Annotated in this window: 89 protein-coding genes and 1 pseudogene (2 of these 90 running past the window's edge); 38 read left to right on the top strand and 52 right to left on the bottom strand. The window is 71.6% G+C overall.

Annotation, left to right across the window (positions count from 1 at the left end; genetic code table 11):
- The 3 genes from ABT137_RS25245 to ABT137_RS25235 form a co-directional block, all read right to left on the bottom strand.
- Nucleotides 1–267, bottom strand: partial view of a phosphotriesterase family protein gene (locus ABT137_RS25245; RefSeq protein WP_351712579.1) — the 5' portion only. The gene continues 744 nt to the left of window position 1, outside the view; only the first 267 of its 1,011 coding nucleotides appear in the window; it begins with the start codon at nucleotides 265–267; its stop codon lies off the left edge, out of view.
- Complete coding sequence (locus ABT137_RS25240; RefSeq protein WP_351712591.1) at nucleotides 264–1,427, bottom strand: NAD(+)/NADH kinase; 1,164 nt, start codon at nucleotides 1,425–1,427, stop codon at nucleotides 264–266. Before ABT137_RS25240 ends, ABT137_RS25245 begins: the two co-directional genes overlap by 4 nt.
- Nucleotides 1,428–1,506: 79 nt before the next feature.
- Nucleotides 1,507–1,737, bottom strand: a complete 231-nt coding sequence (locus ABT137_RS25235) for a response regulator transcription factor (protein WP_351712577.1) — start codon at nucleotides 1,735–1,737, stop codon at nucleotides 1,507–1,509.
- Between the two features lie 251 nt (nucleotides 1,738–1,988).
- Between ABT137_RS25235 and ABT137_RS25230 the strand changes: the two genes are divergently transcribed.
- Entirely contained in the window at nucleotides 1,989–4,433 is a 2,445-nt protein-coding gene (locus ABT137_RS25230; protein WP_351712576.1) for an ATP-binding SpoIIE family protein phosphatase, read from the top strand.
- 42 nt (nucleotides 4,434–4,475) lie between these two features.
- Here ABT137_RS25230 and ABT137_RS25225 read toward each other — a convergent pair whose 3' ends face one another.
- The 3 genes from ABT137_RS25225 to ABT137_RS25215 all read right to left on the bottom strand — a co-directional run bounded on the left by ABT137_RS25225 (nucleotide 4,476) and on the right by ABT137_RS25215 (nucleotide 6,638).
- On the bottom strand, nucleotides 4,476–5,495 hold the full coding sequence (locus ABT137_RS25225; protein WP_502984572.1) for a serine/threonine-protein kinase: 1,020 nt from the start codon (nucleotides 5,493–5,495) through the stop codon (nucleotides 4,476–4,478).
- A gap of 64 nt (nucleotides 5,496–5,559) precedes the next feature.
- The gene (locus ABT137_RS25220) at nucleotides 5,560–5,979 is read right to left on the bottom strand and encodes a TIGR03668 family PPOX class F420-dependent oxidoreductase (protein WP_351712572.1); all 420 of its coding nucleotides are present in this window, start codon (nucleotides 5,977–5,979) and stop codon (nucleotides 5,560–5,562) included.
- A gap of 17 nt (nucleotides 5,980–5,996) precedes the next feature.
- The gene (locus ABT137_RS25215) at nucleotides 5,997–6,638 is read right to left on the bottom strand and encodes a phosphoribosyltransferase (protein ID WP_351712570.1); all 642 of its coding nucleotides are present in this window, start codon (nucleotides 6,636–6,638) and stop codon (nucleotides 5,997–5,999) included.
- A 212-nt stretch (nucleotides 6,639–6,850) separates the two neighbouring features.
- On the opposite strand from ABT137_RS25215, the gene ABT137_RS25210 reads away from it, so the two are divergent.
- Nucleotides 6,851–8,629 (top strand): esterase, encoded by a 1,779-nt coding sequence (locus ABT137_RS25210; RefSeq protein WP_351712568.1) that lies wholly within the window; start codon nucleotides 6,851–6,853, stop codon nucleotides 8,627–8,629.
- Between the two features lie 60 nt (nucleotides 8,630–8,689).
- Here ABT137_RS25210 and ABT137_RS25205 read toward each other — a convergent pair whose 3' ends face one another.
- Both ABT137_RS25205 and ABT137_RS25200 read right to left on the bottom strand, forming a co-directional pair.
- A complete protein-coding gene (locus tag ABT137_RS25205) occupies nucleotides 8,690–9,886 on the bottom strand; it encodes a cytochrome P450 (protein WP_351712566.1) in 1,197 nt (398 codons plus the stop codon).
- A 184-nt stretch (nucleotides 9,887–10,070) separates the two neighbouring features.
- Nucleotides 10,071–11,093 carry a DUF2278 family protein gene (locus ABT137_RS25200; RefSeq protein WP_351712564.1) on the bottom strand — a complete coding sequence of 341 codons (1,023 nt, stop codon included), beginning with the start codon at nucleotides 11,091–11,093 and terminating at the stop codon, nucleotides 10,071–10,073.
- Between the two features lie 156 nt (nucleotides 11,094–11,249).
- Between ABT137_RS25200 and ABT137_RS25195 the strand changes: the two genes are divergently transcribed.
- On the top strand, nucleotides 11,250–11,690 hold the full coding sequence (locus ABT137_RS25195) for an SRPBCC family protein (RefSeq protein ID WP_351712562.1): 441 nt from the start codon (nucleotides 11,250–11,252) through the stop codon (nucleotides 11,688–11,690).
- Between the two features lie 25 nt (nucleotides 11,691–11,715).
- Here the strand turns inward: ABT137_RS25195 and ABT137_RS25190 are convergent, their stop codons facing one another.
- From ABT137_RS25190 to ABT137_RS25170, 5 genes are all read right to left on the bottom strand, one after another.
- Nucleotides 11,716–12,873: an XdhC family protein gene (locus ABT137_RS25190; RefSeq protein WP_351712559.1), complete on the bottom strand. Its 1,158-nt coding sequence runs from the start codon at nucleotides 12,871–12,873 to the stop codon at nucleotides 11,716–11,718.
- Between the two features lie 125 nt (nucleotides 12,874–12,998).
- Nucleotides 12,999–14,456, bottom strand: a complete 1,458-nt coding sequence (locus ABT137_RS25185; protein WP_351712557.1) for an NCS2 family permease — start codon at nucleotides 14,454–14,456, stop codon at nucleotides 12,999–13,001.
- Nucleotides 14,457–14,629: 173 nt separating this feature from the next.
- Complete coding sequence (locus ABT137_RS25180; RefSeq protein WP_351712555.1) at nucleotides 14,630–17,026, bottom strand: xanthine dehydrogenase family protein molybdopterin-binding subunit; 2,397 nt, start codon at nucleotides 17,024–17,026, stop codon at nucleotides 14,630–14,632.
- Nucleotides 17,027–17,031: 5 nt separating this feature from the next.
- A complete protein-coding gene (locus ABT137_RS25175; RefSeq protein WP_351712553.1) occupies nucleotides 17,032–17,622 on the bottom strand; it encodes a (2Fe-2S)-binding protein in 591 nt (196 codons plus the stop codon).
- Nucleotides 17,622–18,512, bottom strand: a complete 891-nt coding sequence (locus ABT137_RS25170; protein ID WP_351712551.1) for an FAD binding domain-containing protein — start codon at nucleotides 18,510–18,512, stop codon at nucleotides 17,622–17,624. The genes ABT137_RS25175 and ABT137_RS25170 overlap by 1 nt, the downstream gene beginning before the upstream one ends.
- 373 nt (nucleotides 18,513–18,885) lie before the next feature.
- On the opposite strand from ABT137_RS25170, the gene ABT137_RS25165 reads away from it, so the two are divergent.
- The 3 genes from ABT137_RS25165 to ABT137_RS25155 all read left to right on the top strand — a co-directional run bounded on the left by ABT137_RS25165 (nucleotide 18,886) and on the right by ABT137_RS25155 (nucleotide 22,097).
- Entirely contained in the window at nucleotides 18,886–20,586 is a 1,701-nt protein-coding gene (locus ABT137_RS25165; RefSeq protein WP_351712549.1) for a PucR family transcriptional regulator, read from the top strand.
- Nucleotides 20,587–20,754: 168 nt separating this feature from the next.
- A complete protein-coding gene (locus ABT137_RS25160) occupies nucleotides 20,755–21,522 on the top strand; it encodes a hypothetical protein (protein ID WP_351712547.1) in 768 nt (255 codons plus the stop codon).
- 74 nt (nucleotides 21,523–21,596) lie between these two features.
- Nucleotides 21,597–22,097, top strand: coding sequence for a DUF2231 domain-containing protein (locus ABT137_RS25155; RefSeq protein ID WP_351712545.1), 501 nt, complete (start codon nucleotides 21,597–21,599; stop codon nucleotides 22,095–22,097).
- 251 nt (nucleotides 22,098–22,348) lie between these two features.
- Here the strand turns inward: ABT137_RS25155 and ABT137_RS25150 are convergent, their stop codons facing one another.
- Nucleotides 22,349–23,116, bottom strand: coding sequence for a GntR family transcriptional regulator (locus ABT137_RS25150; RefSeq protein ID WP_351712543.1), 768 nt, complete (start codon nucleotides 23,114–23,116; stop codon nucleotides 22,349–22,351).
- A gap of 163 nt (nucleotides 23,117–23,279) precedes the next feature.
- Between ABT137_RS25150 and ABT137_RS25145 the strand changes: the two genes are divergently transcribed.
- Complete coding sequence (locus ABT137_RS25145) at nucleotides 23,280–24,104, top strand: (2Fe-2S)-binding protein (RefSeq protein ID WP_351712541.1); 825 nt, start codon at nucleotides 23,280–23,282, stop codon at nucleotides 24,102–24,104.
- A gap of 329 nt (nucleotides 24,105–24,433) precedes the next feature.
- Nucleotides 24,434–25,468 (top strand): DUF2637 domain-containing protein, encoded by a 1,035-nt coding sequence (locus ABT137_RS25140; RefSeq protein WP_351712539.1) that lies wholly within the window; start codon nucleotides 24,434–24,436, stop codon nucleotides 25,466–25,468.
- A gap of 107 nt (nucleotides 25,469–25,575) precedes the next feature.
- On the opposite strand, the gene ABT137_RS25135 is transcribed toward ABT137_RS25140, so the two are convergent.
- The 3 genes from ABT137_RS25135 to ABT137_RS25125 all read right to left on the bottom strand — a co-directional run bounded on the left by ABT137_RS25135 (nucleotide 25,576) and on the right by ABT137_RS25125 (nucleotide 27,540).
- Nucleotides 25,576–26,037, bottom strand: a complete 462-nt coding sequence (locus ABT137_RS25135; protein WP_351712537.1) for an ATP-binding protein — start codon at nucleotides 26,035–26,037, stop codon at nucleotides 25,576–25,578.
- Nucleotides 26,038–26,345: 308 nt separating this feature from the next.
- A complete protein-coding gene (locus ABT137_RS25130) occupies nucleotides 26,346–26,807 on the bottom strand; it encodes a hypothetical protein (protein ID WP_351712535.1) in 462 nt (153 codons plus the stop codon).
- Between the two features lie 112 nt (nucleotides 26,808–26,919).
- The gene (locus ABT137_RS25125; RefSeq protein ID WP_351712533.1) at nucleotides 26,920–27,540 is read right to left on the bottom strand and encodes a hypothetical protein; all 621 of its coding nucleotides are present in this window, start codon (nucleotides 27,538–27,540) and stop codon (nucleotides 26,920–26,922) included.
- 176 nt (nucleotides 27,541–27,716) lie between these two features.
- Between ABT137_RS25125 and ABT137_RS25120 the strand changes: the two genes are divergently transcribed.
- Nucleotides 27,717–29,135, top strand: a complete 1,419-nt coding sequence (locus tag ABT137_RS25120) for a helix-turn-helix domain-containing protein (protein WP_351712531.1) — start codon at nucleotides 27,717–27,719, stop codon at nucleotides 29,133–29,135.
- Between the two features lie 13 nt (nucleotides 29,136–29,148).
- On the opposite strand, the gene ABT137_RS25115 is transcribed toward ABT137_RS25120, so the two are convergent.
- Together ABT137_RS25115 and ABT137_RS25110 are read right to left on the bottom strand one after the other, a co-directional pair.
- Nucleotides 29,149–30,891 (bottom strand): pyruvate dehydrogenase, encoded by a 1,743-nt coding sequence (locus ABT137_RS25115; protein ID WP_351712529.1) that lies wholly within the window; start codon nucleotides 30,889–30,891, stop codon nucleotides 29,149–29,151.
- An 80-nt stretch (nucleotides 30,892–30,971) separates the two neighbouring features.
- Nucleotides 30,972–32,366, bottom strand: coding sequence for a protein phosphatase 2C domain-containing protein (locus ABT137_RS25110; protein WP_351712527.1), 1,395 nt, complete (start codon nucleotides 32,364–32,366; stop codon nucleotides 30,972–30,974).
- 560 nt (nucleotides 32,367–32,926) lie between these two features.
- Here ABT137_RS25110 and ABT137_RS25105 point away from each other — a divergent pair.
- Nucleotides 32,927–33,907: a helix-turn-helix domain-containing protein gene (locus ABT137_RS25105; RefSeq protein WP_351712525.1), complete on the top strand. Its 981-nt coding sequence runs from the start codon at nucleotides 32,927–32,929 to the stop codon at nucleotides 33,905–33,907.
- 36 nt (nucleotides 33,908–33,943) lie between these two features.
- Nucleotides 33,944–34,429 (top strand): DUF456 domain-containing protein, encoded by a 486-nt coding sequence (locus ABT137_RS25100; RefSeq protein ID WP_351712523.1) that lies wholly within the window; start codon nucleotides 33,944–33,946, stop codon nucleotides 34,427–34,429.
- A gap of 30 nt (nucleotides 34,430–34,459) precedes the next feature.
- On the opposite strand, the gene ABT137_RS25095 is transcribed toward ABT137_RS25100, so the two are convergent.
- From ABT137_RS25095 to rsgA (ABT137_RS25060), 8 genes and pseudogenes are all read right to left on the bottom strand, one after another.
- Complete coding sequence (locus tag ABT137_RS25095; protein WP_351712521.1) at nucleotides 34,460–35,641, bottom strand: SGNH/GDSL hydrolase family protein; 1,182 nt, start codon at nucleotides 35,639–35,641, stop codon at nucleotides 34,460–34,462.
- Nucleotides 35,642–36,036: 395 nt separating this feature from the next.
- Nucleotides 36,037–36,525, bottom strand: coding sequence for a methylated-DNA--[protein]-cysteine S-methyltransferase (locus ABT137_RS25090; RefSeq protein WP_351712519.1), 489 nt, complete (start codon nucleotides 36,523–36,525; stop codon nucleotides 36,037–36,039).
- Nucleotides 36,525–37,937 carry a bifunctional transcriptional activator/DNA repair enzyme AdaA gene (locus tag ABT137_RS25085; protein ID WP_351712589.1) on the bottom strand — a complete coding sequence of 471 codons (1,413 nt, stop codon included), beginning with the start codon at nucleotides 37,935–37,937 and terminating at the stop codon, nucleotides 36,525–36,527. The genes ABT137_RS25090 and ABT137_RS25085 overlap by 1 nt, the downstream gene beginning before the upstream one ends.
- A gap of 153 nt (nucleotides 37,938–38,090) precedes the next feature.
- The gene (gene rsgA / locus ABT137_RS25080; protein ID WP_351712517.1) at nucleotides 38,091–39,197 is read right to left on the bottom strand and encodes a ribosome small subunit-dependent GTPase A; all 1,107 of its coding nucleotides are present in this window, start codon (nucleotides 39,195–39,197) and stop codon (nucleotides 38,091–38,093) included.
- Nucleotides 39,198–39,835: 638 nt separating this feature from the next.
- Complete coding sequence (locus ABT137_RS25075) at nucleotides 39,836–40,378, bottom strand: DUF8467 domain-containing protein (protein WP_351712515.1); 543 nt, start codon at nucleotides 40,376–40,378, stop codon at nucleotides 39,836–39,838.
- 99 nt (nucleotides 40,379–40,477) lie between these two features.
- Nucleotides 40,478–51,535, bottom strand: a complete 11,058-nt coding sequence (locus ABT137_RS25070; protein WP_351712513.1) for a LamG-like jellyroll fold domain-containing protein — start codon at nucleotides 51,533–51,535, stop codon at nucleotides 40,478–40,480.
- A 162-nt stretch (nucleotides 51,536–51,697) separates the two neighbouring features.
- On the bottom strand, nucleotides 51,698–52,207 hold the full coding sequence (locus ABT137_RS25065) for a type 1 periplasmic-binding domain-containing protein (RefSeq protein WP_351712511.1): 510 nt from the start codon (nucleotides 52,205–52,207) through the stop codon (nucleotides 51,698–51,700).
- 374 nt (nucleotides 52,208–52,581) lie between these two features.
- A pseudogene (gene rsgA / locus ABT137_RS25060) lies at nucleotides 52,582–53,016 on the bottom strand (GTPase RsgA); the annotation flags it as partial.
- A gap of 349 nt (nucleotides 53,017–53,365) precedes the next feature.
- Between rsgA (ABT137_RS25060) and ABT137_RS25055 the strand changes: the two are divergent.
- The 3 genes from ABT137_RS25055 (at nucleotide 53,366) to ABT137_RS25045 (ending at nucleotide 56,926) form a co-directional block, all read left to right on the top strand.
- The gene (locus ABT137_RS25055) at nucleotides 53,366–54,685 is read left to right on the top strand and encodes an acyltransferase family protein (protein ID WP_351712509.1); all 1,320 of its coding nucleotides are present in this window, start codon (nucleotides 53,366–53,368) and stop codon (nucleotides 54,683–54,685) included.
- A gap of 135 nt (nucleotides 54,686–54,820) precedes the next feature.
- On the top strand, nucleotides 54,821–55,024 hold the full coding sequence (locus ABT137_RS25050) for a cold-shock protein (RefSeq protein ID WP_351712507.1): 204 nt from the start codon (nucleotides 54,821–54,823) through the stop codon (nucleotides 55,022–55,024).
- Nucleotides 55,025–55,120: 96 nt separating this feature from the next.
- Nucleotides 55,121–56,926 (top strand): DEAD/DEAH box helicase, encoded by a 1,806-nt coding sequence (locus tag ABT137_RS25045; protein ID WP_351712505.1) that lies wholly within the window; start codon nucleotides 55,121–55,123, stop codon nucleotides 56,924–56,926.
- 245 nt (nucleotides 56,927–57,171) lie between these two features.
- On the opposite strand, the gene ABT137_RS25040 is transcribed toward ABT137_RS25045, so the two are convergent.
- Nucleotides 57,172–58,188, bottom strand: a complete 1,017-nt coding sequence (locus tag ABT137_RS25040; protein ID WP_351712503.1) for a LacI family DNA-binding transcriptional regulator — start codon at nucleotides 58,186–58,188, stop codon at nucleotides 57,172–57,174.
- A gap of 200 nt (nucleotides 58,189–58,388) precedes the next feature.
- Between ABT137_RS25040 and ABT137_RS25035 the strand changes: the two genes are divergently transcribed.
- The 3 genes from ABT137_RS25035 (at nucleotide 58,389) to ABT137_RS25025 (ending at nucleotide 61,287) form a co-directional block, all read left to right on the top strand.
- The gene (locus ABT137_RS25035; RefSeq protein WP_351712501.1) at nucleotides 58,389–59,183 is read left to right on the top strand and encodes an ATP-binding cassette domain-containing protein; all 795 of its coding nucleotides are present in this window, start codon (nucleotides 58,389–58,391) and stop codon (nucleotides 59,181–59,183) included.
- A complete protein-coding gene (locus ABT137_RS25030) occupies nucleotides 59,180–60,214 on the top strand; it encodes an ABC transporter permease (RefSeq protein WP_351712499.1) in 1,035 nt (344 codons plus the stop codon). The genes ABT137_RS25035 and ABT137_RS25030 overlap by 4 nt, the downstream gene beginning before the upstream one ends.
- 68 nt (nucleotides 60,215–60,282) lie before the next feature.
- Complete coding sequence (locus ABT137_RS25025; RefSeq protein ID WP_351712497.1) at nucleotides 60,283–61,287, top strand: ABC transporter substrate-binding protein; 1,005 nt, start codon at nucleotides 60,283–60,285, stop codon at nucleotides 61,285–61,287.
- A gap of 97 nt (nucleotides 61,288–61,384) precedes the next feature.
- On the opposite strand, the gene ABT137_RS25020 is transcribed toward ABT137_RS25025, so the two are convergent.
- The 5 genes from ABT137_RS25020 to ABT137_RS25000 all read right to left on the bottom strand — a co-directional run bounded on the left by ABT137_RS25020 (nucleotide 61,385) and on the right by ABT137_RS25000 (nucleotide 67,531).
- Nucleotides 61,385–62,896 carry a cellulose-binding domain-containing protein gene (locus ABT137_RS25020; protein ID WP_351712495.1) on the bottom strand — a complete coding sequence of 504 codons (1,512 nt, stop codon included), beginning with the start codon at nucleotides 62,894–62,896 and terminating at the stop codon, nucleotides 61,385–61,387.
- Between the two features lie 332 nt (nucleotides 62,897–63,228).
- On the bottom strand, nucleotides 63,229–64,548 hold the full coding sequence (locus ABT137_RS25015) for a radical SAM protein (RefSeq protein ID WP_351712493.1): 1,320 nt from the start codon (nucleotides 64,546–64,548) through the stop codon (nucleotides 63,229–63,231).
- 58 nt (nucleotides 64,549–64,606) lie between these two features.
- On the bottom strand, nucleotides 64,607–65,281 hold the full coding sequence (locus ABT137_RS25010; RefSeq protein ID WP_351712491.1) for a pyridoxamine 5'-phosphate oxidase family protein: 675 nt from the start codon (nucleotides 65,279–65,281) through the stop codon (nucleotides 64,607–64,609).
- Nucleotides 65,282–65,384: 103 nt separating this feature from the next.
- Nucleotides 65,385–66,452: a LacI family DNA-binding transcriptional regulator gene (locus tag ABT137_RS25005; protein WP_351712489.1), complete on the bottom strand. Its 1,068-nt coding sequence runs from the start codon at nucleotides 66,450–66,452 to the stop codon at nucleotides 65,385–65,387.
- 71 nt (nucleotides 66,453–66,523) lie between these two features.
- Nucleotides 66,524–67,531: a hydroxyacid dehydrogenase gene (locus ABT137_RS25000; protein ID WP_351712487.1), complete on the bottom strand. Its 1,008-nt coding sequence runs from the start codon at nucleotides 67,529–67,531 to the stop codon at nucleotides 66,524–66,526.
- Between the two features lie 162 nt (nucleotides 67,532–67,693).
- On the opposite strand from ABT137_RS25000, the gene ABT137_RS24995 reads away from it, so the two are divergent.
- From ABT137_RS24995 to ABT137_RS24975, 5 genes are all read left to right on the top strand, one after another.
- Nucleotides 67,694–68,947 carry an FAD-binding protein gene (locus ABT137_RS24995; RefSeq protein ID WP_351712485.1) on the top strand — a complete coding sequence of 418 codons (1,254 nt, stop codon included), beginning with the start codon at nucleotides 67,694–67,696 and terminating at the stop codon, nucleotides 68,945–68,947.
- A gap of 68 nt (nucleotides 68,948–69,015) precedes the next feature.
- The gene (locus ABT137_RS24990; protein ID WP_351712483.1) at nucleotides 69,016–70,251 is read left to right on the top strand and encodes an ROK family transcriptional regulator; all 1,236 of its coding nucleotides are present in this window, start codon (nucleotides 69,016–69,018) and stop codon (nucleotides 70,249–70,251) included.
- A 181-nt stretch (nucleotides 70,252–70,432) separates the two neighbouring features.
- On the top strand, nucleotides 70,433–71,440 hold the full coding sequence (locus ABT137_RS24985; protein ID WP_351712481.1) for an ABC transporter ATP-binding protein: 1,008 nt from the start codon (nucleotides 70,433–70,435) through the stop codon (nucleotides 71,438–71,440).
- On the top strand, nucleotides 71,440–72,246 hold the full coding sequence (locus ABT137_RS24980; protein WP_351712479.1) for an ABC transporter permease: 807 nt from the start codon (nucleotides 71,440–71,442) through the stop codon (nucleotides 72,244–72,246). Before ABT137_RS24985 ends, ABT137_RS24980 begins: the two co-directional genes overlap by 1 nt.
- 5 nt (nucleotides 72,247–72,251) lie before the next feature.
- Nucleotides 72,252–73,052 carry an ABC transporter permease gene (locus ABT137_RS24975; protein WP_351712477.1) on the top strand — a complete coding sequence of 267 codons (801 nt, stop codon included), beginning with the start codon at nucleotides 72,252–72,254 and terminating at the stop codon, nucleotides 73,050–73,052.
- Nucleotides 73,053–73,067: 15 nt separating this feature from the next.
- Here the strand turns inward: ABT137_RS24975 and ABT137_RS24970 are convergent, their stop codons facing one another.
- A complete protein-coding gene (locus tag ABT137_RS24970) occupies nucleotides 73,068–74,330 on the bottom strand; it encodes an MFS transporter (RefSeq protein WP_351712475.1) in 1,263 nt (420 codons plus the stop codon).
- 116 nt (nucleotides 74,331–74,446) lie between these two features.
- On the opposite strand from ABT137_RS24970, the gene ABT137_RS24965 reads away from it, so the two are divergent.
- From ABT137_RS24965 to ABT137_RS24950, 4 genes are all read left to right on the top strand, one after another.
- Nucleotides 74,447–75,037 (top strand): TetR/AcrR family transcriptional regulator, encoded by a 591-nt coding sequence (locus ABT137_RS24965; RefSeq protein WP_351712473.1) that lies wholly within the window; start codon nucleotides 74,447–74,449, stop codon nucleotides 75,035–75,037.
- Nucleotides 75,030–75,710, top strand: coding sequence for an alpha/beta fold hydrolase (locus tag ABT137_RS24960; protein ID WP_351712471.1), 681 nt, complete (start codon nucleotides 75,030–75,032; stop codon nucleotides 75,708–75,710). The genes ABT137_RS24965 and ABT137_RS24960 overlap by 8 nt, the downstream gene beginning before the upstream one ends.
- 234 nt (nucleotides 75,711–75,944) lie before the next feature.
- Nucleotides 75,945–76,913, top strand: a complete 969-nt coding sequence (locus ABT137_RS24955) for an alpha/beta hydrolase (RefSeq protein WP_351712469.1) — start codon at nucleotides 75,945–75,947, stop codon at nucleotides 76,911–76,913.
- Nucleotides 76,914–76,967: 54 nt separating this feature from the next.
- Nucleotides 76,968–78,350, top strand: a complete 1,383-nt coding sequence (locus ABT137_RS24950) for a hypothetical protein (RefSeq protein ID WP_351712467.1) — start codon at nucleotides 76,968–76,970, stop codon at nucleotides 78,348–78,350.
- On the opposite strand, the gene ABT137_RS24945 is transcribed toward ABT137_RS24950, so the two are convergent.
- The 3 genes from ABT137_RS24945 to ABT137_RS24935 form a co-directional block, all read right to left on the bottom strand.
- Nucleotides 78,340–80,334, bottom strand: a complete 1,995-nt coding sequence (locus ABT137_RS24945) for a PE-PGRS family protein (protein WP_351712465.1) — start codon at nucleotides 80,332–80,334, stop codon at nucleotides 78,340–78,342. The two genes, ABT137_RS24950 and ABT137_RS24945, sit on opposite strands and share 11 nt — an antisense overlap.
- A gap of 24 nt (nucleotides 80,335–80,358) precedes the next feature.
- On the bottom strand, nucleotides 80,359–82,056 hold the full coding sequence (locus tag ABT137_RS24940) for a DUF2264 domain-containing protein (protein ID WP_351712463.1): 1,698 nt from the start codon (nucleotides 82,054–82,056) through the stop codon (nucleotides 80,359–80,361).
- A 153-nt stretch (nucleotides 82,057–82,209) separates the two neighbouring features.
- Entirely contained in the window at nucleotides 82,210–83,268 is a 1,059-nt protein-coding gene (locus tag ABT137_RS24935) for a rhamnogalacturonan acetylesterase (RefSeq protein ID WP_351712462.1), read from the bottom strand.
- Nucleotides 83,269–83,457: 189 nt separating this feature from the next.
- Between ABT137_RS24935 and ABT137_RS24930 the strand changes: the two genes are divergently transcribed.
- Complete coding sequence (locus ABT137_RS24930; protein ID WP_351712460.1) at nucleotides 83,458–85,137, top strand: rhamnogalacturonan lyase B N-terminal domain-containing protein; 1,680 nt, start codon at nucleotides 83,458–83,460, stop codon at nucleotides 85,135–85,137.
- A 7-nt stretch (nucleotides 85,138–85,144) separates the two neighbouring features.
- Here ABT137_RS24930 and ABT137_RS24925 read toward each other — a convergent pair whose 3' ends face one another.
- Nucleotides 85,145–86,554, bottom strand: coding sequence for an RICIN domain-containing protein (locus ABT137_RS24925; RefSeq protein ID WP_351712458.1), 1,410 nt, complete (start codon nucleotides 86,552–86,554; stop codon nucleotides 85,145–85,147).
- 217 nt (nucleotides 86,555–86,771) lie between these two features.
- Between ABT137_RS24925 and ABT137_RS24920 the strand changes: the two genes are divergently transcribed.
- Nucleotides 86,772–88,868 (top strand): autotransporter, encoded by a 2,097-nt coding sequence (locus tag ABT137_RS24920; RefSeq protein WP_351712456.1) that lies wholly within the window; start codon nucleotides 86,772–86,774, stop codon nucleotides 88,866–88,868.
- Nucleotides 88,869–88,872: 4 nt separating this feature from the next.
- Here ABT137_RS24920 and ABT137_RS24915 read toward each other — a convergent pair whose 3' ends face one another.
- From ABT137_RS24915 to ABT137_RS24905, 3 genes are read right to left on the bottom strand one after another with little or no spacing between them, the layout of a single operon-like run.
- Nucleotides 88,873–89,985, bottom strand: a complete 1,113-nt coding sequence (locus ABT137_RS24915; protein ID WP_351712454.1) for an aminoglycoside phosphotransferase family protein — start codon at nucleotides 89,983–89,985, stop codon at nucleotides 88,873–88,875.
- Entirely contained in the window at nucleotides 89,978–90,823 is an 846-nt protein-coding gene (locus ABT137_RS24910; protein WP_351712452.1) for a PhzF family phenazine biosynthesis protein, read from the bottom strand. Before ABT137_RS24910 ends, ABT137_RS24915 begins: the two co-directional genes overlap by 8 nt.
- A gap of 37 nt (nucleotides 90,824–90,860) precedes the next feature.
- Nucleotides 90,861–91,700: an LLM class F420-dependent oxidoreductase gene (locus ABT137_RS24905; protein WP_351712450.1), complete on the bottom strand. Its 840-nt coding sequence runs from the start codon at nucleotides 91,698–91,700 to the stop codon at nucleotides 90,861–90,863.
- Nucleotides 91,701–91,820: 120 nt separating this feature from the next.
- Between ABT137_RS24905 and ABT137_RS24900 the strand changes: the two genes are divergently transcribed.
- From ABT137_RS24900 to ABT137_RS24890, 3 genes are all read left to right on the top strand, one after another.
- Nucleotides 91,821–92,717 (top strand): LysR family transcriptional regulator, encoded by an 897-nt coding sequence (locus tag ABT137_RS24900; protein ID WP_351712448.1) that lies wholly within the window; start codon nucleotides 91,821–91,823, stop codon nucleotides 92,715–92,717.
- A gap of 63 nt (nucleotides 92,718–92,780) precedes the next feature.
- Nucleotides 92,781–93,698, top strand: a complete 918-nt coding sequence (gene mmuM, locus ABT137_RS24895) for a homocysteine S-methyltransferase (RefSeq protein ID WP_351712446.1) — start codon at nucleotides 92,781–92,783, stop codon at nucleotides 93,696–93,698.
- A gap of 129 nt (nucleotides 93,699–93,827) precedes the next feature.
- A complete protein-coding gene (locus tag ABT137_RS24890; protein ID WP_351712444.1) occupies nucleotides 93,828–94,886 on the top strand; it encodes a LacI family DNA-binding transcriptional regulator in 1,059 nt (352 codons plus the stop codon).
- On the opposite strand, the gene ABT137_RS24885 is transcribed toward ABT137_RS24890, so the two are convergent.
- The 7 genes from ABT137_RS24885 to ABT137_RS24855 all read right to left on the bottom strand — a co-directional run bounded on the left by ABT137_RS24885 (nucleotide 94,860) and on the right by ABT137_RS24855 (nucleotide 105,901).
- On the bottom strand, nucleotides 94,860–96,419 hold the full coding sequence (locus ABT137_RS24885) for a carboxylesterase/lipase family protein (protein ID WP_351712442.1): 1,560 nt from the start codon (nucleotides 96,417–96,419) through the stop codon (nucleotides 94,860–94,862). The two genes, ABT137_RS24890 and ABT137_RS24885, sit on opposite strands and share 27 nt — an antisense overlap.
- Before the next feature lie 108 nt (nucleotides 96,420–96,527).
- Entirely contained in the window at nucleotides 96,528–97,778 is a 1,251-nt protein-coding gene (locus ABT137_RS24880; protein ID WP_351712440.1) for an alginate lyase family protein, read from the bottom strand.
- 26 nt (nucleotides 97,779–97,804) lie between these two features.
- Nucleotides 97,805–101,134: an alginate lyase family protein gene (locus tag ABT137_RS24875; RefSeq protein WP_351712438.1), complete on the bottom strand. Its 3,330-nt coding sequence runs from the start codon at nucleotides 101,132–101,134 to the stop codon at nucleotides 97,805–97,807.
- Nucleotides 101,131–102,663 (bottom strand): glycosyl hydrolase family 28 protein, encoded by a 1,533-nt coding sequence (locus tag ABT137_RS24870; RefSeq protein ID WP_351712436.1) that lies wholly within the window; start codon nucleotides 102,661–102,663, stop codon nucleotides 101,131–101,133. The genes ABT137_RS24875 and ABT137_RS24870 overlap by 4 nt, the downstream gene beginning before the upstream one ends.
- A 33-nt stretch (nucleotides 102,664–102,696) precedes the next feature.
- Entirely contained in the window at nucleotides 102,697–103,560 is an 864-nt protein-coding gene (locus tag ABT137_RS24865; RefSeq protein ID WP_351712434.1) for a carbohydrate ABC transporter permease, read from the bottom strand.
- The gene (locus ABT137_RS24860; RefSeq protein ID WP_350779012.1) at nucleotides 103,557–104,555 is read right to left on the bottom strand and encodes a carbohydrate ABC transporter permease; all 999 of its coding nucleotides are present in this window, start codon (nucleotides 104,553–104,555) and stop codon (nucleotides 103,557–103,559) included. The genes ABT137_RS24865 and ABT137_RS24860 overlap by 4 nt, the downstream gene beginning before the upstream one ends.
- A complete protein-coding gene (locus ABT137_RS24855) occupies nucleotides 104,552–105,901 on the bottom strand; it encodes an extracellular solute-binding protein (RefSeq protein ID WP_351712431.1) in 1,350 nt (449 codons plus the stop codon). The genes ABT137_RS24860 and ABT137_RS24855 overlap by 4 nt, the downstream gene beginning before the upstream one ends.
- A 331-nt stretch (nucleotides 105,902–106,232) precedes the next feature.
- Between ABT137_RS24855 and ABT137_RS24850 the strand changes: the two genes are divergently transcribed.
- From ABT137_RS24850 to ABT137_RS24825, 6 genes are all read left to right on the top strand, one after another.
- Nucleotides 106,233–107,561: an ABC transporter substrate-binding protein gene (locus ABT137_RS24850; protein ID WP_351712429.1), complete on the top strand. Its 1,329-nt coding sequence runs from the start codon at nucleotides 106,233–106,235 to the stop codon at nucleotides 107,559–107,561.
- Between the two features lie 12 nt (nucleotides 107,562–107,573).
- Nucleotides 107,574–108,458: a carbohydrate ABC transporter permease gene (locus ABT137_RS24845; protein ID WP_351712427.1), complete on the top strand. Its 885-nt coding sequence runs from the start codon at nucleotides 107,574–107,576 to the stop codon at nucleotides 108,456–108,458.
- The gene (locus ABT137_RS24840; protein WP_351712425.1) at nucleotides 108,458–109,363 is read left to right on the top strand and encodes a carbohydrate ABC transporter permease; all 906 of its coding nucleotides are present in this window, start codon (nucleotides 108,458–108,460) and stop codon (nucleotides 109,361–109,363) included. The genes ABT137_RS24845 and ABT137_RS24840 overlap by 1 nt, the downstream gene beginning before the upstream one ends.
- On the top strand, nucleotides 109,360–111,000 hold the full coding sequence (locus ABT137_RS24835) for a glycoside hydrolase family 43 protein (protein ID WP_351712423.1): 1,641 nt from the start codon (nucleotides 109,360–109,362) through the stop codon (nucleotides 110,998–111,000). Before ABT137_RS24840 ends, ABT137_RS24835 begins: the two co-directional genes overlap by 4 nt.
- A 199-nt stretch (nucleotides 111,001–111,199) precedes the next feature.
- Nucleotides 111,200–112,264, top strand: a complete 1,065-nt coding sequence (locus ABT137_RS24830; protein WP_351712421.1) for a LacI family DNA-binding transcriptional regulator — start codon at nucleotides 111,200–111,202, stop codon at nucleotides 112,262–112,264.
- 30 nt (nucleotides 112,265–112,294) lie between these two features.
- Nucleotides 112,295–112,501, top strand: a complete 207-nt coding sequence (locus tag ABT137_RS24825) for a hypothetical protein (RefSeq protein WP_351712419.1) — start codon at nucleotides 112,295–112,297, stop codon at nucleotides 112,499–112,501.
- Nucleotides 112,502–112,598: 97 nt separating this feature from the next.
- Here ABT137_RS24825 and ABT137_RS24820 read toward each other — a convergent pair whose 3' ends face one another.
- The 4 genes from ABT137_RS24820 to ABT137_RS24805 all read right to left on the bottom strand — a co-directional run bounded on the left by ABT137_RS24820 (nucleotide 112,599) and on the right by ABT137_RS24805 (nucleotide 115,106).
- Nucleotides 112,599–112,856: a hypothetical protein gene (locus tag ABT137_RS24820; RefSeq protein ID WP_351712417.1), complete on the bottom strand. Its 258-nt coding sequence runs from the start codon at nucleotides 112,854–112,856 to the stop codon at nucleotides 112,599–112,601.
- A complete protein-coding gene (locus ABT137_RS24815) occupies nucleotides 112,853–113,719 on the bottom strand; it encodes an isocitrate lyase/PEP mutase family protein (protein ID WP_351712415.1) in 867 nt (288 codons plus the stop codon). The genes ABT137_RS24820 and ABT137_RS24815 overlap by 4 nt, the downstream gene beginning before the upstream one ends.
- A 156-nt stretch (nucleotides 113,720–113,875) precedes the next feature.
- Nucleotides 113,876–114,526, bottom strand: coding sequence for a ThuA domain-containing protein (locus ABT137_RS24810; RefSeq protein WP_351712413.1), 651 nt, complete (start codon nucleotides 114,524–114,526; stop codon nucleotides 113,876–113,878).
- 31 nt (nucleotides 114,527–114,557) lie between these two features.
- On the bottom strand, nucleotides 114,558–115,106 hold the full coding sequence (locus ABT137_RS24805; RefSeq protein ID WP_351712411.1) for a membrane lipoprotein: 549 nt from the start codon (nucleotides 115,104–115,106) through the stop codon (nucleotides 114,558–114,560).
- Between the two features lie 98 nt (nucleotides 115,107–115,204).
- Between ABT137_RS24805 and ABT137_RS24800 the strand changes: the two genes are divergently transcribed.
- A protein-coding gene (locus ABT137_RS24800) for a VOC family protein (RefSeq protein ID WP_351712409.1) crosses the window boundary here: on the top strand, nucleotides 115,205–115,343 show its 5' end (the start). 494 nt of this gene lie beyond the right edge of the window; only the first 139 of its 633 coding nucleotides appear in the window; it begins with the start codon at nucleotides 115,205–115,207; its stop codon lies beyond the right edge, outside the window.

Raw genomic sequence — 115,343 nt, 5'->3', positions numbered from 1 at the left:
GCCGATGCAGGTGGGGTCGACGATGGTGGTGACGCCGGTCGCGGCCAGCGCCTTGAGGCGGGTCACGGCGTCGTCGACACGCTCCTGCTCGTCCCAGGTCTCCGGGAGGCTCTGCCGGAACTCCTCGCTGAGCACGAAGACGTGCTCGTGCATCAGCACGGTGCCGAGCTCGTCGGCGGGTACCGGACCGCGGACGGTCTGGACCGTCTGAGCGGTCTGGACTGTCTGAGAGGTCTGGACCGTCTGGACCGGGGAGTCGGTGGTCATGGGTTGTCGTCGCCTTCCTGCGCATGACGTGGGAAGGCCGACTTTTCCAGCGCGGGGGCGACACCGTCTTTCCAGTCGGCGCACGGTTCTTTCCCCTCGACGTAGTCCGCCGCCATCAGTGGCAGGGAGAGATGGGCCAGGTCGCCGGGCGGAGGTGTCCGCAGCGACCACAGGGGCGCCGGGGTGCCGTCGGCGACCGCGGCCGGGGCGTCGGTCAGGTTCATGCGCTCGCGCAGGCGGCCGTAGAAGTCCATCGTCGCGAGCCGGACCACCCGCAGCCGGGTCGGGGCGGCGTACACGCCGATCCAGTCCCCCGGCTCCAGGACGCCCCGCATCTGGCCGTCGACGCTGACCGCGGCCTGTCCCGAGCGTTCCAGGACGCGCAGGCCGACCGCTTCGTTCGGGGCGGTGACGACCGAGCGGTTGAACGTCATGTGCGGGGCGACCGGGGTGAAGACGAGGGCCTCGGCGCACGGCGAGACGACGGGGCCGCCGGCGGCGAAGCTGTAGGCGGTCGAGCCGGTCGGCGTCGCCACCAGCAGCGCGTCGGCGGAGTAGGAGGCGAGCAGCCGGCCGGAGACGTAGACGCCGACGGAGACCTGGCGGTCCCGGGACAGCTTCTCCAGGACGATGTCGTTGACCGCGGCGACGTGCAGCGGCACGCCCCAGTCGGTGTCCTGCTCGCAGTCCGTGCGGACCTGGGGCGGCGGCAGCAGCGGCCCGCGGCCGTACTGCATCAGCCGCTCCATGTCGGCCGGCACCTCCAGGCGCCGGGAGGCGCGCATGGTGAGGAGCAGGCGGCTGTCGACGGTGTAGCGGTCCTCGCGGATCGCGTCCAGCGCCTCCCGCACCGAGCAGGCCGGCACCTCGGTCAGGAAGCCGACCCGGCCCAGGTCGACGCCGAGGACCAGCGCGTCGTTGCGGGCGGCGAGCCGGGCGCCGCGCAGGAAGGTGCCGTCCCCGCCCAGGGTGACGATCAGGTCGGGATCGCCGGCGGCCGCGACCTCCTCGCCGGAGTGGTGCCGTCCGCCGTCGTGCCACACGTCGATGTCCGTGCACCGCACGTCGTGCTCCGCGGCCCACGCCCGTACGTCACGGGCCGCGTCCACCGCCTCCGGGCGCCCGCCGTGCACCACCAGTCCTAGCCCGTTCACCGTCATCTCCGCCTCCAGGACACCGTTGCCGGCCGCTGCTCCCACGCTGTCACGCCCCGGGCGGATCTGTCGGGCAGAGCCGGGATCACAGCCCCAGGGAGATGGCCAGCCGGGTGAGCTCGGCGGTGGTGTTGATGTCGAGCTTGGCGCGGATACGGCGGAGGTAGGCATCGACCGTGTGCTTGGAGAGCCCCATCTGCCGGGCCGCCTGGAGGTAGGTGCAGCCCGCGGCGATGTGCTTCAGCGTCTCGCGCTCACGCGGGGCCAGCGCGACGGCGGCGGTCTCGGTGTGCTGGGTGACTGCGGTGAAGCTCATGAGGGGTTCCTTGACCGATCGATCCGATAGAGACGATGGGGGCGATAGGGGCGATTTGTCCGTTTATAAAACCCTCACAAGGCGACGTCATCACGCTGTCCCCCGACTGTCACAGACGCGTCACAGGAACCTCCGGCGGGTGTGGCGCCGACCGCCCGGAGTGGCAGCGGCGGCGGATTGGTGCTCCGTGGCGGCCGGGATCATCCTGGGGAGAGAGCCGGCCGTGCAGGTTCCGCGAAGGATGAGCGGCGATGGAACGACCCCCCACCCCTCCCAGCCACCCGGCGCAGACGCACGCCGTGCCCCAGGCGGCCCGCACCGCGTCGGTCACGGTCGACGAGCAGGGTCTCGTGACCGGCTGGAGCGACGGGGCCCGGCTGCTGCTGGGCTACCCGCCCGCCGAGATCCTGGGGCAGCGGGCCGCCCGGCTGCTCGCCGAACCGGACCGGGACGCCTGGCGGGAGGCGGCGGTCGGACCGCGCTGGAGCGGGACCGCGGCGCTGCGCCACCGCGACGGGCACCGGCTGGACCGGGACGTCCTGGTCCACCGCAGGCCCTCCGGCGTACCGCCGGGCGGCACGGAGTGGCTGGTGGTGTCGGCGGTGACCGGCCCGGCGGCGGCCACCGCGGGACAGGCGCTCGGCGAATGGGCCTTCCAGCAGTCGCCCTGTGTCTCCGCCGTCTTCGACGAGGAGCTGCGGCTGGCCCGGGCGAGCGTCGCGACGCAGCGCACGCTGTCACTGGCGGAGGGGATGATCCGGGGGCTGCGGCTGACGGACGTCGTGCCGTACAAGGGCAGCGCCGAGGCCGAGGCGAGCATGCGGCGGGTCCTGGACGGCGCCGGACCGCAGGAGATCCGGCTCCATCTGGATCCGGCCGACCCGGAGCGCACCTGGCACGCCCGGCTCACACCGCTGGCGGACTCGGGCGGCCGGGTGCGGGCGGTGGCCCTGACGGCCCACGCCGACGTGTCCCAGCAGCTGGCGCGGCGCCGGATGCTGCTGCTGGGCGACGCCGGGGTGCACATCGGCACCAGCTCCGACGTGCAGCGCACCGCCCGGGAGCTGACCGAGGTCGCCGTCCCCGACTTCGCCGACGTGTGCGCCGTGGACCTGCTGGACACTCCCCCACGCGCGGCCGAGGCCTCCCGGGAACACCCCCAGCGGCCCGGCGCACCGCCGACCGACGGCGTCGCCCTGCGCCGGGCCGCCGTGCGGTCGCTGCCCGACGGGCCGCCGCTCCCGCAGCCCTCCGGCGCCGTGCTGCGCTGCCCGCCGTGGTCGCCGGCGGGCCGGTGCCTGGCCGAGGGGCGGGGCACGGTGTATCCGGGCGGCGACGAGGTCGTGAGCCGCTGGGCGCGGGAGGATCCGCAGGCCGCCGGGTGGATCCGGGAGAGCGCGGCGCACTCGCTCATGGCGGTGCCGATCAGGGCGGGCGACAGCACCTTCGGCGTGGCCCTGTTCGGACGGAACCGGCGGACCGAGCCGTTCGACGCGGACGACCTGTGGCTGGCCGAACAGCTCGCGGCGCGCACGGCCACCGGCATCCAGAGCGCCGCACGCGCCCAGCGGCAGCACACCACCACCATGACGCTGCAGCGCAGCCTGCTCCCGCAGACCCTGCCGGAGCAGGCGGCCCTGGACATCGCCACCCGCTATCTGCCCTCGGTCAGCCAGGCCGGGGTGGGCGGCGACTGGTTCGACGTCATCCCGCTCTCCGGGACCCGGGTCGCGCTCGTCGTGGGCGATGTCGTCGGCCACGGCATGCGGGCCGCCGCCACCATGGGCCGGGTCCGCACCGCCGTCCGCACCCTGGCCGACGTCGACCTGCCACCCGACGAACTCCTCAGCCACCTCGACGACCTGGTCGTCCACCTCTCCGCCGAGGAGGCCGGTGCCGACAGCCCCGCCGATGCCGCCGGCGGAGTCGGCACGACGTGCCTGTACAGCGTGTACGACCCCGTCACCCGGCGGCTCTGCGTCGCCCGGGCCGGCCACCCGCCGCCCGCCGTGGTCACCGCGGGCAGCGTCCACTTCCTCGACGTCCCGGCCGGTCCCCCGCTCGGCCTCGGCGGCCTGCCCTTCGAGTCGTACGAGACGGAACTCCCCGAGGGCAGCCTGATCGCCCTCTACACCGACGGCCTGCTCGAACCCCGTGAGCACGACATCGACGACGCCCTCGACACGATGTTCGCCGCGCTCGCCCGCCCCGCCGAGACCCTGGACACCGTCTGCGACCGGGTCCTGACGTCCATGCTCACCCACCGCCCCGACGACGACATCGCCCTGCTCGTCGCCCGCACCCGGGCCCTGCACGCCGACCGGGTCGCCACCTGGGAGCTGCCCTTCGACCTCGCCGCGGTCGCCGAGGCCCGCAAGCTGGCCACCGAGCAGCTGGCCGAGTGGCAGCTGGAGAAGGCCGCGTTCGTCACCGAGCTCGTCGTCAGCGAAATGGTCACCAACGCCTTCCGGTACGGCCGCCCGCCCGTCCGGCTCCGCCTGATCCACGACGACCACACCCTCACCTTCGAGGTCTTCGACTCCAGCAGCACCGCCCCGCACATGCGGCGGGCCCACACCTACGACGAGGGGGGACGCGGACTCCTCCTGGTCGGCCAGCTGACCCAGCGCTGGGGCACCCGGCACGGCGGCACCGGCAAGACCGTCTGGGCCGAGCAGTACCTCACCGACGACTGAGACGGCCACGGGCGGCCACCGACTGCGGCTACCGGCTAGCGGCTACCGGCGGAACACCGGGCGGGCCCAGGCGGGCGGGTGCGGGGTGTCCGCGGTTTCCCGGCCGACGGTCGGGGTGCGGAGGGTGCCGTGGCCGGCGGTCGGGGTGCGGACGGTGTCGCGGCCGACCGTCGGGGCGCCGCCGGCGTCCCGGTGCACGGCAGGCTCCCCGGCCGGACCGGGGCCGTACGCGGCGCACCGCAGCGCTGCCACGAACTCCAGGCAGGAGCCGTACCGGTCCTCGGGGACCTTGGCCAGCGCCCTGGCGAACACGTCGTCGAACGCCGGCGGCAGCCCGGCCCGCACCTCGCTCAGCGCGGGCGGGGCGTCGTACTGGTGCGCCCACAGCAGCGCGATGTCCTCGTCCCGGACGAACGGCGGACCGCCGGCGAGCATCTCGAAGACCACGCAGGCGAGACTGTAGAGATCGCAGCGGCCGTCCACCGGACGCCCCGAGATCTGCTCCGGCGCCACGTAGTCCAGGGTGCCGACGAATTCGCCCACCGTCGTGAACCCCGTCAGCGACAGCGACTTCTTGGTGAGCCCGAAGTCCGTGAGATAGACGTGCTCGGGGTGGTCGCTGTCCGTGCCCTGCGCCACCAGCACGTTGCCGGGCTTCACGTCCCGGTGCACCAGATCGTGCTCGTGGGCCGCGTCGAGCGCGGAGGCGACCTGGGCGGCGATCCGCAGCACCGCGTCCACCGGCAGCACGCCCTCCTTGTCCAGCAGCGCGCGCAGATCGGGCCCCGACACGTACCGCATCGCGATGTAGAGCACGCCGTCCGTCTCGCCGGCCTCGAAGATCGGCACGATGTGGGGGTGGTCGATGGCGGCGGCGACCCGTGACTCGTGGGTGAAGCGGCGGCGGAAGGTGTCGTTGCGGGCCATCTCGGGGGCCAGCAGTTTCAGGGCGACGGTCCGGTCCAGACGCAGGTCCGTGGCGCGGTAGACGACGGCCATGCCGCCGCGCCCGATCTCGCCCTGTACCTCGTAGCCCGCGATGCGCGTCGCCATCACCCACATCGTATCCAGGGGGCCCGCGGCCCGCCCGCGAGAAGGTCACGTTCCGGCGGATCGCACCGGCGGCTCAAAGGGGCGCCGCCTGCCAGCCGGTCCAGCGCGTCACGGTCACGAGAATGACCGCGTCGGCCGGAGGGTGCTCTCGGTACTGCGGGTATTTCGCGCTCAGCGGCCCGACGAGCGCCGCGTCGGCGGGAATCACCTTCGCCTCGCCGTCCGCCCGGACCCACCACAGGCGGTCCCAGTCGTCGTCGTACGCGTCCGCGAGCAGGCACACGGACGGCTGTGCGGCGATGTTGCGCAGTCGCCTGAGGTCGGTCGTGGTCTTGGGTTTGTGGTCCACGGCGGTGACGATCCCGTCGGCGCCGTGCCGGGCGAAGACGACCGGCACCAGATGGGGACGGCCCCTCCCGTCCACGGTCGCGAGCCGTGCCACCCGGGCCGCGGCGAACCGGCGCCGTGCCTCGCTCTCGGCCAGCTCCGGCATCGCGCGCCCCGTCCCCGTCAGGCCCGGCGCAGCGCGTCGAGCACGTCGTCGTCCGTCAGTTGCCCGAAGTCGTCGTACCACTGCCCGACCGCGCTGAAGATGGCCGGGCGGTACGGGCAGACGATGAGGTCGGCCTCGGCGGCGAGCGCGTCCAGGGAGTCGGGTGCGCCGACCGGGACCGCCAGCACGGTCCGGGCGGGGCCCCGGCCGCGTACGTGGCGCAGCGCGGCGCGGGCGGTGGAGCCGGTGGCGAGGCCGTCGTCGACGACGAGCACGGTGCGGCCGCGCAGTCGGGGCGGCGGGCGGCCCTCCCGGTAGCGGCGCTCGCGGCGGCGCAGTTCCTGCCGCTCCCGCTCGACGACGGGGGCGAGGGAGTCCTCGCTCAGGTCCAGATGGGCCAGGGTCGCCCGGTCGAGGAGCGGCGGGTCCTCCCCGGCGATCGCGCCGACGCCGAACTCCTCGTGGTACGGGGCTCCGATCTTGCGTACGACGAGCACGTCGAGCGGGGCCGACAGCTCGCGCGCCACCTCCGCGGCGACGGCCGCACCGCCCCGGGGCAGCGCCAGCACGATCGGGTCGGGCAGGGCGCCCTTGTCCCGCAACTCGACCAGCACGGCGGCGAGTTCGCGGCCCGCGTGAGCACGGTCCCGGTAGCGCACGGTTCGTCCTCTCCGGACGAGGTCGGGGTCTCCTTCCTCCATGCTCACACCCGGAGGTGCCGAAGGCCGAGCCGTACCGGGGAAGGCGCACCGGCCCCGGCAACCTTCTAACAAAATAATCATCAAAATTGTCAACAATCTTGCCCCTCCTTGCCTACAGTCGGGGACTCGGAAGAGCCGCACAGCAACCCGCTGCACAAGGAGGTCCACGGGTGGAGATCAACCGCAGAACCGTTGTCCGGGGCGCCGCAGCCATGGCCGCGTTCGGAATCGCCGAGGGCGCGGCAGGCAGGGCTTTCGCAGGCACCTCGTCGTCGAACAGTTCGCCGAGCAGTTCGACGAGCAGTTCGTCGAGCACGTCCGCGGCGAACTCGGCGTACTCGCTGGAGTTCGATTCCACCGCCTGGTCGTACGACTCGGCCAACGACGTGTACTACCAACTCGGGAAGGTGTACGTCACCAACCCGGCCACGACGGACTACGAGAACCTGTCGATCTACGTGCCGGGGGCCTATCTGACGGCCACCGTGAACAGCGACGGGACCACGTACACCGCGACGGTCGACCCGAAGGGCACCGTCGGCGCGTACTCGGGACGCACGGCGCCGATCGTGATCCCGGTCAACACCCCCGGCTACGCCGCGCAGAAGCCGGCCACGTCCTACAGCTACAGCAGCGTCTCGCAGTACCTCGCGGCCGGGCACATCTACGTGTGGCCGGGCCTGCGCGGCCGGGACGGCTCGACCAGCACCCGCTCCGACGCGGCCCCCTGGGGCGTGACCGACCTCAAGGCCGCGGTCCGCTTCCTGCGGTACAACCGGAGCGTCCTGCCCGGCAGCACGGACGACATCGTCCTGTTCGGCATGAGCGGCGGCGGCGCCCAGGACACCGTGGCGGGCGCGTCCGGTGACAGCCCGCTGTACCACCCGTACCTGCGCACGATCGGCGCGGCGATGGCGGACGCCCAGGGCAAGCCCCTCAGCGACGCGGTCGCCGGGGTCATGGCCTGGTGCCCGATCACCAGCCTGCACGAGGCCAACCTGTCCTACGAGTGGAACATGGGCCAGTTCGCCTCGACCGGCACGCGCGCGTCGGGCACCTGGACCAGCGCCTACTCGGCGGACCTCGCGAAGGCCTGGCCCACGTACGTCAACCGGCTGGGACTGCGTGACGAACAGGGCAGGCGCCTGAAGCTGGCCGAGTCCGGCAGCGGCACCTACCTGGCCGGCAGCTACTACGACCACCTGATCGAGGTGATCACCACCTCGCTGAACAACTTCCTGTCCGACAACACCTTCCCGTACACCATCACCACGATGGGCGGCCCGCCCGGATCGGGCCAGACGGGGTCCTCGACCACGTACGAGACGGTCGAGGACTACATCGCCTACCTCAACACCGCCAGTACGTGGGTCACTTACGACGCCACGACCAACACCGTCACGGTCTCCGGCCTCGAAGGCTTCGTCAAAAGCCAGAAGACCGCGAGCAAGCCGGTCGGCGCGTTCGACGGGTACTCCCGCGGGCAGACCGAGAACGGCGTCTTCGCGATGGGACTCGGCGCCCCGGCACACTTCGCGCCGCTCACCCGTGACGTCGTCAAGGCGAACGAGACGACGTACGCCACGTACTCCGACTGGAACTCCGACTACGGCTCCTCGGCGTACGACAGCGACTTCGCCAAGAAGGACAGCGTCGGCAAGGACATGGCCTGGCGGGCCGACGCCTACAACCCGCTGTACTTCCTCTCGCCCGCCTTCGGCGGCTACCGCCGGTCGCAGCCGGCGCGCCACTGGCGCATCCGCACCGGCATCATGCAGGGCGACACGGCCAACACGACCGAGATCAACATCGCGCTGGCCCTGCAGAACTACGGCATCCGCGACGTCGACTTCGCCACCGTGTGGGCCCAGGGACACACCCAGGCCGAGCGCACCGGCGACTCGACGACGAACTTCATCAGCTGGGTGGAGTCCGTCACCAAGAAGTGACCACCGGCCCGGGCGCCCGATCGCCGAACTCCGGTCGGGCGCCCGGCTCCCGAACAGCGCCTAGGACACGGTCCAGGAGAGGTGCAGCTCCTCCGGTGAGCGGTGGATCATCGTCGGCCGCATGGTGACCGGACGGCCCTTTGCGAGCCGCAGGTCCGGGAGTCGGCGCGTCAACTCCTCCACCGTGATGCGGAGTTGCTCGCGGGCCAATTGGGCGCCGACGCAGGCGTGGGCGCCGAAGCCGAAGGCGAGGTGGCGGGCGGGGGCGGCCCGGGTGATGTCGAACGTGTCGGGGCTGGGGTGACGCGAGGCATCCCGGTTGGCCGCGCCGAAGGCGACGAACAGCTCGGCCCCGGCCGGGAGTTCGGTGCCGGCGAGGGTGACCGGGCGGGTGGTGACCCGGCGGAAGCCCTGAAGCGCGCCGTCGTAGCGGGCCGCCTCCTCCACGGCCGCCGGGATCAGCTCCGGTTGCCGGCCCAGCAGTTCCCACTGGTCCCGGTGGCTCAGCAGGTGCAGGACGGTGGTGCCGATCAGGGCGGTGGTGGTCAGGTGCCCGGCGATCAGCAGGTTCTGGAGGTGTGCGACGGCCTCGTGGCGCTGTTCCAGGGGGAGTTCGGCGTGGCCGGGTTCGGTCACGGAGGCGACGATCTCCGTGGCCAGGTCCTCACGGGGGTGGGCGTAGCGGTCGCGGGCGCAGCGGTCGAGGACGCGCTGCATGGCGACGACGTCCTCGGCGGCGGCGATCTGCCCGGCCTCCGGCAGCGGCCGGAACAGCAGTTCCTCGGCGCGGCGCCCGCCGTGCACGACCAGGGGCACATCCGCGGGGTCGAGTCCGACGACCTTGCCGATGACCTCGCCGGGCAGCCGCATGGCGTAGGCCGACATCAGTTCCACCCCGCCGTCCGTCACGAACCCGTCGACGAGGGCGGCGGCCCGCTCACGGGCGTACGGCACGGCCGCCGCGATCCGGGTGGGTGAGAGTGCGCGCAGCAGCGGCGCGCGCAGTTGCTGGTGCCGTTCGCCGTCCGAGGTGACCACGACCGGCCGGCCGCCGAAGCCGCCGCCGAGCACGGCGAGCGCGGCGGGCGCGGGCATGACGTCCGGCCGTAACGCGTTCGCCGACGAGAACTCCTCCGTGCGGCGCAGCACTTCGCGGACGTCGGCGTCCCGGGCCACCAGCCAGGCGTCCAGCTCGGGCACCCGCACCAGCCCCTCCGCCGCCCGCGCCCGCGCGTAGAGGGGGTAGGGCTCGCGCATCAGGTCGTCGAGTCTGTCGTGTGCGTCGTGCCTGTCGTGTGCGTCGTGCCTGTCATGTGCGTCGTGCCTGTCGTGCAGTTCGTGTTCCACGAGACGCCCCCCGGGACGACAACGACGGCGGTACGGCGGCGGTACGGACCGCGCTCATGGTGCCGTACCGCCGTGCGTTCCCGACAGAGTCGGGTCAGAAGACGACCCACCACCCTTCGCGGGCCGCCTGCTCGGCCGTGTACGACACGCCGTGTGCCTTGAGGCCGGCGACGTCGAGGAGGGTGACCTCGCCGCCGTGGTTGCCGAGTTGGGCGCCGCCGGAGAGCGGCACGGCGAGGGCGGCGCCGGCGGCGAGGGGACCGGCCGGTACCGGCGAGGCCTGGCCGACGCGGTCCAGGAGGCGCCAGCCGGTGAGGTCGACCGGGGCGGGCGAGGCGTTGAGGAGGGTGACGGTCTCCGCCTCGGGGGCCGGGCCGGCCGGGTTGACCAGCGCGGCGACGATCCGGACCGGCTGGTCGCCGGGGGCGGGGCGGGAGGTGTCGACGTCGGGGAGGGTGTGGCCGGTGACGTCGTCGGTGTGCCAGGCCTGGCTCTGGAAGGCGAGGAAGATCCCGACCCAGCGCTCCGCGGCCTGCCCGTCGGCCGGGAAACGGATGAGCAGCCCGCCGTCCTGCCAGACCCCGTCGTCGCCGCTGAAGCGGCCGCTGTTGCCCTGGTTCATGTGGATGTCGTGGACGCCGTTGCCGGGCAGGAAGCCGAACACCTTGTCCTTGACGCCGGTCTCGGGCCCCCAGCGCTCGCCGAAGAGGTACAGCCGGGCGCCGGGGTCGTCGACGGCCCGCCGGACGTAGTGGTCGAGCAGGTCGGCCAGGTCGTTGTCGGGCCCGGAGCGGTCCGCCGGGAGGACCCGCATCTTCGCCGGGTCGAAGAGGTTGCCGCGGACGAAGTCGAGGTTGGGGCCGCCGGGCCCGGACGGCAGCGTGTTCCAGCCGCTGGTCAGGCCTGCCACGCGGGCGGTGAGGGGGTGCTCGAAGTCGTCGTCGACGAGGTAGAGCAGTTCGGCGGGCTTCTCCTGCGAGAGGACGTTGACCGCGGCCCGGTAGTGAGTGCCGGACTCGTCGGTGAGGTGGATCTGGTAGTGCGGGCTGTCGGCGGCGCCCTCGCGCCGGGTGTCGACCGCCCGGGCGATCAGGACGCCATAGGTCTTCAACGGCATGATGACCAACTCCCCGTGAAGGCAGGCGGTTTGCCCGCCATGGCGGGAATCGTACGGGGCCGGGGCCGACTCCGGCCGGGGTTGGACGATTCTGTCGGTCCTGTGAACACTCGGTGTGCGACCCGCGCACGGTGGCCGGTTCTCTACGATCGTGCCGTGGTCAACTTCCTCCTCCAGCGGACGGCTCCGCTGCCGATCGACGAGGCGTGGCGCCGGCTCACGGAGTGGTCCCGGCACGCCGACGTGGTTCCGCTGACCCGGGTCACCGTGCTCACCGATCCCCCGACCCACGAGGGCACGGTCTTCGTGGCCCGTTCCGGGTTCGGGCCGCTGTCGTTCGACGATCCCATGGAGGTGACCGTCTGGGAGCCCCCGCAGGACGGCGGCTCCGGCCGGTGCCGCCTGGTCAAGCACGGCCGGGTGGTGCTCGGCTGGGCCGAACTGGAGGTGCACCCCGGGCCCGGCGGCCGTACCCGGGTGGTCTGGCACGAGGAACTGCGGATCCGGGGGCTGCCGTCGTTCCTCGACCCGCTGGTGCGCCGGACGTCCCGCGCGGTGTTCGGGCGGGCGGTCAACTCACTCCTCCGGCGGCCCTGACAGGGGTGGGCCCCGGCAGGGGGAGCTAGGCCACCGACCCGATCCGCCGTGCCGGGAGCGGTGAAGGCGTCGCGTCGTGGTGGATCGGGGTGTGCGCGCCGGTCAGGGAGACCCCGCTGCCGCCCCGGCGGTTCGCGACGATCTCGGCCGCGATCGACAGCGCGGTCTCCTCGGGCGTACGGGCACCGAGGTCCAGGCCGATGGGCGAGCGGAGGCGGGCCAGCTCCAGTTCCGTGACGCCGACCTCGCGCAGGCGCTCGTTGCGGTCCAGGTGGGTGCGGCGGGAGCCCATCGCGCCGACGTAGGCCACCGGGAGGCGGAGGGCGAGCCGGAGCAGCGGGACGTCGAACTTGGCGTCGTGGGTGAGGACGCACAGGACGGTACGGCCGTCGACCTGTGTGCGCTCCAGGTACCGGTGCGGCCACTCGACGACGATCTCGTCGGCCTCCGGGAAGCGGTTCCTCGTCGCGAAGACGGGCCGCGCGTCGCACACCGTCACGTGGTAGCCGAGGAACTTGCCGACCCGGACCAGCGCGGACGCGAAGTCGATGGCGCCGAAGACGATCATCCGGGGCGGCGGGACGGACGACTCGACCAGCACCGTGAGCGGTGCTCCGCAGCGTGAGCCCTGCTCTCCGATCTCCAGGGTGCCGGTGCGGCCCGCGTCCAGGAAGGCGGCGGCCTCGGCGGCGACCGTGCGGTCCAGTTCGGGGTGGGCGCCGAAGCCGCCCTCGTGGGAACCGTCGGCGTCCACCAGGAGGGCGCGGCCCAGCAGCTCCGCCGGCCCGGTGACGATCCGCGCGAGGGCCGCCGCCGCCCCGCGCGCGGATGCGGCCAGCGCGGCCGCGACCACCGGCCGGGCGGGGTCGTCCGCCCGGACCGGGGTGACGAGGATGTCGATGACGCCGCCACAGGTCAGGCCGACGGCGAAAGCGTCCTCGTCGCTGTACCCGAAGCGCTCCAGGACGGTCTCCCCGTCCTCCAGCGCCTGCCGGCACAGCTCGTACACGGCACCCTCCACACACCCGCCGGACACCGAGCCGACGGCGGTGCCCCCGGCGTCCACCGCGAGGGCGGCACCGGGCTGCCGCGGCGCGCTCCCCCCGACCGCCACCACCGTGGCCACGGCGAAGTCCCGCCCGTCGGCGACCCACCGGTTCAGCTCCTCGGCGATGTCGAGCATTTCCGGATCTCCTTAACGAGGTTGAGGGCAAGCGCCCCGTAAGGGGCGCGGGGAACTGCGCGGCCAGCCACAAACGGACCCGCGGACGACCACCGGCCCGTTCACGGCTCTCCCAGCGGAGCGGCCTAGTGGACGCCCAGCCAGCTCTCAATGGGATTGAGGGCGAAATAGACCAGGAAGATCCCTGTCAGGCCCCACATGAATGCCCCGATCTCCCGTGCCCTGCCCTGAGCTGCCTTGATGGCGGTGTACGAGATCACGCCCGCGGCCACACCGGTGGTGATGGTGTAGGTGAACGGCATCAGGACGACCGTCAGGAACACCGGAATGGCGGTGCCCCGGTCGGCCCAGTCCACGTGCCGGGCGTTCATCAGCATCATCGCGCCGATGACCACCAGGGCGGCCGAGGCGACCTCCTGGGGGACGATCGCGGTGAGCGGGGTGAAGAACAGGCAGGCGGCGAAGAACAGGCCGGTGACGACGGAGGCCAGACCGGTACGGGCGCCCTCGCCGACGCCGGTCGCCGACTCGATGAACACGGTCTGCCCGGAGCCGCCCGCGACCCCGCCGATCGCGCCGCCCGCGCCGTCGATGAACAGCGCCTTGGACAGGCCCGGCATCCGGCCCTTGTCGTCGGCCAGCTTCGCCTCGGTGCCGACGCCGATGATGGTGGCCATCGCGTCGAAGAACCCGGCGAGCACCAGGGTGAAGACGATCATCGCCACCGTCATCGCGCCGACCTTGCCCCAGCCGCCGAACTCGACGTGGCCGAAGAGCGAGAAGTCCGGCATGGAGACGGCGGAGCCGTGCAGTTCGGGTGCGCCATTGGCCCACTGCTTGGGTTCGACGACCCCGAGGCCGTTCAGTGCGGCCGCCACGACGGTGCCGCTGACGATGCCGATCAGGATCGCGCCGGGGACGTTCCGGGCCTGCAGCATGAAGATCAGCAGCAGGGTGCCGGCGAAGAGCAGCACCGGCCAGCCGGTCAGTTCGCCGGCGGGACCGAGGGTGACCGGGGTGGCCTTGCCCTGGTGCACGAAGCCGGACTTGTAGAAGCCGATGAGGGCGATGAACAGGCCGATGCCCATGGTGATGCCGTGCTTGAGCGCGAGCGGGATCGCGTTCATGATCATCTCGCGCAGGCCGGTGACGACCAGGAGCATGATGACGACGCCGTACATCACGCACATGCCCATCGCCTGCGGCCAGGTCATCTGCGGGGCGACCTGCGAGGAGAGCACGCCGGAGACGGAGAGGCCGGCGGCGAGCGCGAGGGGCACCTTGCCGACGAAGCCCATCAGCAGCGTGGTGAAGGCCGCCGCGAACGCCGTCGCGGTGATCAGCGCCTTCTGGCCGAGGGTGTCCCCGGCCGCGTCCTTGCCGGACAGGATCAGGGGGTTGAGGAGGAGGATGTACGCCATCGCCATGAAGGTGGTGACGCCGCCGCGCACTTCACGCGCGACGCTCGATCCCCGCCGGGATATGTGAAAGTACCGGTCGAGCCAGGACCGTCCGGCCGGGACGCGGGTGCCTTCGCCCGCGTCTTCGGCCGTCGCCCTGGGTTCGAGTGACTGCTGGGTCATGGTGCCGTCTCCCAAGGTTCACAGGGGCCCCCGTGACCGCCGGTGCGCAAACGCCTGCGGCGGCACGGGATTTGGGAAGTGCATGACCCGGGGGACGGCCCGGAGGTGCACGCTTGTGGGTACGGCGCCGGGAGTTGAGCGGTTGCCCGGCGCCGGGGTGCCGTTGGGCGGTGTTACGCGTTGCCCGTCAGGTGTTCCGGGCGGACCGGTGTCCTGTTGAGCTCCAGGCCGGTCGCGTTGCGGATCGCCGCGAGGACCGCCGGGGTCGAGGACAGGGTCGGGGCCTCGCCGATGCCGCGGAGCCCGTACGGGGCGTGGTCGTCGGCGAGTTCGAGGACGTCGACCGGGATGGTCGGCGTGTCGAGGATGGTCGGGATCAGGTAGTCCGTGAAGGACGGGTTCCTGACCTTCGCGGTCTTCGGGTCGACGATGATCTCCTCCATCACCGCGATGCCCAGGCCCTGGGTCGTACCGCCCTGGATCTGGCCGACGACCGAGAGCGGGTTGAGCGCCTTGCCGACGTCCTGGGCGCAGGCCAGCTCGATCACCTTGACCAGGCCCAGTTCGGTGTCCACCTCGACGACCGCGCGGTGCGCGGCGAAGCTGTACTGGACGTGGCCGTGGCCCTGCCCGGTGTGCAGGTCGAAGGGCACGGTCGGCCGGTGCCGCCACTCCGCCTCGATCTCCACCGCCTCGTCGCCGAGGACGTCCACCAGGTCGGCGAGCACCTCGCCGCCGTCGGTGACGACCTTGCCGCCCTCCAGGAGCAGCTCGGCGGTGGCCCAAGCCGGGTGATACGTGCCGAACTTGCGGCGGCCCAGCTCCAGGACCTGCTCGCGGACCAGCTCGCAGGAGTTCTTCACGGCTCCCCCGGTGACGTACGTCTGCCGGGAGGCCGAGGTCGAACCGGCCGAGCCCACCTGGGTGTTGGCCGGGTGGATGGTCACCTGCGCCACGCCGAGCTCGGTGCGCGCGATCTGCGCGTGGACGGTCACGCCGCCCTGTCCGACCTCCGCCATCGCGGTGTGCACGACGGCGACCGGCTCGCCGCCGACGACCTCCATCCGCACGCGCGCGGTCGAGTAGTCGTCGAACCCCTCGGAGAAGCCGACGTTCTTGATGCCGACCGCGTAGCCGATACCGCGTACGACGCCTTCGCCGTGCGTCGTGTTGGACAGGCCGCCGGGCAGCTGCCGTACGTCGGCGCCCTCGCTGCTCTCCCACTGGCGCTCGGGCGGCAGCGGCATCGCCTTGACCCGGCGCAGGAGTTCGGCGACCGGGGCCGGCGAGTCCACCGGCTGGCCGGTCGGCATGATGGTGCCCTGCTCCATGGCGTTCAGCTTCCTGAACTCCACCGGGTCCATGCCGAGTTGCTTCGCCACCTTGTCCATCTGCGCCTCGTAGGCGAAGCACGCCTGGACCGCGCCGAAGCCGCGCATCGCGCCGCAGGGCGGGTTGTTGGTGTAGAGGGCGATGGCCTCGATCTCGACGTCGTCGACGACGTACGGGCCGATGCCGAGCGAGGAGGCGTTGCCGACGACCGCCGGGGAGGCGGAGGCGTACGCGCCGCCGTCGAGGACGATCCGGCACTTGACGTGCGTCAGCTTGCCCTCGCGCGTCGCGCCGTGCTCGTAGTAGAGCCGCGCGGGGTGGCGGTGGACGTGGCCGAAGAAGGACTCGAAGCGGTTGTAGACGATCTTCACCGGCTTGCCGGTGCGCAGGGCCAGCAGGCAGGCGTGGATCTGCATCGACAGGTCCTCGCGGCCGCCGAACGCGCCGCCGACGCCGGACAGCGTCATCCGCACCTTGTCCTCGGGCAGGCCGAGCACCGGGGCGATCTGGCGCAGGTCGGAGTGGAGCCACTGGGTGGCGATGTAGAGGTGGACGCCGCCGTCCTCCTCCGGCACCGCGAGGCCGGACTCGGGGCCGAGGAAGGCCTGGTCCTGCATGCCGAAGTAGTACTCGCCCTTGACGATGACGTCGGCCTTCTTCGCGGCCTCGTCGGCGTCGCCGCGGATGATCGGCTGGCGGTGCACGATGTTGGGGTGCGGGACGTGGCCGATGTGGTGATCGTCGCGGTTCTCGTGGACGTGGATGGCGTCCGGGGCGGTGGCGGAGGCCTCGTCGGTGATGACGGGCAGCTCGCGGTACTCGACCTTGATCTTCGCGGCCGCGCGGCGGGCGGTCTCCGGGTGGTCGGCGGCGACGATCGCGACCGGTTCGCCGTGGTGGCGTACCTTGCCGTGCGCGAGGACCGGGGTGTCCTGGATCTCCAGGCCGTAGTTCTTCACCTCGGTGGGCAGGTCGTCGTACGTCATGACGGCGTAGACGCCGGGCTGGGCGAGGGCCTCGCTGGTGTCGATCGACACGATCTCGGCGTGCGCGACCGTCGAGCGGAGGATCTGGCCCCAGAGCATGTCCTCGTGCCACATGTCGGACGAGTACGCGAACTCGCCGGTGACCTTGAGGGTGCCGTCCGGGCGGAGCGTGGACTCGCCGATGCCGCCCCTGGTCTGGGAGCCCTGGGTGACCTTGGTGGGCGTGCCGAGAGGGGCGCTGTTGGTGGGCATGTCGCTCAGACCGCCTCTCCCTGCCGGGCGGCCGCGAGGCGGACCGCGTCCATGATCTTCTCGTAGCCGGTGCAACGGCACAGGTTGCCCGAGAGCGCCTCGCGGATGTCCGCGTCGCTCGGGTTGGGGTTGCGCTCCAGCATCTCGTCGGCGGCGACCAGCAGACCGGGGGTGCAGAAGCCGCACTGGACGGCGCCGGCGTCGATGAAGGCCTGCTGGACGGGGGAGAGTTGGGTGCGTTCGCCGGTCTGGGAGTCGGAGGGGGGCTTGGGCTGCCAGCTCTGTGAGGTGTCACGCGTGACATGTGACATAGCACTGTCGCCCGTCCCCCCGCCGCAGGCCCGCCGCTCCGCGAACTCCGCCAGCCCCTCCACGGTGACGACCTCCCGCCCCTCCACCTGTCCCGCCGCGACCAGGCACGAGCACACGGGCACGCCGTCCAGCCGGACGGTGCAGGACCCGCACTCGCCCTGCTCACAGGCGTTCTTGGAACCGGGCAGGCCGAGCCGCTCCCGCAGCACGTACAGGAGGGACTCGCCCTCCCAGACGTCGTCGGCTTCCTGCGGACGTCCGTTGACGGTGAAGATGACGCGCATCAGGCGACACTCCCCTTCTGCTCAGTGGTACCGCGGTACGACTCCCAGGTCCAGGTGAGCGTGCGGCGGGCCATCACGCCGACCGCGTGGCGGCGGTAGCTCGCGGTGCCCCGGACGTCGTCGATCGGGTTGCAGGCGGCGGCGCACAGGTCCGCGAACTGCCTGGCGACCGACGGGGTGATGATCTTGCCGTTGTCCCAGAAGCCGCCCTCGTCGAGCGCCGCGTTCAGGAAGTCCTCGGCGGTCTTCGCCCGCACGGGCGTCGGGGCGGCCGAACCGATCCCGGTCCGCACCGTCCGCGTCTCGGGGTGCAGGGCGAGCCCGAAGGCGCACACGGCGATCACCATGGCATTACGCGTACCGACCTTCGAGTACTGCTGCGGGCCGTCGGCCTTCTTCACGTGCACCGCGCGGATCAGCTCGTCCGGCGCGAGGGCGTTGCGCTTGACGCCGGTGTAGAAGTCGTCGATGGGGATGAGCCGGGTGCCGCGCACCGACTCGGCCTCGACCTCGGCACCCGCCGCGAGCAGCGCGGGGTGGGCGTCGCCGGCCGGGGAGGCGGTGCCGAGGTTGCCGCCGACGCCGCCGCGGTTGCGGATCTGCGGGGAGGCCACGGTGTGCGAGGCGAGGGCGAGACCGGGCAGCTCGGCGCGGAGGTTCTCCATGATCCGGGTGTACGGGACGGAGGCGCCGAGCCGTACGCTCTCCTCGCCGACCTCCCATTCGTAGAGATCGCCGATGCGGTTGAGATCGAGGAGGTACTCGGGCCGGCGGTGGTCGAAGTTGATCTCGACCATCACATCGGTGCCACCCGCGATCGGCACTGCGGTGGGGTGCTCGGCCTTAGCGGCGAGCGCCTCCTCCCAGCTGGCGGGGCGAAGGAAGTCCATGACCGGCTCTCTTCTCCGTCTCGTGAGTCTCGTGAGTCGTGCGGATTGAGCCAATCCGTGTGCGGCGGGCCCGGCTCGTTCATGTCCTGTTAACGCGGAATGACGCCAGTACACCGCCCCTTACTCCAGCGGGGTCAGTCACCGAAACCATGAAGGAGTTGGCTGGCCAGCACGGGCATCTTGTAGATTCGTATGAACGGAGGTCATCAGTAACCTCTTGGTTTTCCTGTGGAAACGCAGGAAACGCCCTGGCGACCACCGGTGGCGGCCCGGCAGCCCTTGGTGACGGCCCGCGGAGGTGCCCGCCGGGCACCTCCCCCGTGACCCTTCAAGATTCATCGTAGATTTCGAGACACAGAACGGCGGCGACGAGATGCGGCTGCGCGCACTGCTGGACACCGATGCGCTGGGCCTGCGGCTGCTCGGCGGCGAGGACGAGCTGGACCGTACCGTGCGCGGGGTCATGACCACCGACCTGCGCGATCCGAGCCGCTACCTCTCCGGCGGTGAGCTGGTGCTGACGGGCCTGGCGTGGCGCCGGGACGCGGCGGACTCCGAGCCGTTCGTACGACTGCTGGTGCAGGCCGGGGTGGTCGCGCTGGCGGCCGGTGAGGCGGAGCTGGGCGACGTCCCCGACGACCTGGCCGTGGCCTGCGCGCGTCACCGGCTCCCGCTCTTCGCGGTCCACGAGTCGGTGGCCTTCGCGACGATCACCGAGCATGTCGTACGGCAGGTCAGCGGCGAGCGCGCCGGGGACCTGGCGGCCGTGGTGGACCGGCACCGGCGGATGATGACCTCGGGCCCGGCGGGCGGCGGCCCGGACGTGGTCCTCGACCTGCTCGGCTCCGACCTCGACCTGCGCGCCTGGGTGCTGTCCCCGGCCGGCCGCCTGATCGCGGGCTCCAAGGTGTCCGGGCCCGCGCTGCCCGCCGACGCCTGCGCCGGGCTGGCCGCCGAGCACCTGGCCGCCACCCGCACCGGCCGCCGCGGCCCGCACCGCACCCTGCTCGACGGCACGACCTACTCCCTCTTCCCGATCCGCTCCTGGGGGCACCTCCCAGCGGTAGCTGGGGGAGGTCGTTCCCCGCAGGGCGCCCGGGACGTGCGCGAGACCGTGCTGTCGGACTGGCTGCTGGCGGTCGAGGCGGACGCCGGCGACTGGCCGGAGGAGCGGCTCGACCTGCTCCAGGGTGTCACCCAGCTGATCGCCGTGGAGCGCGACCGCCGTGACGCGGCCCGCACGGTGCGGCGCAGGCTCGCGCAGGAGGTCCTGGAGCTGGTCCAGACGGGCGCGGCCCCGGCCGAGATCGCCGCCCGGCTGCGGGTGGCCGCCCCGGTCCTGCTGCCCGGGCTGGGCGCGGCCCCGCACTGGCAGGTGGTCGTCGCCCGCGTCGAGTGGGACGGCGGGGAGGTCGAGGGCGGCCCGGTCGCCCAGTCCCTTCTTGAGGAGATCCTGGTCGACCCGCTCGCGACCGGCCCGGAGCCCTCCGACCGGATAGCGGTGGCCCACACCGGCGACGAGGCGATCGCCCTGGTCCCGCTGCCCGCCGTCACCGCCGAGCACGACGGCTCCGAGTCCGGCATCCACGCCGACGCCCTCCTGGCGGCCGTACGGGAACCGCTGTCGGCGGGCCTCGACGACGACGGCCGGGTCACCCTCGGCGTCAGCGCGGCCGTGCACTCGGCGGAGGGGCTGCGCGGCGCCCTGGAGGAGGCCCGGCACGCCCGCCGGGTGGCGGCGGCCCGCCCCGGCCGGGTCTGCGCGGCGGGCCACCAGGAGCTGGCCTCGCACGTCCTTCTCCTGCCCTTCGTCCCCGACGACGTCCGCCGTGCCTTCACCGCCCGCCTCCTGGACCCGCTGCGCGACTACGACCGCCGTCACCGTGCCGAACTGATCCCCACCCTGGAGGCGTTCCTCGACTGCGACGGCTCCTGGACCCGCTGCGCCACCCGTCTCCACCTGCACGTCAACACGCTGCGCTATCGCGTGGGGAGGATCGAGCAGTTGACGGGCCGGGACCTGTCCCGGCTGGAGGACAAGCTCGATTTCTTCTTGGCGTTGCGGATGAGCTGAGGTCACGCGGGCGTGCCACCGGCTCGCGCCGAGTGGCGCCGCCGTCCCACGACTTTGTGAAATTATTCACCCACCCTCTTGGCCCCGCGCGGCGATCGGTGCTGGAATGCGGCCACCACTTCACTGCTCGACGGCGCGCAAGGGGAGGGCAACGTGGCGTATTCCGCCATGTCTGGGAACGGAACGACCGACGGTGACGATCCGCTCCAGACCGCGGTGTGGCGGCTGCGCTCGCGGGCCTGCTGGGCCGACGCGGCGGCTCTGCTGCCTTCGGACACGCCGACGTACACCCTGCAGCGGGCGGGGCTGATGGTCGAGCGGTGTCTGTACACCGAGGGGGGCTGGGAGGAGGCCGAGGACGCGCTGCGGACGGCGGAGGCGGTGGCCCGGACCGACGAGGAGCGGGGCGCTGCCGCCTGCGAACGCGGCCAACTCGCCTACGCGGCCACGCTGCACGGGGTGCGGGACCGGGCGGACGAGGCGCGGGCCGCGCTCGGGAGGGCGGCGGCGCTGATCCCTCCGGGGGCGCCGGGCCGGGCGCTGCTCGACTTCCGCCGGGGCCTGCTGGCGGAGAACCTGACCCGCTCCCCGCAGGCGGCCCGCGCCGCGTACCGCCGGGCCCACGCGGCCGCCACCGCCCACGCCGACCCGCTCCTGCTCTCGTTCACCTGGCGTCACCTGGCCGGACTGGCGCTGCGGGACGGGGAGTTGGCGGAGGCACGGCACGGCTTCGCGGAGTCGCTGCGGATCAGGGAGGAACTGGGCTACCTGGTGGGCACGGCCCCGGCGCTCGCCTCCCTCGCCGACACGGAGTCCGAGCCGGAGGCGTCCCGCCTGCGCGAGGAGGCGGGCCGGCTGTTCCGTCTGCTGGGCGGCGTCCCCACCTGGCTGGCGCGGCAGTTGACACCGCCCGCACCGGGAGCGGCGAGCGCCTGAGACCCGGCTCAGAGGAAACTGAGAGTCTGCTGTGGCAGCCTGACGCGCCCCGACCCTCTCAGGAGCGCTTCGCCATGAGCACCGTCAACGGGCTGCCGGCCCATGTCCTGCTGGTCCACATCGTCGTCGTCCTGGTCCCGCTGACCGCACTCGCCCTGGTGGCCGCCGCGCTGTGGCCGCGGGCCGCCCGGCGGCTGGGCGTACTGCTGCCCGCGCTCGCCCTGGCCGCCCTCGTCAGCGTGCCGCTGACGACTCAGGCCGGCGAGTGGCTGGAGCGGCACGTGACCGAGGACACCCTGGTCCGCCGGCACACCGAACTGGGCGACGGGCTGCTGCCGTGGGCCCTGGGTCTGTTCGTGCTGGCCACGGTGGTGTGGTGGGCGACACGCCGCGGCGGGGAGGAGCAGGCTCCCGGCAGGGGCGCCCGCTGGTCGGCCCTCCCGGTGCGGGTCGCCGTGGGCGTGCTGTCGGTGGCCGTGGCGGCCGGCGCGGTGGTCGACGTCTACCGCATAGGCGACTCGGGCGCGAAGGCCGCGTGGCACGACGCGTACCAGAAGACGGCGCAGGGCAGCTGAGGGGGCTGAGGCCGGGGGGTGGGGACGCTTACCGGCGCTGGCCGGATGCCGCCCGCACCCACCCGTGCCGCCTGGGGGCACCTCCCAGGCCCTTGAGGCACTGGGGGCTGGGAAGAAGCTCCGGCTGTAGCGCCCCTTCAGGGGCGCGGGGAACTGCGCGACCAGCCACGACGCGCCCGCACCCGGCATCCCGCACCCGGCATCCGGCTGGTACCCCCACGGCGCGCCCCCGCGCAAACACCCTCCCCCTGTCAGCCCGCGGCGGCGAAATGCCCGGCCACCAGTCTCCGCACCGCATCCAGCTCCCCCGCGATCAACGCCTCCAGCAACGCCGCGTGCTCGGCCGCGTCCGCCATCAGGTCGGCCCGTGCCCCGCGCAGCGGAACCGCACGGCGGTGCAGGTCCTCCGCGATCTGCACCAGCTGCTCGTTGCCCGCGAGGGCCAGCACCGCCCGGTGGAACGCCCGGTCGGCCTCCGCGTACGTCGCCCGGCACCCCCGCGCCGCCGCCCGCACCGACTCCTCGGCGAGCGGCCGCAACGCGGCCCACCGCTCGGCCGGTACGCTGCGCGCCAGCCGCAGCATCACCGGTACCTCGATCAGCGCCCGTACCTCGGCCAGTTCCGCGAGCTCGCGAGCGCCCCGCTCGACGACCCGGAACCCGCGGTTGGGCACGACCTCGACCGCGCCCTCCAGCGCCAGCTGCTGCATCGCCTCGCGCACCGGCGTCGCGGAGACCCCGAACCGCTCCCCCAGGGCCGGTGCCGAGTACACCTCGCCGGGCGCCAGCTCCCCGGCGGCCAGTGCGGTGCGCAGCGCGTCGAGGATCTGCCCGCGCACGGACGCCCGCTGCACGGCGGGCCTGGGCTGCGGGATCGGCCGCTCGCCGTGCGTGTGCTCGCCCCGCGCGGCCGGCAGGCCGGCCGGGAACCCGGGCGCCTCGCGCGCCGACTCCTCCGACCGCGACTGCGCCGGCACCCTGGCCGTCTCGGCGGGAGCCGGGTGCGCGCGCTGGTCCACGGGGCCTCCTCCGGCTCGTCGGCACTTGGGTCATTAACGGCGGGTTGTTACTTGTCCGTCAAGCACCTTAGGCGCACAAGGCGCTGGTTCAAATTTCCGAGCGAGTGGGTAAGGTAAGGCTTACTTATCTGACAGTCGGCCCGGATCCGATCGGTGGTAGCCCATGCCCTCCCCCGTCTCCGCCGCCTACGCGCGCCTCACCGAGGTCTGCCCGGACCTGGCGGTCACGGAGCTGGGACCGGGCGACCCGGCGCCCCGGGGCGGCGGCTGGGTCGGCGCCGCCGAGCTGGCGGCGGGCGGTTCCGGGCTGGACGCGTTCCTGGCCTGGGACGAGGACCAGATCCTGCGGGACGAGGGGAGGCCGGCCCGCCCCGACGTGGTCGCCACCTTCGGCCTGCACCGCTACGGCTGGGCGGCCTGCCTCCTGATCACCCTCCCCTGGTTCCTGGACCGCCGGGTCCCCCGCCTGCCCGCGACCGAGGTGTCGTACGACCGCACGGCGGGCCGGATGGCCGTCCGCGTCGCCTCCTTCGCCTGCCTCCCGGGCGATCCGGCGGCGACGCTGCCCGGCGCGGTCGTCGTGGCCGGCGAGGAGGCGCTGCGGGCGGAGGTGCGGGCGGCCGTCGCCGAACACCTGGAGCCGGTCCTCGGCGGCTTCGGACCGCGGATGCGACGGCGCGGGCGCGCACTGTGGGGCATGGCGACGGACGAGGTCGTCGAGGGGCTCTGGTACATCGCCGAACTGCTCGGGGACGAGGCACGGGCCGTCCGCGAACTCGAACAGCTGCTCCCGGGCGCGACCAAGCCGTACGTCGGTTCGGCCGCCTTCCGGGTGCTGTCCGGCCCGGCCGGGGAGCCGCTGCCGACCCGGGACCGGGCGAGCTGCTGCATGTACTACACGCTGCGCCCCGAGGACACCTGCGCCACCTGCCCGCGCACCTGCGACGACGACCGGATCGCCAAACTCGCGGCGGCCGCGGCGGCCTGAGGCACCCTCAGGCCGCCCGCAGCACCACCCCCCGGGACGCGGCACCCCTCGGCATCCACTAAGATCGCCGGTGGCTGGTTCGCCCCCGCGGGGACAGGGAATTCACAACTTCCTCACTTGCCGCAGGAACTTTCCGAGGAACCACCCGTATGGGTAGTCTTACTCGAACTCAACTCCCGCCCCTCACGCGGCAGTTCGAGCAGAATGCCGCCCTGGGGCATCCCCTTGCACTTCCTTGGCGGCCTCTTGCCCCGAAACCCCCTGAGGGCCAGTGGGATTGGGCCACTATGGCGGGCGATACGCCCTATCCCAATGCAAGGGACCCCTAGATGAGACTGACCGACATATCGCTGAACTGGCTGCTTCCCGGCGCCGTACTGCTCCTGGGCATGCTGGTCGCGGTGGCGGTGCTGGCGCGCTCCAAGCGGTCCGGCGGGGAGCACGCGAAGGACGACTCGTGGGAGCGCAGCGAGGAGCGCCGCCGGCGCAAGGAGGCCATATACGGCACCGTCTCCTACGCGCTCCTGTTCGCCTCCGCGTCGGTCGCCGCGGCCCTCTCGTTCCGCGGGCTGGTCGGCTTCGGCCAGGAGAACCTCGGCCTCTCCGACGGCTGGGAGTACCTCGTCCCGTTCGGTCTGGACGGCGCGGCGATGTTCTCCTCCGTCCTCGCGGTGCGCGAGGCGAGCCACGGTGACGCGGCCCTCGGCTCCCGGATACTCGTATGGACGTTCGCCGGTGCCGCGGCCTGGTTCAACTGGGTGCACGCGCCCAGGGGTGTCGACCACGCGGGCGCTCCCCAGTTCTTCGCCGGCATGTCGCTGTCCGCGGCCGTCCTCTTCGACCGCGCGCTGAAGCAGACCCGCAAGGCCGCCCTGCGCGAGCAGGGTCTGGTGCCGCGTCCGCTGCCGCAGATCCGTATCGTCCGCTGGCTGCGCGCCCCCCGCGAGACGTACAAGGCCTGGTCGCTGATGCTCCTCGAAGGCGTGCGCAGCCTGGACGAGGCGGTCGACGAGGTGCGCGAGGACAAGCGGCAGAAGGAGACGAACCGGCTGCGCCGCCGCGAGCAGGACCGTCTGGAGCGGGCCCAGCTCAAGGCCATAAGCCGGGGCCACCGCGGCTTCGTCGGACGCGGCCGGCAGGACGAGGTGCAGCACCAGGTCGAGCGCGCCTCCCAGCCCACTGCGGAGCCTGCCATATCGGCGCCGGAGCAGCTGCCCGTACGCCAGCGGCCCTCCCTTCAGCCCGTCCGCAAAGGGTCTGACCCGATCACGGTCGACCTGACCGCGGAGGACGACACAATGGCACTGCCGCGCCTGGACTCCCTGGAGCGCAAGCTCAAGGACCTCGAGCAGCAGTTCGGCTGATATCGCCGACTGCCGCACAAGCACCTCGGGACGGGGGCGTGACCATGACGGTCGCGCCCCCGTCCCGTTGGGTACGAGGCGCCGGCTGAGCGGGTCCGGCGGAGCGCTCAGGCGGCCTCCGCGTCCAGTTCGAACCACACCGACTTGCCGACCTCGTGCGCCTGGACGCCCCACGCGTCGGCGAAGGCGTCGACCAGCACCAGGCCCCGGCCGTGCGTACCGTCGTCGGTGTCGGTGTCGGCGCCGGGGGCGCACATCCGCGGCCTGCGGGCCACGAAGTCCCGTACCTCCACCCGCAGTTGGCCCGGTTCCACGACGGCCGTCAGCACTGCCTCCCGGTCGGTGTGGACGAGCGCGTTGGTGACGAGTTCGCTGGTGAGCAGTTCCGCTATCTCGGAGCGGCCGGGCCGCCCCCAGTGCCGCAGCAGCTCCCGCAGTTCCCTGCGCGCCTCGGGCACCGCCCGCAGGTCCGACCGTCCCAGCCGGCGCCTGAGCTGCGACGGGTTTCCCCGTTCCGTCGTGTCGGTCTCTTCCCCCGCGGTCTGCGCCGAGGAGGCCCCGATGGCCACGGGACCGCCCCCTCGTGCCTGACTGTTCATGACCCCCGCCCGCACGCTGTTTGCCGGATCCCCTCCTGATCGAACACGTTCACGGGGATCCATGCCCGCTCGGGCACGGGCCAGTCATGTCACGCCGATGACGACCGGGTGTTCGGCCATGTCCCGGGCCCGCTCCGGCCCGTACGTCGCCGCCCTGACCGCCCCGTACGCGCCAAGGGTGCCGCGGACCCGGCGTGATTCAGCCCCGCACGCAACCCCCCGAGCTGTTTCACGCGGTCCGCGGCACCGGCGAACCTGGCCGAAACCTGTCCTTCCGGCTACTTGCCCCCGAGGCCCTTGGTGCCGATGTTGACGATCTTGTGGGTGTCACGGGTCATGTCGACGACCAGCTTCGAGGTGGTGTTGCGGCTCCAGGTGAGCGTGACGACGGCCTCCGTGTACTTTCCGGTGCCGTTGTCCGTGACCTTCCACTTGAGCGGGGTGTTCTGGGCCCGCAGCACCCCGTCCGCGTGCTCGCGGTTCTCCCAGGCCTTGAGCTTCTTCAGGTAGCTCGGGGCGATGTAGTAGGCACGCAGGGCGGTGGGCAGGTTGCCGCTGCCGTCCAGGTCGCTCTCCGCGTCGATGTAGGCGCCGTAGAAGTCGGCGATGCGGGTGATGTTGTCAGCCGGGTTGCCACTGACGGTGCGCGGTGCGCCGGCCGAGGCCTGGGCGGTGGCGCCGAGCCCGAGGGCCACGGCGAGGACGCCGGCGGTGAGGACGGCGCGGGTCTTGCTGCTCATGTCTGTTCCCCGTTTTCTGTGACTTCGTGTCTTCGTTTCTTTGCGTCTTGCGTCTGGGGCCGCCCTCCCCTCCCCCGAGGGAGAGGGCGGCCCCGGTCCCGGTGACCGTGCGTCAGTGGAGCTTGTTCACGGCCGTGGTGGTGGTCTTCTTGAAGGCCTTCACGGGCGCGTCCACGAAGCCGCCGAGCTGCCCCCAGTCCACGACGGTGACGGTGCGCCCCTCCCGGCCGATGGAGATCAGCCGGATGTCACTGGCACCCCAGGCGGTCACGGTGCGCAGGGCGTAGACATGGGCGCCGTCCCCGACCGGGAGGGTGCCGTGGTCCTGGAACGTGGCCCGGATCTGCGGATCCTCCATCTCGATCCGGTCCGCGCAGGACACGATGTCCTCGTCGAGCTTCGCGAACCGGCCCTTCGCCAGGCGGACGCTGGGCAGCTCCGCGCTGACCTGACGGGCGCTCGTGTCGAGGTCGGTCCGGAACTTCCGGTACCAGGAGTCCTGGCCGCCGCCGAGCCCGACGCCGATGCAGATGTCCTGCCTGACCTCCTCCGGAATGCCGGCGGTGACCTTGCCGGCCGTCCAGGACGAGCCGGGACGCGGCGGCAGGTCGGCCGCGGCGAGGAAGCCGGGCGCCTTGGGTGCGGCCGCCGCGGGAGCGGCGAGCGCGGTGCCGGCGACGAGTGCGGCGCCGGCGAGTGCGGTGAGCGCGCCTGCTCGGGTGCGCTTGGGCATGGGTGTTCCCCCGTGGGTCGGTGCATGGGTGTGGGCTGCCGCCGACGTGGCCGGCTGGTCGGTCCGGCCTGCTCGGTGCGGCACCAAGAGCATCGGCCGTCACCGGGTCGGACCGCAACGGCGACCGTCCGTTTCCCCGCCCTGGAACCATCCCAGCCCTGCTGACGTGCAGGTATATGAGTGCCTGGGATACGGACGAGCGGGGGAAGGTGCCCGTGCGCGACGACGTCGAGGAGTTCGCGGCGCTGCTGCGGCAGTTGAAGGACCGTACGGACCGGAGCTACGGCTCCCTGGCCCGCCGCCTGAACATGAACACCTCCACCCTGCATCGCTACTGTGCGGGCGAGGCGGTCCCGCTGGACTTCGCTCCGGTGGAACGCCTGGCCGCGTTCTGCGGGGCGACCCCGCAGGAACGGCTCGGACTCCACGAGCACTGGCTGCGGGCGGTGGCGGCACGCCAGCGCCCGCGCGCCGCGGAAAGCGCAGAGACCGCGGAAGGCGCCCAGAACGCAGAGAGCACGGAGGACACCGAGAGCACGGAGCCCGCGGAGAGCCCCGGGCCGGCGGACACCCGTGCCTCCGAACCCGTGGAAACCCCGCGACCCGCCGCGGAACCCTTAGCGGAAGCGGCCCCCTCAGGGGAAGCGCCCCCCGTCGCCCGCCCCTGGTACCGACGGCGCCGCACGCTGGTCGCCTCCGCCGTGGCCACCGCGCTCCTGGCGACCCTGGGTACCCTGGCCGCCCTCCCGGACGACCGGCAGCCCGCCGGCAGCGCGGCCTGGGATCCCGGCTCCTCCGTCACGACCGCCTCCGGTGACGCCGAGCGCCACGGCAGCGGCGCCACCGGCCCGGCGCCGAACTCCGCCTCCGCCACCCCGTCGTCCTCGTCCGCGTCCTCATCGGCGTCGGGCGGTGCCAAGACCTCCTCCCCCTCCGGGGGTGGCACGCCCGGCACCCCGGCCCCGACCGCCGTCCCCCTCGCCTGGACCGCGAACTCACAGCTCTGGGAGCTGGGCTGCGACCACGACTACGTGATCGACAAGCAGCCGGCCCAGGTCCCGCCGCCGCCCGCCCCGCAGGACGCCGGCACCTGGGCGGCCACGCAGGGCGCGGTGCACGGCGGCAACACGATCGTGGAGGTCTCCGTGCAGGGCCGTTCGTCCACCGCCGTCGTCCTGGAGGCGCTGCGGGTGCGCGTCGTCGGCCGTACGGCTCCCGCGCCCGGCATCGCCTACTCCATGGCCGACGGCTGCGGCGGCGGGCTCACTCCGCGGTACTTCGACGTGAACCTGGACAAGGACCGCCCCATCGCCCGCCCGGTGGCCGGTGAGGGCCCCGACGGGCAGACGGTCTCGACCATGCACCTGCCCTACCGGGTCTCCGCCACGGACCCGGAGGTGCTGCGCGTCAAGGCGAGCACCGTGGGCTGCGACTGCCGCTGGTACCTCGAACTCGACTGGTCGTCACAGGGCCGCAGCGGCACGGTCCGGATCGACGACCACGGCCGGCCGTTCCGCACCAGCTCCATCAAGGGCCTGCCGCACTACTGGTACGGCTCCGTCGACGGCGCCCGCCAGTGGGTGCCCACCGACTGAGCGATGCCCCTGGTCACGGCCGCGGCACGTTGCGCAGGTTGGAGCGGGCCATCTGGACCATCCGGCCCACGCCGCCGTCGAGGACCATCTTGGACGCGGAGAGCGCGAAGCCGGTGACCATCTCGGCCTTGATCTTCGGCGGGATGGACAGCGCGTTGGGGTCGGTCACCACGTCGACCAGGGCCGGGCCCTTGTGCCGGAAGGCGTCCCTGAGCGCGCCGGCGAGCTGCTTCGGCTTCTCGACCCGCACCCCGTAGGCGCCGCAGGCCTGGGCGACGGCGGCGAAGTCGGGGTTGGTGTTGCCGGTGCCGTACGCGGGCAGCCCCGCGACCAGCATCTCCAACTCGACCATACCCAGCGCGGAGTTGTTGAACAGGACCACCTTCACCGGCAGGTCGTACTGGACCAGGGTCAGGAAGTCGCCCATCAGCATGGCGAATCCGCCGTCCCCGGACATCGACACGACCTGCCGCCGCCGGTCGGTGAACTGGGCGCCGATCGCCATCGGCAGCGCGTTGGCCATCGAGCCGTGCGAGAAGGAACCGATGACCCGGCGGCGGCCGTTGGGCGAGAGGTAGCGGGCCGCCCAGACGTTGCACATGCCGGTGTCGACGGTGAACACCGCGTCGTCGTCGGCGAGTTCGTCGAGCACCGAGGCCACGTACTCCGGATGGATCGGGACGTGCTTCTCGACCTTCCGCGTGTACGCCTTCACCACTCCTTCCAGCGCGTCCGCGTGCTTCTTCAGCATCCGGTCGAGGAAGCGCCGGTTCGTCTTGGCCCGCACCCGCGGCACCAGGCAGCGCAGCGTCTCGCGCACGTCGCCCCACACCGCCAGGTCGAGGCGGGAGCGGCGGCCAAGGACCTCGGGGCGCACATCAACCTGAACGATCTGCACGTCGTCGGGGAGGAAGGCGTTGTACGGGAAGTCGGTGCCGAGCAGGATCAGCAGGTCGCACTCGTGGGTGGCCTCGTAGGCGGCGCCGTAGCCGAGCAGCCCGCTCATGCCGACGTCGTACGGGTTGTCGTACTGGATCCACTCCTTGCCGCGCAGGGCATGTCCGACCGGGGACTTGATCTTCTCGGCCAGCTCCATGACCTCCGCGTGGGCGCCCGCCGTGCCGCTGCCGCAGAACAGGGTCACCTTGTCGGCCGCGTCGATCATCGCGACCAGCTTGTCGAGTTCGGCGTCGCCGGGGCGGACGGTGGGCCGGGAGGTGACGATGGCCGCCGAGGCGGACTGCTCCGGGGCGGGCTGGTCGGCGATGTCACCGGGCAGGCTCACCACGCTCACCCCGCTGCGGCCGACCGCGTGCTGGATGGCGGTCTGGAGCAGCCGGGGCATCTGCTGCGGGTTGGAGATCAGCTCGCTGTAGTGGCTGCACTCCTGGAAGAGCCGGTCGGGGTGGGTCTCCTGGAAGTAGCCGAGGCCGATCTCGCTGGAGGGGATGTGGGAGGCGAGGGCGAGGACGGGCGCCATCGAGCGGTGGGCGTCGTACAGGCCGTTGATGAGGTGCAGGTTGCCCGGGCCGCAGGAGCCGGCGCAGGCCGCCAGCGTGCCGGTGATCTGGGCCTCGGCGCCGGCCGCGAAGGCGGCGGTCTCCTCGTGCCGGACGTGGATCCAGTCGATGGCGGAGTTGCGGCGGACGGCGTCCACGACCGGGTTGAGGCTGTCGCCGACGACGCCGTAGAGACGGCGCACCCCGGCGCGGACGAGGATGTCGACGAACTGTTCGGCGACGTTCTGCTTGGCCATGGCGGTCGGGCACCCTTCGGCTCCGCGGATTCTCCGGCTTCCCCCCGCGATGCCCTTCCATGTATCCACAGAGGACGCGCTCACGCCTCCCAGACGGCCGCCGCCGTACGGTCGTCGGCGTACCCCTTGACCCGGACCTGGGCGTCGGCGAGGAACGCGGCGAGGCCCGGCGGGGTGCGGCCGGACCAGCGTCGGGCCAGGTAGGCGCAGAGTGCGGGCTCGCCGCGCAGCGGGTCGGCGAGGCCGCCCGTGCACATCACGAGAGCATCACCCGGGCGGGCTACCGAGGCCCGGAACAGGAACGGGTCGCGGGGCGGCTCGGGGGCCGGTTCGTAGGGGCTCGGCGGGGTCGGGATGCCCAGGTCCATGGTGAGCCGGTCGCCCTGCGGGGTCTCGGAGGGCAGCGAGCCGAAGCCGAGCACGGGTTCGCCGGCGGTGTCGGTGTCGACGCGCGGTTCTATGTCCTGCCACTCGCCGCCCCTCAGCCGGAACAGCCCGCCCTCGCCGACCCCGAAGAAGACGCGGGTACGGCACTGGGGGTGGGCGGGGAGGAGGAGGCAGCGCAGGCTGGCCGCGTACTCCTCGGGGGCGATGCCCTGTTCGGCGGCGCTGGCGCGGAGCTTGCCGAGGCTGCGGTCGGTGAGCCGGTGCAGCCCGGACTTGAGGTCGCCGCGCCGGGCCGCCTGGATGTCCTCGGTGAGCCGCCGGTGGCTGCGGCCCACGGCCCGGGCGATCCACTCGCACAGCTCGGCGGCGGCCCGGTGCGCGCCGGGGGTGGCCCGGGCGCCGGTGGACATCGCGACGAGGACCAGGGCCTGCTCGCCGGCCCCGAACCGGGCGGTGAGCAGGGCGTCGCGGCGCGGTTCACCCCGGTACCGGGCGGAGTCGCCGCGCTGTGAGACGGCCCGCAGGGTGCAGGCGCCGTACCGGGCGCCGTCCAGGACGGTGTCGGCGACCAGGTCGTCGAGTTCGTCGGGGTCGGCGGCGGGCAGGGCGGTGGGCTCGGCGTCGTAGGTGGGCGGGCCGGAGCCGACGTAGTCCACGGAGGAGGCCGAGGCGGCGGCGGGGACGGCCACGGCAGCCGAGGCCTCCGGGGTCTCCAGGGTCTCCGGGGCGGCAGGCGAGGGCGGCCCGGTCAGGTCGAGCCGGGTGGCGGGGTGGAGGTCCGCCGGGTCGTCGTCCGGCTCCAGCGGTTCCTGGTCCTCCTCGTCCCAGGGCCAGGTCCGCGGAACGGTCCTGGTGTCCTCGGCGGGGGCGGCGGGCGCCCGCTGGGCCGGCACGGTCGGCGGTGGCTGCTCGTCGCCCGGTTCCACGGTGACGCCCCGCCGTCCCCCCACCGTCTTCTTCGCCGAGGCGAAGCGGTCGTCCAGGGAATCGGGTGCGGGCGTGGGTCCGGTGTCGTCGGTGGAGTCGTCGTACAACTGCCCCCACCAGTCGTCGTCGTGACGGGTGGGCCTACCCCCTGGCTGGCTCATGCCCCTAATTGTCCACCGCACGGGCCGGATGAAAACGGGGCATCAGGAAAATCCCGCACCCGACTCCCTCTCGAACGGCGCGGCGAGGGACATCCCGAACACCCGCACGAGGAAAGGGAATCCACGACACGCGCGAGACGGACGGCGCGGAGGAGACGGATGACGCGGACGACACGGACGAGGCACGCCGGACAGGGGTTGACGGGAGTGCAGGGAGTGCCGGTGCTGACACGTGTGAGTCGCCGGGTGGTCCCACCCCCCACGGGAGAACCACCCGGCGACACCGGAGTGACCGGCCCCGGATCCCCTACGCGTACGCGCGTCATGGGGCCGGTCACCGTTCGCACGGCCGAACGCCACGGCGCCGACCGGAAGGCCAGATTGTGACGGGTCTTCCTGGTGGTCAGCTGTGAACGACGGATCGGTTTCCCGTGCGAAGGTGCTGCGGTGACGTGATCTTGGCAGAGTGACCCGCGGTACGGCGATGATGGGTCGCGGCGGGTTTGCGCCGTGGCCGGTTCCCGCCAGGCCACCGGGCTTCGAGGGAGGGACACGGGTCGATGCTGGCAGCGCTGGGGCTGGACGAACGGGACGAGTCGGCGTACCGGGCGCTGGTGTCCGCGGGCGCCGCCGACGTGCCCGGTCTGGCGCGGCGTCTGACGCTGGCGGAGCCGGACACCGAGCGCGCGCTGCGCCGGCTGGAGCGGCACGGGCTGGCGGCCCAGTCCTCGGGCCGGCCGGGCCGCTGGGTGGCGGCGCCGCCCGGGGTCGCGCTGGGCGCGCTGCTCACCCAGCAGCGGCACGAGCTGGAGAAGGCGGAACTGGCGGCGGCGCTGCTCGCGGAGGAGTACCGGGCGGCGGCCGCCGAGCCCGCGGTGCACGACCTGGTGGAGGTGGTGACCGGCGCCCCGGCCGTCGCCCGGCGGTTCCTCCAGCTCCAGCTGGGCGCCCTGGACGAGGTGTGCGCGCTGGTCACGGACAAGCCGGTGGCCGTCGCCGGGACGGAGAACGACGCGGAGGAGCAGGCCGCGCACCGGGGCGTGCGCTACCGGGTGGTGGTGGAGCGGTCGGCGCTCGACCTGCCGGACGCCGTCCCGGAGTTGGCGGCGGCGCTGGGCCGGGACGAGCAGGTGCGGGTGGTGGAGCGGGTGCCGACGAAGCTGGTGGTCGCCGACCGCGCGCTGGCACTGGTCCCCCTCACCTCGCACGCCCCGGAACCCGCGGCCCTGGTGGTGCACGCCAGCGGTCTGCTGGAACTCCTCTGCGCCCTGTTCGAGTCGGTGTGGCGGGAGGCGCTGCCGCTGCGCCTCGGCGCGACCGGGGTGCGCGAGGAGGAGCCGGACGGCCCCGACGCCACCGACCTGGAGGTGCTGTCGCTCCTGCTGGCCGGCCTGACCGACGCCAGCGTGGCCAAGCAGCTCGATGTGGGCCTGCGGACCGTGCAGCGCCGGGTGCGGCGGCTGATGGGGCTGGCCGGGGTGTCGACCCGCATGCAGCTGGGCTGGCACGCGTACGAGCGGGGCTGGGTGACCCGGAACTGACCTGCGCATCGTCCGGCCGTCCGGCACTCTGGGCAGATGGGAGCAGGGGAACTCCTGCTGGTCGGCCTGGTCCTGGTGCTCGGCCTGTGCGGAGTGCTGGTGCCCGGGGTGCCGGGGACGGGGCTGGTGTGGGCCGCGGTGCTGTGGTGGGCGCTGTACGACCCGCGCCCGGTGGCCTGGTCGGTGCTGATCGGGGCGACCCTGGTGCTGCTGGCGGCGCTGGTGGTCCGCTGGGCCCTGCCCCCGCGCCGGCTCCGGGCGAGCGGTGCCACCCCCCGGATGGGCGTGTACGCCGGAACCGGCGCCGTCCTCGGCTTCGTCCTGCTCCCCGTCCTCGGCGCGATCCCCGGGTTCATGGCCGGGATCTACCTGCACGAACGCCTCCGTCTCGGCCGGCCCGCCGAGGCGCGGGCCGCCCTGCGCACCGCGATGAACGCGGGCGGCTCCAGCGTCCTGGCCGAGCTCTTCGCCTGCCTGCTCGTCACGGCCGGCTGGCTGACGGCGGTGATCTGGGCCGGCTGAGTGCGCGGAGTGGGTGCTCGGAGTGGGTGCTCAGAGCAGGTCGTCGAGCGGGACGGCGTCGGCGAGGGCGCGCGTGCCGGTGTCGTTGAAGTGCAGGTGGTCGCCGGGGTCGTAGGCGGGCAGAATGCGGCCGGGCTGCTGCGGATCCCGTACGACGGCGTCGAAGTCGACGTACGCGTCGAAGACGTGTCCGGTGCGGATCAGCGCGTTCACCCGCAGCCGTACGGCCTCCCGGGCGTCGGTGTACCCGCTGTACCCGGCGTACGGGGTGAGGGTCGCGCCGACCACCCGGATCCCCCGCTCGTGGGCGCGGGCCACGATGGTCCGGTAGGCCCGCACGAAGTCGGCGGGGTCCGTGGTCTCCGGGGTGCCCTTGATGTCGTTGATGCCTTCGAGGACGACCAGGGTCCGCACCCCGCTCCGGTCGAGCCCGTCGGCGTCCAGGCGCGTGAGGGCCCCCGGTCCTCCGGTGCTGTCGAGCAGGAGCCGGTTGCCGGAGATACCGGCGTTGAGGACGCCGACCCGGAAGGACCGCAGCCGCTCCGCGAGGCGGTCGGGCCAGCGGTGGTTGGCGTCCATGCTGGTGCCGTTGCCGTCGGTGAGGGAGTCGCCGAAGGCGACCACGGTGCCGCGGGTCACGGCATGCACGTCGACGCCGGTGACGTAGTACCAGTGGCCGGTGGTGCGGGTGTAGGCGCCGCCGTCCTCGTCGTCGGCCCGCCCGGTGCCGTCCTCGGCGAGATAGCTGGTCTGGAGGGCGACCCGGTGGAAGGTGGCGGGCCCGGAGTCGCCCGGGGTCTCGACGCTGACCAGCAGGTCGGCGGCGGCCGGGACGGCGAGCGGCACCGGGTCGCTGACCAGGTCCTGTCCGACGGGTACGACGGCGGTGGCGGCGCCCGCGAAGGTGGCGGCGCGCATCGAGCCGGGTACGGCGGCCGGGCCGTCGCCCTGTCGCAGGGCGACGGTGACGGCGCCGAGCCGCAGCGGGGCGCTGCCGAGCCGGTTGCTGACCCTCACCCGCACCTCGCTGCCTCCGACGCTGAGGTGAACGACGTTGCGGTACGCGGCGCCGGGCACCGCCGGTTCGGTACCGGAGGGCGCGGCCTCCCAGCTCCCGGCCCAGAGCGAGGGATCCGGGTCGGCACCGGCCCGCCCGGTCACCCCCATCACCGACAACAACGCCACCGCGAGCACTCGCCCGACCTTGCCCATCCACACCCGCCCTTCCGAGGCCTACAGGAGGGGAAGGTGACATATGGGGGGTGGCCTGAACAGCGACTCGACCGCGAGACCACCCGGGTGGCGGAACGCGCAGGGAGGGTGGACCGGAAGAGGTGGGGACGGTGCCTGTTCGTTGTCTGTTCGGCTGTGGGTGGGCGGGAGCGGAGGGGTGGTGGCGGTGGTGGTGTGGCTGCGGGTGGGTGGGGGCTGAGCGCGCAGTTCCTCCCCCAGCCTTCGGCCGGGGGTACCCCCAGCCGCGTCCCACGTACACAGCTGCGGGCAATCGTGCCTCCCCCAGTGCCTTAAGGGCCTGGGAGGTGCCCCCTGGCGGCACGGGTGGGCGCAGCGGCACCCGGCAAGCGCCGGTGAGCGTCCCCACCTCCGCCTCAGCGCACCGCGCCCTCCAACGTCAGCAACCGCACCTTCCGCTCAACTCCCCCCGCATACCCGGTCATCGTCCCGTCCGCCCCGATCACCCGGTGGCAAGGCCGCACGATCAGCAACGGGTTGGCCCCGATCGCCCCGCCGACCGCCCGAACCGCCATCCGGGAGGCCCCGATCCGCGCGGCGATCTCCCCGTACGTCGTCGTCGCCCCGTACGGAACGCTGTCGAGCGCGTTCCACACCCGCTCCCGGAACTCGGTACCGTGCGCGCTCGACTCCAGCCGGAACTCCTTGAGTTCACCGGCGAAGTAGGCGGCGAGCTGTTCCTCGGCGGCCCGGAACGGGCCGGGATCGGACAGCCACCCCGCCTCGACGCTCCGGCCGCCCTTCTGCCCGGGGACGGACAGGGAGGTCAGTGCCCCGGCGGCGTCGGCGGTGAGGAGCAACTCCCCGACCGGCGAAGCGATCCGCGTCCAGTACGTGGTACCCATCAGTTCCTCGACTCTCCTTCCACCAGCAGATGCCGGACGGCGTACGACCGCCAGGGCCGCCACTCGTCCGGTACGTCGAGCCCGGGCAGGCCGGGCAGCGCGACGTCGGGGTCGGCGAGGGCGCGGACGCGGATGGTGGCGACGGCCGCCGGGTCCATCCCGGGCAGGGCCCGCAGCACCGCCTCCGCCTCGTCCCGGTCGGCGCCCGGATCCAGCCGCAGCTTCCCGTCGGCGAGCGCCGCGGCCAGCGCGCCGAGGCTGCCGTCGGGCTCCGCTCCCGCGAGCACCGCGGGCTCGGGGAAGAGGTGGGTGGGGCCGCCGGACGGGGCGTCCAGCGTCTTGCCGTACCGCCGTACCAGCCGCTCGGCGCCGGCGGTGCCGACGAGGGCCCGTACGGCTGCCTCGGCCGGGTCCGCGGCGCCGGGTGACCGCAGCCCCGGCCGGGCGGCGACCAGCGGAGCGAGCCGCGGGTCCTCGGCGAGCCGCTCGTCGACGGCGTACGGATCGGCGTCGAGGTCGAACAGCCGGCGCAGCCGCTGTACGGCGGTGGCCAGGTCGCGCGGGTCGGTGAGGCGCAGCCGGGCTTCGAGCCAGCCGCCGGGGTGGGCGCCGAGGCCCGTACCGGTCGCGCGAGTCGTGCCGGTCCGCTCCTCGACGGCGACGACGGCATGGCCGTACGGCAGCCGCAGGGTGCGGCGGTAGGTACGCGTGCCGGGGGCGCCGGTGACCTCCTCCACACCGGGCACGGCCTCGCGTTCCAGCAGGTCGAAGACGGGGCCGGACTGGTAGGGGCCGCGGTGGGCGAGTCGCAGCGGGATGCCGGCGGCCGGGGAGCCGCGCCGTGCGCCGCGGCCGCCGGGCGTGGATGCGCGCAGCCCGCTCGGGGTGGTGGCGTACACGGCGCGGACGGTGTCGTTGAACTGCCGCACACTGGCGAAGCCGCTCGCGAACGCGATCTCCGTGATCGGCAGCTCGGTGGTCTGGAGCAGCGTGCGCGCGGTGTGCGCCCGCTGGGCCCGGGCGAGGGCGACGGGGCCGGCGCCGAGCTCGGCGGTGAGCTGCCGCTGGACCTGGCGGGCGCTGTAGCCGAGCCGGTCGGCGAGCCCGCCGACGCCCTCCCGGTCCACCACGCCGTCGCCGATCAGCCGTACGGCCCGGCCGACGACATCGGCACGGACGTTCCACTCGGCGGAGCCGGGGACCGCGTCCGGGCGGCACCGGCGGCAGGCCCGGAAGCCGGAGCCCTGCGCGGCGGCCGCGGTGGGGAAGAAGCGGACGTTGCGCCGCTTCGGGGTGACGGCGGGGCAGCTGGGACGGCAGTAGATGCCGGTGGTCTCGACGGCGAAGAAGAACGCGCCGTCGAACCGGGCGTCACGGCTGCGGACCGCCTCGTACCTGGTGTCTTCGTCCATCACGCCTTCAAGTGTGGGTGATGGCGGAGGGTGGGGCTGGCGGGATTCGGACGTGGTGCTGCGGACGCGCCCCGCCGCCGGCGTGGGGCTGGTGTCATGCGCGGCTGCCGCCGCGTGTGCGCGACCAGCCCCCACGCGTCCGCGGTCAGCCCCCTACCGCCACCGCCCCCTCTTCGCCTCCATCGCCGCCTTCCCCTCCGCGCCCCTCTTCTTCCAGTCCTTCTTGATCTCGGCCCGGAGTCGCGCATCGGTCTTCGCGACGATCCGCTGGTTCTCCCGCATGAGCTTGCGGTAGCTCTCCAGCCTGCGCACGGGCAGGTCCCCGGTCTCCACCGCGAGGCGGACCGCGCAGCCCGGTTCGCTCCCGTGTCCGCAGTCGGAGAACCGGCACTCCGCCGCCAGTTCCTCGATCTCGGCGAACACCTGCCCGACGCCGGTCTCGGCGTCGAACAGCCCCACGCCCCGCAGTCCGGGCGTGTCGATCAGCACGCCCCCGCCGGGGAGCGCGAGGAGGTTGCGGGTGGTGGTGGTGTGGCGGCCCTTGCCGTCGACGTCCCGGGCGGCCCGGACGTCCATCACGTCCTCCCCGAGGAGCGCGTTGGCGAGGGTGGACTTGCCGGCGCCGGACTGGCCGAGCAGCACGGACGTACCGGAGCCGACGAGGGCGACGAGCGCGGCCAGGCCGTCGCCCGCGTGCGCGCTGATCGTGAGGACCGGCACGCCCGGGGCCGTCGTCTCGACGTCCTGGACGAGGTGCGCGAGGGTCACCGGGTCCGGGACCAGGTCGGCCTTGGTGAGGACCACGACCGGCTGCGCCCCGGACTCCCAGGCCAGCGCCAGGAACCGTTCGATGCGGCCGAGGTCGAGTTCGACGGCGAGGGACACCGCGATGATCGCGTGGTCGACGTTGGCGGCGAGGATCTGCCCCTCGGACCGCTTGGAGGAGGTGGAGCGCACGAAGGCCGTGCGGCGGGGCAGCAGCGTCCGCACATACCGCGGATCGTCACCTTCGGGGTCGACGGCGACCCAGTCCCCCGTACACACGACTTTCATGGGGTCGCGAGGGACGACGAACTCGGTGTCGGCACGGACGGTGCCGGCGGGAGTGATGACGTCGCACTGGCCGCGATCGACACGTACGACACGACCAGGCAGGAGACCCTGCTCCGCGTACGGGGCGAACTCGGTCTCCCAGTCCGCATCCCAGCCGTACCGGGCGAGAGGATGCGAAGGAGGAAGCTGGAAGGAAGAGAGAGACAAGGGGGACCCTTCACAAGGGTGGCCCCGGCACCGCGCTCACTGGCGCGGGAGAAGAGAGAGGTCAGCCGGAGGCCACGGAAGTGGACTTGATGAACTTCCGGATGCGGGCAGCGCCCATCGCAACAACAGCCATCGGTCACACCTCCCCAATCACGCTCAGCCAACAACGGCAACCATTGGCCCCTTCGGACCGAGGTAACACTATCCACACGCCTCAGTGGGAGGCCAACTCTTTTTCCGCCGAGGAGCCCCGGAACGGAACGTCATGCTGCGAGGCGAACGGCGCGCTCCAGCGAGGGACGAGACTCCGCAAACTCCCGGGAGATCGGGACAAGTTGGAACCTTCCCGCCCTGGGAAGCTCACTGAAACGGAACCGAAGGTGCACTTCCGGCTTCGGTCCACGGCCGGTCCTGGCTGTAGCCTTGCGCCCAGCGAGCATGGGACCGCAGCTGCACGGTTCGTCGCCCGCACCCGACGGCTCCAGGAGCCAGCACCATGCGAGACGCAGGGGACTGAGCGCCATGCGCCGCGACAGAGGCAGCGCCGCACAGTACGTGCGACGGAACGTAGGCCGTCCGCCCCGGTCCACGGGAAGCCGGCTCCTGATTTGTGGTCGCTTGCCGCTACAAGCGCTCCATCACGTTTCGGGAAGCAATCCGGATTGCGTGCTGACGAGAGCGATCTCCCCCGAAATCGCCTTGGCGCCGGCTTCGGGCCCGACCCTGAACCGGCGTTGAGACACCATGTCACCTGATACGGCATCCACATGACGCAGCTTGTTCGACGTGTACTTCTGCAGGATCTTCCACAGTTCGCCAATGAAATCGACCATAGCCGGATCTGTTGAGTCGCTCCATGACGCAGCCCATCGACCGGCATCAAGAACGCCCGGCGTTATCTCACGGCTCCGCACCCATTGAACGACAGGACCGACCTGCGGCCCGAAAATCATGCCGTTGCTCCGAACATCGACCGGCAACTCCGGGAATACAACAGGATTCCAGATCGCTACTGTGCTTCCGCATTCAGACAATGACTCGTGAGCGGGCGGGGCGTCGGCGGAAATCCAGGGGACGTTGTTGATGAACCTGACTGATGGGAACCTCTCATGTATCGCCTCGACAATGCGACTCTCATCCTCCTCCAGAAGGAGAATCTGAGCCTGCTTGGTCTTCACCATGACCAGCTCCAGTAGTTCGTAGTCCCGAGGCGACAATACTCCAGGCAGATCCGGCATGCAATCCGCGATCTGCCTGGAGTACCACGGGAACTTTCGCCACTATTTCGTCTTGGGAATCATCAGAATTGGCCCCTTGCCCCACAGATAGATATCGATGGCATTTCCCATCTCTCGCGGGTCTGCAGTAACGCCATCAGCGAGTGTGTCCACCGTGTTGACGTAGAACGGGCTTCCGTCTGGTAGTTCGAACGTAAGGTCCGGGAATCTCGGCTCGTTTGGATTGGATCCGTAGACCGCGCGTTCCGGCAGCTCCTGACCGGTCGCCCGATCGCGCCCACCAGCCACGTGATTCCAGTCAGGATTTGCATCCAGAAGCTCATCGCGGACGTCGTCCAACTGCGACAGGGTCGCCGGATTTCCGCGCCGCCCGTACGGGTTCGGCGGAATACGCGGGCTTCCACCGGTGGCACAGGTGCACTTAGTCGAGTGCGGCTTTCCGTTTGTGCTCTGCGCCCCGCCGCAGTTGTGTACGAGGACCGGGGTGTCCCCGGCCTCCACGTAGTACGTGTGGAGGTCACCGATCGTCAGGTCGTACGTCGTCGTGTGTGCGTGGTAGAGGCGGACCGCGGTGACCGTTGCCGGGCCGGTCGGGGTCTGGAGGGTGTCTCCGGGGTGGAGGTCCTCGGCGTCGACGAAGGCGGACTGGGTCTGGTCGTAGAAGGGGTGGTGGTAGGTGGTGGTGAGGGTGCCCCCGCCGGAGGAGGTGGCGGACGGGGCCTCGGCCACGGTGGCGGCGGCCAGTTGCTGGTGGTCGGCGGGGGTGTGCGGGTGGGAGATGCCGGCGGCGGTGGTGACGACGGCCGCGGAGGCGGCGAGGCCGAGGGCCGCCCTGGTCAGGATTCGCCTGCCGAGGCCGGGCTTGGGCTTCGAGGTCGGCTTCGTGGGGGCGATGGTGACGTCCACGAAGTCGTGGTCGGTGTGGGTGACGATGACCCGCGTGACGGTGTGGGACTGCGTGCCCTTCGCGCCGGGGACGGAGTCCTTGATCTTGTCGCCGACCTTGACCTTCTCGATGGGCCGCGTGGAGCCGTCGGCCATCACGACCTCTGTGGTGCCGGTGAAGCTGTGGGTGGCGCCGCAGCCGCTGCCGCCGAACAGCTTCCCGCCCGCGGTGGCGAGGACACCGCCCGCGGCACCGCCGACGGCACCGGACGCCGCGCCGTCGGCCGTGGCGGCCGCCGCGCCGGACCAGGAGCAGCCGGCGTGGGTCTCGGAGCAGGTGAGGCCGTAGTCGGCCGCGCCGGTGGCGCCGCCGGATATGCCGCCGATAGTGGCGCCTTCCAGGGTGTTGGTGACCAGTTTGGGCAGCGCGTCGCCGAGCGCCGACTCCGCGAGCTTGCCGCCGAGCGCTCCGCCGATGCCACCGCCGACGGCACCGCCCACGGCGCCCAGCACGGTGGAGGTGGCGAAGGCGCTGACCGAGCAGGCCCCCTTCTGTCCGCCCATGCACTTGCTGCCCTGGTCGACGAGACCGGCGGCCGCTCCGGCGAGCGCGCCGCAGGCGACGGCGCCGGGGATGGCCAGGGTTCCTCCGCTGCCCGCGGTGACGGCGGCTTCGCAGCCGGCGAAGACCACCGTGGAGACGGCGAACGACGCGATGGCGGCAGCGTGGTTCTTGAAGAAGGTCGTGGTGGTGTTCACGCGCTTGGCCACGGCCTGGTAGGTACTGTGCGCGGCGTGACTCACGGCGTTCGCCGCGATCCGTCTCAGACTGGAGGCCTTGCGTTTGGCCACGGCCTTCGCGTCGGCGATCTCCCTGTTGAGCTCGGCGATCTGCCGGTTGAGGCTGGCGATCTGCCGGTCCAGTGAGGCCATTTCCCGGTCGAACGCACGCGATGCCGCGTCATAGGCGTCGCCGGCCCAGCCGCTCACGGTGTTCCAGGCGCTGGAGAGCTCGTCCGACACCCAGTCATATGCCTCGCTGGCGTAGTGGGTGACGGCGTTCCAGCCCGAGCTCACCGCGCTGGTGAATCCGTTCCAGGCGCGGCTCGCACCGTGGCTGACACTGTTCCAGGCGTCGCCGAGCCAGCTCTGGCCCGTGGGGTCGGTGCGGGTGAGGGGATTGTCGTCGACGTAGGCGAAGGGGTTGGCGGCCGCCGAGTTCGGCACGGGGTTCAGGGACGCGGTGTCCTTGTTCATGAACTGGCCCGTGGCGGGGTTGTACCAGCGGGAGGCCATGTTGACCTTGCCGGTGGCGTTGTCGGTCCAGCCCGACTGGTAGCCGAGGTTGCCGCTGGGGGTACCGGTGGTGCCGGTGACGTTGCCGAGGGGGTCGTAGCCGGTGGAGGCGGTCAGGGCGGAGCCGGTGGCGGTGAAGTCGCCGACCACGTCGTCGTGCTGGTCGGTGTAGGCCAGAGTGGCGGTCGCGGGGGTGCCGCCCGGTGTGCCGATGCCCACCAGGCCGTCTCCGGGTGTCCAGGTGTAGGTGCTCGTACCGTCGGACGCAAGGTTGTTGCCGACGCCGGAGTAGGTGAAGGTCCTGGTCGCCCCGCCGCCCGCGGTGTCGGTGATGACCCGGCCGAGGGCGTCGGTGAGGTAGGTCCGGCTGCCCTGGGTCAGTTGCTGGTTAAAGGCATCGGAGGCGAAGTCGGTCGCGCCGGAGGTGCCGGACTGGTGGGTAAGGGTGCCCCGAGCGCTGTAGGTGTAGGTGTTCTGTCCGTCGCTGGTGAGCTGGTCGCGGGCGTCGTAGGTGTAGACGTCGGAGCCGACGCGGATGCGGTTGCCGGAGTCGTCGTACGCGTACGCGGTGGTGGTGCTGCCGTTGTCCCAGGAGGTCAGTCGGTCCGCGTAGTCGTAGATGTAGGTGTTGTTCGCGGCGCCGGCGAGTCCGGTGGTGGTCTTGCTGGTCTCGTTGCCGTTGGGGTCGTAGCCGTAGGCGATGGAGGCGACGGTGTTGCCGCTGGGGGTCTTGAGCGTGTCGGTGGTCAGCCGGTGCAGGTGGTCGTAGCCGTAGGAGCGGGTGTCTCCGCCGGTTCCGTACTGGATGCCGGCCGGCTGGTTGAGGGTGTTGTAGCCGTAGGTGAGGAGGGTGCCGGTGGCCGGGTCGGTCAGGTTGGCGAGCCGGTCGTTGTTGTCGTAGCCGTAGGACGTGGTGCCGGCGGCGTCGGTGCGCGCCGTGAGGAGTCCGTCGCCGTTGTAGGCGAAGGAGCCGGTTCCGGCCGATCCGCTGGTGGTCAGCAGGTCGCCGCGGTCGTCGTAGGTGAAGCTCTCGTCGGTGGCGGCGGTGGTCGTGCCGATCGCGGCGGTGACCGCGCTGCGCATCCGGTTGTCGTGGTCGTAGGTGAAGGTGCGGTCGGCGGTGGCCGCCTCGGCTCCGGTGCCGGACTGGGAGGTGACGTTGCCGACGTTGTCGTAGCCGGTGGTGGCGGTCACTCCGCCGGGGGCGGTCCGGGTGACCGGGCGCCCGTCGGCGTCGTAGGCGGTGGTGAAGGTCGAGTCGGCCGCACCGGTGTAGCTGTAGGTGGAGGTGGTCACGGCCGGTTCGACGGTCGACTCGGGCAGGTTCCACACGTTGTAGGTGTAGTAGGTGCTGTTGCCGCGGCCGTCGGTGAAGCGCGTGCCGTAGCCGACGGCGTCGTAGCCGAACGAGGTCGTGATGGAGTGTGTGTCGTCCACCGGCTGGGTCTCGCCGGTCACGTGTCCGAGGGCGTCGTGGGTGTAGGTGCTGGTGTGCTGACGGGCGTCGGTGGCCGACAGCAGCAGACCGGCCCCGTCGTAGGTCGCCGACTGCGAGGACAGGACGGTGCTGTGGTCGGTGTCGAGCGAAGCGACCCGCACGGGGTTGCCGAGCTGGTCGTAGGTGACGGTGTTCTGGGTGTTGTCGGGGAGGGTGACGGTGGTCTTGCGTCCCTGGCCGTCGTACGCCGCATGGGTGGTGTTGCCGGCGCCGTCGGTGACCTGGGTGCTTTCGCCGACCGCGTCGTAGCCGTAGCCGGTGGTGACGCCGTCCGGGGTCGTGGTGGAGGCGAGGAACGCACCGCCGGGGTTCAGCGAGGAGGCCGTGTAGGAGTTGTTGGTGGTCAGGGCGGCCGCCGTCGGGTACCGCTCCAGGGAGGTGGCGGTCAGGGGCCGGCCCAGGTAGTCGTAGGTGGCCTGCGTCTGGCCGCCTTCGGGGTCGGTCCGGGACTGCACCTCGCCGTTGGTGTCGTAGACCGTGTGGGTGACACCGTTGTTGGCGTCGGTGGTCCGGGCCAGGTCGCCGAGCTGGTCGTAGAGGTCCGTGGTGGTGTGCTGGAGCGGATCGGTGACGCTCTTGACGTTGCCTGCGTCGTCGTACTGGTACGACGTGGTCGCGTCGCTGATGACGGTGGAGCTGCCCGGCGGGGTGTAGTCGGGGAGTATCCGGGAGTTCACACGGCCGACGGCGTCGTAGGTGGTGGTGACGGTGGTGTCGACTCCGCCCGGGCCCTCGGCCTCGGTGGGCCCACCGAAGGTGTCGTAGCCCGTGTAGCTCGTGGGGTGGACCAGGCCGGGCGCGCCGCCGTCGGACTCGGCCTGGACGGCGGGGGCGGTGGTGACGGCGAGGTTGCCCGCTTCGTCGTAGCTGAAGTAGGTGGTGTTGGTGTCGGGGTCGGTCATCGACAGCGGCAGGCCGCGCTGGTCGAGCTGCCAGCGCGTGGTGGCCTGGTCCGAGGAGGACGCGGTGCCGCCGTTGCGGCCCTTGGAGTACAGGGCCGAGATCTCGCCGGCGGACAGGGCCCGCTGGTAGACCTGCACGTTGTCGACCGAACCGGCGACCGCATCGGTGACGGTGCCGCCCGCGGTCTCGGTGCCGCCGATGGACAGCGGGCCGGTCCCGCTCCACGGCGAGGGGTCGCTCGCGGTCGCGGCGAGGGCGCCGTTGACGTACAGCTTCAGCGTTCCGGTGCTCGCGTCGAGCTGACCCACCAGGTGCGTCCAGGTGTTCAGCGCCGCGTGTGCCGGGGCGACGGCGTCGTAGAACGCCGAGGGCGAGGCGAGGTCCTGGCTGGCCGCGTGGAGACGGAAACTGTTGTCGGCCAGCGAGTACTGGAGGTAGAACGACGCCCGGTTGGTGCCGCCCTGGGCCACGAACGTCCGGTACGTGGAGGCGTCGGAGAGGTTCACCCAGGCGGAGACGGTGTAGGAGGAGGCGGTGTTCAGCACGGGCCCGTTGGTCGCGATGACGCTGCCCGAGCCGCCGGTCGATCCGTTGAAGTGGGCCGCCCCGTCCGACCAGGTGACCCCGGAGCCGGCGGTGGCGGTGTTGCCGTTGCCGGAGTTGTCGGAGACCGAGCTGCCCGAGGTCTGGTCCAGACTCCACCAGGCGTTGGGATGGCTCACGCCGTCCTCGTGCACCGATTGGCTGGTGAGGTTGCCCATCGGGTCGTAGGTGGAGCTGGTGGTGTGCGTGGTGCCGGTGCCGTCGGTGAGGGTGGTGGTGGCCACCTTGTCGTCGGGCGTGTAGGAGACGGTCGTGGTCCGGTTCACGCCGGTGGGATCCACTGTCGTCGCGGTGACCCGGTCGGCGGCGTCCACCGTCGAGTTGGTGGTGGTGGCACCGTTGTTGGTGACCTGCGAGGTCAGGTTTCCTGCCGCGTCGTACGTGTTGGACTGCTCGACGAAGTGCTGGTGCCCGGTCGGGTCGCTGCGGGTGACCGTGGCCGTCAGGCCGTTGTCGGTGTAGGTGTAGGACGTGACGTTGCCCATGGCGTCCGTCAGGGACTGCAGCCGTCCCGACGGGTCGTAGGCGCGGGAGGACTCGACGAGGTCGCGCGCGGCGGACGGGTTGACCGGGTCGCCGATGTAGTTCTTCAGGGTCTGGGTGAGCAGCTTGCCGTTCGGGTCGTACCCGTAGGACAGCACGTTGCCGGACGGGTCCTGCACCGTCGCCTGGTTGCCGTACCCGTCGTAGGTGTACGTCGTCGTGCCGCCGGCCGCGTCCGTGGTGGTCTTCACCTGGTCGTACGGGGTGTACGTGTACGACTGGGTTCGTGAGGTGTCCCCGCCGCCGAGGTCGGCGACCGTCTGGGAGGAGACCATGCCGTCGGCGTCGAAGACGGTGCTGGTCGACTTCTGGTGGGTGGCACTGGTGACCCGGTTGGTGACCGCCGGGTCCACCTCACCGGTGATCTGCGAATCGCCGTCGTAGGCGTAGGTGGTGGTCAGGCCCGCCGGATAGCTGTCCGAGACGGCCTTCTTGGTCAGCATCCGGCCGATGTTGTCGTAGGTGAACGACGTGACCTGCCCGTCGGGGTCGGTGATGGAGGCGATGTCGCCGTTCTCGAAGTACGAGATCGTGGTGGTCGCGCCGCCCGGGGAAACCGTCCGGTACGGAAGGCCCTTGGGGGCGAACCCGCCGTCGGCGGCCGCGACGGTGGTGCCGTCGGTGTACGCGATCGAGGTGGTACGGCCGTGCGGGAATCCGGGCACCGCCGGCGTGGTGACCCCCGTGGTGTTGCCCGCCGCGTCGTAACTGTACGACGTCAGATAGGTGTTGTCGGAGCTGGACGAGGAGCGTGCGTCGCGCACCGTGCTCGGCAGGTCGTTCTGCGGGTTGGGCGTCAACTGTGCGCTGGTGTCGTCGGGGAGGTAACTGGTGTACGTCGTCGAGCACTTCAGGGAGGCGAAGTTCTGACAGGTCACCCTGGACACTTCGTTGCCGCGCACATCGTGGCCTATCGCCGTGATGTCGCCGTCCGGGTCGATGACCGTGTGCTCGAAGCCGCCGGTGTCATAACCGTACGTCGTCTTGTTGCCCAGGCCGTCGGTCTGCGCGACGACCCGGTAGCCGTTCAGCGGGTCGTACTGGTAGGTGACCGACTTGTTGCCGGGGTCGGTCACCCGCACCGTCTCCAGCGGGGCCATCCCGGATGAATTGCGGCCGGCCGCCCAGTGGGAGGCCACGTCATCGCCCGAGAGGGCGTGCTGGTAGAGCGCCACTTCGGCGATCGAGCCGGTGAAGTAGCTGACGTCGCCGGGCGAGTCGATCCACGACTTCGCGAAGCCGGCCCCGATGTAGAGGTGGTTGTTGCCCTGGTCGTTCGGGGCGCCGGAGTACGTGCCCTGCTGGTTGCCGTCCAGGTAGAGCGTCTGGGTGCTGCCGGACACGGTGAGGACCACATGGTGCCACTTGTTGTCGGTGACGGTGCTCGTGGAACCGAAGGCGGTCGCGCCGCTGCCGCTGCCGCTCCAGAAGTGGCCGCGGACCTTGTTGTCACTGCCGACGTAGAGGACCGGGGTCCAGCTGCCGGAGGCGCCGGTCGCTCCCGCGACGGCGACCGACTGGTCACCGACGAGGACGCCGGGCGTGCTGGTCCTGAACCACAGCTCGACGCTGCGCTCCGTGTAGGTGTGCAGCAACTGTACGGGCAACTGCACATACGAGGACGTGCCGTTGAAGGACGCCGCCGTCTGGTCGGAGAAGGGGCCGCTCACCCCGAGCGTCGTGCCCGCGTACGTCCCTGATCCGGAGTTCTCCTCGTCGACCGCCTCGGAGGCACCCGCCGACTCACCGAGCCGGTAGTAGCCGACGGACCCCGAGCCCAGAATCGCGCCGCGGTAGACCTGGCTGGACCCCGTCACGGCCGGCGCCGCCATGGACCAGGAGCCGCCGTTCTCGTCGACCAGGTGCGTGACGGCCGTCGTCGTGGGGTCGTACGTCACCGACGCGTAGATCTTGCCCGAGGGGCGCGTGACCGTGCTGAGCAGGCCGGCCGACGTGGTACCCGCCTTGTAGAGGGCGGTGACGTCCGCCTGGACCAGGGGGCGCCCGAAGAAGGAGGCGTCGGCGATCGACCCGTTGAAGTAAGTGCCGTAGAGAGTCGACGAGTTGGCGTGCGGCTGGTCCGGCCAGGTGGATCCGAGGTAACCGGCTCCCAGGTAGGCGTGGGTGAACAGCCAGGGCATGTTGCCGGTGAACCCGAAGGATCCGTAGCCCGCCGAGGTTCCCACCTGGCTGCCGTCCAGCCACATCGTCTGCTTGGTCCAGGAACCGGACAGGACCACGTGGTGCCAGTTGTTGTCGGCCACGGAGGCCGACGTGGTGATGGGCGTGGTCGTCGTGCCGTACCAGAACAGGCCGTTGAGCTTGCCGTCGGTGCCGACGTACAGCGACGGCGTGAAGTCGCCTGTGGTCGCCGTGGCCTGTACGGGCATGTCCGAGGAGGAGAACAGCACGCCCGCCGTCGCCTTGGCGGTCTTGAACCACAGGGAGATCGTCTGGGAGCTGGAGCTGCCGAGGCCGAGGTCCGGGAGCTGGACGTACGAGGACGTCCCGTTGAAGCCGGCGGCGGTCGAGGTGCTGCCGGCCAGCGGACCGGCCTGGCCCAGGGTCACGTTGCTGTACGTCGCGTTGTCCACGCCCTCACGGGGCAGAACGGCGCTCGCGGCCGTGGTGCCGGAGGCCTCCGACAGCGGCCAGAACGAGTTCGGGTCCAGGTCCAGGGTCTGGCTGTGCTCCTGCGAGGCGCTCGTGTAGCCGTACCGGGTGCAGCCGGTGCCGTTGGCCGTGTCCGTCGGCGAACAGACCTTGGTCAGCTGGTCACCGGTGTACGAGTACGCCCAGGTCAGCGCCGTCCCGGACTGCCCCACGGTCACCGGGTCGGTCGTCACGGTGGCGACGTGCGGGCTCGTCGCGCCCGAGGGGGTGTTCCAGCTCAGGTGAACGGCGCGCTGCGAGACCGCTGAGGTCATCGCGGTGATCTGATTGCCGGTCCAGGTGAAGTTCTCCGCACGGCCGTTGGCGTCGGTGATCGAGAAGATGCCGTAGGCGCCGGAGCCCAGCTGGTGGGTGAACGTGTAGACGGTCGCGTTCTTGTCGGTGAGCGTGTAGCCGCCGCCGGTCACGCTCTTGAAGGTCGCGAACCGGCCCTCGGGGGGCGAGAAGGACCCGTCGGAGTTCTTTCCGTACCCGACGGCCGAGCCGTCGGGATAGGTGACGTACACCGCGGTCACGGCGCCCGTCGAGTCGTACTGCTCGGTGGCGCGTGCGTCGAACACGCTGGACCAGCCTGCGCCGAACGCCCCGGCGATGCGCGGGTCACGGGAGTTGTAGTCGCGGATCACGGTCAGGGACGGGCCGGGAGTCGCCACGTTCGCGTCGGTCGCCGACGTGGTGTAGTTGCCGACGGCCGGGTTGTAGCCGTGGCCGTCGGTGTTCTGGGAGAGGCCGGAGGTGACCACCGGCTGGGGCACCTGCGTGGTGAACTGCTGCCACTGCGGCCCCGGGGAGTAGTTGGTGCCGTCGTAGGCCTGCACTTCCCAGTAGTAGGCCTTGCCCCAGGTCAGCTTGTTGGCCGGCACGTTGTAGTAGTTGGCCGTGATGTTGCCGGAGTCGGCGAGCTTCGTGCCGGAGGTGTTGTAGACCTGGAAGTCGTACTTCTGGGTCGTCGTCAGGTTCGGGTCGATGTGCGCCACCGCGGACAGCTGCGGGGTGAGCGTGGTGACGGACGCGTTGTTCACCGGGTTGGCGCTCACCACCTGCGGCAGCATGGCGCCGGTGTAGGTCAGCATCAGGCTCGGGGAGTACGCCACGTCGTAGATCGAGCCGAACTGCTTCCAGTGCAGGGCGTCCGAGGTCGACGCGTAGACGGCGAGCCCGTGGTCGCTCGACGCGCCGGCCGCCGAGGCCCAGGTGTTGAAGGTCGACGCGGACAGCGTGACCGTCACCCAGTCGCCCTTGCTGAGGTCCCCGCTGCTGTTCGCGCACCCGTTGGGCGTGTTAGGGGTGGCGTTGCCGATCGACGAACCGTGAGAGGGCCCCGGGTAGGAGGTGATCGAGGAGGGCGTCCAGGCCGAACTGACCGGCGCGACGTCGAACCGTTCGGCCGTGCAGGTCGACGACCACACGTCGTACAGGCTCAGAGAGGCCGCCGAGACCGAGACCTGCGAGCCGTCAAGTCCGAGACCGGGGAACTGAAGGTAGGACACTGCGGAGTGCGTGCCCGAGTCGTAGGAGCCGACCTTGATGGCCTGCTCCATCGAGTGGTCGCCGGGGCTGCCCGACTCGGCATAGGTGGTGATCGCCTGCTCGTTGTCGAACGAGGGGTCGACAGTGACCGGAAAGACCCGGCCGGGGGCGTGCAGCCACGCCGCGTCCAGCGTCACCCGCAGCACGGGACGGTCATCGGAGGTCGTCAGGGTGTAGTGGACGGCGTGCGTGGTGGCTCGCTCGCCCGAATGCCGGTCGACGTGGGAGTCATAGGCGTAGGCCGGGGGGATCTCGCCGGCGTTCTTTCCGGAGGAGTCGCGCAGCGCGATCGAGCCGTCCTTCAGCTCGACGGGGGTGAGGCCCTTCAGGTCGAGCGGAAAGTCCCATGAGGCGGCCGCCCTGGAGGAGGCGAGGACGATCGACTCCTTCAGCCCGGTCGCGGTCGGCTGAAGGTTCAGGTCGGTATCCGGCAGCACGTCGGGGTAGGAGACGGTGGATCCGGAGACCTGAGGCGCGACGGGTTTCGCTCCGGACAGGCCGTAGGACAGCTGCCGTCCGCCGCTCATGGTCAGGCGGGCCAGTGCGGCATCGGAACCGGTGGCGGCGAAGTCCGCCGCAGGCGAGTTGGCCTTCTCCGCCCAGCGGCCGTGCGCTCCGCGCACGACATGGGTGTCGATGGGCTGCCAGTCCCCATTCGAGTCACGGTAGTTGACCGGGAGCAGGGAGTAGCTGCGACTGTAGGAGCCGTCCGTGTTCTTGAAGTAGTTCGACGTCGCGGTGGACTTGGCCGCCACTCGCCTGCTGGTCCTGGCGTTGAACCCGAGCCGGGTGGCGCTCGGGCCCTTGGCGACCTTGCGCGTGTAGGGCTTGGCGAGGGGAAGTTCGCCTCTGCCGTGGCCGGGCTTGTGTCCGACACCGCGGTGGGCGCGGGTCGAGGCCGCCGACGCGTGGTGGCTGTGCCCGGCGGCGGACCCGGACCGCTGGCGCGGCAGATGCCCCCAGTGCGGGGAGGCCGGGTCCTTCAGCCAGCCCAGTACGTCGGAGAAGCTGGGCACCGACAACGGGGGAAGCCCGCGGCCGTCCGCCACTGCCGACTCCCCGGCCAGCATCATCGCCAGGCAGGCCAGCACCAGGACGGTGGCGCCGCGAACGACCCTGCGGTGCAGGCGTATCCGCCGGGCGGAACGACGGAGACGACGAGAGCGCATCACAGCTCCTGACGAGAATCAGCACATGATCACCAAGCGGGCCGACTCAACAGCACCGTGAGCTGTCAGCACCAGATAAGTGGAAACTCCATTGACTTTTCTTTAGATTCACCTGGGGATATCGGGGATCAAAGACATCTACAGGGTTACAGAAAGGTGGATTCACTCCTTCTGTGCTGCATCGACCACGGCTTCCATCGCTCTCGCCACGGCGGTACGCGTCTTTGAAGTGGCGGCGATGAAACGGACGTTGTGCAGGGTGGATCCGGAGCCGACGGTAATAAATCGGGATTCGGGCGAACTCGGCGCCAACTTCCGCACCGCCGAGGCGGGTCCCTTGCCCACCGCCAGGACGAGGTCGCAACGCTGCTGGATCAGGGTGTTCGCGTAGGCCTGCGCGTTGGCCTCCGTCTCCGGCCCGGCGACCGCCAGGTAGCTGGCCTTGGCGTGAGTCGCCAGGGATGCGTCCTGCATGCCGGCCCATACCGGTGCAGCCTGGGCGCCGGTGATCCCGTTGGCGTCCGTGAGCAGGCAGGCCGCGAAGGAGGTGTACTGACGGGCTCTCGGCGTGGGGTTGCCGTCCCCGCCTCCGCCCGACACGCCCAGGACCGCCACCGCTCCGGCCACCGCCGCCACGGCCCCGCCGCCCCAGGCCCAGAGCTTCCTCCGCATGCACACCCACCCCTTCGCACCAGCGCCGACCGGTCGTCGCCGCAAACGGCGCGAGCATAAACCAGCTTGCCGGTGACCGGAATTGCGCGGACTGGCACGGCGAAGGGCCTGAATGGCGTGCCGCTGTTCTTCGAAAATTCACCGGAGGACGGGTTTCGCGCAGTGGATCCACACAAGAGAGCGGCCGGGCACCCGCTACCGAGGAATCCCCGGCAGACCCTTCCGGGCGTGCGTGGCACGGCAGGAGGAGGCGAGCACGTAGATCAAGACGAGCCTCGACGATCCAGAGCCCCGCCTTCATCACGGCACCCCGGGTATCCGGGGTCGGCCTGCAACGAGGTGACGGCAGACCGGGTGTCCCTCCGCTGCATAGTCGCCCCGCTCTCCCAGGCCAGCGCCAGGAACCGTTCGATGCGGCCGAGGTCGAGTTCGACGGCGAGGGACACCGCGATGATCGCGTGGTCGACGTTGGCGGCGAGGATCTGCCCCTCGGACCGCTTGGAGGAGGTGGAGCGCACGAAGGCGGTACGGCGCGGCAGATACGCGCGCACGTAACGGGGGTTGCCGCCGGGTTCCACGGCGACCCAGTCGCCGGTGCACACGACGCGCATCGGATCGGGCGGGGTGACGAACGCGGTGTCGGCGCGCAGCGGACCGCCGGCGGTGACGACGTCGCACTGCCCGCGGTCGACGCGGACGACACGCCCGGCGAGCAGTCCTTCGGCTTCGTAGGGGGCGAACTCCTTCGCCCAGGTCTCGTCCCAGCCGTAGGGAGCGAGCGCGGAGAAAACAGCGGAGCTGGAAGTCAAGGGTGACCCTTCACAAGGGCGGCCCCGGGAAGTCGAGAGGTCAGCCGGTGGCCGCGGAGGTGGAGTGGATGAACTTCCGGTCGCGGGCAGCGCCCATCGCAACGACAGCCATCGGTCAACACCTCCCTGTTCGAGCCGAGTCACCCGCGGCACCCGGGGGTAGCCGCTCCGACGCCACCGACCTTAGAGGCTGTCCGCACCACGCCGTCACCGAATTACCGCTCGACGTCAGGAGGCTCCATGGCGACCGGGTCCCGGGCCCCGCGGACGATGTCGTACCGGGCACGGATTGATTGCGGCCAGGGCTTTCCGCCACGACGGGCGACAGGCCCCCGGGATCATGACGGCCATGAGCAGAGACCGGTACGTCGACTTCCTGCGCGCGTGGGCGATCGTGCTGGTGGTGCTCGGCCACTGGCTGATCACCGCCCTGGTCCGGGAGCCCGACGGGCGGATCACCGCCCCGGAGCTGCTGGCGACCGTGGACTGGACCCAGTGGCTGACCCTCGGGTTCCAGATCATGCCGCTGTTCTTCCTGGCCGGGGGCCATGCCGCGGGGGGTTCCTGGGCGCGGGCCCGGGCGGCCGGGGGTACGCCCGCGGGGTGGCTGGGGCGGCGGGCGCTGCGGCTGCTGCTGCCGGTGGCCGTCTACAGCGGCGGGGTGCTGCTCGCCGTCGGCATCTGTACGGCGGTCGGCGTGGACGCGGACACGCTGGCGCTGGTGGGCTGGGCGATGGCGATGCAGTTCTGGTTCCTTCCGGTGTATCTGCTGCTCAGCGCCCTGACGCCAGTGCTGTACGCGGCGCACCGGCGGTGGGGACTGCGCGTCCCGCCGGTGCTGGGGGCGGTCGCCCTGGCGGCCGACACGCTCGTGGTGACGGTGCACGCGCCCTACGTCGGACTGCTGAACTACGTGCTCGTGTGGGGTGTCGCCTACCAGTTGGGCTTCTGCTGGCGGGACGGTCTGCTGACCGGCCGTCGGCTCGTACCGCTCGCGATGGCGGCGGGCGGGGGGCTGGCCTTCGCCGGTCTCGTGGCCCTCGGGCCGTTCCCGGTCAGCCTGATCCTGGTCACCGGGCAGAGTCCCAGCAACACCAATCCGCCGTCGGCCGCGATGCTGGCGTGGGTGGTCGCCCAGGTCGGCGTGAGTCTCCTCGCCGCGCCGCCACTGCGGCGGCTGCTGGACCGCGAACGGGTGTGGCGGGTGGTCCGCCCCGTGGGCGCGGCCAGCATGACGCTGTATCTGTGGCACATGCTGCCGGTGCTGATCGTCGCCGCCGCGTTCTACCTGACCGGCCTCGCGCCCGAGCCGACGCTCGGGTCCGCGGCGTGGTGGGCGCTGCGCGTGCCCTGGCTGCTGGTGCTGGGCGCCGTCCTGGCCTGCGTCGTCTCCGCCCTGCGGCCGTTGGAACGCGGCCTGGGCGTGCTGTACGGGCGGACCGTCCCGGACGCCGGGCTGCGCCGTGCCTGGCCGCTGTGGGCCGGGCTGGCCGTGGACGTCGCCGCTCTGGGCCGCTTCGCGGTGCAGGGCTTCGCGCCGGACGGCCGGCTCCCCGTGCTGCCCGCCATGGGCCTGGCGCTGGGCACGGTGCTGGTGATGCTTCCCCGGTGGACGGCCGCGGAACGCCTCAGGCAGCCCGGGGCCACGCGTGCCCCGGACCGGGTGTGAGGCTATGCTAGGCTTGCAGCGCAGTTGTGGTACCCATGAACCTATGTGCGCCTGACGGGATCGTTTCTCCTGCAGGCGCATTAGTTTTTTCCGGCATCTCCGGATGGGGCCTCTGCCTACAGATCGGAGAAGGTCATGGCACAGGGAACCGTGAAGTGGTTCAACGCCGAAAAGGGTTTCGGCTTCATCCAGCAGGACGGCGGCGGCCCGGACGTGTTCGCCCACTACTCGAACATCCAGTCCCAGGGCTTCCGTGAGCTCCAGGAGGGCCAGCGGGTCTCCTTCGACGTCACGCAGGGCCAGAAGGGCCCGCAGGCGGAGAACATCGTCCCCGTCTGATCGCCGGACGCGTCTCCACGCGTATCCACTCGCCGGGGTCCGTATCGTCATGGTGCGGACCCCGGTTTGTGCTGTTCCAGGAAGGCAGACAGCCGCATGTCCCGCAGGCCCCAGAAGCCGAACAGGCGCACTTCGTCGTCCACGTCCTCCACGGCGTCCCCGCCGTCCGGGGCGTCGGCGCGTGAGTTCCGGCTGCCGGAGAACACGACACCCGGGCTACCCGCCGTCGAGGACTTCGCCGCACTGGACATGCCCCCGGCGCTGCTGAAGACCCTGACCGCGCAGGGGGTGACCACCCCGTTCCCCATCCAGGCCGCGACGCTGCCCAACTCGCTCGCCGGCCGTGACCTGCTGGGACGGGGACGAACCGGCTCCGGCAAGACCCTCGCGTTCGGGCTGGCGCTCCTGGCCCGTACGGCCGGACTGCGCGCGCAGCCCAAGGCGCCCCTCGCGCTCGTGCTGGTGCCCACCCGTGAGCTCGCCCAGCAGGTGACGGACGCGCTGACGCCCTACGCGACGGCGGTGAACCTCCGGCTGGCCACCGTGGTCGGCGGACTGTCGATCACCAAGCAGGCCGCCACCCTGCGGCGCGGCGCCGAGGTGGTCGTGGCGAGTCCCGGCCGGCTCAACGACCTCGTGGAACGCGGGGACTGCGTACTCGGCGACGTCCGCATCACGGTGCTGGACGAGGCCGACCAGATGACCGACATGGGCTTCCTGCCGCAGATCACCAGGCTGATCCAGCAGGTGCGGCCCGACGGACAGCGGCTGCTCTTCTCGGCCACCCTCGACCGCAACATCGACCGCCTGGTGCAGCGGTTCCTGACCGATCCCGTGGTGCACTCCGTGGACCCGTCCGCGGGGGCGGTCACCACCATGGAGCACCACGTGCTCCACGTCCAGGACGAGACCGACAAGAAGGCCGTCACCACGCGCATCGCGGCCCGCGACGGCCGGGTCATCCTCTTCCTCGACACGAAGAGATCGGCCGACCGGCTCGCCAAGCGGCTGCTGGCCGTCGGTGTCCGCGCGGCGGCGCTGCACGGCGGCCGCTCCCAGCCGCAGCGCAACCGCACCCTGGAGCAGTTCAGGAACGGCCACGTCACCGCTCTGGTGGCGACGAACGTCGCGGCCCGGGGCATACACATCGACGACCTCGACCTCGTCGTGAACGTCGATCCCCCGACCGACCACAAGGACTACGTCCACCGGGGCGGCCGTACGGCCCGCGCCGGCGGCTCCGGCAGCGTGGTCACGCTGGTCCTGCCCGAGCAGAAGCGTGACGTCACCCGGCTCATGTCGGACGCGGGCATCCGCCCCCGGACGGCCCGCATCGCGTCGGGCGACGCCGAGCTGACCACCCTCACCGGCGCCCGTGAGCCCTCCGGTGTGCCCGTCGTCATCGAGGTACCACAGCCGGCGCCGACCACGGCGTCCCGCCCGGACCAGAAGTCCGACCCCAAGCGCGGCAGGGGGTCCGGCCGCCGGCGCCGCAGCGGCGGCACCCCCGCTGCGTCCGCCGAGACGGGCGGCCGCGGTTCGGGCCGCCGGGCCACCCCGGTCGCGCCCTCCACCGCCGCGGCGGGCGGCCGAGCCGGGACGTCCGCGGCGGACGGCCGCTCCGCCCGCCGCACGGGAACCGCCGGGGCCACGGGGGATGCCGCCGGAGCGGGCGGCCGTGGTACCGACCGCCGGGCCGCATCCGGTGGGGCGGCCGGCGGCGCGGGCGGCCGCGGTTCCGACCGCCGGGCCGCGCCCGGTACCACCACCGGCACCGCATCCGGCAAGGACGACCGCGGGTCCCGGCGGCGCACCCCGTCCGGCGGGACCGCCGGCAGCACCACCGGCACGGGCGGCCACGGCTCCGGCCGCCGAGGCGGCCGCCGCACCCCGGCCACCTGAGCGCTCCGCTGGAAGAAGTGCCACGCTGTGCCGTCTGCCGACCGCGGCGCCGTCGTGGCTGATCGCGCAGTTCCCCGCGCCCCTGACGGGGCGCTTCGCGGCCACGCATCCAGCGGGCCGTCGCCCTGCCGCGCCCTGAAGGGGCGCTGGGGGTACCCCCGGCCGAAGGCTGGGGGAGGAACTGCGCGACCGGCCCCCACCGGGCCGCACCCGAAATCCGACCGGACCTCCCCCGCATCGAAGCTCTACGCCCCTCCGACGAACGGCCCGGGTATCTCCCCCGACCCCCGCCGGATCAGCCGGGTCGGCATGACCACCGTGCGCGGGGGTGAGACGTCGCCGTGGATGCGGGCGAACAGCAGGTGTGCCGCGCTGGTCGCGAGGGCCACCGGGTCCTGGGCGATGACCGTGACGGGCGGGGTCAGCCGCGAGGCGAGCGCGAAGTCGTCGAAGGCGACGAAGGCGAGATCGCCGGGGGCCGCGGTCAGGGCGCCGAAGGCGAGCAGTTCGTTGCCGGCGAGGAGAGCCGTCGGGGGGTCGGGCAGCGCCAGCATCCCGGCGACCGCCGCGGCCGCCTCCGGGCCGGTGCGCACGGCGTCCCTGACCAGCGCCGGGTCGGCCGTGATGCCCGCGGTGGCGAGCGCCGCCAGATAGCCACGCCGGCGTTCGCCGAACGTCCAGATCCTCGGCGTGTCGCCCAGGTAGCCGATCCTGCGGTGGCCGTGCGCCACCAGCTGCTCCACGGCCCCGCGCACCGCGCCGAAGTTGTCGACCACCACGGCGTCCACGTCCAGTCCGGGTGCCGCCCGGTCCACGCAGACGATCTTCGTGCCCTGCGCCTGCGCGGGGCGCAGGAAGCGGTGGCTGCCGGCGGCCGGGGTGAGGATCAGGCCGTCGACGCGGCGGGCGGTGAACGCGGCGATCACTTCGCGTTCGCGGCGCAGGTCGGCGCGGCTGGAGCCGATGAGCATGATGCTGCCGCGCTGCCGGGCGACGTCCTCGGCGGCGGAGGCGACCGCGGCCATGAAGGGGTCGGTCACGTCGTCGACCAACAGGCCGATGATCTGGCTCAGTTCGTGGGTGCGGCGCAACTGGCGTGCCACGTCGTCGCGTTGGTAGCCGAGCTTGCGGACCGCGGCCTCCACCCGCGCGGCGGTCCGCGGGGCGACGGCCGAATCGCCGTTGACGACGCGGGACACCGTCATCGTGCTGACGCCCGCTTCCGCGGCAACGTCCTTCATGGTCGGCCGGGTGGCTGCCACGCCACGTCCTCCACCTGCGTCACGTTTGAGCGTCGACTCGTTAACGTTACCAACTCGCACGCGTATCAACGGCCTTGCAAGCAGCGGGAGATGAGGCGCGACCAGCGCGCTCGGCGACCGGCTGCACCACTCTTGACACCCCGCTGTGGGCGCCCCAAGAATCAGCCAAGCTGTTAACGATACCAACCAGAAGGCACAACATGGCCTCTGCAAGGGAACCACTGCTCACCGCACATGGGGTGGTCAAGCGTTTCGGCCACGTCCAGGCGCTCTCGGGCGCCGATTTCACGGCATACCCCGGCGAGGTCGTCGCCCTCATCGGTGACAACGGTGCCGGCAAGTCCACTCTGGTGAACGTCCTGTCGGGCGTGCTCGCCCCCGATGCCGGCGAGGTCCGCCTGGACGGTGCGCCGGTGCGGTTCTCCGGTCCGATGGACGCCCAGCGGCAGGGCGTGGAGACCGTCTACCAGGACCTGTCGCTCGCGCCCGACCTGGACGCGGCGGCCAACCTGTACCTCGGCCGGGAGATCGTACGCGGGGGGCTGCTCGGGCGCCTCGGCGTGCTCGACCGGCCCACGATGCGCCGGGAGGCGGTCAAGGCCTTCGCCGAACTCGGTGTGGAGCTCAAGGATGTGACGGCTGCTGTGACAACGTTGTCCGGCGGGCAGCGGCAGTCCGTCGCGGTGGCCCGTGCCGTCGCCTTCGCCCACAAGGTCATCTTCATGGACGAGCCGACCGCCGCGCTGGGCGTCGTCCAGCGCGCCCGGGTCCTGGAGACCGTCCGCAGGGTCGCCGACCGGGGCGTCTGCGTCGTGCTGATCAGCCACAACATGCCCGAGGTGCTGTCGGTCGCGGACCGGGTGGAGGTGCTGCGGCTGGGCCGGCGCGTCGCGTCGTACACCGCCGCCGACACGACGATCGAGGAGCTGGTCGGGGCCATGACCGGCTCGCTGGACGGGCCGAACGGCACCGGGGAAGCGGAGGGCGCACGATGACGGCGCAGAGTGAGAAGGCCCCGGCGGCCGTGGGCGGCCGGTCCGCGGTGCCCGAGTGGGTGCGCCGCGCGGCGGCCCTCAACGAACTGTGGACCTTCGTCATCCTGGTGGCGCTGGTCCTGTTCTTCACGATCGCGGCGCCGGGCAAGTTCTTCACCACGTACGACATCACCCAGATCGCCGTGAACGCGGCCATCTACCTGGTGCTCGGCGTCGGCATGACGTTCGTGATCATCACGGCGGGCATCGACCTGTCGATCGGCTCGGTGCTGGTGCTGGCCGCGGTGGCGGCGGGCGAGTACAACATCCATCACGGCGGGGCGACTTCGGGCTGGGGCACGGTCGCGTTCTGTGTCGTCATCGCGCTGGCGGTGGGCACGGCGTGGGGTGCGTTGCAGGGCGCGGTGGTGGCGACCGGCAAGGTGCCGCCGCTGATCGTGACGCTGGGCGGGCTCGGCGCGGCGCTGGGCATCGCCGAGCTCGCCACCGGCGGCCAGGACCCGGCCGGGGCGGCCTCCACGCATCTGCAGAACAGCCTCGGTTTCGGGAAGGTGCTGGGCATCCCCTGGATGGTGATCCTGGCGGCCGTGGTGACCGCGATCTTCGGCGCGGTGCTGGGCGCCACCCGGTTCGGCGAGCACACCCTCGCGATCGGGTCGAACCCGACCGCGGTGCGGCGGGCGGGCATTCCGGTGGGCCGGCAACTGGTCAAGGTCTACGGCCTGATGGGGCTGCTGGCCGGGTTCGGCGCGGTGATGTGGCTGGCCTCGTACGGCACGACGTCGATCGCCGGGCACTCCACCGACAACCTCAAGGTGATCACCGCGGTGGTCCTCGGCGGCACCAGCCTGTTCGGCGGCCGGGGTTCGGTGCTGGGCACGGTGATCGGCGTGTTCATCCCGGCGGTGCTGACCACCGGGCTGATCGTGATCGGCGTCCAGCAGTACTGGCAGGACGTGGCGGTGGGCGTGGTGCTGGTCGTGGCGGTCTACATCGACCAGCTGCGCAGGAAGACCCGGGAACGCGCATGACCGAATCACTGGTGACCACTACATCGATCGTGACTACTGAATCGCTCGTGACTAAGGAGAACTCCGTGATGAGGAGCATTCGCAGCAGGCGCCGGTTGCTGGTCGCGGTGGGCACGGTCCTGGCCCTCGGCGCGGGGGCCTCGGCGTGCGGTTCGTCCGACGACGGTGGCGGCTCGGGGAGTTCGGGCAGCGCCAAGGGCAAGAAGGTCCGGCTGATCACCGGGGTGAAGAGCGACCCCTTCTACATCACCATGACCTGTGCCGCGCAGGAGGAGGCCAAGGCCAAGGGGATGGACTTCACGGCCGACGGTTCCGCGCAGTGGGACGTGTCGGTGCAGCGGCCGCTGCTCGACTCGACGGCCGCGTCCCGGCCCGACGGACTGCTGATCTCGCCGGTCGACACCAGCGCGCTGACGCCGTCGCTCAAGCAGATCCAGTCGGCCGGCACCAAGGTGGCGCTGGTGGACACGACGGTGACCGACACCTCGATCGGCATCACCCGGATCTCGTCGGACAACGAGAAGGGCGGCCGGGTCGCCGCCGACGCGCTGGCCAAGCTGATGAACAAGAAGGGCTCGGCCATCGTCATCAGCGTCAAGCCCGGCGTGTCGACGACCGACGCGCGGATCAAGGGCTTCACCGAGGAGATGGCCAAGTACCCGGACATCAAGGTGCTGCCCACGCTCTACGACAACGACCTGCCGGCCACCGCGGCCTCCCAGATCCAGTCGACGCTCGCCGCGCACCCGGACCTCGGCGGGGTCTTCGCGGGCAACACCAACACCGGTCAGGGCATCGCCACCGGTCTGAAGCAGGCCGGCAAGGAGGGCGCGGTGAAGGTGGCCGCGTTCGACGCCGAGCCCGACGAGATCGCCTCCCTGAAGGCGGGCACCCTCCAGGTGCTGGTCGCCCAGGACCCGGCGGCGATCGGCCGGCAGGCGGTGGACCAGCTCGCCAACGCCTTCGAGGGCAAGTCGGTCAGCAAGTCGATCGGCACGAACATGGTGGCGATCACCAAGGACAACATGAACGAGCCGTCGGTCAGCAAGTACTTCTACAAGTCGCAGTGCTGAGCGCGGGGTTGAAAGAACCGGTCTGACATACGACCGACGGCCGGGCGGACCCACCGACTTGGGTCTTCCCGGCCGCCGGTCGTACGGGCGGCTCGGCTCAGTTCAGCGAGCAGGAGCCGCCGTTCAGCGTGAAGGCGTACGGCGCCGAGTTCCGACCGCTCCAGGTGCCGAGGAAGCCGAAGGACAGGGTGCCGTTCGCGGCGACCGACTGGTTGTAGTCGGCGGCGTCGGCGGTGACCTGGCCGCCGTTCTGGCTGACGGTCGCGTCCCACATCTGGGTGACCTTCTGGCCGTCCCGGAAGGACCACTGGACCCGCCAGCCGGTCAGGGCCTGGGTGGTGGTGACGGTGACGGTGGACTGGAAGCCGTCGGTCCACTGGTTGACCAGGTCGTAGGAGACCTGACAGGTGGCCGCCGCGGGGGTGGTGGGGCTGGCGGAGGCGGAGGCGGTGCCGTGGTGGCCGGTGCTCGCCGTGGCCGAGGAGGTGCCCTGGGGCTCCGGGTCGGGGTTCTTGTGGCCCGGCTTCCCGGCGGTGGCCGAGGAGGAGGGGGCCGCGGAGGCGGACGCGGTGTGCGTGGCGGTCGGGTCGGCCGACGGGACGTCGGCCGTGGGGTCGGCGACCGGCTGGCGGTCGTCGTGGGAGGCGGTGGCCGTGTCGTCGCCGGAGCCGCCGCCCATCGGCATCATCGACACGCCGAGCGCCACCAGCGAGATCAGCACCGCCGCGCCGAGCAGACCGTGCCGCAGCACCTTGCCCCGGCCGCCGCTCTCCTTGGGGTCGCCGCCATCGTTGTCGGCGGTGGCCGGGCGGCCGGCGCCGAGCCGTACCTCGGCGGCGCGCCGGCGGCGCTCCAGGTAGGCGAGGCCGCCCCAGCCGATGACCCCGCCGGCGAGCGCCGCGGGCAGTCCGCCGCCGTGCAGCCGCAGACAGGCGGCGGCTTCGGCGCACTGCACACAGGTGGCGAGGTGCCGGGAGAGGTCCTCGGGCGTGTCGGCCGCCGAGGACCGGGTGACCGCGTCGAGGAGCCGGGCATAGCTGCGGCACTCGGCGGCCATCGGCGTGTCGAGGTGGGCGCGGTGGCAGCGGTCGCGGAAGAGTCCGCGCACCTGCTCCAACTCCTGGGCGACGACGGCCGGGTCGAGACCGAGCCGGCGCGCCACGGAGGACAGCGGCAGCGCCTCCACCTCGGCCAGCCACAGCAGCGAGGCGTCCGCGTCCTGCATGTCGCGCAGGCCGCGCAGCGCGACGGGCCGCAGCAGCGGCGGACCCGTGTAGCGCGCGGCCTTCTCGGAGTTGAGCCACAGCCTGAGGTCCGGATCGAGCTTGTGCCCGAGTCCGCCGGCCTCCCAGGCGGCGGCCGTGTTGCGCACGGCGGTGAGCAGCAGCGGGATCATCGGAAGCCGGGCGGCGCGCCGTCCGGAGCTGCGGAGCGGCGCGAAGTCCGCCTCACGGGCCTCACGCATGCCGAGCGTGAAGGCCTCGGTGGCCAGTTGATTGGCCGTCAGAGAGCCGGACGTGCACAGGTCGGCATAGGAGAGCACCGCGTCCCAGCATTCGGAGAACAGCGCTGCCTCGGCGGCGTCCTGAGGGGTCGGCAGGTCGGGCATGGGTCTCCTGCATCCAAAGCGAGGTCAACTCACCGTATCGGCAACGGAGTTGGGGGGAACCTCACGGCAGGGCCCGAGCTTTTCACGTCTCCTGCACAACTGACAAGCGGCATATTCGAAACCGGTTACCGATGGTCGTGCCACGGATTCTCCCCGTCACCCATACCACCGGCCACCGGCGTCACGTCAACCGCCGCTCCCAGTCGTCCGGCCTCTCGGACCGGCGAGAGAACGCTTTCGTGCCCGCCGCGACCCACAACTCCGGTCTCTAGTACGGACAGCGACCGCGTTTCGACTCACCGTTCCCGAAAGTCACTTGCGCCTGCCGGACGTCACACCTCAGTCGGCTCCTCCGCCGGCAGGCTGTCCATGAAGGAGCTGACGGAGAAGACGGCGCGGCCGGGTCCGGGCGGGCCGTAGCCGGGCGGGGAGGAGAGCCCGAAGTCCTCCATCGTCTGACGGTAGGCCTGGAGCAGCCGGATGTGGTACTCCAGCGGGGCGCCCTGCGGGTTGGCCTTGCCGAGCGGGGTGGTCGGCTCCGGGCACCAGGTGGTGAAGCGGGGCGTGATGCCGTGCGACATGAAGAAGCGGAGCCCCTCGGTGGTCGACGCGATCGCCTCGTCGACGGTCTTGAACCCGAACGGCTCGGCCATCTCCACGCCGGCCACGAAGTTGGGGATCACGTTCCGCGCGCCGAAGATCTCGGCCGAGTCCAGGATCCGCTTGTGCCACTCGTCCCGGCCGACGTACCGCTCCTTGCCCGGGCAGTACATCTTGAACAGGTACTCGTCCCACACCTCGTAGTTGGGGTGGTAGATCTGCACGCCGTAGTCCTTGAACCGCTGCACGTCGTCCCGCGGCAGCGCCTGGGCCACGACCTTGCCGATCCAGCGGCCCGGGAACCGCTCCTCGATGGCCTTGGCGTAGTGCCCGTAGAAGTCGGCCTCGTCGCGTCCGGAGACGGTCTTGGTGATCGCGCCGCCGGTCAGTGTGTAGGCGGTGGACGTCTTGGCGGTGTCGTACCGGTCGATGATCTCCAGGGCCTCAAGGACCTCCTCGACGTCCTTCACGCCCGTGTAGGGCCGCCCGGCCGCCTTGTGCTGGCGCCAGTTGTGGTTGATGTCGCAGTACTGGCACTCCTCCTTGGCGCCGAAGTACTGGCAGACCCGGAAGACGGTGAGGTAGACGAGATAACCCCACTGGATGGTGGGGGCGACCTCCATCACGGACTTCCCGTTGGCGAGCTTGTGCCGGTAGTACTCCGGCATGGGCGGCACACCGACGTCGGCGATCCGCTTCCCGTCGAGGTAGAGCCCGAGCACGCCCTCCTCGTCCGCGGCCACCCGGTACGGCGAGGTGGGGTTCACGCGCACCGACACCACGGTCCGCCGCAGGTCGTACGGCCCGCCGGTGAGGATGATCTCCTCCGGCGGCCGGCGCAGCGCGGCCTCGCCCAGCTCGGGCAGGGTGCCGTGGTCGAAGGAGAAGATGAAGTACGACTTCGGCTTGACCTCGCCGCTCTCGTTGTCGCTCAGCGCGGACGGGTCGAAGGCCACACCGCCCCGGAGCAGGTCCTCCTTGAAGACGGCTTCCCTCGGTACGTGCGGGAACCTCTCCATCAGATCCTCGACCAGCGCGGTACGGCTGCCCATCCCGTGTCTCCTCCCGGCTCAGGCGTTCGGCTCCTCACCGTATGCCCCCGCTCCGCCGTCAGCCGTGCCGGGTCCCCTCTCGGCGCGCGATGTGTCCCGGTACGGGGGTGTCCGGGGGCAGTGCGGGATCCGTCACCGGCGCGCCCCAGGCCGAGGTCAGCGGCAGGACGCCGGCCCACAGCCCCAGCTCCGCGTCCGGTCCGTCGCCGTCCTCCGGCGCTCCGGTACGGATCTTGACGGAGGCCTCTTCCAGGGAGAGGGCAAGGAGAGTGGTGGCGGCCAGCTCCCTGCGGTTCGGCAGACGGGCGTACGACCACTGGCCCGGGGCCGTGTGTTCGGTGAGGAGGCGCAGGCCGGTCAGTTTCTCCTCGGGGTCGGTCACCTTGCGGGCGGTGCCGTGGATCACCGCGCTGCGGTAGTTGACGCCATGCTCGAAGACGGACCGCGCCAGCACCAGGCCGTCGACGTGTGTCACGGTGACGCACACCGGGGTGCCGCTCGCGAGGCTGCGGCTGGCGACCGAGCCGTGCAGATACAGCTGCCGCTCGTCCCGCCCGTACACCGTCGGCACGACCAGCGGACGACCCTCGATCACGACCCCCAGATGGCAGACGAACCCGGCGTCGAGAATCGCCTCCAGGTCGGCCCGGTCGAGGCTGCCCTGCTCGCGCAGCCGGCGGTGGCGGGTGAGGTCGGTCGCCGGGAGGCGCGGGGACAACGGGTCGGGACTCATAGTCGCACGCTACCGATATCGCGGCACGATGACCACATCATCACCGATTGCAGCGATTGACACCGCACAGGACAACGAAATCCGCAGACCGCGCTCCGTCCGTTCAGCCGCCGGCAGCCCGCCGCGTCGACTCCCGCAGCACCACATGCGTCCCCAGTACCAGATGCTGCCCGTCCGGCAGCTCGTCGCGGTGCAGGGCGAGGCGGACGGCGGCGCGGCCCAGCTCCTCCTGGGGCACGTGGACCGTGGTGAGCGTCGGGTAGACGTCCCGGGCGACCGGGATGTCGTCGTAGCCGGCCACGGCGATGTCGTCGGGGATACGGCGGCCGGACTCCCGCAGCGCCTGGATCACGCCCGTGGCGATCATGTCGGTGGCCGCGAAGATCGCCGTGAACTCCCGTCCGGAGGAGAGGAGTTCACGGGTCGCCTGGTAGCCGTAGGAGCGGGAGAAGACGCCGTCGAGGATGAGGCCGGGGTCCGGGGCGAGGCCGAGGAGTTCGTGGGCGCGGGTGAAGCCGGCGATCCGCTGGGCGCTGGTGGACAGGCCGGGGACGCGGCCGAGGTAGGCGACGCGCCGGTGGCCGCCGGAGAGGAGGTGGCCGGTGAGGGCGAAGGCGCCGCCCTCGTTGTCGTAGTCGACGACCGTGGCCGGGACGCCGGGGCCGAGCGGCGGGCGGCCGACCAGGACCAGCCGGGAGCCGGACCGGTCCAGGGCGTGCGCGAAGTGGGTCATCCGGTCGTGGTACGCCTTGTCCTGGAGGGCGCCGCCCACCACGATCACCGCGTCGGCCCGCTGCTCCCGCATGGTCTCCACGACGGCGAGGACGCGGCGCGGGTCGCCGTGCGTGGTGCACAGCATGCACAGCCGGCCCTCCGCCGAGGCCTGTTCCTCGACCCCGCGGGCGATGTGCGCGTAGAAGGGGCCGGTGACGTCGTCGACGACGAAGGCGACCGTGTTGTTGGTGGCGCCGCCGAGCGCGCGGGCGTGCGCGTTGACCACGTAGTCCAGCTCGCGCATGGCTTTCAGGACCCTGGCGCGGGTGGCGGCGGCCACCGGGTAGGTGCCGCCGAGGACCCGGGAGACGGTCGACGCGGAGACGCCGGCCCGCGCGGCCACGTCCCGTACCGTCGAGGCGTCCCCGTTCGGCGCCGGCTGTGTCCGCTTCGCCACCGCTCGGCTCCCCTTCGTCATGTGTTCAGGTCACCCTACGAGACGGCCGGGGGCGCCCGGCGGACGGCCCGTCACGCGGCCCGCTCCAGGACCGACTGGTCGATGGCGTGCAGGAGACCGTCACCGGTCAGCAGCCGGCCGGCCTCCTCCACGACGGTGAGGCCGAGCCGTGCCACCTCGTTGCCCTGCGAGCCGGCCAGGTGCGGGGTGAGGAAGGCGTTGGGGAGGTCGAAGAGAGGGGAGTCGGCGGGCAGCGGCTCCGGGTCGGTCACGTCGAGGATCGCGGTCAGGCGGCCGGTACGCAGCTCCTCGATCAGGGCGTCGTGGTCGAGGAGGGAGCCGCGCGCGGTGTTGATGAGTACCGATCCGTCCGGCATCAGGGCGAGTTCGCGGGCGCCGAGGAGATGCCGGGTCTCCGGGGTCTGGGGGGCGTGCACGGTGACGATGTCCGAGGTGCGCAGCAGTTCGTCGAGGGGCAGCAGGGGCACACCGAGCCGGCCGGCCTCCGCCGCGTCCACGTAGGGGTCGGCGAGGGCGACCGACAGGTCGTACGGGCGCAGGAGTTCCAGGAGCCGGCGGCCGATGCGGGAGGCGCCGACGATGCCGACCCGCCGGTGGAAGTTGCCGATGCCGGGGACGATGTCGCCGTACGGGAAGGCGCGGCGGGTGCGCAGCAGGTCACGGAAGGCGAAGACGTCCTTCCCCGCGAGCAGGATCATCGCCAGGGTGTACTCGGCGACCGGCAGCGCGTTGGCGGCGGCGGCCGAGGAGACCACGATGCCGCGCCGCCACACCTCGGGCGTGGTGAAGCCCTTGACCGAGCCGGCCGCGTGCAGCACCGCCCGGAGTTTCGGCGCCGCGTCCAGGGCGGCCGCGTCCAGCACCGGGCAGCCCCAGCCGGTGACCAGGACCTCGGTGCGGGCGAGCGTCTCCCGTACTCGGGGGTCGGTGAAGTCGTGCGCCACCAGAGTGGGATCGATTTCTACGTACCCGCGCAGTCGCGCGAGTACCTCCGGCGGGAAGATGTGCGGCACGTTCTGGGCTGTCATGGCGAACAGTGCCTGGGGACGCTCGGGCAAGGAAGTGACCTTCCGGCTCGGTGACGCGCGGATAGCAACCGGTCTCTACCGTAGGTCTCGGCGAATGAGAGGGTCAATGGACAGGCACCCCCCGGAGGGGACGGACACTGCTCACAGGACGGCCGGCACTCTCCGGCGAACGACAGGGATGGGACGGCAGAGATGACGGATCCGGCGCAGACGGTCACCAACTGGGCACGCAACATCACGTACACCGCCAAGGAGTTCCACCGCCCGCACTCGCTCGACGCGCTCCGGTCGCTGGTGGCCGGCAGCACGCGGGTACGGGTGCTGGGCAGCGGGCACTCCTTCAACCGCATCGCCGATCCGGGCCCGGAGGGCGTGCTGGTCTCGATCGCCGGGCTGCCGCCGGTGATCGAGGTGGACACGGCGGCCCGTACGGTCCGGGTCGCGGGCGGGGTGCGGTACGCCGAGCTGGCCCGCGCGGTCCACGCCCACGGCCTCGCACTGCCCAACATGGCCTCGCTGCCGCACATCTCGGTGGCCGGCTCGGTCGCCACCGGCACCCATGGCTCGGGGGTGGCCAACGGGTCGCTCGCGGCGCCCGTGCGGGAGGTGGAGCTGGTCCTCGCCGACGGCTCGACGGTGACGATCGCGCGGGGGGAGGCGGGCTTCGAGGGGGCGGTGACTTCGTTGGGGGCGCTGGGGGCCGTCACCGCGCTCACCCTGGACCTGGAGGCGGCATATGACATGGCGCAGACTGTATACACCGAACTCCCCCTGGACGGCCTGGACTTCCCGGCGGTCTCCGGCGCCGCCTACAGCGTCAGCCTGTTCACCGACTGGCGGGCGCCGGGCTTCCGCCAGGTGTGGGTGAAGCGGCGCACCGACCGGCCCGCCACGGACTTCGAGTGGGCCGCGCCCGCGACCGAGGCGATGCACCCGGTGCCGGGGATGCCGGCCGGCAACTGCACCCAGCAGTTCGGGGTGCCGGGGCCCTGGCACGAGCGGCTGCCGCACTTCCGGGCGGAGTTCACGCCGAGCAGCGGCGACGAGCTCCAGTCGGAGTACCTGCTGCCGAGGACGACGGCCGTCGACGCACTGCACGCCGTCGACGGTATCCGGCAGACGGTCTCCCCCGTCCTGCAGACCTGCGAGGTGCGGACGATCGCCGCCGATCCGCAGTGGCTCAGCCCCGCCCACGGCCGTGACTCGGTCGCCCTGCACTTCACGTGGGTGGACGACCTGACGGCCGTACTGCCCGTGGTGCGGCGGCTGGAGGAGGCGCTGGAGCCGTTCGACCCGCGGCCGCACTGGGGCAAGGTCTTCGCCGTTCCGGCGGCGGAAGTGCGCGGGCGCTACCCGCGTCTCGGCGACTTCCGGGCCCTGGCCCGGGACCTGGACCCCGACGGGAAGTTCGCGAACCCCTTCGTGGCGGATGTCCTGCAGGGCTGACCGACTTAATCAAACCCTTAGCCTAATGCCTTGTCGAAAGCGCTTCCCAGGCCATAGCCTTGCGCCGCGTGAAGCACACATCACGTGACATCCGCACCGCGAACCGCTACGAGGTACTGCGGCACATCATCGCCGAGTCTCCCACCTCCCGGCAGGAGCTGGCGGCCGTCACCGGGCTGAGCCTGGCCACGGTCGCCACCCTCGTCGGGGAGCTGCTGGAACTGCGGATGATCACGGAGGTCGGCTTCGAGGACTCGGCGGGCGGCCGGCCCCGGGGACTCGTCGCGGTCAACGCCTCGGGGGGCGCGCTGATCGGCGTCGACATCGCGGAGACGTACGTCCACGTCGAGCTGTTCGACCTCGCCCTGAACGTGCTGGCCCGCGCCGAGGAGGACATGCGCCCCGGCGGGATCCGGCCGGAGCAGGTGGTCGGCCAGGTGGCCGCGGCGGTCGGCGCGGTGGTGGCACAGGCCGGCATCGAGGGCGCGCGGGTGCTGGGCGTCGGGGTGAGCGTGCCGGGGCAGGTGGACCGGGCCACCGGCATCGCCGAGTACGCGCCCAACTGGGACTGGCACGACGTGCCGTTGCTCGACCTGCTCGCCGAACACATCGCCTACCCCATCCACCTGGACAATCCGCTGCGTGCGTGTGCGGTGGCCGAACAGTGGTTCGGGGCGGCACGGGGGCGCGGGGACACCGTGGTGGTGAACCTCGGGACCGGGGTCGGCGCCGGGCTCGCGCTCGGCGGCGGGCTGCACCGGGGTGTCAGCAACAGCGCCGGGGAGTGGGGGCACACGACGCTCGTCCTGGACGGGCGGCCGTGCCACTGCGGCAACCACGGCTGCGTCGAGACGTACGTCGGCGCCCCCGGGATCATGCTGAACCTGCGGGAGCTGAGCCCGCAGAGCCCGCTGCTGCACCCGGACGACCAGACGGCCACCGTGGGCGCGCTGGCCCGGGGCCTGGCGGACGGTGATCCGGTCGCGGTCGAGGTCGTACGGGACACGGCCCGTTACATCGGTGCCGGGATCGCCAACCTGGTCAATCTGCTCAACCCCGAGCTGGTCGTGCTCAGCAGCTGGGTGGCCCGCCGGCTCGGCGAGCCGCTGCTGGCGGAGGTGCGAGAGGCCGTCCGGCGGCACGCGCTCGGGCGGCCGTTCGCCGCCACCGAGATCGTCCTCTCCCCCATCCCCACCGACCCGGTCTGCCTGGGCGCGGCCACGTTCGCGCTGGAGGGCGCGCTGCGGTCGGTGGGCCTGCGCAACGGCGTACGCCCGGGCCGTACCGTGCCGGCTGCCCGCTGATCGACGCGGTCCTCCCGGCCATGGACGCCGCCGTCCCGGTGATCGAATAGTCCAAATCGCGGGTCGATTAATCCATTGCCGGGCTCCTCGGCGCTCTGCGACCGTCGTGGCGTATCCGCGGCCGGTCGGCCTCACAAGCCGACCGGCCGTACGTCGTGCACGGAACGAGGGAGGCACCGGCGTGGCCGGAAGCATCGAGGTCCGCGGTCTGTCCCGCACCTTCCACACCACCGTCCGGCGCCCGGGTTTCGCGGGCGCCCTGCGATCCCTGGTCAACCCCGAGCGCGTCGAGAAGCACGCGGTCTCCGACGTCTCCTTCGACGTCGCCCCGGGCGAACTCCTCGCCCTGCTCGGCCCGAACGGCGCGGGCAAGTCGACCACCATCAAGATGCTCACCGGCATCCTCACCCCGACCTCCGGCGAGGCCCGGGTCGCGGGCGTGGTGCCGTACCGGGAACGGGAGCGCAACGCCCGGAACATCGGCGCGGTGTTCGGGCAGCGGACCCAGCTGTGGTGGGACCTGCCGGTGCGCGAGTCGTTCGCGATTCTCCGGGACATCTACGAAGTGCCGAAGGCCGAACATGCGGCACGCCTGCGGGAGTTCGACGAGCTTCTGGAACTCTCCGCCTTCTGGGACACCCGCGTGCGGCACCTCTCGCTCGGCCAGCGCGTCCGCTGCGACCTGGCCGCCGCCCTGCTGCACGATCCGCCGGTCGTCTTCCTGGACGAGCCGACCATCGGCATGGACGTGGTGGTGAAGGAGCAGGTTCGCGAGTTCCTGCGGTACCAGGTGGCCGAGCGCGGCCGTACCGTGCTGCTGACCACGCACGACATGACCGAGGTGGAGCGGCTCGCCGAGCGGGTGGTGCTGGTCAACCACGGCCGGCTGGTGCTGGACGGCACTCTGGACGAGGTCCGCCGGGACTTCGGCTCGACCTGGCAGGTGCGGGCGACGCTCGCCGACCCGCACACCCCGGTCGGCCCGCTGCCGGGCATCGCGCTGGTGAGCCATGAGGGACCCCAGGTGGTGTTCGGCCCGGACGGTCCGGCCGCGCCCACCGTCCACCAGGCGTTGAAGCTGGTCATCGAGCGGTACGAGGTGACCGGTGTGGCGGTGGACGAGGCGGACCTGGAGGACGTGATGCGCGCGGCCTACGCCGAGGCCAGGGCCAGGGCCGAGGCGGCGTGATGACGACCCTGACCTATGCCTGGCGCGCCGCCCGGGTCACCCCGCTCGGCGAGCTGTACACCCCGCCCCGGGTCACCGCCGCGCTGCTGCGGCTGACCGTGCAGGTGGTGCTGGTCGCGTCCCTGTGGCACGGCCTGTACGCGCAGACCGGTACGACCGCCGGGCTCTCCCGCGACCAGGCGGTCACCTTCGCGGTGCTGGCCGTACTCGCCTCCCGGCTGCGGGAGCTGGACCAGTACGCGGCCCGGGACACCGTCGTGCAGCACATGTACTACGGCACGATCGTCTACTGGTACCTGCGCCCGCTCTCCCCGCACCGCTACTACGCGCTGCGCGCCCTGGGCGAGCAACTCTACGGACTCGCCTGGGCGTTGACCGGCTACACGATCTGCCTGGCGGCCGGCGTCGTGGTGCCGCCCGAATCGGCGGCCGTGGCGGGGGTGTTCGCGCTCAGCCTGCTCCTCGGCCAGTGGGTCCTGCACTACGTCATGCTGCTCATCGACCAGTTGTGCTTCTGGACACTGCGCAACACGGCCGCCCTGCTGATCCTCGTCTTTGCGCAGAACCTGATGTCCGGGGTGTACGCCCCGCTCTGGTTCTTCCCGCACTGGTTCCTGGTCCTCAGCTCGTTCCTGCCGTTCCAGGCCACGCTCAACGTGCCGCTGTCGCTGTACGTGGGTCGCATCCCGCTGTCCGACGCGGGCTTCCAGCTCGGCGTCCAGGCGGCCTGGCTGGTGGCGCTGCGCTTCCTCACCCGGTTCCTGTGGCGGCGCGCCGCCCGCCGCGTCGTCTCCCAGGGAGGCTGAGGCCCATGAACGCCGTCCGGATCATCTGGCGGGTCACGCAGCTCAACTTCCGTGCCCAGCTGGAGTACCGCACCGAGTTCCTGATGATGATCGCGATCGGCGCGGTCTGGCAGGTGTCGGTGATCGTGTTCGCGACCGTGCTGCTGACCCGGTTCGCCGGGATGGGCGGCTGGGACAGCTCGGACGTCCTCCTCATCCCGGCGACCCGGATGCTCGCGCACGGTCTGTTCGTGCTCTTCCTGGGCCGGGTGCACGGTCTTGGCCGGCACATCCAGGAGGGCAAGATCGACGCGTATCTGCTCCGCCCGCTCCCGGTCTACCGCCAGGTCCAGCTGGAGTTCTTCCCGACCAACGCGATCGGCGACCTGACGGTGGCGGTGGGCCTGATGGCGGGCGCGCTGGGCCGCAGCCACCTGGACTGGACGCCGGGCCGGATCGCCTACCTCATCGCCGCGGTCCTCGGCGGCATGTTCCTGGAAGCCGCCCTGTTCACCGTCGTCGCCTCGGCCTCCCTGCGCTTCCCGGCCGCCGACTACTGGGGCCGCTGGCTGGAGGAACTCCTCGGCACCTTCGGCAGCTACCCCCTCAACGTCCTCCCGAGGGCGGTCGGCGGCCTCCTCACCTACGGCCTCCCGCTGGCCTTCGTCGCCTACTTCCCGGCGGCCGTCCTCACCGGCCACGGCCACTCCACCGGCGCCCCCTACTGGCTGGCGGCCGCCTCCCCGCTGCTGGGCCTGCTCGCCTACCTGGCCGGCCGGCTGCTGTGGCGGTGGGCGCTGGGGCACTACACGGGGGTGAACGGCTGACGTTCCCCGCCCGTGTCAGGTGCGCCCCGCGCCACGGATCGGGGTGCACAGGCCCGCGAGGGCGATCAGGGTGCAGCAGGCTCCGGCCGCGGCGGCCACGGGGGCGGTGCCGTAACGCTCGGCCGCCCAGGTGAGGACGGCCGCGCCGACCGGGGCCAGCGAGTACTGGAGGGTCCAGTGAGCGGAGGTGACGCGGCCGAGGAGGGGTTCGGGGGTGATCTCCTGGCGCAGTGACATCGAGCAGGTGCCCGCCATGCCCACGCAGGCCAGGTAGACCGCGGTCACGACGGCCACGGCGGGCACCGTGTGCAGCCGGCCGAGCCCGGCGAAGGCCAGTCCGCACACCGCGGTCGTGCCGATCCAGGTCGGCCCGAAGCCGAGCCGCCGGCGGAGCCGGGCGACCAGCAGCGCCCCGGTGACGGTGCCGACCGCGCCGACCGCCAGCACGGTGCCGACCGTTCCGTCGTCGTGGCCGAGATCGTGCTTCAGGTGGTAGATCACCAGGTCGTTGATGCCGAGGGTGAGGAAGCTGAAGAGGGAGAGGAGCCCGGTGAGCGAGCGCAGCACGGGATGGCGGACGAGGTACGAGATCCCGGTGCGCAGGTCGCGCCCCACGCCGGTGCCCTTGGGCACGCGATCGTCTCCGGCCCGCTCCCGCAGCCGTACGAAGAACAGGCAGCTCGCCGACACCGCGTAGCTGGCCGCGTCCACGGCCACCGCGTCGGCCGGTCCCGTCCAGGCGGCGACCAGGCCCGCGCCCAGGGGGCCCAGGACGCCGGCCGCGGCCGCCGTGGCGTTCAACCGACCGTTGGCCTCCGTGAGTTGGCCAGTGCCGACGAGTCCACGGACGACGGTGACGTACCCGACGGCGAAGAGCATCCCGACGGCCTCGCACAGGGGCAGGACCACATACAGGAGCCACAGCTGCGGCCCGGCGAGCCAGACGAGCGGGACCAGGCCGTAGAGGACCATCCGGACCAGGTCGCAGGCGATGAGGAGCCTGCGCCGGTCGACCCGGTCCACCACCACGCCGGCGAAGACCGCCGCCAGCACCATCGCGGCCCCGCCGACACCGGTGAGCAGGCCCATCCGGGCCACCGAGCCGGTCGCCTGGAGCACCAGCAGGGGCAGCGCGATCAGGCTGAACGAGTCACCGAGGACGGAGAGGGTCTGGGCGAGCCAGAAGAACCCGAAGTCCCGCTGTCTCCAGAGGGGTCGGCCGTCCGCCGCGCGCCTCCGCGCCGCCGCCCGCGCCACCCGCCGCGCGCCGTATGCCACGGCTCCCCCTTCCGCCTCTCCGCAACCCTATGCCGCCGGGCAGGCGCCATAATCACTTGCGGCCAAAACCTAGAGACTCTAGCTTTCTGCCTTGGAAACCTAACTGGAGGCGTCACATGGCACGTGCCGGGATCACCGCCGACCGCCTGGTCGCGGCGGCGGCCGAACTGGCCGACGAGGCCGGCTTCGAGCAGGTCTCGCTGTCCGCGCTGGCCCGCCGCTTCGGCGTGCGGGACGCGAGCCTCTACTCGCACGTCCGCAACCTCCAGGACCTGCGCCACCGGCTCGCGCTGCTCGCGGGCGGCGAGATGATCGACCGGATCGCCGTCGCCGTGGCCGGCCGGTCCGGACGGGACGCACTGGCCGCCTACGCCGACGCCTACCGTGCCTACGCGCTCGCCCACCCCGGGCGCTACGCGGCCACCCAGATCCGCATCGACCCCACGCTCGTCGACCCCGACAACCCCGCCATGCGCCGCACCGTGGAGATCACCTACGGCATGCTGCGCGGCTACGGCCTGGCCGAGCCCGATCTCACCGACGCCGTACGCCTGTTGCGCGCCACCTTCCACGGCTACTGCGCCCTGGAGGCCTCGGGCGGCTTCAACGCGCCGCGCGACGTCCGCGCCTCCTGGGACCGGGCGATCGACGCCCTGCACATCGCACTCGAGAACTGGCCCCGCGAGGAGACCGACCACCATGTCTGACCTGCACTACGACGTCACCGGCAGCGGCCCCGTGCTGCTCGTGCTCCCCGGCGGAGCCGGGCACCCCATGGGCCTGGGCCCGCTCACGGAACGTCTCGCCGCGCACTTCACGGTCGTGACGTACGACCCGCTGGGCCTCGCCCACGGCCACCTGGGGGAGCCGGTCGCCGACCAGCGCGTGGCGGACTGGAGCGAGGGCGCGCACCGGGTCCTGGCGGAGGTACTGCCGGACGGCGACTCGGCGTACGTCTTCGGCACCAGCGCCGGCGGCATCACCGCCCTCGACCTGCTGGCCCGCCACCCGGACCGGCTCCGGCACGTCATCGCACACGAACCCCCGTGCGTCACGCTGCTGCCGGACGGGGAGCGACTGCGCACCGAGCTGATCGAGCAGCTCGACGCCGCCCGCCCGGCCCCTGGGACCCCGATGGCCGTCTTCCTCGCCCACGTCCTCCGCCCCTTCACCACCTACCGCCCACCGGCCGCCCTGCCCCGCCTCACGATCGCGGCCGGAACCGACTCGAAGGGCCAGCTCCTGTACCGCACCGCGGAGTTCGTCGCCGAGCACACCGGCGCGGCCTGCACGGAGTTCCCCGGCGGCCACCTCGGCGTCCTCGAAGACCCGGCCGGGTTCGCCGACCGGGTCAGGGAGACACTGCTCGGGACCGGGTGACACAGCAGGGATGACGCAGAGCGACCGGCCGCACACCTGGAATGCAGCGACGGAGGAGGCGTGACTATGGTGGACAGTAGGTCTTGGCCGAGGGCCTGACCCAGGGCGCAAGCTCCGCCGGCCACCGCACGGCGCCGGCGTACCACGACGCTCGTCAGCCTTGTGCGCTCGGCGCCATGCCCTTCCCGGACTTCCCGACCATGCCGTTCTCGGTTTTCCCCAGGGAGCATTCCCATGGCTGCTCAGACCGCCTCGATCGTCCTCGAACCCGAAGCACGGGAACTCGCCGAAGCAACCTCGCACCATCCGTTCCTGTACGAGCTGAATCCCACCGCTGCACGCAAGGTCCTCGACGACCTCCAGGCCGCACCGGTCGACAAGCTGCCGGTCGACGAGGAGTGGATCACCGTGCCGGCCGCCGTGGGCGACGTACGGGTACGCATCGTCAAACCGCAGGGCGCCACCGGAATGCTGCCCGTCGTGCTGTACATGCACGGCGGTGGCTGGGTACTGGGCAACGCCGGCACCCACGACCGCCTGGTGCGCGAGCTGGCGGTCGGCGCACGCGCGGCCGTGGTCTTCGTGGAGTACACGCCCTCGCCCGAAGCCCACTACCCCGTGGCCATCGAGCAGGGCTACGCCGCCGCCCAGTGGATCGTCCGCGAGGGAGCCTCCAAGGGGCTGGACGCCCAGCGCATGGCGGTGGCCGGGGAATCGGTCGGCGGGAACATGACGGCCGCACTCGCCCTCATGGCCAAGGAGCGCGGTGACGTCACGTTCGTACAGCAGTCGATGTACTACCCGGTCACCGACGCGGCCATGAACACCGGTTCCTACGACCAGTTCGCCACCGGCTACTACCTGAGCCGCAAGCTGATGGAGTGGTTCTGGGACGCCTACACGACCGACCCGAACCAGCGCGCGGAGATCACCGCGTCTCCCAACCAGGCCACCGCCGAGCAGCTCTCCGGCCTGCCGCCCGCTCTGCTGATCGTCGACGAGGCCGACGTGCTGCGCGACGAGGGCGAGGCGTACGCCGCCAAGCTCCGGGCGGCCGACGTCCCGGTGACCACGGTGCGCTACGACGGCACGGTCCACGACTTCATGCTGCTCAACTCGCTCAGCAAGTCCGAGGCCGCCCGTGGCGCGATCGACCAGGCCACGACGTTCCTGGGCAACGCCCTCGGAACCGACCAGGCCTAGCGGAGACGTCCCCACACACGGCAACCTTCCGGGACCCGGCGGCAACCACAGGGCATGACTTCCGCACCACGCACCCCGACCCACCGCCGGGTCCACGCCTACCGCAAGCCCGCGATCGGGCTCCTCGCCGTCGGCGGACTGCTGGCAGGCGCCTGGTACGCCACCGCAGGCGCGGCCACCACCCCGGACCTCACGGTCACGTCCACGGCGGTGAGCCTCGGCGCCAAGTACCCCTACCTCTCCGCGGGTTACAACAACACCCGGGAGTGGAACCGCACCGCCACCGCGGTCGCCCCCGACGGCACGATCCGGGTCGCCTGGCCCGCCGCCGACGGCGTGCACGTCACCCCGCTCACCGCGGCCGGCAAGCGGTCCGGCGCCGACACGGTCGTCAAGGGCGCCAAGGAGGTCGGCGGTCTGGTCGCCCACACCAACGGGTTCGCGCTGCTCACCCGGGTCTCCGACACCAACAAGTGGAAGGAGACGGCGGCCGCGATCGTCCGCTACACCGGCGGCAAGAAGACCTGGACCACCAAGCTCACCGGCACCGCCTCCCACGACACCTCCCCCACCCTCGACGGCCAGCTCACCTGGAACGGCTCCAAGTACGGCGCCTACTTCGTGGTGCACGGCGCGGGCGGCTTCGCCGACGGGCACTTCGGCGACAAGCTGTCGTACGTCAGCGCCGGGGGCAAGAAGCTGAGCGGCGGCTGGAGTTGGGGCTGCAGCCACAACGAGGGGATCGCCCTGCACGCCGAGACCTCCGGCGCCTTCACCTCCCTCTGCTTCGACGACTGGCGCTCGGGCCTGTTCGTCTCCACCGGCATCGGCGCCCCGGACGTGGCCCCGGTCGTCCAGCGGGAGCAGTGCTGGGCGGGGTACTGCGGTGGTACCTTCCCCGGCCGCACCGGCGACCTGGTGAAGTCCGCCACCGGCAGGTACGCGACCGCCTTCGCCTCCCGGGGCGCGGCCTCCGCGAAGAAGAACCCGGACGACAGCAGCGGCCGTGGCTGGACGGTCACCCCGAAGACCGCCACCCACCAGGTCGCCATCGCCTTCCTCAAGAACCGCAACTCCGGTCCCGGCAAGGCGATCTACCTCACCAGCGCCAAGACCGTCGAGAACGTCGACGTCCACCTCGCCCCGTACGGCAAGGACAAGCTCCTGGTCACCTGGGAGTCCCTGAAGAACGCCAAGTGCTCGGCCGGCACCTGCACCGGCACCTTCACGGGCACGCACCTGCGGCTGGTCGACTGGAACGGCACGCCCGTCGGCGCCGACAAGGTGGTGAGCGCGCGGTTCACCGGTGACATCGCGGTCCTCAAGGACTCCTCCCTCGCCTGGGCGTACGCGTCCGTCACCCCGAGCTACAGCACGTCCCTCACCGGCGCGTCGCCGACCACGACGACGCTGCGGATCGCCCGTCTCACGCCGTGACGCGTGCCGCCGTGCCGTCCGCGGTGCCGAGCGACTCCACCATCCGGCGCATGACCTCGACGGGCAGCGCCGGATTACGGGCGGCGGTCTCGACGCCGCCGCGTCGGAGCAGCTGCGTCAGGAGCCGTACCGGCAGGTTCGGATGGAGGGCGGCCGCCTGCCGTATGTGCTCATGAGGATCCGCCAGCAGCCGCGCGGCGGCGACGGCGGACAGCCGGGGGTCGGTCGCGGCGCGGTGGCGTACCTCGTCACTGGGGTCGCAGCTGAGCCGTTCCACCAGCTCGGGTGTGGACTCGGGGTCGTCCAGGGCCAGTCGGCGCATGCGCGGGCTCGGGCCGTCCGCGTACCGCAGCAGGCCCTGGCGGGGGAAGTTCGGATGGCTGCGCGGGCGGTCGGGGGTGGTCAGGCTGCCGGTCCACCACTGCCACACCCGCAGCAGCATCTCGGGGGGCGCATCGTCGCAGGACTCGGCGAGGAAGAGCTGTACGACCCGGTCCTCGTCGTCGGCGAGGCGGGCGACCGCGTCCGGTGGCAGATGCCGGGCGCGGGCGACACTTCTGCGGACGAGGGGGTGCGCGGAGGCGGCCAGGCGGCTCATGGCCTCGGGGTCGTCGTGGAGCGCCATGACCCAGTCGAGCGGCCAGTAGCGGCCGTCCGGGTTGAAGTCGACGGGGATGTCCGCGCGTTGCTCCTCGGTGAGGTCGGCGCGGACGGACACGGACCAGCGGACCCACGGGTCCTGGTCGCCGGCGAGCAGGGCGACCAGGTCGGGGTCCAGCCGCGGGTTCGACGCGAGGGAGCGGCGCTCGTCCGCGTCGCCGTGGCGGGCCAGGTGCTCGGCGAGTTCGCGCTCCAGCCGGCAGCTCTCCAGCGCCTCGCGCTTGACGTCCCCGGACTCGTACACCGGCCGGGGCATCGGGTGGTCCCGGTGGTGCAGCGGCAGCGCCCGCTCGCGCACCGTGTCGTACGGGTCGGTCAGGAGCGCTGTCCGTGCCGCGGCGTCGAGATGCGGCCAGGCGGTCACGCAGGCCACCGCCCGTACCCCGCCGTCGGGCTCGCTGGTGGCCAGGGCGACCGCCAGTTCGGCGGGCAAGCCCTTGAGGCGTGCGGCCTCGCAGCGCACGCGTGCGGAGGGGTCGGCGGCCAGCTCGCGGCAGGTGTCCTCGGGCAGCTCGGCGCAGCGGTCGGCGGCCATCATGGCGAGGAGCCACCTCTGCCGTTCGTCCCGCTCGGCCGCGATCACGCGCGCCCACTGCTCGGGCGTGATGTTCGGCTGGTGCTCGGCCGCGTTCATCCGGACCTTCCAGTCCGGGTCGGCCAGCAGCGCGTCCACGACATCCGCCGGCATGGCGCCGTACATGGCGTAGGAGGACTTCTTCAGCAGCAGCGGCCGCAGATCCTTCGGGGTGGCCGGGTTGACCGAGAGACCGCTCGCCCAGGAGTCCAGCACATCCTGTGTGGGCCTGGGCCCCCGGAACAGCGCCTCCCAGGCAACCGCCCGGTCCTCGTCGGTCTCCGCGGCGGCCTCCTGCGCGGCCGCCTCCTGCCGCTCCCTGATCCGGTCGACGGCGACCAGCCAGACCGTGTACTCCTCCGTCGTGGCTCCCACCAGGGCGTCGCCGTCCAGGGAGAGCGTCAAGAACTCGGGCCGTCCGGGCCGCTCACCGAAGACTCCGGCGAGGTCCCAGTCGTCGGTGAGCCGGACCCGTATCCAGCGCCTGGGCCCGTTGCCGTGGAAGTCGACGAGGAACACCCCGTCACCGTCGAGCAGGCCCGCCCCGGACGCCAACCGGTGCCACTGCGCGTTGAGTTCCGCGACCGCATCGGGCCGGTCGAGCGCGACCTCCACGGTCGGCTCCGCCTCCCACGCGATCACGTGCCGCCACGCCACCGGCGGCGGCACCACCTCCTCGACACACGGGTCCGCCACCAGCTCAAGCCCGGCCCGCCCCAGCAGTTCGACCAGTTCTTCTCTCCGCCCCATGATCGGCATCATGCCCGACGCGGCTCAGCCCTGCGTGAGGTGCTGCACATCCACTCCGTCGTCCTGCCAGCGGACCCGCAGACCGGGTCCCCCGCTCCACAGCACGGTCAACTCCTTCGCCCCTTCGGCGCGGACCGTCACCGTCTCCGCCAGCGGCTCGGCATCCGCCGCCCCGGTGAGCCGGCTCAGCGCGGCGAACAGGGTCGGGCCCTCCCCCGTGACCCCGGTCAGCGCGTCGTCGAGGCCCACGGCGGGCAGCAGTTCGGCCCGCAGCCCCTCCGACGCGGCCCAGCCGGTCACCCGCACCGGCGTCCCCGCCCCGGCCCCCGCCACCAGGAAGGCCCGCACCTCCACGGCCCCGTGCACGAGCACCGCACTCGTCACCCGGGCGCCCGAACCGGCCGTGTGCCGGGAGGCCGCCCAGCCCTCCCCCACGCCCAGCGGCTCGATCCGCGTGCGGCTCGGGTCGTCGCCGACGATCACGCTGTTGTCGTACGACGCCGAGGGCTCCGTCACGGTCGAGTAGCCGAGCCGGGTGTAGTAGGGGTCGTAGCGGACGTCCTCGCTGCCGTGGTTGTGGAGGCGGACGACCCCGTCCGAACGCGTGGACTGGAGCAGCCAGTTGGCGGGCGCGATCGGGGTGACCGCGTCGGTGCGCTCCGCCGGGCCCGGTTCCTCCGTGGCCGTCCACACGGCGTGGTCCGGCGGGAGCAGCAGGCCGAGGAAGCCCTTGCTCGCCCAGTACGGGGACGCCGGGCCCGAATAGCCTTGCAGCACCGCCGCGTTGGGCCCGTGCCAGCCGAGGGTCAGGAGTCCGTGGGCGTCCACCGCGCCCCGGTCCAGGAAGTACTTCAGCGCTCCGGAGGCGAGTCGCCGGGTCTCCCCGGGGGACAGGGGCGTACGGCCGGTGAGGGCGCCCAGCCACAGCGGGGCCGTGGTCGCGAAGCGGTACGTCAGGGAGCGGCCCTGGTGCATCGGGGCGCCGTCGCCGCCGAACAGGCGGGCGTAGTCGGCGAGATGGCGTTCCAGGCGGCCGCCGTACAGGTCGAGCAGCTTCTCGTCGTCGGCGAGCCAGGCGTGCAGCACCGGGTAGAGGTGCATCGCCCAGCCGTTGTAGTAGTCGTACTTGCGGCCGTCGCCGTCCGTGTACCAGCCGTCGCCGACGTACCAGTCCTCGATGCGGGCCAGGCCGCGGTCGATCGCACGGTGCGCGGCCTCCGGCTCGTGGCCGACCTCGGCCAGGAAGCCGCCGACGGTCACGGGGAACAACTCCCAGTTGCAGGGCCAGGGTTCGGCGGTCAGCGCGTCGGCGAGCCAGGCCGCGGCGCGCTGTCGTACGGCGTCGTCGAGCCGGTCCCAGAGCAGGGGGCGGGTCAGGCGCAGGGCGAGGGCGACCGAGGCCGCCTCGACCAGCGGCTGGCTGCGGTCCTCGATGCGCGGCCAGACGCCCGACACACCGGCCGCGAGTCCGTCCGCGTACCGCTGCAGCGCGGTCTCGTCGCGGCGGAAGGCGGCGAGGAGCAGGGTGCGGGCGTAGCCCTCCAGGCCGTCGGAGAGCCGGCCCGACCAGCTCTGGCGGTCGCCGGGGAGGTGGTACAGGGCGCGGTCCGGGGTGGCGTACGGCTCCACGGCGGCGAGCAGCGCGTCGGCCGCGGCCTCCCAGTGGGCGCGGGTGTAGCCGGTGCGCGGGCTGGGGCCGCGGTCCTCGGGAGGCAGCTGCATCGGTGCTCTTTCTCGCTCGTACCGAACCTTGTACCGAACCTCGTACCGAATCTCGCGCCGGACCTCACACCAGACCTCGCGCCGGATTTCGTACCGAGTCTCGTGCCAGTCGAACCTGGGGCGCCCCGGTTCCGGTCGGGACGCCCCAGGGGCTCATTCCGCCCGCACGGTGCCCCGGGGCACCAGGTGCTGGGCGAGCAGTTCGTCGCGCACCAGGCCCGCGTAGACGGTGGCTCCGTACGCGGAGGTGTGCGTGTTGTCCTTCTTCTCGTTGTACAGGTACAGCGCCTTGGAGCCCTCCACGCCGAGGGACTCCACCAGCGCCTTGGTCTTCGCCGTGAGGTCGATCAGCGGAACGTCCTCGGCGGCGGCGACCGAGCGGATCACCTCAGGATGATTGACGCCGAGCCCGTTGACCAGAAGCGCGATGTCGTTGTTCAGCGTGCCGTCGGCATTGAACCAGCGGCGCACGATCGGTGTGACCAGCACCGGCCGCCCGCCCTTCTCCCGTACGCCCGCCACCAGCGTCTCCAGATTCGCCCGGTAGGTCGCCTCGTCCGTCGTCTTGTCGTTGTGCGCCAGCTGGATGAGGACCAGGTCACCCGGGCGGATCAACGGCTGGACGGTACCCCAGAGTTGCGGGTTCTGGAGGTAGGTCACCGTACTTTCGCCGGAGTCCGCGTAGTTGGCGACGGCGACGCCCTTGCGCAGGTACTGCGGGAGCTGCTGGCCCCAGCCGGAGTAGGGGTCGGCGGGCTGGTCGCAGACGGTGGAGTCGCCGACCAGGAAGATCTGCCGGGTGTGCCGGGAAGCCGGGGTGACGCGGATGCCGGCGAGTGCGGGGGCCGGGCCGCCGATGGTGAGGTCCAGCCCGGGAGTTCCGTCCGGGCCCGTCGGCTCGCCCTCCGGGGTGCGGACGTTGACGGTGAAGCCGCGGGTCACGTGCCGCCCCGCGGCCACGGACGTCTCGGGGAGGAGCGAGCGGCGGGTCTCCCCGCCGATGCTCGTGCCGGACGCGGCCGCGCCGCCGAGCCGGACCGTCACGTCGTAGTCGCCCGGCGGGACGTCGAAGTGGCAGGCGGTCGCGGTGCAGTTCTCGATGCCCAGGGGCGGCCGCCGTCCGTGGGCCTGGGCGGCGGGGGCGGCCGTCAGGCAGGCGGCGAGGACGGCCGCCGCGAGCGCGGCGGCACGGACACCGTTGAAACGTCTCACTCGGGACTCCTCCGTCGTGGCGACATGACCTGGCGCGGACCGTACCCCAAGCTGGCAAGCGCTTTCCAGCCCTTGGACCCATTTCCGCAAACTGCCAACCCCATGACGGCGAAAGCCCTTTCGCGAAATCGATTCAACTGTCACTCTCACACTCACCCGCACCCCCGCCCCACCGAAGGAGGCACCCCCATGTCCGGATCCACCGGGAGACCGCTCGGACGCCGCACCTTCGTCCTCGGCAGCGCGGCCGCCGCCGGTACCGCCGCCCTCACCGGCCCGCTGGCCGGCACCGCCTCGGCGGCGAGCTTCGGCTGGTCGGACGACGGCTCCAACTACGTCGTGGACACCGGCGCCAGCCTGGTCTTCAAGGTCAGCAAGACCAACGGCGACCTGACCTCGCTGGTCTACAAGGGCACCGAGTACCAGGGCTACGGCGGCAAGAACTCGCACGTGGAGTCGGGCCTCGGCACCTCCACGGTGACCATCGCCCAGTCCGGCACCACGATCCTGATCTCGGTCGCCTACGGCACGCTGAAGCACTACTACGCGGCCCGCAGCGGCGAGAACAACGTCTACCTCTGGACCAACAAGGCCGACTCGTCCGTCACCGCCACCCGGTACATCGTGCGCGTGAAGGCCGGTCTGTTCCTCAACGACGAGCCGGACTCCTACACCTACGCGCCCACCGTCATCGAGTCCGCGGACGTCTTCGAGAAGTCCGACGGCCAGACCCGCGCCAAGCATTATTCGAAGCTGCGGGTGATGGACTACGACTCCATCGGCTGGACGACCGGCAGCGTCGGCCTGTGGATCGTGCGCAGCAACCACGAGAAGGCCTCCGGCGGCCCGTTCTACCGCTCGCTGCTGCGCCACCAGAGCGCCGACGGCGGCGGGCTGTACGAGATCCTGTACTACGGCGAGAACCAGACCGAGTCGGAGCGGTACGGCCTCCAGGGCCCGTACGTCATCGCCCTCACGGACGGCGGCGCGCCCTCCTCGTCCCTCTACCCGGGCACCCTGACCACCTCGTGGGCGGACTCGCTCGGCATCTCCGGGTACGTGGCGGCGGGCGGGCGCGGCCGGGTCGCGGGCGTCGGCATCACGGGGCGGGACACGGCGTACGCGTACACCGTGGGCCTCGCCAACTCGGCGGCACAGTACTGGGGTTCGGCGCGCGCGTCGGACGGCTACTTCTCAGTCACCGGGGTGCTGCCGGGGACGTACACCCTGACCGTGTTCAAGGGCGAACTGGCCGTCTACTCCGGCTCGGTGACCGTCTCCGCCGGTGCGACCACCACCCTCAACACCATCGCCGTACCGTCCTCCAACGACCCGAGCAATGCCTCCGCGATCTGGCGGATCAACAACTGGGACGGCACGCCGGGCGGCTTCAAGAACGCCGACCTGATGACGTACATGCACCCGTCCGACGTGCGGGCCGCGTCCTGGACCGGGAACGTGGTCATCGGCAGCGGCACCGAGACCTCGGCCTTCCCCTGCTACCTGTGGAAGGACGTCAACAGCGGGATCGTCGTCTACTTCAAGCTGACGGCCGCCCAGGCCGCCGCCGCGCACACCCTGCGGATCGGCGTGACGACGGCCTACGCGAACGGCCGGCCGCAGGTCGTCGTCAACGACACCTGGACCTCGGCCGTCCCCTCGCCGCCCACCCAGCCGAGCACGCGGTCGCTGACCGTGGGCTCGTACCGGGGCAACAACTACACGTTCACCTACAGCGTGCCGGCGTCCGCCTGGCTGACGGACACCAGCGCCTACAACACGCTGAAGATCTACGTGGCGAGCGGCTCGGGGACGACGTCCTTCCTCAGCGCCGGCACGTCGATCGACGCGATCGACCTGCTGAACTGATCCGGCATCACGTTCCGCGCGTCCACTGCTGGTTCGTGCCGCCGTTGCACGTGTACGTGATGATGGCGGCCGAGTTGGCGGTGGACGCGCCGCTCACGTCCAGGCATTCACCCGACGTACGGGCCTTGATGTTCACGTACGACCCCGAGGTGACGACCGACCACTGCTGGGCGGTGGCGCCGGTGCAGTCCTCCTGGGTGACGTCGGCCGAGTTCTCCTGGAGGCAGAGCGAGCTGCCGCGGCCCATCAGTTCGTAGTAGCCGGTGCCCAGGTCCTTGAACCACCACTTCTGGTTGGTGCCGCTATTGCAGGTGTACTGGCTGATCGCGACGGCCTCCCAAAGGGACTGGTTGGGCACGTCGGCGCACTTGCCGCTGTGCCGGGCGATCAGGGTGTTGTAGGTGGCGCTGGTGCCGGTGACCGTGCCGGCGGCCGTGTCGACCGACACCTCCGGGTACCAGGACATCGACATCGAGGTGTCGGTCGGGAAGGTCAACGGCAGCCAGACGTACCGGGAGTCGTTGACCGTGCCGCCGAAGGAGTTGCCCCAGCGGTCGCCCATGTAGAGGTACGAGGTGCCGGAAGTGCCGCTGACCGTGAGGACGTACGCGGTCTGGGAACCGTACGCCGTGGAGTCGCCGACGTTGGTCCAGGAGGTCCAGGGGCCGGCGAGCGAGGTGGCGGTGGCGTACTTCTGCTGGTTGGGGCTCCAGCCGGTGGCGGCCGAGGTCAGCATGAAGTAGACACCGTTGCGCTTGAAGAGGGCCGGGGCCTCGCGGCTGGCGCCGGCCCAGGGGTTGGCGACCAGGTTGTCGATGCCGGTGTAGTCGGCGGTGAGCTTGTAGATGTGCAGGTCGGCGTTCTCGTTGGCCGCCGAGACCATGTAGGCGGTGCCGTCGGTGTCGACGAAGGTGGTGAGGTCGCGGGACATGTACTGGCCGAGCGGCTGGAAGCTGCCCTGGTAGGTGTAGGTCCCGTCGACGGTGTCGGAGACGGCGACGGCGGCGCGGGCCTGGCTGTAGTCGACGCCGTTCTCCTTGTGCATCCACATCACGAACTTGCCGGTGGATGCGTTGTAGATGACCTTCGGGCGCTCGATGTAGGCGGTGCCGAGCTCGGAGGCGGAGGACTGGGTGAGGACGTGGTTGCGGAACTCCCAGGTCTTCAGGTCGGTGGAGCGGTAGGCGTCCACCGACTTGAAGGTGTTGTCGGAGTTGCGGTCCTCGCCGAACCAGTAGTAGTAGCCGCCGACCTTGATGACCCCGCCGCCGTGGGCATGGACGATGTTCCCCGAGGTGTCGGTGAACTGGGTGCCGTTGGTGACGGTCTGGGCGGCGGCCGCGGCCGGTCCCGCGGCGGCCAGGGCGCCGATCACCGCCAGGCAGAGGGACAGCAGGATCGCGTACGCACGTCTCATCTCACACACGCTCCTCAAGGGGAAGGTTCGATCCGACGATCGTTCGTCATTCCGAACGGCATTTGCCATGACGAACGTTGTGATCGCCGAAAAGGTAAGGGCGTGTTACGAGGAGGTCAACGGGTCTGACGAGACATGGGGGAAAGCGATTTCCGACTGCACGCGGTCCGGGCCCGGTTTTCTGTTATCCGCCGCCGTCCGCGCCGTCTCCGATGACGTGCGCACCCTTCTCCACACCACCGCAGCGGCCGCCGGCGCCCTGGCCGCCCTGCTGTCCTCCGCCCCTCCCGTCCTCGCCGCCGGCGCCCGGGACGTCACCGCCGACGTGCTCGCCGACCGGGACGTGACCCTCACCGGCGACACCGTCGTCACCGTGCCCGCCGGGACGACCACGTACGACGGCGTCCTGCACGGCGAGGGCACGCTCACCGTGCGCGGCGGCGGCACGCTGATCCTCACCAGGGACAGCGACTTCACCCTGCCGAAGGCACGGCAACGGCAGGTCGTGCGCACCCTGGGCGGCAACCATCCGTACACGACGGTCACCCACCCCGACCCGCCGGCGATCACCGTCGAACGCGGTACGACCCTGCAGTACGGCACGGGCGGCGGCACCGGTCTGATCGGCCACTTCCCGTACCAGACGCCCGGCTACCAGCTGAACCAGCTCAACATCCGCGTCGACGGCACCCTGCGGCTGTCCCTGACCCGCACCTTCAACATCGGCACCATCAGCGGCTCGGGCCTGGTGACCCAGCCCCGGAACATGTGGGGCACGCTGGACCTGGCGGGCACCCAGCCCTTCTCCGGCGTCATCGACAACGGCACGGGAATGGCCGTCGGCCGCCCCGAGTACCCCGTGTCCCTCCCCGACGCCCGCGCGATCCTCAACCAGGGCTCCTGGATCATCGACACCCCGCTCGGCCAGACGGTCACCCTGCGCCAGGACTTCTTCCAGCGCGAGTACGGCAGTGACGTCAACGTCCACTCGCGGCCGGGCAGCAAAGTGGTCCTCACCGGCCAGTACAGCTACAGCGACCGGGGCGGCGACACGAACCCGTCGCTGAGCGACCCGTCCCTCAACTGGAAGCCGATCCCGCACCAGTCGAACAAGCGCGGCACCAACATCGAGGGCGCGGACGTGCACTGGGGCGACGGGACGACCCACCGCATCTTCATGCCGGGGACGAAGGACACCGTCTACGTCAACCTGCACGAGGCGAGCGGCCGCCGCTCCCGGCTCACCTTCGACTACGACGGCCCGGTGACCCTCGGCGCCCCGATCGGCGGCGGCCGCTACCACGACACGCTGGCCGCGCCCGGCGCCGGGGACGTCGTGATCGCGGGCACCCGCGGGAACGACGTGACCTTCGCGGCCGCCCAGGACTACGACGGCTCGACGACGATCGAGAACGGCGCGGTGCTGCGGCTGGGTTCGGGCACGAAGGGCGGCGACGGCTCGCTCCTGACGGGCACCGCACGACAGCGCATCGACAACGACGGCACCCTGATCGTCCGCAACACCTCGACGCCGATCCGCCTGGCACACGTCGGCGGCTCCGGGTCCCTCGTGCAGTCGGGGGCGGCCACCACCACGCTCACCGGCGGCGCGGTGACGTACACGGGGACGACCACCGTCGGCCAGGGCACCCTCGCCCTGCGCTCCGGGGCGACCCTCGCGCACAGCGAGGCGATCCGCCTCACCTCGGCCGGGGCCCGGCTCGACCCGGGCCCGGCGGGCCTGCGGGTGCTGACCGCGCTCTCCGGGACGGGCACCGTGCTGGGCTCCGTCACCAACGACAGCCTGGTCGCGAGCGGGTTGACGGTGAAGGGGGACTACACCCAGCACCGGCGGGGCGAACTGGTGCTGCGGAAGGGGCCGTTGAAGGTGACGGGCCGGGTCGCCCTGGCCGGTGCCCTCGACATGTCCGCCGCGGGCACCGCCCCGGCCCGCCGCATCACCGTGGTCGACCACACCGGCAAGGCCCCGACCACCGGGGCCTTCGACGGCCTCGCCGAGGGCGCCGCGGTCAAGCTGGCCGACACCGTCTACCGGCTCACCTACCGGGGCGGCGACGGCAACGACGTGGTCCTGAACGCGGAGTCGGCGCAGGCCTCGACCAAGGCCGACCCCACCGACACCACGCCCACCGCTCCCCCGACGGTGACCACCCGCTCCGCCGCCGACTCGACGCAGCCGTTCGGCTGGTGGCCCTACGCCCTCGCCCTAGGCCTCCTCGGCGGCCTGATGGTCCCGGCGACCCGGCGCAGGCAGCGCAGGAGCCGCCGCAGGAGCAGGCGGCACGCGGCCTGACCGGCTACCGGTGCCGTCCGCTCGGCGGCTCCGGAAAGCCCAGTTCCGGCGCCAGAGCGCGCGCCTCGGCCGCCCAGTCCGCGAGGAAGGCGAGCGTCAGACCCCGTTCCCGGTAACGGAGTTCGGCGGAGACCGGGCGGCCACCGCCGTAGTCCAGCTGCGCCTCGCCGGCGCGGGCCAGCATCAGGGCGGTCAGCCAGTCGTACTTCACCGCCGAGGCGCACACCGCGAGCCGTACCAGCCGCTCGTCGAAGTCCCGGCCGGTCTCGCGCAGGCCCTGGACGTAGGCGTCGTAGGCCGCCGCCGCGTACCCGGGCAGCCGGGCGGCCGGGACGAAAAGGTCGAAGACGGAGTCGGGGAGGTAGTTGCCGAGATCCTCGCCCAGGGCGCCGTCCCCGGCGAACGACCAGTCGAGGGCGACGGTGGCGGGGCCGTCGGAGCGGAGGTTCGCGGGCCACATGTCGAGGTGGCAGAAGGCCCGCGGCAGGGCCTCCAGCACCTGGAGGAACCACTCGCGGTCGTGGTGCAGCCGGACCATCTCGCGGCGCAGGCCACGCGGGAAGTGGTCGCGGACCAGGGGCTGCCGCCAGGCCTCGTCGTCGTCCAGGAGCTCCTGGCCGAGGGTGTTGCCGCCGATGTACCGGCGCAGGAAGCGGCGGGTCAGCCACGGGTGGTCGTCGGGCCGCGCGGCACCCTGGGCGGCGCCGAGGCGGCGGGCGTGCTCGACGTGCCGGGCGAGCGGCCAGTCGGTGGCCGGCTCCCCCGGCACGTCCTCCAGCCACAACGCGACATCCCCGTCGGGCCGTTCGACGAGAGCGAGCAGCCGGGGCGCGCGGATGCCGTAGGGCTGCCAGACCTGGGCGAGACCGGACTCGTAGACGTGCGCCTCGCGCCGCCAGTAGTTCCAGTGCCGGGGCTCGTCCGAGGCGGCCCAGCGTTCGGTGGCCTCCTTGCTGCGGGTGAGCACCTTCAGAACGGCCGAGCGGCGACCGGCGCTCACCCGCCACACGCCGCCGGTGACGCCGTTCTTCGGGTTGTGGACGAGGGGGTCGAAAACGGCTCCGTCCGCGCCGAGCACCTCGCGGGCCTCGGTGTCCTGGAGTGTCGTCTCAGGCATGGCCCAAGGCTAGTTCGCGGGCGATCTCCGCCGCGCCGCCCACGTGGATCCCCGGGCCGTCCGTCTCGTGGCGCACGACGGCCCTGACCGTCGCCGGGGTACCGAGCGAGTCGCCCATGTCGGCGGTGACACCCCGCAGGCCGTCGCGGGCCAGGTGGGCGGCCAGGCAGGCCGTGCTGTTGGCGTTGGCGATGTCCTCGGGGACGCCGATCGACGGGGCGAACATACGGGCCGCGACCCGGCCGTCCGGTGCCGGGGCCGAGTAGAGGTAGCAGCCCAGCAGGGCCGGCCGGTCGCAGGCGGTGCGGAGGCGGTCGAGGTCCGGGGTCAGCGCGGAGACGGCGGACCGAGTGGGAAGCGGGACGAGGAGTCGCGGCCGCCCCAGGGTGGCGACGACACAGCCGGGCGTGTCCCCGGCGACGCCCAGGGCGGTGAGGACGTCCTCGTGTTCGCCGGCCTCGGGCGCGCGCAGGCCGACCGGGCCCGGTGTGAACCAGGCCTCCAGGCCGCCGTTCCCGTCGTGCCGGATCGCCCGGCCCGCGAGGGTGCCTCCCCGCGTCCGGAGGGTGACCTCGCGGGTGCCGGCGCGGGCGGCCAGGACGGCCAGCGCCGCGACCGTGCCGTGGCCGCAGCCGGGCAGTTCGCCCTCGGCGGTGAAGAAGCGCAGCGTCGCCCCGCCGCCGTCCGGGTCGGCGGAGAGGAACACGGCATGGGACGTACCGGCCCGGACGGGCACCTCGCGGCGCTCGTCGTCGGTGAGCGGGGTGTCGTCCAGGACCGCGGTGGGGCTGCCCCCGCGGCCGTCGCGCAGGCAGGCACGGACGATGGTGACGTTCACGGCAGCGAGCGTAGAGCAGGACGCCGCCGAGGCGCCGTCACAACAGGCCGGCGTGACGTTCGAGGAACGCGGCGACGTCCGCCGGATCCTCCAGCGGAAGCGGGTAGACCACGAGCCGGTCGACGCCGAGGTCGGCGTAGCGCCGGGCGGAGTCGGCGTTCACCGGGGAGAGTTGCGTGAAGTTGATCTCGAGTCGGCCCAGCCACTCCGGGCGTTCGACCTCGGCGGCCGCCTTCCGCAGCCCGGCGAGATGCCCGGCGAGATCCTCCGGGCTGTCGCCGTTGCCGAACCACCCGTGGCCGCGCGCGACCGCCCGCCGGAACGCGGCCGGGCTGTGGCCGCCGATCACGATCCGCGGTCCGTGTTCCCCGACGGGCCGCGGGTGTGCGTCGATGCCGTCGAAGGCCACGTACCGGCCCTGGTAGGACGGCGCCGGCTGGGTCCACAGCGCCCGCATCGCGTCCAGGTACTCGTCGGTGCGCCGGCCACGCTCCGCGTACGGCACTCCGACAGCGGTCATCTCCGGTTCGAGGTAGCCGGCTCCGACCCCCAGAGACAGCCGGCCACCGCTCAGCACGTCGAGGCTCGCGACCTGCTTGGCGAGCACCAGCGGATTGCGCTGCGGCAGGATGACGATCCCGGTGCCGAGCTCCAGCCGTTCGGTGACGGCCGCGACGTAGGCCAGGTGCACCAGCGGGTCGAGAATCGGATCCGTAGGCTCCATCGGCGAATCCGGTACCCGGGGGCTGGGCAGCACCACGTGCTCACCGGCCCACCACGACCGGTACCCCAGCTCCTCCGCCAGCCGAGCCAGCCGGACGGTCTCCGCAGGTCCCAACACGGCCTTGGCGTTCAGCCCGTTGACGCCCAGTTCCACCGGTGCCCACCTCCCTGTGCCCCGGGCGGCGAGGACCTCGGCGCCCTGCTCGCACCCACGCCACCCATCATCGAATTCCGCGCACCCGCTGTCCAAGAGCTGCTGTTATAGCCTTCGGCTATGGATGTCCACATCCGGGACCTGCGCTACTTCGTCGCGGTCGCGGAGGAACTCAGCTTCACCCGGGCCGCGAGCGACCGGCTCTTCGTCTCACAGCCGACGCTGAGCAAACAGATCCGCCGGCTGGAGCTCTCCTTGCGGACCGAGCTCTTCGAGCGTGACCGGCGGACCGTCACCCTGACCGCCGCGGGCAGCGCCCTCCTGCCCCGGGCACGGCGGCTGATCGAGCAGTGGGAGGAAGCCCAGCGTGCGATCGCCGACGCCATGGCCGCCCAGAACTCCACGCTCACGGTCGGTTTCCACACGAGCATCGGTCGCGGACTCATCCCGGCCGTCACCGCCACGATGGAGAAGCTGCTCCCCGGTTGGCGACTCCGGTTCCGCCAGATCACCTGGGCCGACCCGACGGTGGGACTCGCCGGCGGCGATGTCGATGTCGCCATCGGCTGGCTGCCCGTCCCGACGGGTGGCGACTACGCGCACAAGGTGATCACCAGGGAGGACCGCTGGGTCGCTCTTCCGGCCGGTCACCGTCTGGCCGGCCGCCCGGTCGTCTCCTTCGAGGATCTCTCCGACGAGCCTTTCATCGCCCTTCCGGCGACGGCCGGAGCGCTCCGCGACTTCTGGCTCGGCAACGACCGTCGCCGGACACCGGCGCGCATCGCCGCGACGGCCGAAACCGCCGACGAGACGTTCGAAGCGGTCGCTTCAGGGCTCGGGGCAGCCCTGCTCGCCGCGGGCAACGCCGAGATCTACCGGCGGGAGAACGTCACCTGCCGGCCGGTCAGCGGTCTCCCTCCCAGTGAGCTCGCCGTCGTCCGGCGCACGGAAGACCACCGCAGAGCCGTACGGGTCTTCATCGACGCCTGCTGCCTCTGCACGGCAGCCTGCTCGTAGGGGGCTGCCCGCACCGTGGACGCGGTCGGTCGTTTCGCTGCCGGGTCGACTAGCGTCGGAGGCATGACCAGCGACCACTCCCCCAGCCTCGCCGACGCCCTCGCCGCCGGGACGGTCGTGCTCGACGGCGGCATGTCCAACCAGCTGGCGTCCGCCGGGCACGACCTGAGCGACGAGCTGTGGTCGGCGCGTCTGCTGGCCGACCGCCCCGACGCGGTGAGCGACGCGCACCTCGCGTACTTCAGGGCGGGCGCGGATGTCGCGATCACCGCCAGCTACCAGGCCACGTTCGAGGGCTTCGGCAAGCGCGGGATCTCCCACGAGGAGGCCGCCCGGCTGCTCGCGCTGAGCGTGGCGCTGGGGCGCGACGCGGTACGGCGGGCACGGGCGGAAGGGATCGTACGGCCGTTGTGGGTGGCCGCCTCGGTCGGGCCGTACGGGGCGATGCTCGCGGACGGCTCCGAGTACCGGGGGCGGTACGGGCTGAGCGTCGGGGAGCTGGAGCGGTTCCACCGGCCCCGGCTGGAGGTGCTGGCCGGGGCGGGGCCGGATGTGCTGGCGCTGGAGACCGTGCCGGACGCGGACGAGGCGGCGGCGTTGCTGCGGGCGGTGCGGGGGCTGGGGGTGCCGGCCTGGCTGTCGTACAGCGTGGCGGGTGGGCGGACGCGGGCGGGGCAGCCGCTGGAGGAGGCGTTCGCCCTGGCCGCCGACGCGGACGAGGTGATCGCCGTGGGGGTGAACTGCTGTGCGCCGGAGGACGTGGACCGTGCGGTGGAGGTGGCGGCGCGGGTGACGGGGAAGCCGGTGGTCGTCTATCCCAACAGCGGGGAGGTGTGGGACGCGGAGGCGCGGGCGTGGACCGGGCGGTCGTTGTTCGACACCGGGCAGGTGGTGGGGTGGCGGGATGCGGGGGCCCGGTTGATCGGGGGGTGCTGTCGGGTGGGGCCGGAGGCGATTGCCGGGATTGCGCGGGTGGTTTGAGGGGCGCGTGTTCGCCGTGGGCGGTGCCGACGGTAAGCGACTGCGGGTCGTTCTGGGCTGGTCGCGCAGTTCCCCGCGCCCCTGAAGGGGCGCTACTGTCCCGTCGGGAACCGGTTGGCGGGGGTGGGGTTGACCAGGAAAAGCGAAGAGGCGGGGCGGAGCACCATTCGTGATGTCGCCGCGCGCGCCGGGGTGTCGGCCTCCACCGTCTCTCGCGTGCTCGGCGGCGACTATCCCGTGAGTGCCGCCACCCGCAGCCGCGTGCTGCGTGCCGTCCGGGAGATGGACTACGTCGCCGATGCTCGCGCCAAGGCGGTCGCCGGGGTCGGTACGCCCACGCTCGCCTTCGTGCTGGAGGACATCACCGGGCCGTCCTTCGCGCACATGGCGTACGGCGTGGAACGGGAGGCGGCGCGGCTCGGGCATCTGTCACTGGTGTGCAGCACCGACGGTGACGTGCGGCGGGAGCTGGAGTTCATCGAGATGATGCGGGCCCAGCGGGCCGCCGCCGTGATCCTGGTGGGCGGGGCTGCGGACACGCCCGAGTACCGGGACCGGACCCGCCGGGTCGCCGACTCGCTCGCCTCGGCCGGGTCGCGGCTGGTGCTCTGCGGGCGGCCGCCGCTCGGGCCCGGCGCGCCGGTCACGGTCATCGAGTACGACAACGAGGGCGGCGCCTACGCCCTGGTCGCCCACGTCCTCGCGCAGGGCCACCGGCGGGTGCTGTTCCTGGGCGGGAAGCCGGACCACACGACGGCGATGGGGCGGGAGCGGGGATACCTGGCCGCGCATCGGGCCCGGGGGCTCGACCCCGACCCCGTTCTTCTCCTGCACGGCGACTTCACCCGGGACTCCGGGCACCGGCTGATGCGGCAGGCCCTCGTGCGGGGGCTGGAGTTCAGTGCGGTGGTCGCCGCCACCGACATGGTGGCGGCGGGGGCGCTGACCGCGCTGCACGAGGCGGGCCTGGCGGTGCCGGGGGACGTGTCGCTGGCCGGGTACGACGACATACCGTTCGCCCGCGACCTGCACCCGGCCCTGACCACCGTGCACGTGCCCTACGAGGAGCTGGGGCGGCTCGCCGTGCGGACCGCGCTCGGGCACGGCGGGGAGTCGGCCGACGAGCACCTGCTGCTCGGCACGCATGTGGTGGTACGGGACTCAGTGGCGGCGTACGGCGGCCACTGAGCGGCGCAGCCGGCGTACCGCCAGGGCCAGTTCGGCCGTTCGTTCGGGGTGCGGCGGAGGGACGCCGGGGGGCCAGAGGGCGAACTCCTCGTCCCGGGGGCCGAACACCGTGTGGGGCTCGCCGTCGCCGAGGACGCGCACCGGGTGGGTGTCGTCCCAGGGCTGCCAGCCGGGGTCGCCGGTGGTGGCGAAGCGGACCCAGGCGCCGTGCATCGCGTCGGCCAGCTCCTGCGGGGCGCCCTCGCCGGCCAGCCGGGCCGAGTCGGGGTCCTCCCCGGTGTCGAAGACGAAGCCCAGTTCCAGGGCGTGGCAGGCGCCGAGGCCGGGGCGGTTGGAGGGCCAGGCGAACTCGTAGAGGTAGGCGGAGCCGGGGCGGGCCTCGGCCAGCCGGTGCAGCGGGCGGCGGAGCAGGTGGTCGGTGACCATCTGGCCGACGGTCTCGGCGGGGCCCGCCTCGGGACGCAGGGTGCGGTAGCCGCGCGGCACCTCGTGGCCCACGTGGCAGCGGGCCATGGCACCGGCGAGGGCGACCGGGCCGAGCCGCTCGACGTGGTCGACGAGGCCGCCGGGGACCAGCCAGAGCCGGTACTCGTCGCGGGTCCAGCCCATCAGGAGGTCGACGCCGAGCGCCGCCTCGCCGTCGAGGAGGGCCTGGAGCGGGTCGCGCGGGACGAGGTCGCCGTCGACGACGATCCCGAAGGCGGGGCCGCCGAGGACGGGGCTGCTGAGCCGGCCCACCTCGGCCTGGGTGCGCAGCAGCAGCTCCCGGTCGACCTCGGCGAAGGCCTGGGCGGTCGCGGGGATCCTGAGCCTGCTGGCCATCCGGCGGACCATGCGCCGTACCTTGTCGCGTTCCGAGGCCTCGGGCGGGCCGCTCTGCAGGACGGCCCGGCGGATCAGGCCCTGGGTCTGGGGTGCGGCGAGCAGGGCGCCGGTGCTGATGGCGCCGGCGGACTGGCCGCACAGGGTGATGCGGGCCGGGTCGCCGCCGAAGGCCGCGATGGTGTCGTGGACCCAGCGCAGGGCGGCGAGTTGGTCGCGCAGCCCGGGGTTGGGCGGGGTGTCGGGGAACAGGCCGTAGCCCTCCACGCCCAGCCGGTAGTTCACCGAGACGAAGACGACCCCGTCCCGGGCGAACGCATGCCCGTCGTACACCGGTACGGCCGAGGATCCCCTGGTCAGGGCGCCGCCGTGCAGCCAGACCAGGACCGGGAGCCGGGCACCGGGGCCCGGCTCCGGGGTCCATACGTTGAGGTTGAGGCAGTCGTCACCGGGGATCACCGGGTCGGACAGATACTGCGCGAACGCCTGCGAGTACGGCGGTTTGGGCGCCGTCGGCCCGAACGCGCCCGCGTCCCGGACGCCGTCCCAGGGCTCGGGCGGCACGGGCGGACGGAACCGGTGTTCCCCGAAGGGCGGGGCGGCATAGGGGATACCGCGGAACACGGCGACCCCGCGCTCCCACCTGCCGCGCACCGCCCCGTACGGGGTGTCGGCCACGGGGTCCTTCAGCTCCGTCCGGTCTGCCGTCATCCGCCCACCAGCTCCTCCCGCCGCGTGTGCCGGCACGCCGGTAAGAAAAGAGCACCACATCCGCTTCCAGTATTCCGGCACACACGGCGGTCGGGCGGATACGCGCGGCTACTTGGCGTACATCAGGGTGCCGAAGCCGAGCTGGTCGTAGCCGCCGCTGTCGGAGCCGTAGTCACCTCCCCCGCCCTCGGGGGCGACCAGGTCGTAGTACATGGCGGAGATGTACTTGTCGTCGAGGTACAGGCGCCGGTTGTAGTGGAAGTGGAGCATCGCCCAGACCGGGCGGATCTGGCCCCGGGAGCCGGCGGAGACGACGGTCTGGGACGACTGGGCGCAGCTCTGGCCGGTGCCCCAGGTGTAGGTGGTGTAGGGGACGTCGTCGCCGATGTTGTACTTGGCGACGTACTGGGCGGCCTTCATGAACCGCTTGTCGTCGTAGGAGTAGAGGTCGTCGCCCTGGTTCCAGGCCATCTCGCAGACCGCGCCCATCTGCCCCATGCCCATGACGGTGTGGCCCTGGTCGCGCCCGGACTCCTGCCACTGGCCGAGGGCGTAGCCGTCGGAGTCGGTGTACAGGTAGGGCACCGCGTGCGCGATCGAGCCGTTGCCGGCACCGGACTTGAAGTAGGTGACGGCCTGGTCGTACTTGGCCTTGTCCTCGTTGAGGATCCCGATGGCCAGGACCGAGGCCATGTTGCACAGGTCCCAGTTGGCCCAGTAGTTGGTGATGCAGGCGTCGTTGTGGTTGGTCAGGAAGCTGTTGTTGAGCGGGTAGAAGACGTTGGCCAGCATCGACTGGGCCGCGGCGAGGTCGAAGCCGGAGTAGTCGCGCATCAGCTCGCAGGCGTTGGCGAACTGCCAGCCGTAGAGGCCGGACGCGAGGAACCGGTCGGCGTTTCCGGTCACCGTCGTCAGTGTCCTGGACCAGGCATTGAGGATGTTCGCGGCGCAGACCGCGTTCGCCTCGGTGCCGCCGACCTTCCAGCGCAGGGCGTTCTGGTAGGCGGCGGCGATGTCGTTGTAGAGCAGGCTGTAGTTCTGCCCGTCGCCGCCGCGGATGATCGTGGCGGTCGCCCGGTTCGTCCAGGTCGACTGGGAGTGGGAGTTGGCGGTCAGCTTGTTCCAGCCGGACAGCCAGGGGTCGGTTCCCGCCGCGACCCTGACCTTGGCACGGTTGATGTCACCGGCGTTGTGGAGCATGCCGGGGTGGGTGAACGTGGCCGGGGCCGCGTGCGCGGTCGTGGCCACGGTGGCGCCGCCGAGGGCGAGGGCGGCGGTGAGGCCGCCGGCGGTCTTCAGCAGACCGCGGCGGCTCAACTCTGTTCCGCGGAGGTGCTCGTGGGGGGAAGTGCGGCTCATCGCTGTGCGTCTCCAATCCGTCTGGCTCAGGTGGGCGTGATGCTCACCTCGTCGAACTCGGTGGTGCAGCGGGCCAGTTGGTTGCGCGAGCAGACCACGAGGCCCACGTGGTAGGGGGCGTCATCGAAGGCGGGGATCTCCCCGCCGGCCACGGGGGTCCAGGTGACGCCGTCATCGGTGGACAGGGCTGCGGCGAAGGCGGTCCCGGTGCGCTTCAGCCGCAGCAGGGCAGGGAGGGTGACGGCGGCTCCCCCGGTGAAGGCGGAGGCACCGGCCACGGTCCTGCGGAGCATGAGCTGTGCGGTGGTGCCGCCGGTGACGACGACTCCGGCGGCCTGGTCGAACGGCGACAGCGACTTCGCCATCAGCAGCCCCACCCGGTCGGCGCCCACGCCGGTGCGGGAGACGAGCCGGGCGACGATCTCGCAGTCGCCGCTGACGGTCTGCCGCACGAACTGCCCCGTCATTCCCTGGCCGTTGGCGTTCAGGTCGACGCCCGCGCCCCGCACGGTGAAGGTGCCGTCGTGGTACGACGTGCTGCCCGGCGTGGTGATCGCGACCACGCCCAGCGTCCCGAAGGCGCGGTCGTCGAGCACGGTGTCGCCGAGGTCCCCGTACGTCCACGGGCCGGGCGGCGCGGTGCCGACCGTGAGCGCGAGGGTGCCGGTCGCGGTCCCGGAGGCGTTGGCCGCGGTGGTCGTGACCGTGAACTCGCCCGGCCCGGTGGGGGTTCCGGAGACCAGACCGGTGCGCCGGTCGATCCGCAGCCCGTCGGGCAGTCCGTCCGCCGTGAACAGCACGGGCTCGTGCGAGGCCTGCAGCAGATGCCGGAAACCGACCCCTTGGTTGGCGAACGCGGCGGGGGCGGAGATGAGTTGGGGCTGCGCCGGGGTCGGCATGGCCGCCTGCACCGGCGCCGGACGCGGGCCGCGGCCGGCGGTGTTGGTCTTCACGACCGTGTAGTGGTACGTCGCGCCCGGTGTCCCGGTCGCGTCGGCGTACCGGACGCGGGTGCCGAAGCCGACCGGGCCGACGCCGGTGGCGAGGGTCCGGTAGGGCCCGTGGGCGCGGGTCGCGCGCAGCACCGTGTAGCGGGCGGACAGGTCCGGGTCGCTCCAGGCCAGCTCGACCGCGTCGGCGCCGGTGTCGGCCCGCAGGCCGGTGGCGGTGCGGGCAGGGCGCGGCACGCACCACACCGCACCGGACGGCGAGGTCACGCTGACGTTGTCGAAGGCCCCGGTACCGGTCTCGGCGTAGTCCTCGTCGATACCGAGGCAGGAGGTGAGCGCGAGGCCCGCATACCCGGTCCGCCCCAACTCGACGTCGTTGGAGCCGACTTCGGTCCAGTGGACGCCGTCCGGCGAGATGGCGCCCGTGCACCGCGCGCCCTTCCGGGTCACCCGCACCCAGTAGGGCGCCCGCAGCCGGTAGCCGTCACCCGCGCCCTCGACGTAGGGCGCCTCCAGGGGTGTCGCCGACTCGGGCAGCGCACCGAGGCCGGAGAGCGGGAAGGCCGCGTTCACCGTGATCGCCTGCTGCTGGGAGGGCGGCACCGGAGTGCTGCCGGTCGCGGACACCTCCGCACCGGCCGCCGGCCGTACCGTCCACACCCCGCTCCAGGTGTGCAGCGGCAGCCCCTGGATCAGCATGGAGGCGTGGGCCGCGTCCGCGTCGAGGGAGGCGCGGACGGTGACGCCGATCTTGGAGTACTGCGAGCTGAGCGGCCATACGATCCGCGCGGTGACCGTGCCGTCGCCGCGCAGGGGCAGGTGGACGAGGCGGTAGGTGTCGTCGGTGCCGCTCGCCTCCAGGACGAAGCGCTCGCCGTCGAAGACCGCGGAGCCGGGGATCCTCACGTCCCCGACGTCCTGGGTCGCCCAGGGCCCGGGGAGTCCGGCGGAGGCCGCCGCCCATGCCGAACTCGCGCTCCTACCAAGAGAGTTGGCGGCGGAAACCGTGTAGTAGTAGGTCCGTCCGGCTTGCACGCGCCGGTCGGTGTACGTCGGCTGTGCGACCCCGGACGCGATCTCCTCGTCACGGCCGTCCGCGGCGCTCGCCCGCAGCACCGTGTAGGAGTCGGCGCAGGTCGACGGCAGCCAGGTCACGGTGACGGACCGGTCCTCCCCCACCGCCGTGACGCCGGCCGGCGGGGTCGGCACGCTCGGCGCGGCCGCCGTCGCGCCGGCGTAGGCGAAGGTGCCCCAGCTCGGCAGGTCGTCGTTGCTGCCCTCGACGACCCGGGTGCCGCCGGTGCCGCGGAAGACGGCGTTCTTGGTGTACGGGGTGTCGAGGCCGCGCACACCCGCGTAGTGGGCGTACGCCATCTCGTAGATCGGCGGCAGGGTGCCGCGCGAGGTGGCGGAGACGGCCAGTTTGATGTACTTGCCGGTGCGGTCGAGGTCGGGGACGAAGGGGACGTCGCCGCCGAGGTTGTAGCGGGCGGCGTACTCGACGTTGGCGAGGATGCGGTTGCCGTCGAAGCCCCACAGGTCGATGCCCTGGTTCCAGGCGACCTGCGCGGCGTCGGCGAGCAGGCCGACCGCGAGCTGTTCGTGGCCCTGGTCCCGGCCGCTCTCCTGGCCCTGGCCCGCGTCGGTGACGATGCGGTGCAGGACGCTGCCGTTGCCCGCGCCGGCCGCGGCGAAGCGCAGGGCGTCGTGGAAGAGGGCGGGCTCCTCGCAGAACACGCCGATGGCCAGCAGGGACTGAAGGGACGTCAGGTCCCAGTTGCCGTTGGCGTAGAGCGTGTAGCAGGAGAGGGCCGGATACCAGACGCGCAGGAAGGACTCCTCGCAGCGCGCGATGTCGGCGGCGCTCCAGCCGTCGTAGCCGGTGTGGCGCAGGAGTTCGGCCGCGTTGACGAACTTGAAGGCCTGGAGCCCGGCGCCCAGCGGGCCGTCGGCTCCGGTGATGGCGGTGAGGGAGGCGGACCAGGCGTTGAGGATGTCGCGGGCCTTGTCGGCGTGCGCGGTGTCGCCGGTGACGGACCAGATCAGGGCGTTCTGGTAGGCGGCGGCCGAGTCGGCGACCGCCTGGTTCTGGTAGTTGGCCGGACCGCGGCCCCAGGAAGTGATCTGCCCCGTGTTCTGTACGGCGTACGAGGCGGCGGAGCGGGCGTGGGCCGCGAGCGCAAGGTAGCCGTCGTAGACCGGTGATTGCCTGGCGGCGACCGCGGCCTTCATCCGGGCGAGGTCGTCGGCGGAGTGCAGCAGGCCGGGGTGGGCGAAGGCCACCGCGTCCCGGTCCTGGTCCTGGGCCGCCGCCCGGCCGGGCACGAGCAGTCCGCTCGCGCCCGTCGCCAGCAGCAGGGCCGCGGTGCCGCCGAGGAAGCCCCGGCGGCTCGGTGCGGTCGTCATGACGCGGCGGCCGCCTCGGCCTCGGCGGTGGTGAGGAACTTCAGGTTGGTGACGTGCTCGTTGGAGAACCACTGGATCTCGTCGGTGGTGTAGTACCAGCTCGGCTTCTTCATGGAGTCGGCGATGACGACCCCGTTGATCACCAGGTTCTCGAAGGTGACGTTGGTGATGGCGTGGTCGGCGTCGTAGCCGAGGAACAGGGACGGGTTGGCGTGCGTGCCCGTGTAGCTGAGGTTCTTGACGTAGACGCCGTCGATGCCGCGGCCGACCGAGGTGTTGTACTTCGTGTTGTACATGACCTTCATGTAGATGACCTGGCCCCACCGGAAGTCCTCGATCCGTACGTCCTCGATGCGGACGTTCCTGATGAGGTTGGAGTCGCCGGGGTTGAGGGCGATGCAGCCCTGGTAGTTCATCTGGGGTTCGCGGTGGTCGAGGATGTCGATGTTGCGGATGACCAGGTTCTCGATCGTCTCCGGGGCGTCGGTGTTGCCGTGGGTGCCGATGTTGACCGGGTGGGCGACGTCGGCCCACAGGGAGCAGTTCTGCACGGTGATGTTCCTGGTGTCGCCGTAGTAGTCCCAGCGGTGGGCGTAGATGGCGACACAGTCGTCGGAGTTGCGCAGGAAGCAGCCGTCGAGGACGACGTCACTGGAGGAGAAGATGTCGATGCCGTCGCCGTTGCCGCGGGAGCTGAAGCCGCGCACCTTCCTGATGTGGACGTTCTGGGCCTCGCCGAGCGTGGTGATGTAGCCGCCCGGGTTCATGATGATGACGTCCTCGACCCGGATGTTCCTGCTGCCCTCGCAGAGCACGCCCCCGCCCGGACTGGCCCAGATCATGCCGTGCCCCTTGAGGGCGGCCTTCTCGACGTCCTTGAAGTAGACGGTGGCCTTGAGGACGGCGCCGCCGGCGAGGTAGACGGTCTTGCCGCTGGGGACCGTGAGGACACCGCCTGTGACGGTCTGCACGCCGGGGCCGAAGTAGATGACGTCGGGGTCGTCGGCGGCCGGCGGGCGGTGCTCGACGCGGTTGGTGATGACGTGCAGGCAGTCGAAGATCTCGTCGTTGATCTGGACGACGAGGTCCTTCGGCTCGTCGAGGGTGAACCGCAGGGTGTCGCCGAGGAGTTCGGGCGTGATGCCGTACGAGTCGGGTCTCACCCGGGCCTTGGTGGTGCCGCCCTTGAGGTAGGTCACCTCGACTTCGACGGAGCCCCGGAAGTCGAAGTAGACCAGGGAGGAGTTGTAGACCTTGCCGGAGCCGGTGGCCGGGTTGATCTCCTCGAACTGGGGCCGGTAGACGTCCAGGGTCTGCCAGTCACCGTCGGGGGCGGTACGCACCCGGACCTGGAAGCTGGTGTTGGTCGGGACGGCGGACGGGCGGGGGTAGGTGACCAGCTTCGGGTGGGACCTGGCGTCGTCGGCGGCGTGGGCCGCGGTGGCGGTCAGTCCGCCCGAGAGCCCGGCGGCGAGCGCGGTGGCTCCCGCGGCCTGCAGGGCGGTGCGGCGGGAGAAGGGCGCGGTCATGGATGACTCCTTGCAACAGGTCTGCGGGTTGGGCTACTTGAGGCCGGACGTCGACAGGCCGGCGACGAAGCCGCGCTGGGCGACGAGGAAGACCAGCAGGATGGGGACGACGTACATCACGGAGGCGGCGGCCTGGAGGTTGGTGATGGGGGTGCCGGCCGAGGAGACGTAGGTGGTCATCACGGCGACGGCGAGGGTGGAGCGGTCGGTGGACAGCAGGAGCTGCGGCGCAATGTAGTCGCCCCAGGTCCAGGTGAAGGCGATGACGAAGCTCGCGGAGAGCACCGGCCAGGACTGCGGCAGGAAGATCCGCCAGAACATCCCGGCGTATCCGCAGCCGTCGACGATGGCCGCCTCCTCCAGTTCGCGGGGCAGTCCTGCGAAGAACTGCCGGAAGAGGAAGACCAGGTAGGGGGCGGAGGAGAGGCCCCACAGCACCCAGGGCCAGTAGGTGTCGACCATGCCGAGCTTGGCGAAGATCAGGTAGGTCGGCAGCAGGGTGATCATCTGGGGCAGCATCATCGAGCCGATGAGGATGCCGAACAGGGTCTTCTTCCCGGGTGCGGTGAGCCGGGCGAAGCCGAAGCCGACCCAGGCGGAGCTGAGGGTGACGAGGGTCGCGTAGATGGTGGCGATGATCAGGGAGTTGCGGGCGTAGCCGAGGAAGTCGATGAGTCGGTAGGCGTCGGCGAAGTTGTGCCACTGGAAGTGGGTGGGCAGCCAGTGCACGGGGGCGGCGGCCAGTTCGGCGGGGGCCTTGAGGCCGGTGAGGACCAGCCAGCCGAACGGGCCGAGGAACAGGCCGGTGACGACGACGAGGACCGTGTAGAGGACGAGGCGGTTGACGCGTATCCGCATCCGGGCCGGGGACTTGGGGTTCACGCTGGCGGCGGTCACTTCTTCGCCTCCGGGTCGACGTTGTAGAACACCACGCCGGAGGTGAACCTGAAGATGAGTCCGGTCGCGATGAGGATCAGGACGAAGAGCACCCACAGCAGTGCGGAGGCGTATCCGTAGCGGCCGAGCGCGAAGTACTCGGAGAACACGTGGATCATGTACGTGTAGTTGGACTGCGGGATCGTGGTGAGGCCGCCCGTGGTGGCGATGGGGGCCAGCAGCATCGGCATGATGGTCTGCACCGAGGCGATCACCCCGGTCACGGTCTGGAAGAGCAGCACCGGCGACAGCAGCGGCACGGTGATGCTGCGGAAGGTCCGCCAGGCGCTCGCCCCGTCGATGCGGGCCGCCTCGTGGAGTTCACGGGGGACGTCCTGGAGCCCCGCCAGCGAGATGATCATGATGTTGCCGGCGGCCCAGAGGACCGTCATGACCAGGACGTAGCGGGCGTAGGGGTCGGCCAGCCAGCCGATCGCGTCGAAGCCGAAGAAGGTCAGGACGCCGTTGGCGGCACCGGAGTTCTGGTCGAAGAGGTTCTTGAAGGCGATGCCCGCGCCGACCGGGGGCACCACGGCCGGCAGGTAGAGCAGGGTGCGGAAGAGCCCGCGTCCCTTGATCGGCCGGTTGACGAGGACGGCGAGCGCGAGCCCGGCGGCGATCGACAGCGGCACCGAGAGCAGCGCGAACAGGCCCGCCCGGCCCAGGGCGTCCCAGGTGGTCGAGTCGCCCATCAGCTCGCGGTAGTTGCCGAGGCCGACGTAGTGCCAGTTCGGGGAGATGCCGTCGTACGTGGTGAAGCTCAGCCACAGCGCGTAGGCCATCGGCGTGATGGTCAGCAGCGCGAACCCGATGATCCACGGGGAGGTGAACATGTAGAAGGCACGGTGCCTGCGGGCCGTCATCGAGGGGCCGGTGCGCTCGGCGGAACCGGCCCGGCCGGCACCCGCGGCCGAACTCGGCCGGCCGGCGACGGAGGAGACCTGGTCGACCGTCATCCCACTTGCTCCTTACCGCGCTTGAGCTGCTGGTTGATGGTCGAGTTCAGGTGTCCGGCGAGGCTGTCGACGGACATCTCGCCCTTCATCGCGGGCGTGGCGATCTGGTTGAAGAGCGCCTCGAAGGCGTCCCCCGAGATGTAGGGCGACAGGGAGACCACCGAGAAGTGCCGGAGCTCGTTCTCCTGTGCCCGCAAGGTCCGTTTCTGGTACTCCTCCTTGGCCGGCATCAGCGGCCGCAGGGACTTCAGGGTGGGGATGCCCCAGCCACTGGAGGCGCGCGCCTTGGCCGGTGCCTCGCCGAAGAACCACTCGAAGACCCGCCAGGCGGCGTCCTTGTTCTTCGCCTTCCGCGGCATCCACAGGCCGGTGCCGCCCTGGCAGGCGCTGATGCGCGGACCGCCCGCGAAGACAGGGGCGGGAGCCAGCCGGGAGACCTGGGCCAGCTTCTTGTCGGTGCCGATCATGCCGCCCATCCAGTACCCGGAGTTCGACATGGCCAGCCGTCCGGCCTGGTAGGTCGGCCCGTCCCAGCCGTTGGGGTCGGGCAGGACCGGGCTGGGCCCGACCTTGAGCCCGCAGTAGTCGATGTACCAGGCCAGCGCCCTGCGGGCCTCGGGGGTGGTGAAGTCGACCCTGGAGAAGTCGTCGCTGAAGAGGCTGCCGCCGGCGGACGCGGTCATGGTCGCCATGAGGGTGAGCTTGACCAGGCCGTTGTAGCTGCCGCCGAAGACGGTCGTCTGGCCCCTGGACCGCTGGGCGAGCCGCCGGGCGTCGTCCAGCCACTCGTCGAAGGTGACGGGCTCGGTCTCCGACGGGTAGGTGACGTTCTTCTTGTCGAACGCGGCGGTGTTGAACCAGAACATGGAGTCCTGGGAGAAGTCCTTCGCCATGCCGTAACGCGGGCCCCTGCCCTGGACCTTGCCGTCGTAGCGCCACAGGTCGTTGACGGGGTCCAGGTCGTCGAGCCGGAGGACACCGCTCTTCGCGAAGTAGTCGTCCAGCTCCTGCATCACGTCCCGGGCCGCGAAGTACGCCGCGTCCACGGCGCCGACACCGCGCACCAGGTCCGGCGGGTTGCCGCTGGTGAGCATCGCGATCAGCTTGGTGATGTCGTAGTCCACCCGCTTGATCGTGATGCCGGTTTCCTTCTTGGCCTGCTTGACCAGGTCGGGGCTGAGGTCGTCGGCCTTGACCATCATGGTGACGGTCTCGCCCGAGCTGCTGACCCCGGTGGACACCTGGAGCGCACAGCCGCCGAGCGACGCGGCACCGGCCGCGGCACCCGCCGCCGACAGGGCGAGAAAGCTGCGCCGGCCGACCGGGGCACGGGCGTGCGTCTGCATGGACTACCCACTCTCTGAAGGGAGGTGACCGGATGTCGGCTCGGTTGGCAACCGGTTGCTATGAGCGGTGAGGGGAGCTTCAACCCGTACGAGAGCGTCGTCAAGAGGCGCGACGAACTTTCGAAAACCCTTCAGCGGCAACCGGTTGCCCTTGCGCACCGGTTGCTGCTCACGGGCCGTTCGACCGACCGCACATCGAAAGATTCCGACTCATACCCCTTGCTGGGAGCGGCAGCGCCGTCCTACTGTCCCGTGGAAACCGGTTTCTAAGGCACTGCCGAGCCGCCGCCCTCCTCCCCGAGAGCGCCAACCTCCGAAGGAACACGGTCAGATGAACTCCACCAGGTTGGTCCGCGCCGCGATCGCGGGCCTCGCGCTGACATGTCTGCTCTCCGCCTGCGGCGGATCGGACTCCGGCTCCGGCGGCTCCGACGCGGCCTCCGGCCCGGTCACGCTGCCCTTCTGGGGCTGGGCGAACGGCCAGGAGGCCGTGGTGAAGGCGTTCAACGCCTCCCACAAGGACGTCCAGTTGACGTACACGAAGGTCACCGACCAGCTGACCATGCAGAAGCAGCTCACCAACGCGGTGAAGGCGGGCAACGCGCCCTGTCTGGTGCAGAACACCGCCGAGTACGTGACGAGTTGGGTCGCCCAGGGCGCCCTCGCCGACATCACGAAGTACGTCGGGTCGGCCAAGGACAAGTTCAACTCCGGCTCCTGGTCGGCCGCACAGGTGCAGGGCAAGCTGTACGGCGTCCCCACCAGCTCCGCGCCGAACTTCACCATCTACCGCACGGACGTCTTCCAGAAGTACGGCCTCAAAGCCCCCACCACCTGGGACGAGTTCATCGCGGCGGGCAAGACGCTCAAGAAACACGGCGTCAAGATCACCAACTTCGCCGGTGAGGACCCCAGTACGCTCGAAGTGCTCGCCATGCAGGCCGGCGCCCACTGGTACGCGATCGACGGGAACTCCTGGAAGGTGGACTTCCAGGACGCGGGCACCCTGAAGGCCGCCGACGTGATCCAGCAGATCATCGACAACGGCCTCGACTCCACCCTGTCGTTCGCCGACTACGCGGCCGTACAGCGCAACTACGACAACGGCGGCACCGCGACCCGGCAGATCTCCACCTGGCAGATGGCCGGCATGGTGCAGAACTTCACCAAGTCCTTCGGCAAGTGGGCCCTCGCCCCCTGGCCGGCCTTCACCGGCGAGACCGCGAAGACCCCGGCCGGCACCAACCTCACCGGCAGCGTCACCCTCGTCACCAAGCAGTGCGCACACCAACAGCAGGCCGCCGAGGCCGCGTTGTGGATGTCCACGGATTCCGGCGCGGTGAAGACGATGGCGAGCCCGACCACCGGCAACGGCGTGATGCCCGCACTCGCCGACAGCAGCGCCTATGTCGACGAGGCGATCTCGCAGAAGCTCCTCGGCTCGAACTACGACCCGGCGAAGAAGGTCGTCACCGACAGCCTGAGCACGGTCACCACCGACTGGACCTTCGGCCCCGACTGGACCGCCATGTTCACGGAGTTGCAGAGCGGCTGGGCGAAGGTGGTCAGCAAGCAGCAGAAGGTCACCGACCTCCTCGCCCACATGCAGCAGTGGACGGTCGCCGACCTGAAGTCCCGCGGCATCAGCGTCAAGGGCTGAGGCGGCGCACGAATGGTCCGCTCCCAGCGCTGGAAGGGCGCCGCCTTCACGGTGCCCTTCCAGCTCGGCTTCGTCTTCCTCTACCTGATCCCGATCGGGTACGCCGTCTACGAGTCGCTGTACCGCTCCCAGTCCTCCGGCCTCGGCCTCGGCGGCACCACCGACGAGTTCTCGGGCCTGGCCAACTACCGGCAGGGCCTGACGGACCCGGCGTTCCTCGACTCGGTCCTGCGCGTGCTCCTGTTCGCCTGCGTCCAGATCCCCGTGATGCTGCTGATCAGCCTGCTCCTCGCGCTCTTCCTGGACGCGCTGACGTCCCGGGCGGCAGGCCGTTTCCGCATCCTGCTCCTGGTCCCGTACATGATCCCGGGCGTGGTCGCGGCCATCGTCTGGATCAACCTCTACAGCCCGGACGTCGGCCCCCTCACCCCCCTGGGCAAGGCGTTCGGCCTCGACTGGAACTTCTTCGCGCCGTCGATGGTGTGGCCGTCCATCGGCAACCTGCTCACCTGGCACGGCATCGGCTACAACATGGTGATCATCTACGCGGCGCTGCAGGGCGTCCCGCGTGAACTCTTCGAGGCGGCACGGCTGGACGGCGCCTCCGAGCGCCGTATCGCCCTGAGCATCAAAGTCCCCTACGTACGGGGGGCGTTGGTCCTCACCGGCATGCTGTCGATCATCCAGATGCTCCAGATCTTCAACGAGCCCGCCCTGTTCCGCAACGTCACACCGCAGACGGTGAGCGACAGCTTCACCCCGATCATGGTGATCTACAACCAGGCGTTCAACGCGGGCAACTACCACTACGCAGCCGCCCTTTCGGTCCTGCTGGCCCTGATCCTCGGCGTCGCCTCCTTCCTCTTCTACCGGCTGACCGCGAAGGAGACCGGCTGATGGCACTCACCGAGGAGCGGACGAAAACCCACCCCGTCCGCCGCATCGCCAGGCCCGACCCCGCCGCCCGTTCCCGGGGCGGCCAGCGTTTCCTCCTCGTCGGCCTGGCCCTGGCGAGCGCGTACAGCCTCTTCCCGGTCTGGTGGCTGATCGTCGCCGCGACGAAGGACCGCACCGCCCTCTACCAGAGCAACGGCCTCTGGTTCTCCGGCTGGCACCTCTGGACCAACCTGCACCAGCTCTTCACCTACGAGAACGGCATCTTCCTGCGCTGGACCGCCAACTCCTTCCTCTACGCCGGAGTCGGCTCCCTCGGCGGCACGCTCATCGCCCTCGCGACCGGCTACGGCCTCGCCCGCTTCCAGTTCCCGGGCCGCAGCCTGGTGTTCGCCTGCGTCGTCGGCTCCTTCCTGGTCCCGATCGCCCTGCTGACCCTGCCTCTCTACCTCCTCTTCTCGAAGATCGGCCTGGTGGACACCCCCTGGGCGATGCTGATCCCCTGCCTGATCAACCCGTTCAGCGTCTACCTGGCGAAGGTCTACACCGAGGCCACGGTCCCCTACGAACTCCTCGAGGCGGCCCGCATGGACGGCGCCGGCGAACTGCGCATCTTCTTCTCGATCGTCCTGCGCATGATGACGACCGGCGGCGCCACGGTCTTCCTCCTGGCCTTCGTCAACACCTGGAACGCCTTCTTCCTCCCCCTCACGGTGCTCCGCGGCGAACAGAACTGGACCCTCAACCTGGGCCTGTACAACTGGTCCGGCAAACGCCTGGAATCGGGTGTCGACCTGACCAGCCTGGTCCTCACCGGCGCGCTTCTCTCCATCGTCCCGATGGCGATCATGATGATCGCGATGCGCCGCTACTGGCGTACGGGCGTCACCCTGGGAGCCCTCAAGTGACCCAGCTCCACAACCCTGTGCTCCGCGGCTTCGCCCCCGACCCCTCCCTGGTCCGCGCCGGCGACTGGTACTACCTCGCCAACAGCTCCTTCGAGTGGTTCCCGACGATCCCGATCCACCGCTCCCGCGACCTGGCCCACTGGGAGTACGCGGGCCATGTCGAGGGCGCGGTCCCCGGCGACTCCCTGGCCGGCGTCCCCGACTCGGGCGGCATCTGGGCTCCTTCGCTGAGCTGGGACGGGGAGCGCTTCTGGGTGACGTACTCCGTCGTCCGCTCGGTGGGCACCCCGTACTTCGACCTGGACACGTACGTCAGTACGGCCCCGGACGTGTCCGGTCCCTGGAGCTCCCCAGCCCGCGTCCCGAGCCACGGCTTCGACCCCGCGCTCTACCACGAGGACGGCCGCATCTGGCTCCTCAACCTCCAGAACGACCACCGCCCGGGCGGCCGGCGCTTCGCGGGCATCGTCGCCACGGAACTGGACCGGGAGACGCTCGCCCCCGTCGGCACCACCCAACTCCTGCTCCAGCACGACCGGTTGATCGAGGGACCGAAGCTGCTGAAGCGGGACGGCTGGTATGTGCTGGTGCTCGCGGAGGGCGGGACGGGTTTCGAGCACGGGGTACGGGTGGCGCGCAGCCGAACCCTCACGGGCCCGTACGAACTCGACGAACGGCCACTGCTGACGGCACGGGACGATCCTGCCTGGCCGTTGCAGAAGGCGGGGCACGCGGAGTTGGTGGAGACGGCGGAGGGCGAGTGGTTCCTGAGCCACCTGACGGCTCGCCCCCTGAAGACGCAAGAGGGCCTACGGTGCCCACTCGGCCGCGAGACGGCGATCCAGGCGGTGACGTGGGACGCGGAGGGCTGGCCGAGACTCGGGCACGGGGACACCCGTCCGGCCCCGACGATCGAGATACCCGAGCTGAAGCGCCGCGAAAGGGGCGCGGGGCTGCATTCGATATGCGGCTACCGCCGCGTGGGCGCGACCAGCCCCCACCGGCCCGCAGCCGACAACGCACCCCCCTACTACACCCTCCGCTCCCCAGCAGGCCCTACCTGGATAGACCCCACCACCCGCCCCGGCTGGCTCCGCCTCCGCGGCCACCACGGCCCCGACTCCCTCTGGTCCCACCACCTCCTGGCCCGCCGCATCACCGAACACCGCACCGAGGCCCAGGTAACCCTCCGGGCAACCCCGTCCGCCTTCACCCAGTCCGCCGGCCTGCTCCTCTGGTACAACACCTCGGCCTACTACGCCCTGGACCTCACCTGGGCAGAGCCGGAAGGCGAAGCACAACGCGGCCAGCAGTGGCGGAACACGGGCCGAACCGTGCTCGCCCTGACCACCCGGGACGAGAACGAAACCCGCCGCGCAGCCGTACAGGAAGTCGACGCGGACAACCCCCTCACCCTCGGCGTCACCGTCGACCGCACCGAAGCCCAGTTCTGGCACCTCCTCGAAGGCACCCGCTCCCCGGTCGGCCCACCCCTCGACTTCACCCGCCTCTCCGACGACCACGGCACCCGCCTCCGCTTCACCGGAGCGATGGCCGCGATCCACTCCGTGGACCTCGTCGACGCCTCCTTCACCGCCGACTTCACCGATTTCCGGGTCATTTGCACGCCCGCATAGCCCCAGCCGCCCTGTTCGAAGTTTCGAAAGTCCCGCCGCCACCGATCACGTGAATTCCCAGGTCTTCACGCCGTGTTGACGCGCACCTATCGTAGGAAGCGCTTACTGGACGGCTTGCACGCAGACCGCGGAAGCAGCGTTGGTCGCAACTTTCGTTACTTTCGTTGGCCCAAGGGCGGGCCGGAGAGGCGGGTTCCCCATGGTCCGTGCCGGAGGTACGAGCGTGGCGGCGGCCGGTCCGACGCTGGCGGTGGTGGCCCGCGAGGCGGGCGTCTCCGTGCCGACCGCGTCGAAGGTGGTGAACGGCCGCGACGACGTGGCCCCCGAGACCCGCCGCCGGGTCACCGAGGCCCTGGAACGGCTCGGCTACGTCCGCAGACCGCGGTTCGACGCGACGAAGGCCCCCACCCTGATCGACCTGGTCGTGCAGGCGCTGGACAGCTCGTGGTCGGGCGCGGTGCTGCACGGGGTGGAGGAGGCGGCGTACGAGGCGGGTCTGGAGGTCGTCGTGTCGGCGGGGCCGGCCCGGACGCGGGCCGGCCGCCCGGAGCGCGGGTGGCTGGACAGGCTCACCGCGCGCGGTTCCTCCGGGGTGCTGTTCAACCTGGCCGAGCTGACCGAGGCGCAGTACGCCTGGCTGGACCACCACCGCATCCCGTACGTACTGATCGACCCGGTCCAGGAGCCCCCGGCGGGCGTGGTCTCCGTCGGGGCGGCGAACTGGCAGGGCGGGGTCACCGCGACCGAGCACCTGCTCGCGCTCGGCCACGAGCGGATCGCGGTGATCGCCGGCAACCGGCGCCGGATGTGCAGCGGCGCCCGGGTGTCCGGCTACCGCTCGGCGCTCGCCTCGGCGGGACTGCGCGCTCGCGGCGATTACGTCCGGCACGCGGGTTTCGACGCGGACACGGCCCGGCAGCGGATGCACGAGCTGCTGGACCTGCCGGAGCCGCCGACCGCCGTGTTCGTCTGCTCGGACCGGATGGCGCTCGGGGTGTACACGGCGCTGGCCGAACGCGGCCTGCGGGTGCCGGCGGACGTCAGCGTGGTCGGCTTCGACGATCTGCCCGAGGCGCGCTGGGGAACCCCGCCGCTGACCACGGTCCGGCAGCCCCTGTCGGAGATGGCGGCGACCGCGCTGCGGCTGCTGGTACGGCTGATGCACGGGGACCGTCCGGAGGGCACCCGGACCGAGCTGTCGACCAGGCTGGTGGAGCGGGCGAGCACGGCGGCGCCGGCGGCCCGTTCGGCCGTACGACGGTGACCGCACCCTTATCAAGATCGTTTCCAGGGCATGAAACTCACCCTGCGTACCGCCGCGGCCTGCGCTCTGGCCGCAGCCGCCGTGACCACGGCCCTGGGCACCGCCCGGGCCACGACCCTGACGGTCGCCCCGGCCCAGCACCACGCCCTGGTGGCCGCCGCCCCGACCGACGAACACGACCCGAAGGAGGACGTGGAGCTGGACGAGAACGGTCAGCCGGACCTGAACGAGGACTGAGGCCCCCCGAAGGGGCGCTGGGGGTACCCCCCGAAGGCTGGGTGGGGAACTGCGCGGCCGGTCACGACAGGCCCGCAGTTCCCCACCCGCCGGTACCTCAGTCGTCGTCGTTCTGACGCGGCTCCCCGAGCAGCGCCTGGATCGCGTCCACGGCGCTGCCGTCGTGGTCGCTGCCGGCCGTCCCTCTCCCGGCCTGGATGTTGGCCGTGCGGTCCACCTCCAGGATGGAGTCCGCGTTGGAGTTGTCGAGCACGGTGATCAGGCTCCCGCCCGCACAGGCCGGTGCCGCGGCCCCGCCCAGCAGGGCTGCGACGACCACCACGGCCGCCCGCAGCCGCGCCCCCGGGTTCGTCACACGCCCACGCCCTCGGGCTCGTCGAGCCGTTCCCGGGCGATGTTGCGCTCCAGCAGGGTGGTGGACGCCTTGACGCCCACGCCACTGGCCGCGTCGACCGACGGCAGCCGGCCGTCCGCGGACTTCAGCTCGTTCAGCGCCGAGTCCATCGCCTCGTGCGCCGCGAACAGACAGGGCGTGGAGTAGATCGCGACGTCGACGCCGAGCTCGTCCAGTTCGGTGAGCGAGAGGCGGGGCGACTTGCCGCCGGCGATCTGGTTGAAGAGCAGCGGTTTGTCGCCGACGACCTTGCGGATCCGGCGGATCCACTCCTCGCTGCGCACCCCGTCGACGAGGATCACGTCGGCGTCGGTGGCGGCGAGCCGCTCCGCGCGGTGCAGGATGTCGTGCTCGTCGGTGGCGTCCGTGCGGGCCACGACGACCAGGTCCTGGCGGGTCTCCAGGACCTTCTCCAGCTTGTCCAGGTACTCCTCCAGGGGCAGCACCTGCTTGCCGTCGGCGTGCCCGCAGCGGCGCGGCCGCTTCTGGTCCTCCAGGATCACCCCGGAGGCGCCGATCCGCTCCAGTCCCTCCACGACGTGGCAGGCGACCTCGGGGTCGACGTAGCCGTCGTCGATGTCGACGAGGAGATGGTGGTGCGGGAACGCGCCCCGCAGCCGCTGGACGAAGGCCACCATGTCGGGCCAGGCGATGAACCCGATGTCCGGCAGGCCGTAGTACGAGGCGGCGAAGCCGAAGCCCGATACGAACATCCCGTCGTAGTGTTTGGCCGCGATCGACGCCGAGTACATGTCGTACACGCCGATCAGCGGGGTGGTCCCCGGCCCGGCGATCTGCTCGCGCAGCTTCTTCCCGTAAGTCAAGGTCCGGCTCCTCCTGTGGGTGGCGCGGCGGCACGACCGGCCTCCGCGTCTCTGCAGCCCTTTGCCAAGACAAGAGCATCTCTAGATACGCACGTGACTATCTCCGTGCGCGACCTTTACTCACCCCAATGGCGGATCCGGTTCACCGGAGAAACGTCACTGGACCAACCGCGCGGCCCAGGCGACACCCCCGTACAGGTGGGCCAGGAAGCCGGAATCCCGGTAAACCTCCGGGGCGTGACCGAGGGCTGTGTAGAACACCCGTCCGGCCCCCTGCTCGCGGCACCAGGACAGCGGATGGTCGTCCCCCATCCCGCCGCCGTCGTACGACGTCTCGTCGGCGCGCAGCAGGACCCGGACCCGGTCGCGCGGGTTGTCGCGGAAGTCGTACCACTCGTCGGTGAAGTCCCAGACGGCGGGCAGGTGCCGGGTCGCGGGGTGGTCGTGGTCCTCGACGAGCGCCCGGCCGGGCTGGTACTCCGGGTGGCGGTCGAAGCGGGCGCCGAGGAGTTCGCCGTAGTACGGCCAGTCGTACTCGGTGCAGGCCGCCGCGTGCACGCCTGCGAAGCCGCCGCCGGCCTCGACGTAGGCGGCCAGCCGCGCACGCCCCGCCGGCGTCAGGATCTCGCCGCTGGTGGAGAGGAAGACGACGGCCGCGTACCCGTCCAGGGGCTCTTCGAGGGCGGCCGGGTCCTCGGTGGCGTCGACGTCGACACCGGTGAACTCCCGTACGGCGGCGAGGGCGTCGGGGATGGAGTCGTGGCGGTAGCCGGTGGTGCGGGTGTGGACGAGCAGTCGGGGGGCCATGCCCGCATGATCGCCCACGGCCGGGGCCGGCTCAAAGGCCCGGCGTCGGTACGCTGTTGTCGGGCGCCCCGCCGTCGCTCGGCAGGTCGCCGCGCTGCACGGGCTGGTCGTCGGTGAAGGCCGGGTCGGGGGTGGGCAGCAGGGTGCCGAGTTCGGCGGCGGTGGGACGGTGGACGGCGCGCAACGCCTTGTTCAGCACCGCGTCGGAGACGCCGCCCTCCCCCTCCAGCCACACCACGCAGTCCTTCTCCGACACCTCGTACTTGTGCTGACCGGCGTAGCGCAGGTGGTCGGTGTAGAGGTGGATGACGGCGCCGGCCGTGTCCGCGTACGAGGCGGAGAAGCCGTCGTCGCCCTGTACGCCGACGGACTGCTGGGCGAGGGTGAAGCCCGGCGCGTCGGTGACGTAGACCATCTCCGGGGCCATCCCCAACGCCGCGGCCTTGGAGGCCAGTTCGGCCGGGTCGGCGGGGGCACCGGAATCCCCGGAGGCTCCGGGGCCCGCCTTCTCGGTGCCGCAGCCGGTGAGCAGGGCGGCGGCGAGGAGCAGGGGCGGCAGGACGCGCACGGCACGGATCATGCGCCCATCGTGCCGCACAGGCGTTCCACAGAGGACCGGTTTTTTCCTCGCGTCCGGAGCCACCGGTACCGCACCACGAGCGGGTAGCCTCGGCCGGGATGGACACCATTCCCCCGCTCCTCGACCACCTGGTGCTGGCGACGCCCGATCTCGCCGCGACCGTCGCCGACTTCACCCGGCGGACCGGGGTGGCACCCGCCCCGGGCGGAGCCCATCCGGACCTCGGGACCCGCAACC

It is taken from the genome of Streptomyces sp. NPDC001980 (assembly GCF_040296885.1).
In the GTDB taxonomy this organism is placed as follows: domain Bacteria; phylum Actinomycetota; class Actinomycetes; order Streptomycetales; family Streptomycetaceae; genus Streptomyces.
Note: the sequence above shows the minus strand (reverse complement) of the source record. Positions and strands in the feature narration are given on the sequence as shown.

Bases quoted from the DNA above. Each gene is read 5' to 3' on its own strand.
- ABT137_RS25240 (WP_351712591.1), bottom strand. From the start codon at position 1,427: ATGACGGTGAACGGGCTAGGACTGGTGGTGCACGGCGGGCGCCCGGAG.
- ABT137_RS25235 (WP_351712577.1), bottom strand. From the start codon at position 1,737: ATGAGCTTCACCGCAGTCACCCAGCACACCGAGACCGCCGCCGTCGCG.
- ABT137_RS25230 (WP_351712576.1), top strand. From the start codon at position 1,989: ATGGAACGACCCCCCACCCCTCCCAGCCACCCGGCGCAGACGCACGCC.
- ABT137_RS25225 (WP_502984572.1), bottom strand. From the start codon at position 5,495: ATGTGGGTGATGGCGACGCGCATCGCGGGCTACGAGGTACAGGGCGAG.
- ABT137_RS25220 (WP_351712572.1), bottom strand. From the start codon at position 5,979: ATGCCGGAGCTGGCCGAGAGCGAGGCACGGCGCCGGTTCGCCGCGGCC.
- ABT137_RS25205 (WP_351712566.1), bottom strand. From the start codon at position 9,886: ATGCGCGAGCCCTACCCCCTCTACGCGCGGGCGCGGGCGGCGGAGGGG.
- ABT137_RS25200 (WP_351712564.1), bottom strand. From the start codon at position 11,093: ATGCCGTTGAAGACCTATGGCGTCCTGATCGCCCGGGCGGTCGACACC.
- ABT137_RS25190 (WP_351712559.1), bottom strand. From the start codon at position 12,873: ATGCTCGACATCGCCGAGGAGCTGAACCGGTGGGTCGCCGACGGGCGG.
- ABT137_RS25185 (WP_351712557.1), bottom strand. From the start codon at position 14,456: ATGACCCAGCAGTCACTCGAACCCAGGGCGACGGCCGAAGACGCGGGC.
- ABT137_RS25180 (WP_351712555.1), bottom strand. From the start codon at position 17,026: ATGCCCACCAACAGCGCCCCTCTCGGCACGCCCACCAAGGTCACCCAG.
- ABT137_RS25175 (WP_351712553.1), bottom strand. From the start codon at position 17,622: ATGCGCGTCATCTTCACCGTCAACGGACGTCCGCAGGAAGCCGACGAC.
- ABT137_RS25170 (WP_351712551.1), bottom strand. From the start codon at position 18,512: ATGGACTTCCTTCGCCCCGCCAGCTGGGAGGAGGCGCTCGCCGCTAAG.
- ABT137_RS25165 (WP_351712549.1), top strand. From the start codon at position 18,886: ATGCGGCTGCGCGCACTGCTGGACACCGATGCGCTGGGCCTGCGGCTG.
- ABT137_RS25160 (WP_351712547.1), top strand. From the start codon at position 20,755: ATGTCTGGGAACGGAACGACCGACGGTGACGATCCGCTCCAGACCGCG.
- ABT137_RS25155 (WP_351712545.1), top strand. From the start codon at position 21,597: ATGAGCACCGTCAACGGGCTGCCGGCCCATGTCCTGCTGGTCCACATC.
- ABT137_RS25145 (WP_351712541.1), top strand. From the start codon at position 23,280: ATGCCCTCCCCCGTCTCCGCCGCCTACGCGCGCCTCACCGAGGTCTGC.
- ABT137_RS25140 (WP_351712539.1), top strand. From the start codon at position 24,434: ATGAGACTGACCGACATATCGCTGAACTGGCTGCTTCCCGGCGCCGTA.
- ABT137_RS25130 (WP_351712535.1), bottom strand. From the start codon at position 26,807: ATGAGCAGCAAGACCCGCGCCGTCCTCACCGCCGGCGTCCTCGCCGTG.
- ABT137_RS25125 (WP_351712533.1), bottom strand. From the start codon at position 27,540: ATGCCCAAGCGCACCCGAGCAGGCGCGCTCACCGCACTCGCCGGCGCC.
- ABT137_RS25120 (WP_351712531.1), top strand. From the start codon at position 27,717: ATGAGTGCCTGGGATACGGACGAGCGGGGGAAGGTGCCCGTGCGCGAC.
- ABT137_RS25115 (WP_351712529.1), bottom strand. From the start codon at position 30,891: ATGGCCAAGCAGAACGTCGCCGAACAGTTCGTCGACATCCTCGTCCGC.
- ABT137_RS25110 (WP_351712527.1), bottom strand. From the start codon at position 32,366: ATGAGCCAGCCAGGGGGTAGGCCCACCCGTCACGACGACGACTGGTGG.
- ABT137_RS25105 (WP_351712525.1), top strand. From the start codon at position 32,927: ATGCTGGCAGCGCTGGGGCTGGACGAACGGGACGAGTCGGCGTACCGG.
- ABT137_RS25100 (WP_351712523.1), top strand. From the start codon at position 33,944: ATGGGAGCAGGGGAACTCCTGCTGGTCGGCCTGGTCCTGGTGCTCGGC.
- ABT137_RS25095 (WP_351712521.1), bottom strand. From the start codon at position 35,641: ATGGGCAAGGTCGGGCGAGTGCTCGCGGTGGCGTTGTTGTCGGTGATG.
- ABT137_RS25090 (WP_351712519.1), bottom strand. From the start codon at position 36,525: ATGGGTACCACGTACTGGACGCGGATCGCTTCGCCGGTCGGGGAGTTG.
- ABT137_RS25085 (WP_351712589.1), bottom strand. From the start codon at position 37,937: ATGGACGAAGACACCAGGTACGAGGCGGTCCGCAGCCGTGACGCCCGG.
- ABT137_RS25075 (WP_351712515.1), bottom strand. From the start codon at position 40,378: ATGGTGAAGACCAAGCAGGCTCAGATTCTCCTTCTGGAGGAGGATGAG.
- ABT137_RS25070 (WP_351712513.1), bottom strand. From the start codon at position 51,535: ATGCGCTCTCGTCGTCTCCGTCGTTCCGCCCGGCGGATACGCCTGCAC.
- ABT137_RS25065 (WP_351712511.1), bottom strand. From the start codon at position 52,207: ATGCGGAGGAAGCTCTGGGCCTGGGGCGGCGGGGCCGTGGCGGCGGTG.
- ABT137_RS25055 (WP_351712509.1), top strand. From the start codon at position 53,366: ATGAGCAGAGACCGGTACGTCGACTTCCTGCGCGCGTGGGCGATCGTG.
- ABT137_RS25050 (WP_351712507.1), top strand. From the start codon at position 54,821: ATGGCACAGGGAACCGTGAAGTGGTTCAACGCCGAAAAGGGTTTCGGC.
- ABT137_RS25045 (WP_351712505.1), top strand. From the start codon at position 55,121: ATGTCCCGCAGGCCCCAGAAGCCGAACAGGCGCACTTCGTCGTCCACG.
- ABT137_RS25035 (WP_351712501.1), top strand. From the start codon at position 58,389: ATGGCCTCTGCAAGGGAACCACTGCTCACCGCACATGGGGTGGTCAAG.
- ABT137_RS25030 (WP_351712499.1), top strand. From the start codon at position 59,180: ATGACGGCGCAGAGTGAGAAGGCCCCGGCGGCCGTGGGCGGCCGGTCC.
- ABT137_RS25025 (WP_351712497.1), top strand. From the start codon at position 60,283: ATGAGGAGCATTCGCAGCAGGCGCCGGTTGCTGGTCGCGGTGGGCACG.
- ABT137_RS25020 (WP_351712495.1), bottom strand. From the start codon at position 62,896: ATGCCCGACCTGCCGACCCCTCAGGACGCCGCCGAGGCAGCGCTGTTC.
- ABT137_RS25015 (WP_351712493.1), bottom strand. From the start codon at position 64,548: ATGGGCAGCCGTACCGCGCTGGTCGAGGATCTGATGGAGAGGTTCCCG.
- ABT137_RS25010 (WP_351712491.1), bottom strand. From the start codon at position 65,281: ATGAGTCCCGACCCGTTGTCCCCGCGCCTCCCGGCGACCGACCTCACC.
- ABT137_RS24995 (WP_351712485.1), top strand. From the start codon at position 67,694: ATGACGGATCCGGCGCAGACGGTCACCAACTGGGCACGCAACATCACG.
- ABT137_RS24980 (WP_351712479.1), top strand. From the start codon at position 71,440: ATGACGACCCTGACCTATGCCTGGCGCGCCGCCCGGGTCACCCCGCTC.
- ABT137_RS24975 (WP_351712477.1), top strand. From the start codon at position 72,252: ATGAACGCCGTCCGGATCATCTGGCGGGTCACGCAGCTCAACTTCCGT.
- ABT137_RS24965 (WP_351712473.1), top strand. From the start codon at position 74,447: ATGGCACGTGCCGGGATCACCGCCGACCGCCTGGTCGCGGCGGCGGCC.
- ABT137_RS24960 (WP_351712471.1), top strand. From the start codon at position 75,030: ATGTCTGACCTGCACTACGACGTCACCGGCAGCGGCCCCGTGCTGCTC.
- ABT137_RS24955 (WP_351712469.1), top strand. From the start codon at position 75,945: ATGGCTGCTCAGACCGCCTCGATCGTCCTCGAACCCGAAGCACGGGAA.
- ABT137_RS24950 (WP_351712467.1), top strand. From the start codon at position 76,968: ATGACTTCCGCACCACGCACCCCGACCCACCGCCGGGTCCACGCCTAC.
- ABT137_RS24945 (WP_351712465.1), bottom strand. From the start codon at position 80,334: ATGGGGCGGAGAGAAGAACTGGTCGAACTGCTGGGGCGGGCCGGGCTT.
- ABT137_RS24940 (WP_351712463.1), bottom strand. From the start codon at position 82,056: ATGCAGCTGCCTCCCGAGGACCGCGGCCCCAGCCCGCGCACCGGCTAC.
- ABT137_RS24930 (WP_351712460.1), top strand. From the start codon at position 83,458: ATGTCCGGATCCACCGGGAGACCGCTCGGACGCCGCACCTTCGTCCTC.
- ABT137_RS24925 (WP_351712458.1), bottom strand. From the start codon at position 86,554: ATGAGACGTGCGTACGCGATCCTGCTGTCCCTCTGCCTGGCGGTGATC.
- ABT137_RS24915 (WP_351712454.1), bottom strand. From the start codon at position 89,985: ATGCCTGAGACGACACTCCAGGACACCGAGGCCCGCGAGGTGCTCGGC.
- ABT137_RS24900 (WP_351712448.1), top strand. From the start codon at position 91,821: ATGGATGTCCACATCCGGGACCTGCGCTACTTCGTCGCGGTCGCGGAG.
- mmuM (WP_351712446.1), top strand. From the start codon at position 92,781: ATGACCAGCGACCACTCCCCCAGCCTCGCCGACGCCCTCGCCGCCGGG.
- ABT137_RS24885 (WP_351712442.1), bottom strand. From the start codon at position 96,419: ATGACGGCAGACCGGACGGAGCTGAAGGACCCCGTGGCCGACACCCCG.
- ABT137_RS24880 (WP_351712440.1), bottom strand. From the start codon at position 97,778: ATGAGCCGCACTTCCCCCCACGAGCACCTCCGCGGAACAGAGTTGAGC.
- ABT137_RS24875 (WP_351712438.1), bottom strand. From the start codon at position 101,134: ATGACGACCGCACCGAGCCGCCGGGGCTTCCTCGGCGGCACCGCGGCC.
- ABT137_RS24870 (WP_351712436.1), bottom strand. From the start codon at position 102,663: ATGACCGCGCCCTTCTCCCGCCGCACCGCCCTGCAGGCCGCGGGAGCC.
- ABT137_RS24860 (WP_350779012.1), bottom strand. From the start codon at position 104,555: ATGACGGTCGACCAGGTCTCCTCCGTCGCCGGCCGGCCGAGTTCGGCC.
- ABT137_RS24855 (WP_351712431.1), bottom strand. From the start codon at position 105,901: ATGCAGACGCACGCCCGTGCCCCGGTCGGCCGGCGCAGCTTTCTCGCC.
- ABT137_RS24850 (WP_351712429.1), top strand. From the start codon at position 106,233: ATGAACTCCACCAGGTTGGTCCGCGCCGCGATCGCGGGCCTCGCGCTG.
- ABT137_RS24845 (WP_351712427.1), top strand. From the start codon at position 107,574: ATGGTCCGCTCCCAGCGCTGGAAGGGCGCCGCCTTCACGGTGCCCTTC.
- ABT137_RS24840 (WP_351712425.1), top strand. From the start codon at position 108,458: ATGGCACTCACCGAGGAGCGGACGAAAACCCACCCCGTCCGCCGCATC.
- ABT137_RS24830 (WP_351712421.1), top strand. From the start codon at position 111,200: ATGGTCCGTGCCGGAGGTACGAGCGTGGCGGCGGCCGGTCCGACGCTG.
- ABT137_RS24825 (WP_351712419.1), top strand. From the start codon at position 112,295: ATGAAACTCACCCTGCGTACCGCCGCGGCCTGCGCTCTGGCCGCAGCC.
- ABT137_RS24810 (WP_351712413.1), bottom strand. From the start codon at position 114,526: ATGGCCCCCCGACTGCTCGTCCACACCCGCACCACCGGCTACCGCCAC.
- ABT137_RS24805 (WP_351712411.1), bottom strand. From the start codon at position 115,106: ATGATCCGTGCCGTGCGCGTCCTGCCGCCCCTGCTCCTCGCCGCCGCC.